107 protein-coding genes (1 of these 107 running past the window's edge) are annotated in these 115,343 nt (G+C 42.5%); 71 read left to right on the forward strand and 36 right to left on the reverse strand.

Annotated features, from left to right (window positions below; genetic code table 11):
- The first annotated feature begins 201 nt into the window (after positions 1 to 201).
- Positions 202 to 1,299 carry an MraY family glycosyltransferase gene (locus BUC07_RS07945; RefSeq protein WP_083578164.1) on the forward strand — a complete coding sequence of 366 codons (1,098 nt, stop codon included), beginning with the start codon at positions 202 to 204 and terminating at the stop codon, positions 1,297 to 1,299.
- A gap of 8 nt (positions 1,300 to 1,307) precedes the next feature.
- Here BUC07_RS07945 and BUC07_RS07950 read toward each other — a convergent pair whose 3' ends face one another.
- Positions 1,308 to 2,645 carry a sodium:solute symporter family protein gene (locus BUC07_RS07950; protein ID WP_073168380.1) on the reverse strand — a complete coding sequence of 446 codons (1,338 nt, stop codon included), beginning with the start codon at positions 2,643 to 2,645 and terminating at the stop codon, positions 1,308 to 1,310.
- A gap of 82 nt (positions 2,646 to 2,727) precedes the next feature.
- On the opposite strand from BUC07_RS07950, the gene BUC07_RS07955 reads away from it, so the two are divergent.
- From BUC07_RS07955 to BUC07_RS08000, 9 genes are all read left to right on the forward strand, one after another.
- Positions 2,728 to 4,836, forward strand: coding sequence for a S9 family peptidase (locus BUC07_RS07955; protein WP_073168186.1), 2,109 nt, complete (start codon positions 2,728 to 2,730; stop codon positions 4,834 to 4,836).
- Positions 4,837 to 4,956: 120 nt separating this feature from the next.
- Positions 4,957 to 6,285 carry a 3-keto-disaccharide hydrolase gene (locus BUC07_RS07960; RefSeq protein ID WP_073168188.1) on the forward strand — a complete coding sequence of 443 codons (1,329 nt, stop codon included), beginning with the start codon at positions 4,957 to 4,959 and terminating at the stop codon, positions 6,283 to 6,285.
- 3 nt (positions 6,286 to 6,288) lie between these two features.
- Complete coding sequence (locus tag BUC07_RS07965; protein WP_073168190.1) at positions 6,289 to 7,128, forward strand: sugar phosphate isomerase/epimerase family protein; 840 nt, start codon at positions 6,289 to 6,291, stop codon at positions 7,126 to 7,128.
- A gap of 195 nt (positions 7,129 to 7,323) precedes the next feature.
- Positions 7,324 to 8,667 (forward strand): Gfo/Idh/MocA family protein, encoded by a 1,344-nt coding sequence (locus BUC07_RS07970; protein WP_073168192.1) that lies wholly within the window; start codon positions 7,324 to 7,326, stop codon positions 8,665 to 8,667.
- 213 nt (positions 8,668 to 8,880) lie between these two features.
- A complete protein-coding gene (locus BUC07_RS07975) occupies positions 8,881 to 9,504 on the forward strand; it encodes a hypothetical protein (RefSeq protein WP_073168194.1) in 624 nt (207 codons plus the stop codon).
- Between the two features lie 339 nt (positions 9,505 to 9,843).
- Positions 9,844 to 11,139 carry a biosynthetic peptidoglycan transglycosylase gene (locus BUC07_RS07985; RefSeq protein ID WP_073168197.1) on the forward strand — a complete coding sequence of 432 codons (1,296 nt, stop codon included), beginning with the start codon at positions 9,844 to 9,846 and terminating at the stop codon, positions 11,137 to 11,139.
- Positions 11,140 to 11,484: 345 nt separating this feature from the next.
- Positions 11,485 to 11,745 carry a hypothetical protein gene (locus BUC07_RS07990; RefSeq protein WP_073168199.1) on the forward strand — a complete coding sequence of 87 codons (261 nt, stop codon included), beginning with the start codon at positions 11,485 to 11,487 and terminating at the stop codon, positions 11,743 to 11,745.
- A 133-nt stretch (positions 11,746 to 11,878) separates the two neighbouring features.
- Positions 11,879 to 13,159, forward strand: a complete 1,281-nt coding sequence (locus BUC07_RS07995; protein ID WP_073168201.1) for an acetylxylan esterase — start codon at positions 11,879 to 11,881, stop codon at positions 13,157 to 13,159.
- A gap of 14 nt (positions 13,160 to 13,173) precedes the next feature.
- The gene (locus tag BUC07_RS08000; RefSeq protein WP_073168202.1) at positions 13,174 to 14,109 is read left to right on the forward strand and encodes a DUF6807 family protein; all 936 of its coding nucleotides are present in this window, start codon (positions 13,174 to 13,176) and stop codon (positions 14,107 to 14,109) included.
- Between the two features lie 96 nt (positions 14,110 to 14,205).
- On the opposite strand, the gene BUC07_RS08005 is transcribed toward BUC07_RS08000, so the two are convergent.
- The gene (locus tag BUC07_RS08005; protein ID WP_073168204.1) at positions 14,206 to 14,802 is read right to left on the reverse strand and encodes an aminotransferase class IV family protein; all 597 of its coding nucleotides are present in this window, start codon (positions 14,800 to 14,802) and stop codon (positions 14,206 to 14,208) included.
- Complete coding sequence (locus BUC07_RS08010; protein WP_217652663.1) at positions 14,786 to 15,757, reverse strand: aminodeoxychorismate synthase component I; 972 nt, start codon at positions 15,755 to 15,757, stop codon at positions 14,786 to 14,788. The genes BUC07_RS08005 and BUC07_RS08010 overlap by 17 nt, the downstream gene beginning before the upstream one ends.
- A 272-nt stretch (positions 15,758 to 16,029) precedes the next feature.
- On the opposite strand from BUC07_RS08010, the gene BUC07_RS08015 reads away from it, so the two are divergent.
- The 6 genes from BUC07_RS08015 to BUC07_RS20900 all read left to right on the forward strand — a co-directional run bounded on the left by BUC07_RS08015 (position 16,030) and on the right by BUC07_RS20900 (position 21,271).
- Positions 16,030 to 16,263 (forward strand): hypothetical protein, encoded by a 234-nt coding sequence (locus BUC07_RS08015; RefSeq protein WP_073168206.1) that lies wholly within the window; start codon positions 16,030 to 16,032, stop codon positions 16,261 to 16,263.
- A complete protein-coding gene (locus BUC07_RS08020; RefSeq protein WP_175552494.1) occupies positions 16,232 to 16,507 on the forward strand; it encodes a type II toxin-antitoxin system YafQ family toxin in 276 nt (91 codons plus the stop codon). The genes BUC07_RS08015 and BUC07_RS08020 overlap by 32 nt, the downstream gene beginning before the upstream one ends.
- Before the next feature lie 82 nt (positions 16,508 to 16,589).
- A complete protein-coding gene (locus tag BUC07_RS08025) occupies positions 16,590 to 17,261 on the forward strand; it encodes a YggS family pyridoxal phosphate-dependent enzyme (RefSeq protein WP_073168209.1) in 672 nt (223 codons plus the stop codon).
- A 32-nt stretch (positions 17,262 to 17,293) separates the two neighbouring features.
- Entirely contained in the window at positions 17,294 to 18,286 is a 993-nt protein-coding gene (locus BUC07_RS08030; protein WP_073168211.1) for a dihydroorotate dehydrogenase-like protein, read from the forward strand.
- A 4-nt stretch (positions 18,287 to 18,290) separates the two neighbouring features.
- Positions 18,291 to 21,038 carry a PKD domain-containing protein gene (locus BUC07_RS08035; protein ID WP_073168213.1) on the forward strand — a complete coding sequence of 916 codons (2,748 nt, stop codon included), beginning with the start codon at positions 18,291 to 18,293 and terminating at the stop codon, positions 21,036 to 21,038.
- 77 nt (positions 21,039 to 21,115) lie between these two features.
- Positions 21,116 to 21,271 (forward strand): hypothetical protein, encoded by a 156-nt coding sequence (locus BUC07_RS20900; RefSeq protein ID WP_175552495.1) that lies wholly within the window; start codon positions 21,116 to 21,118, stop codon positions 21,269 to 21,271.
- Positions 21,272 to 21,324: 53 nt separating this feature from the next.
- Here BUC07_RS20900 and BUC07_RS08040 read toward each other — a convergent pair whose 3' ends face one another.
- Genes BUC07_RS08040 through BUC07_RS08050 form a run of 3 tightly spaced genes read right to left on the reverse strand, consistent with a single transcriptional unit; the run spans position 21,325 to position 23,854 of the window.
- Positions 21,325 to 22,326, reverse strand: a complete 1,002-nt coding sequence (locus BUC07_RS08040) for a PorP/SprF family type IX secretion system membrane protein (protein ID WP_175552496.1) — start codon at positions 22,324 to 22,326, stop codon at positions 21,325 to 21,327.
- Between the two features lie 14 nt (positions 22,327 to 22,340).
- Entirely contained in the window at positions 22,341 to 23,297 is a 957-nt protein-coding gene (locus BUC07_RS20630) for a hypothetical protein (RefSeq protein WP_139279509.1), read from the reverse strand.
- A 50-nt stretch (positions 23,298 to 23,347) separates the two neighbouring features.
- The gene (locus BUC07_RS08050) at positions 23,348 to 23,854 is read right to left on the reverse strand and encodes a hypothetical protein (RefSeq protein ID WP_073168219.1); all 507 of its coding nucleotides are present in this window, start codon (positions 23,852 to 23,854) and stop codon (positions 23,348 to 23,350) included.
- Positions 23,855 to 23,954: 100 nt separating this feature from the next.
- Between BUC07_RS08050 and BUC07_RS08055 the strand changes: the two genes are divergently transcribed.
- Positions 23,955 to 25,313: an MATE family efflux transporter gene (locus BUC07_RS08055; RefSeq protein ID WP_073168221.1), complete on the forward strand. Its 1,359-nt coding sequence runs from the start codon at positions 23,955 to 23,957 to the stop codon at positions 25,311 to 25,313.
- Positions 25,314 to 25,327: 14 nt separating this feature from the next.
- Here the strand turns inward: BUC07_RS08055 and BUC07_RS08060 are convergent, their stop codons facing one another.
- The 3 genes from BUC07_RS08060 to uvrA form a co-directional block, all read right to left on the reverse strand.
- Positions 25,328 to 27,073: a dipeptidase gene (locus BUC07_RS08060; RefSeq protein WP_073168223.1), complete on the reverse strand. Its 1,746-nt coding sequence runs from the start codon at positions 27,071 to 27,073 to the stop codon at positions 25,328 to 25,330.
- Positions 27,074 to 27,248: 175 nt separating this feature from the next.
- Entirely contained in the window at positions 27,249 to 28,268 is a 1,020-nt protein-coding gene (locus BUC07_RS08065) for a pirin family protein (RefSeq protein ID WP_073168225.1), read from the reverse strand.
- Positions 28,269 to 28,298: 30 nt separating this feature from the next.
- Positions 28,299 to 31,106 carry an excinuclease ABC subunit UvrA gene (uvrA, locus tag BUC07_RS08070; protein WP_073168226.1) on the reverse strand — a complete coding sequence of 936 codons (2,808 nt, stop codon included), beginning with the start codon at positions 31,104 to 31,106 and terminating at the stop codon, positions 28,299 to 28,301.
- Between the two features lie 160 nt (positions 31,107 to 31,266).
- Here uvrA and BUC07_RS08075 point away from each other — a divergent pair, with 160 nt between their 5' ends.
- The 9 genes from BUC07_RS08075 (at position 31,267) to BUC07_RS08120 (ending at position 39,569) form a co-directional block, all read left to right on the forward strand.
- The gene (locus BUC07_RS08075; protein ID WP_073168228.1) at positions 31,267 to 31,860 is read left to right on the forward strand and encodes an RNA polymerase sigma factor; all 594 of its coding nucleotides are present in this window, start codon (positions 31,267 to 31,269) and stop codon (positions 31,858 to 31,860) included.
- Positions 31,861 to 32,002: 142 nt separating this feature from the next.
- On the forward strand, positions 32,003 to 32,137 hold the full coding sequence (locus BUC07_RS21445; RefSeq protein WP_262509493.1) for a hypothetical protein: 135 nt from the start codon (positions 32,003 to 32,005) through the stop codon (positions 32,135 to 32,137).
- Positions 32,138 to 32,312: 175 nt separating this feature from the next.
- Entirely contained in the window at positions 32,313 to 33,161 is an 849-nt protein-coding gene (locus BUC07_RS08085) for an SPFH domain-containing protein (RefSeq protein WP_073168232.1), read from the forward strand.
- A 56-nt stretch (positions 33,162 to 33,217) separates the two neighbouring features.
- Positions 33,218 to 33,394, forward strand: coding sequence for a type II toxin-antitoxin system antitoxin (locus BUC07_RS08090; RefSeq protein ID WP_073168234.1), 177 nt, complete (start codon positions 33,218 to 33,220; stop codon positions 33,392 to 33,394).
- 53 nt (positions 33,395 to 33,447) lie between these two features.
- Complete coding sequence (locus BUC07_RS08095) at positions 33,448 to 33,660, forward strand: zinc ribbon domain-containing protein (RefSeq protein WP_073168236.1); 213 nt, start codon at positions 33,448 to 33,450, stop codon at positions 33,658 to 33,660.
- 219 nt (positions 33,661 to 33,879) lie between these two features.
- Entirely contained in the window at positions 33,880 to 35,607 is a 1,728-nt protein-coding gene (locus BUC07_RS08105) for a carbon starvation CstA family protein (protein ID WP_073168239.1), read from the forward strand.
- A gap of 322 nt (positions 35,608 to 35,929) precedes the next feature.
- On the forward strand, positions 35,930 to 36,805 hold the full coding sequence (locus tag BUC07_RS08110) for an electron transfer flavoprotein subunit beta/FixA family protein (RefSeq protein WP_073168241.1): 876 nt from the start codon (positions 35,930 to 35,932) through the stop codon (positions 36,803 to 36,805).
- 24 nt (positions 36,806 to 36,829) lie between these two features.
- Positions 36,830 to 37,849 carry an electron transfer flavoprotein subunit alpha/FixB family protein gene (locus BUC07_RS08115; RefSeq protein WP_073168243.1) on the forward strand — a complete coding sequence of 340 codons (1,020 nt, stop codon included), beginning with the start codon at positions 36,830 to 36,832 and terminating at the stop codon, positions 37,847 to 37,849.
- A 10-nt stretch (positions 37,850 to 37,859) separates the two neighbouring features.
- Positions 37,860 to 39,569: an acyl-CoA dehydrogenase family protein gene (locus BUC07_RS08120; protein WP_073168245.1), complete on the forward strand. Its 1,710-nt coding sequence runs from the start codon at positions 37,860 to 37,862 to the stop codon at positions 39,567 to 39,569.
- Positions 39,570 to 39,741: 172 nt separating this feature from the next.
- Here BUC07_RS08120 and BUC07_RS08125 read toward each other — a convergent pair whose 3' ends face one another.
- The 3 genes from BUC07_RS08125 to BUC07_RS08135 are packed head-to-tail and all read right to left on the reverse strand — an operon-like array spanning position 39,742 to position 41,207.
- Positions 39,742 to 40,233, reverse strand: a complete 492-nt coding sequence (locus BUC07_RS08125) for a DUF4252 domain-containing protein (RefSeq protein WP_073168247.1) — start codon at positions 40,231 to 40,233, stop codon at positions 39,742 to 39,744.
- Positions 40,223 to 40,720 (reverse strand): hypothetical protein, encoded by a 498-nt coding sequence (locus BUC07_RS08130; protein ID WP_073168249.1) that lies wholly within the window; start codon positions 40,718 to 40,720, stop codon positions 40,223 to 40,225. The genes BUC07_RS08125 and BUC07_RS08130 overlap by 11 nt, the downstream gene beginning before the upstream one ends.
- Positions 40,704 to 41,207, reverse strand: coding sequence for an RNA polymerase sigma factor (locus tag BUC07_RS08135; RefSeq protein ID WP_073168250.1), 504 nt, complete (start codon positions 41,205 to 41,207; stop codon positions 40,704 to 40,706). Before BUC07_RS08135 ends, BUC07_RS08130 begins: the two co-directional genes overlap by 17 nt.
- 362 nt (positions 41,208 to 41,569) lie before the next feature.
- On the opposite strand from BUC07_RS08135, the gene typA reads away from it, so the two are divergent.
- The 3 genes from typA to BUC07_RS21275 all read left to right on the forward strand — a co-directional run bounded on the left by typA (position 41,570) and on the right by BUC07_RS21275 (position 44,405).
- Complete coding sequence (gene typA, locus BUC07_RS08140) at positions 41,570 to 43,381, forward strand: translational GTPase TypA (protein WP_073168252.1); 1,812 nt, start codon at positions 41,570 to 41,572, stop codon at positions 43,379 to 43,381.
- 242 nt (positions 43,382 to 43,623) lie between these two features.
- Complete coding sequence (locus tag BUC07_RS21270) at positions 43,624 to 44,067, forward strand: reverse transcriptase domain-containing protein (protein WP_073168254.1); 444 nt, start codon at positions 43,624 to 43,626, stop codon at positions 44,065 to 44,067.
- A gap of 23 nt (positions 44,068 to 44,090) precedes the next feature.
- On the forward strand, positions 44,091 to 44,405 hold the full coding sequence (locus BUC07_RS21275; protein WP_073168255.1) for a group II intron maturase-specific domain-containing protein: 315 nt from the start codon (positions 44,091 to 44,093) through the stop codon (positions 44,403 to 44,405).
- A gap of 127 nt (positions 44,406 to 44,532) precedes the next feature.
- Here BUC07_RS21275 and BUC07_RS08155 read toward each other — a convergent pair whose 3' ends face one another.
- The 5 genes from BUC07_RS08155 to BUC07_RS08180 all read right to left on the reverse strand — a co-directional run bounded on the left by BUC07_RS08155 (position 44,533) and on the right by BUC07_RS08180 (position 49,003).
- Entirely contained in the window at positions 44,533 to 44,928 is a 396-nt protein-coding gene (locus tag BUC07_RS08155) for a helix-turn-helix transcriptional regulator (RefSeq protein WP_073168257.1), read from the reverse strand.
- An 11-nt stretch (positions 44,929 to 44,939) separates the two neighbouring features.
- Complete coding sequence (locus BUC07_RS08160; protein WP_073168260.1) at positions 44,940 to 45,128, reverse strand: type II toxin-antitoxin system HicA family toxin; 189 nt, start codon at positions 45,126 to 45,128, stop codon at positions 44,940 to 44,942.
- Between the two features lie 370 nt (positions 45,129 to 45,498).
- Positions 45,499 to 46,380: a glycine betaine ABC transporter substrate-binding protein gene (locus BUC07_RS08170; RefSeq protein ID WP_073168264.1), complete on the reverse strand. Its 882-nt coding sequence runs from the start codon at positions 46,378 to 46,380 to the stop codon at positions 45,499 to 45,501.
- A 19-nt stretch (positions 46,381 to 46,399) separates the two neighbouring features.
- Positions 46,400 to 47,320: a universal stress protein gene (locus tag BUC07_RS08175; RefSeq protein ID WP_073168266.1), complete on the reverse strand. Its 921-nt coding sequence runs from the start codon at positions 47,318 to 47,320 to the stop codon at positions 46,400 to 46,402.
- A 27-nt stretch (positions 47,321 to 47,347) separates the two neighbouring features.
- The gene (locus BUC07_RS08180) at positions 47,348 to 49,003 is read right to left on the reverse strand and encodes a BCCT family transporter (RefSeq protein WP_073168268.1); all 1,656 of its coding nucleotides are present in this window, start codon (positions 49,001 to 49,003) and stop codon (positions 47,348 to 47,350) included.
- A 255-nt stretch (positions 49,004 to 49,258) separates the two neighbouring features.
- Here BUC07_RS08180 and BUC07_RS08185 point away from each other — a divergent pair, with 255 nt between their 5' ends.
- Both BUC07_RS08185 and BUC07_RS08190 read left to right on the forward strand, forming a co-directional pair.
- Positions 49,259 to 50,077 (forward strand): prohibitin family protein, encoded by an 819-nt coding sequence (locus BUC07_RS08185; RefSeq protein ID WP_073168269.1) that lies wholly within the window; start codon positions 49,259 to 49,261, stop codon positions 50,075 to 50,077.
- Positions 50,078 to 50,141: 64 nt separating this feature from the next.
- Positions 50,142 to 50,630 carry a PaaI family thioesterase gene (locus tag BUC07_RS08190; protein WP_073168384.1) on the forward strand — a complete coding sequence of 163 codons (489 nt, stop codon included), beginning with the start codon at positions 50,142 to 50,144 and terminating at the stop codon, positions 50,628 to 50,630.
- Between the two features lie 136 nt (positions 50,631 to 50,766).
- Here BUC07_RS08190 and BUC07_RS08195 read toward each other — a convergent pair whose 3' ends face one another.
- Positions 50,767 to 50,973 (reverse strand): hypothetical protein, encoded by a 207-nt coding sequence (locus BUC07_RS08195; protein WP_073168271.1) that lies wholly within the window; start codon positions 50,971 to 50,973, stop codon positions 50,767 to 50,769.
- A gap of 128 nt (positions 50,974 to 51,101) precedes the next feature.
- Here BUC07_RS08195 and BUC07_RS08200 point away from each other — a divergent pair, with 128 nt between their 5' ends.
- Positions 51,102 to 53,066 carry an OmpA family protein gene (locus BUC07_RS08200; protein ID WP_083578168.1) on the forward strand — a complete coding sequence of 655 codons (1,965 nt, stop codon included), beginning with the start codon at positions 51,102 to 51,104 and terminating at the stop codon, positions 53,064 to 53,066.
- 82 nt (positions 53,067 to 53,148) lie between these two features.
- A complete protein-coding gene (locus BUC07_RS08205; protein ID WP_073168273.1) occupies positions 53,149 to 53,979 on the forward strand; it encodes a 3-keto-disaccharide hydrolase in 831 nt (276 codons plus the stop codon).
- A 19-nt stretch (positions 53,980 to 53,998) separates the two neighbouring features.
- Here the strand turns inward: BUC07_RS08205 and BUC07_RS08210 are convergent, their stop codons facing one another.
- A complete protein-coding gene (locus tag BUC07_RS08210) occupies positions 53,999 to 54,934 on the reverse strand; it encodes a DMT family transporter (protein WP_073168275.1) in 936 nt (311 codons plus the stop codon).
- Positions 54,935 to 55,124: 190 nt separating this feature from the next.
- On the opposite strand from BUC07_RS08210, the gene BUC07_RS08215 reads away from it, so the two are divergent.
- Together BUC07_RS08215 and BUC07_RS08220 are read left to right on the forward strand one after the other, a co-directional pair.
- Positions 55,125 to 55,595 carry a MaoC family dehydratase gene (locus BUC07_RS08215; RefSeq protein ID WP_073168277.1) on the forward strand — a complete coding sequence of 157 codons (471 nt, stop codon included), beginning with the start codon at positions 55,125 to 55,127 and terminating at the stop codon, positions 55,593 to 55,595.
- A gap of 113 nt (positions 55,596 to 55,708) precedes the next feature.
- Entirely contained in the window at positions 55,709 to 56,416 is a 708-nt protein-coding gene (locus BUC07_RS08220) for an MgtC/SapB family protein (RefSeq protein ID WP_073168279.1), read from the forward strand.
- Between the two features lie 12 nt (positions 56,417 to 56,428).
- On the opposite strand, the gene BUC07_RS08225 is transcribed toward BUC07_RS08220, so the two are convergent.
- The 3 genes from BUC07_RS08225 to BUC07_RS08235 form a co-directional block, all read right to left on the reverse strand.
- Positions 56,429 to 56,899 (reverse strand): low molecular weight protein-tyrosine-phosphatase, encoded by a 471-nt coding sequence (locus tag BUC07_RS08225; RefSeq protein WP_073168281.1) that lies wholly within the window; start codon positions 56,897 to 56,899, stop codon positions 56,429 to 56,431.
- A gap of 96 nt (positions 56,900 to 56,995) precedes the next feature.
- The gene (locus tag BUC07_RS08230) at positions 56,996 to 57,742 is read right to left on the reverse strand and encodes a shikimate dehydrogenase family protein (RefSeq protein WP_073168282.1); all 747 of its coding nucleotides are present in this window, start codon (positions 57,740 to 57,742) and stop codon (positions 56,996 to 56,998) included.
- Positions 57,739 to 58,680: a polyprenyl-phosphate transporter gene (locus tag BUC07_RS08235; RefSeq protein ID WP_073168284.1), complete on the reverse strand. Its 942-nt coding sequence runs from the start codon at positions 58,678 to 58,680 to the stop codon at positions 57,739 to 57,741. The genes BUC07_RS08230 and BUC07_RS08235 overlap by 4 nt, the downstream gene beginning before the upstream one ends.
- 229 nt (positions 58,681 to 58,909) lie before the next feature.
- On the opposite strand from BUC07_RS08235, the gene BUC07_RS08240 reads away from it, so the two are divergent.
- The 3 genes from BUC07_RS08240 to BUC07_RS08250 all read left to right on the forward strand — a co-directional run bounded on the left by BUC07_RS08240 (position 58,910) and on the right by BUC07_RS08250 (position 60,054).
- The gene (locus BUC07_RS08240; RefSeq protein ID WP_073168388.1) at positions 58,910 to 59,437 is read left to right on the forward strand and encodes a cupin domain-containing protein; all 528 of its coding nucleotides are present in this window, start codon (positions 58,910 to 58,912) and stop codon (positions 59,435 to 59,437) included.
- Positions 59,438 to 59,512: 75 nt separating this feature from the next.
- On the forward strand, positions 59,513 to 59,755 hold the full coding sequence (locus tag BUC07_RS08245) for a hypothetical protein (RefSeq protein ID WP_073168286.1): 243 nt from the start codon (positions 59,513 to 59,515) through the stop codon (positions 59,753 to 59,755).
- Positions 59,746 to 60,054 carry a type II toxin-antitoxin system RelE/ParE family toxin gene (locus BUC07_RS08250; protein WP_073168288.1) on the forward strand — a complete coding sequence of 103 codons (309 nt, stop codon included), beginning with the start codon at positions 59,746 to 59,748 and terminating at the stop codon, positions 60,052 to 60,054. The genes BUC07_RS08245 and BUC07_RS08250 overlap by 10 nt, the downstream gene beginning before the upstream one ends.
- Positions 60,055 to 60,084: 30 nt before the next feature.
- Here the strand turns inward: BUC07_RS08250 and BUC07_RS08255 are convergent, their stop codons facing one another.
- Positions 60,085 to 61,884, reverse strand: a complete 1,800-nt coding sequence (locus BUC07_RS08255; protein WP_073168390.1) for a GNAT family N-acyltransferase — start codon at positions 61,882 to 61,884, stop codon at positions 60,085 to 60,087.
- A gap of 224 nt (positions 61,885 to 62,108) precedes the next feature.
- Between BUC07_RS08255 and BUC07_RS08260 the strand changes: the two genes are divergently transcribed.
- Positions 62,109 to 62,306, forward strand: a complete 198-nt coding sequence (locus tag BUC07_RS08260; RefSeq protein WP_073168290.1) for a YwbE family protein — start codon at positions 62,109 to 62,111, stop codon at positions 62,304 to 62,306.
- 37 nt (positions 62,307 to 62,343) lie between these two features.
- Here the strand turns inward: BUC07_RS08260 and BUC07_RS08265 are convergent, their stop codons facing one another.
- The gene (locus BUC07_RS08265) at positions 62,344 to 63,588 is read right to left on the reverse strand and encodes a BaiN/RdsA family NAD(P)/FAD-dependent oxidoreductase (protein WP_073168292.1); all 1,245 of its coding nucleotides are present in this window, start codon (positions 63,586 to 63,588) and stop codon (positions 62,344 to 62,346) included.
- A 152-nt stretch (positions 63,589 to 63,740) separates the two neighbouring features.
- Between BUC07_RS08265 and BUC07_RS08270 the strand changes: the two genes are divergently transcribed.
- Complete coding sequence (locus tag BUC07_RS08270) at positions 63,741 to 65,576, forward strand: YgiQ family radical SAM protein (protein WP_073168294.1); 1,836 nt, start codon at positions 63,741 to 63,743, stop codon at positions 65,574 to 65,576.
- Positions 65,577 to 65,836: 260 nt separating this feature from the next.
- Here BUC07_RS08270 and tnpA read toward each other — a convergent pair whose 3' ends face one another.
- Positions 65,837 to 66,289, reverse strand: a complete 453-nt coding sequence (gene tnpA, locus BUC07_RS08275) for an IS200/IS605 family transposase (protein WP_073168296.1) — start codon at positions 66,287 to 66,289, stop codon at positions 65,837 to 65,839.
- A gap of 429 nt (positions 66,290 to 66,718) precedes the next feature.
- Between tnpA and BUC07_RS08280 the strand changes: the two genes are divergently transcribed.
- Both BUC07_RS08280 and BUC07_RS08285 read left to right on the forward strand, forming a co-directional pair.
- On the forward strand, positions 66,719 to 67,474 hold the full coding sequence (locus BUC07_RS08280) for a DUF4197 domain-containing protein (protein WP_073168298.1): 756 nt from the start codon (positions 66,719 to 66,721) through the stop codon (positions 67,472 to 67,474).
- A gap of 153 nt (positions 67,475 to 67,627) precedes the next feature.
- The gene (locus BUC07_RS08285; RefSeq protein ID WP_073168299.1) at positions 67,628 to 68,044 is read left to right on the forward strand and encodes a PAS domain-containing protein; all 417 of its coding nucleotides are present in this window, start codon (positions 67,628 to 67,630) and stop codon (positions 68,042 to 68,044) included.
- Here the strand turns inward: BUC07_RS08285 and BUC07_RS08290 are convergent.
- The 3 genes from BUC07_RS08290 to BUC07_RS08300 are packed head-to-tail and all read right to left on the reverse strand — an operon-like array spanning position 68,041 to position 69,463.
- Positions 68,041 to 68,982, reverse strand: a complete 942-nt coding sequence (locus BUC07_RS08290; RefSeq protein WP_073168301.1) for a tRNA modification radical SAM protein MnmL/YtqA — start codon at positions 68,980 to 68,982, stop codon at positions 68,041 to 68,043. The genes BUC07_RS08285 and BUC07_RS08290 overlap by 4 nt on opposite strands.
- 14 nt (positions 68,983 to 68,996) lie before the next feature.
- The gene (locus BUC07_RS08295) at positions 68,997 to 69,293 is read right to left on the reverse strand and encodes a type II toxin-antitoxin system RelE/ParE family toxin (protein ID WP_073168303.1); all 297 of its coding nucleotides are present in this window, start codon (positions 69,291 to 69,293) and stop codon (positions 68,997 to 68,999) included.
- Positions 69,281 to 69,463, reverse strand: a complete 183-nt coding sequence (locus tag BUC07_RS08300; protein WP_073168304.1) for a hypothetical protein — start codon at positions 69,461 to 69,463, stop codon at positions 69,281 to 69,283. The genes BUC07_RS08295 and BUC07_RS08300 overlap by 13 nt, the downstream gene beginning before the upstream one ends.
- A 151-nt stretch (positions 69,464 to 69,614) precedes the next feature.
- On the opposite strand from BUC07_RS08300, the gene BUC07_RS08305 reads away from it, so the two are divergent.
- The 12 genes from BUC07_RS08305 to hsdR all read left to right on the forward strand — a co-directional run bounded on the left by BUC07_RS08305 (position 69,615) and on the right by hsdR (position 83,962).
- On the forward strand, positions 69,615 to 71,144 hold the full coding sequence (locus BUC07_RS08305) for a DUF4301 family protein (RefSeq protein WP_073168306.1): 1,530 nt from the start codon (positions 69,615 to 69,617) through the stop codon (positions 71,142 to 71,144).
- Between the two features lie 37 nt (positions 71,145 to 71,181).
- Positions 71,182 to 72,621, forward strand: a complete 1,440-nt coding sequence (locus BUC07_RS08310) for a tetratricopeptide repeat protein (RefSeq protein WP_139279510.1) — start codon at positions 71,182 to 71,184, stop codon at positions 72,619 to 72,621.
- A gap of 1,054 nt (positions 72,622 to 73,675) precedes the next feature.
- A complete protein-coding gene (locus BUC07_RS08315; protein WP_139279511.1) occupies positions 73,676 to 74,317 on the forward strand; it encodes a hypothetical protein in 642 nt (213 codons plus the stop codon).
- Positions 74,317 to 74,451 carry a hypothetical protein gene (locus BUC07_RS21450; RefSeq protein ID WP_262509494.1) on the forward strand — a complete coding sequence of 45 codons (135 nt, stop codon included), beginning with the start codon at positions 74,317 to 74,319 and terminating at the stop codon, positions 74,449 to 74,451. The genes BUC07_RS08315 and BUC07_RS21450 overlap by 1 nt, the downstream gene beginning before the upstream one ends.
- 427 nt (positions 74,452 to 74,878) lie before the next feature.
- Positions 74,879 to 75,520, forward strand: coding sequence for an outer membrane beta-barrel protein (locus tag BUC07_RS08320; protein WP_073168311.1), 642 nt, complete (start codon positions 74,879 to 74,881; stop codon positions 75,518 to 75,520).
- Between the two features lie 194 nt (positions 75,521 to 75,714).
- On the forward strand, positions 75,715 to 77,010 hold the full coding sequence (locus BUC07_RS08325) for a P-loop NTPase family protein (protein WP_073168313.1): 1,296 nt from the start codon (positions 75,715 to 75,717) through the stop codon (positions 77,008 to 77,010).
- Between the two features lie 164 nt (positions 77,011 to 77,174).
- Entirely contained in the window at positions 77,175 to 77,645 is a 471-nt protein-coding gene (locus BUC07_RS08330; RefSeq protein ID WP_073168314.1) for a hypothetical protein, read from the forward strand.
- Between the two features lie 170 nt (positions 77,646 to 77,815).
- Complete coding sequence (locus BUC07_RS08335; protein ID WP_083578169.1) at positions 77,816 to 79,405, forward strand: class I SAM-dependent DNA methyltransferase; 1,590 nt, start codon at positions 77,816 to 77,818, stop codon at positions 79,403 to 79,405.
- A 15-nt stretch (positions 79,406 to 79,420) separates the two neighbouring features.
- The gene (locus BUC07_RS08340) at positions 79,421 to 79,792 is read left to right on the forward strand and encodes a GxxExxY protein (RefSeq protein WP_073168316.1); all 372 of its coding nucleotides are present in this window, start codon (positions 79,421 to 79,423) and stop codon (positions 79,790 to 79,792) included.
- 28 nt (positions 79,793 to 79,820) lie between these two features.
- Entirely contained in the window at positions 79,821 to 81,197 is a 1,377-nt protein-coding gene (locus BUC07_RS08345; RefSeq protein WP_073168317.1) for a restriction endonuclease subunit S, read from the forward strand.
- Positions 81,187 to 81,597, forward strand: coding sequence for a four helix bundle protein (locus tag BUC07_RS08350; RefSeq protein WP_139279512.1), 411 nt, complete (start codon positions 81,187 to 81,189; stop codon positions 81,595 to 81,597). The genes BUC07_RS08345 and BUC07_RS08350 overlap by 11 nt, the downstream gene beginning before the upstream one ends.
- Complete coding sequence (hsdR, locus tag BUC07_RS08355; protein WP_073168319.1) at positions 81,563 to 83,962, forward strand: EcoAI/FtnUII family type I restriction enzme subunit R; 2,400 nt, start codon at positions 81,563 to 81,565, stop codon at positions 83,960 to 83,962. Before BUC07_RS08350 ends, hsdR begins: the two co-directional genes overlap by 35 nt.
- On the opposite strand, the gene BUC07_RS08360 is transcribed toward hsdR, so the two are convergent.
- Complete coding sequence (locus BUC07_RS08360; protein ID WP_073168320.1) at positions 83,959 to 84,939, reverse strand: M23 family metallopeptidase; 981 nt, start codon at positions 84,937 to 84,939, stop codon at positions 83,959 to 83,961. The two genes, hsdR and BUC07_RS08360, sit on opposite strands and share 4 nt — an antisense overlap.
- Before the next feature lie 177 nt (positions 84,940 to 85,116).
- Here BUC07_RS08360 and alaS point away from each other — a divergent pair, with 177 nt between their 5' ends.
- The 5 genes from alaS (at position 85,117) to BUC07_RS08385 (ending at position 95,072) form a co-directional block, all read left to right on the forward strand.
- Complete coding sequence (gene alaS, locus BUC07_RS08365; RefSeq protein ID WP_073168322.1) at positions 85,117 to 87,741, forward strand: alanine--tRNA ligase; 2,625 nt, start codon at positions 85,117 to 85,119, stop codon at positions 87,739 to 87,741.
- A 224-nt stretch (positions 87,742 to 87,965) separates the two neighbouring features.
- Positions 87,966 to 88,688, forward strand: a complete 723-nt coding sequence (locus BUC07_RS08370) for a carboxypeptidase-like regulatory domain-containing protein (RefSeq protein WP_073168323.1) — start codon at positions 87,966 to 87,968, stop codon at positions 88,686 to 88,688.
- A gap of 187 nt (positions 88,689 to 88,875) precedes the next feature.
- Entirely contained in the window at positions 88,876 to 89,745 is an 870-nt protein-coding gene (locus BUC07_RS08375) for an aldo/keto reductase (RefSeq protein ID WP_073168325.1), read from the forward strand.
- Positions 89,746 to 89,957: 212 nt separating this feature from the next.
- A complete protein-coding gene (gene ccsB / locus BUC07_RS08380) occupies positions 89,958 to 93,023 on the forward strand; it encodes a c-type cytochrome biogenesis protein CcsB (protein ID WP_073168327.1) in 3,066 nt (1,021 codons plus the stop codon).
- A 249-nt stretch (positions 93,024 to 93,272) separates the two neighbouring features.
- A complete protein-coding gene (locus BUC07_RS08385; RefSeq protein ID WP_245792671.1) occupies positions 93,273 to 95,072 on the forward strand; it encodes an AMP-dependent synthetase/ligase in 1,800 nt (599 codons plus the stop codon).
- Between the two features lie 14 nt (positions 95,073 to 95,086).
- Here the strand turns inward: BUC07_RS08385 and BUC07_RS08390 are convergent, their stop codons facing one another.
- Entirely contained in the window at positions 95,087 to 97,114 is a 2,028-nt protein-coding gene (locus tag BUC07_RS08390) for a tetratricopeptide repeat-containing sensor histidine kinase (protein ID WP_073168328.1), read from the reverse strand.
- A gap of 295 nt (positions 97,115 to 97,409) precedes the next feature.
- Between BUC07_RS08390 and BUC07_RS08395 the strand changes: the two genes are divergently transcribed.
- The 4 genes from BUC07_RS08395 to BUC07_RS08410 all read left to right on the forward strand — a co-directional run bounded on the left by BUC07_RS08395 (position 97,410) and on the right by BUC07_RS08410 (position 99,981).
- The gene (locus BUC07_RS08395; RefSeq protein ID WP_073168330.1) at positions 97,410 to 98,492 is read left to right on the forward strand and encodes a winged helix DNA-binding domain-containing protein; all 1,083 of its coding nucleotides are present in this window, start codon (positions 97,410 to 97,412) and stop codon (positions 98,490 to 98,492) included.
- A gap of 132 nt (positions 98,493 to 98,624) precedes the next feature.
- Entirely contained in the window at positions 98,625 to 99,038 is a 414-nt protein-coding gene (locus BUC07_RS08400; RefSeq protein ID WP_073168332.1) for a VOC family protein, read from the forward strand.
- A 6-nt stretch (positions 99,039 to 99,044) separates the two neighbouring features.
- Positions 99,045 to 99,428: a nuclear transport factor 2 family protein gene (locus tag BUC07_RS08405; RefSeq protein WP_073168334.1), complete on the forward strand. Its 384-nt coding sequence runs from the start codon at positions 99,045 to 99,047 to the stop codon at positions 99,426 to 99,428.
- A gap of 4 nt (positions 99,429 to 99,432) precedes the next feature.
- Positions 99,433 to 99,981, forward strand: a complete 549-nt coding sequence (locus BUC07_RS08410; RefSeq protein ID WP_073168335.1) for a DUF1697 domain-containing protein — start codon at positions 99,433 to 99,435, stop codon at positions 99,979 to 99,981.
- Between the two features lie 2 nt (positions 99,982 to 99,983).
- On the opposite strand, the gene BUC07_RS08415 is transcribed toward BUC07_RS08410, so the two are convergent.
- On the reverse strand, positions 99,984 to 100,964 hold the full coding sequence (locus tag BUC07_RS08415; protein WP_073168337.1) for a GlxA family transcriptional regulator: 981 nt from the start codon (positions 100,962 to 100,964) through the stop codon (positions 99,984 to 99,986).
- Between the two features lie 150 nt (positions 100,965 to 101,114).
- On the opposite strand from BUC07_RS08415, the gene BUC07_RS08420 reads away from it, so the two are divergent.
- The 3 genes from BUC07_RS08420 (at position 101,115) to BUC07_RS08430 (ending at position 102,623) form a co-directional block, all read left to right on the forward strand.
- Positions 101,115 to 101,783: a dihydrofolate reductase family protein gene (locus BUC07_RS08420; RefSeq protein ID WP_073168393.1), complete on the forward strand. Its 669-nt coding sequence runs from the start codon at positions 101,115 to 101,117 to the stop codon at positions 101,781 to 101,783.
- Positions 101,784 to 101,835: 52 nt separating this feature from the next.
- The gene (locus tag BUC07_RS08425; RefSeq protein WP_073168339.1) at positions 101,836 to 102,201 is read left to right on the forward strand and encodes a DUF2200 domain-containing protein; all 366 of its coding nucleotides are present in this window, start codon (positions 101,836 to 101,838) and stop codon (positions 102,199 to 102,201) included.
- Between the two features lie 62 nt (positions 102,202 to 102,263).
- Positions 102,264 to 102,623 (forward strand): iron chaperone, encoded by a 360-nt coding sequence (locus BUC07_RS08430; RefSeq protein ID WP_073168340.1) that lies wholly within the window; start codon positions 102,264 to 102,266, stop codon positions 102,621 to 102,623.
- Positions 102,624 to 102,727: 104 nt separating this feature from the next.
- On the opposite strand, the gene BUC07_RS08435 is transcribed toward BUC07_RS08430, so the two are convergent.
- Both BUC07_RS08435 and BUC07_RS08440 read right to left on the reverse strand, forming a co-directional pair.
- On the reverse strand, positions 102,728 to 103,621 hold the full coding sequence (locus BUC07_RS08435) for a methylated-DNA--[protein]-cysteine S-methyltransferase (protein WP_073168342.1): 894 nt from the start codon (positions 103,619 to 103,621) through the stop codon (positions 102,728 to 102,730).
- Between the two features lie 385 nt (positions 103,622 to 104,006).
- Entirely contained in the window at positions 104,007 to 104,240 is a 234-nt protein-coding gene (locus BUC07_RS08440) for a hypothetical protein (protein ID WP_073168344.1), read from the reverse strand.
- A gap of 533 nt (positions 104,241 to 104,773) precedes the next feature.
- Between BUC07_RS08440 and BUC07_RS08450 the strand changes: the two genes are divergently transcribed.
- The gene (locus BUC07_RS08450) at positions 104,774 to 105,184 is read left to right on the forward strand and encodes a RidA family protein (RefSeq protein WP_073168346.1); all 411 of its coding nucleotides are present in this window, start codon (positions 104,774 to 104,776) and stop codon (positions 105,182 to 105,184) included.
- A gap of 153 nt (positions 105,185 to 105,337) precedes the next feature.
- Here the strand turns inward: BUC07_RS08450 and BUC07_RS08455 are convergent, their stop codons facing one another.
- Both BUC07_RS08455 and BUC07_RS08460 read right to left on the reverse strand, forming a co-directional pair.
- Positions 105,338 to 105,964 carry an NAD(P)-dependent oxidoreductase gene (locus BUC07_RS08455; protein ID WP_073168395.1) on the reverse strand — a complete coding sequence of 209 codons (627 nt, stop codon included), beginning with the start codon at positions 105,962 to 105,964 and terminating at the stop codon, positions 105,338 to 105,340.
- A 336-nt stretch (positions 105,965 to 106,300) separates the two neighbouring features.
- Positions 106,301 to 106,792 (reverse strand): SRPBCC family protein, encoded by a 492-nt coding sequence (locus tag BUC07_RS08460; protein ID WP_073168397.1) that lies wholly within the window; start codon positions 106,790 to 106,792, stop codon positions 106,301 to 106,303.
- 133 nt (positions 106,793 to 106,925) lie between these two features.
- Between BUC07_RS08460 and BUC07_RS08465 the strand changes: the two genes are divergently transcribed.
- A complete protein-coding gene (locus BUC07_RS08465; RefSeq protein WP_073168348.1) occupies positions 106,926 to 107,906 on the forward strand; it encodes a GlxA family transcriptional regulator in 981 nt (326 codons plus the stop codon).
- 359 nt (positions 107,907 to 108,265) lie between these two features.
- Positions 108,266 to 109,528 carry a retropepsin-like aspartic protease gene (locus tag BUC07_RS08470; RefSeq protein WP_073168350.1) on the forward strand — a complete coding sequence of 421 codons (1,263 nt, stop codon included), beginning with the start codon at positions 108,266 to 108,268 and terminating at the stop codon, positions 109,526 to 109,528.
- A gap of 102 nt (positions 109,529 to 109,630) precedes the next feature.
- On the opposite strand, the gene BUC07_RS08475 is transcribed toward BUC07_RS08470, so the two are convergent.
- Positions 109,631 to 111,973: a GH92 family glycosyl hydrolase gene (locus BUC07_RS08475; protein WP_073168352.1), complete on the reverse strand. Its 2,343-nt coding sequence runs from the start codon at positions 111,971 to 111,973 to the stop codon at positions 109,631 to 109,633.
- 325 nt (positions 111,974 to 112,298) lie between these two features.
- Here BUC07_RS08475 and BUC07_RS08480 point away from each other — a divergent pair, with 325 nt between their 5' ends.
- Positions 112,299 to 114,869 (forward strand): glycoside hydrolase family 2 protein, encoded by a 2,571-nt coding sequence (locus tag BUC07_RS08480; RefSeq protein ID WP_175552497.1) that lies wholly within the window; start codon positions 112,299 to 112,301, stop codon positions 114,867 to 114,869.
- Between the two features lie 110 nt (positions 114,870 to 114,979).
- Positions 114,980 to 115,343, forward strand: the beginning of a protein-coding gene (locus BUC07_RS08485; RefSeq protein WP_073168355.1) for an FG-GAP repeat domain-containing protein. It continues 1,616 nt past the right edge of the window; the window shows 364 of its 1,980 coding nt (coding positions 1-364); its start codon is at positions 114,980 to 114,982; its stop codon lies off the right edge, out of view.

Consider the following 115,343-nt stretch of genomic DNA (forward strand, 5'->3'; position numbering starts at 1 on the left):
ACCAAGCAGCATTTAAAGAAAAGCGTATTAAATTTCTTGAGAATCAACTCGCACAATTAAACAACGTTGCATGATTGTGTATAAGGTAGGTTAGAAAATGAAATGCCCAATCTAACAAAAAGTCAAAAAAATTATCGCCATGACGCAACCATTCATTAATTCAACCCATCTGTCAGTAAGTAAAAATTATTAATACCAGCCATGGAAATTTTTTTGATGTTGCTTGCGATTGTACTGGGTTTTTCCATCGTGGTAATCTCTGTGCCTCCAATTTTACGGGTGGCCCGGCAGAAACAGCTTTTTGATTCGGTGGATGAGCGAAAAATACATACCTCTTCAGTTCCTCCACTCGGCGGAGTAGCTATTTTTTTAGGCTTTGTCCTCAGCACAATAGTATCTACTGACGGTTATAGTTTCGATTCACTGAAATACATCATTGCATCAATTATCCTCATGTTTTTTATTGGTTTGAAAGATGATATGCTCGTAATTTCTGCACGAAACAAATTTGTGGTTCAGGTATTTGCTGCCGCGCTTCTCATAACTCTTGGAAATCTTCAAATAACCAGTTTGCATGGGATATTCGGTATTTACGGAATAAATCATATCTCGGGCATCATTTTTTCGTTGTTTATTATTTTAGCAATTGTTAATGCTTTTAATCTCATCGATGGAATTGACGGACTGGCTTCAGGGCTTGCCATACTTGCATCTTTTGTTTTTGGTGCCTGGTTTTTTATTGCCGGACATATACAGTTTGCAATCATGTCGCTGGCCCTGACCGGAAGTTTAGCCGGATTTTTTATATTCAACGTGTTTGGCCAGCGGAATAAACTATTTATGGGCGACACCGGTTCGCTTGTGATTGGATTGATAGTGTCAGTGCTGGTGATAAAATTCAATGAATTTAACCTGTTTAAAACATCAAACTATTACATTGCCAATTCTCCGGCTGTTTCTTTTGCGATTGTAATTGTGCCACTTGTCGATACTTTGAGGGTTATTACAATCAGGCTTTTAAATGGAAAATCACCTTTTGCCCCCGACCGAAATCATATTCATTACAGGTTGCTTGAACTTGTTCCCAGTCATTTCAGAGTTTCATTGATTTTGATCTCGACCAACACGTTTTTAATTGCCCTCGCGTTATTTTTTAATCATATTGATTTTAATGTTTCGCTGCAGTTTTTCGCTGTATTTGTGTTGGCGATTTTATTTTCATTTATCCCCTCATGGATTTTGAGATATAGAAATAAAAAAGCTGCCAAAAATAAGTTGTTGGCAAATAATCCTCTCTGAATTACTTGTTAATCTGATTTAGAATATTTTGTCCGGAATGGAATAAATAATAGAATTCCATTCACAATAAAAGCTGTAATAATCACTATATTACCAGCCAGCGGATCAACCACTACATTGATAATTTTTCCGGTTAGTGCTGCAAAACCACCGGCAAGAATGGCAGCGGTGAGTTGTGGTTTCACTACTTTCAGTTTCAGCAAACCGGCCAGCATGGGCACCACAAAAGCACCGGAGAAAAAGGTAAGTGCCAGCAGCAACGACTGCAAAATGGAGGTCACAAAAAGTGCAACTACAATGCTCACCCCGCCCAAAGCAACAATCAAAATCCGTGTTAATTTGAGGGAACTTCTTTTATCCGGATTGCCTGAAATCAGTTCACTTAAAATGAGCGATGAAGTGAGCAGCGTAGTATCGGCCGACGACATTACTGCCGAGAGCAGCGCCGCGAGAAACAACCCGTAAAACCAGCTGGGCAGCAATGTGTGTGCAAATGACAGAATTTCTTTTTCACCCGATTCACCGGAAAAAATTCCCAAATAAGTTAGCAAAAATGAAATGGGCAGCAAAATAAAAGCAACCGTCACAATACTGCGCGTGGCTGTTTTTTCATTTCTCGCGCAAAATACCCGCGAATAAATGTCGGGGCCCACCACAAAGGTGACTGAGTAGGTAAGCATCAGGATAATTAAATCGAGCACCGAAAACGATGCGTTGAAAAGCGAGCTGAAATGAAGGGTTTCAAAAGTTCCCGTTCCATTTTTTTGCAGCGAAACAAAGGTGAGCGCCGACAATCCGAACACAATCAAAACCGACTGCAGTGTGTCGGTTTTCAGGATGCTCATCTGGCCGCCAATCAGTGTGTACAAAATAAAAACAGCCCCGGAAATAATGGCCGCCTCGTTGTAGCTGATCACATCTAAGCCAGCAATGATTTTAGCCGCGGCAATAATCTGGGCAGCTACAATTCCCAACCACGCCACCGGAATTATCACCGCCGAAATGGTTTCGGCCCTTTTTCCGAAAAAATGGCCCAGCAGTTCGGGCAACGTGTATTTCCCAAAACGGCGCACATATTTTGCCAGCGGAGTCAGCACAAACAATCCGAGCGCGGCGCAAAACAAAAACCACAACGCCGGCCAGCCGGTTTGCTGGCTCAGTTCAATGGTCCCCAAAATGGCGGAACCTCCCAGGATGGTAGCGAGCAAACTTCCCGAAACCGGCAGCCATCCTGCATTTTGGCCTGCCACATAATAATCCGAAGGGCTTTTTATTTTGAAAGCCGAATAAACGCCAATCAGCAAAATGAGTATAAAATAGATGATAATGATGGTTACCGGCTGCATGTTATTTTCATTTTGAAGGAACAAATATCGAAATTTCTGCTGCAATATTGTATTTTAGCTAACGAATTGAAAATTTTTACCAATGAAACGAATCATTTTTCCCCTTGCTGCGATTATGCTAATTTTGGCCTCTTGTAAATCAAAAAATGAAATGGTGCCACCAGTTGCTGAAAAAAATCCAAAAGAACTGACTACTCATGGTCATACCCGCGTTGACAATTATTACTGGATGAACCAACGGGAAGATCCGAAAGTGATTGCACATCTCGAAGCGGAAAATGCCTACAAAGAGGCGGTGATGAAACATACCGAAACATTGCAGGACGAGTTGTTCGACGAAATAAAATCGAAAATCAAGCAGGAAGATGAATCGGTTCCGTACGAGAAGAACGGCTATTTTTACTACACCCGCACGGTGCCCGAAACTGAATATTATCTGGTTTGCCGCAAAAAAGGGGCGCTTGATGCCGAAGAGCAGGTAATGCTGGATGTGAACAAAATGGCAGAAGGCCACGAATATTTCCAATTGGGCGGTTCTTCGGTGAGTCCTGATAATAAGCTGCTGGCGTTTGGTGTGGATACGGTCAGCCGCCGCAAATACACCGTTCATTTTAAAAACCTGGAAACGGGTGAAATCCTGGAGGATGCCATTCCTTTGACTACAGGAGGCGCAGTGTGGGCCAACGATAACAAAACTGTTTATTACGTGTTGAAAGACGATGTGACGCTGCGTTCGGAACGAATAATGAAACACGTTTTGGGAACCCCGGTGGAAGAAGATGAGGAGGTTTTTTACGAAGACGATGAAACTTTTTCTACCTTCATTTACAAAACGAAATCAGAGCAATATTTGATAATCGGCAGCGAAAGCACGCTCACCTCGGAATACCGTTTCCTAAATGCCGACACGCCCGAAGGCGAATTCAAAATCATTCAGCCGCGCACCCGCGAACTGGAATATTCGGTTGATCATTTTGGCGATCATTTTTACATTCGCACCAACCTCGATGCGCTCAATTTCCGGTTGATGAAAACGCCAATCACAGCCACCGAAAAAGACAATTGGGAAGAAGTGATTCCACACCGCGAAGACGTGTATTTTTCTGATTTCGAGATTTTCCGCGATTATCTCGTGGTTTCCGAACGGAAAGAGGGGCTTACCGAACTGCGCGTAATGTTGTGGGAAGACGGAGATGAATATTACATTGAATTCGATGAAGAAGTGTACACCGTGCGCCCCAATGTGAACCTCGAATTCAATACCGATGTGTTGCGTTTCAGCTACACGTCGCTTACCACACCCAATTCCATTTTCGATTTCAACATGAAAACCAACGAGCGCGAACTGCTGAAAGAGGAAGGGATTCTGGGCGATTTCAATAAAAATGATTACGAAACTAAACGGATTTACGCCCCGGCCCGCGACGGGAAGAAAATCCCCATGTCGCTGGTTTATAAAAAAGGTGTGGAACCGGATGGCGAAAATCCGGCACTGATTTACGGATACGGTTCGTACGGTTACACCATCGATCCTACTTTCCGGCTCTCCATTTTGCCGCTGCTCGACCGCGGTTTTGTGTATGCCATTGCCCACATCCGTGGCGGGCAAATCAACGGGCGCGAATGGTACGAAGACGGTAAGCTGCTGAACAAAATGAACACCTTTACCGATTTTAACGACTGTGCCCAATACCTGATCAGTGAAAACTATACCAGCGAGGAGAAACTGTTTGCCAATGGCGGAAGTGCCGGCGGACTTTTGATGGGAGCCTGCATGAACCTGCAGCCTGAATTGTACAAAGGTGTAATTGCCAATGTGCCGTTTGTGGATGTGGTAACCACCATGCTCGACGAAACCATTCCGCTCACAACCAGCGAATACGACGAATGGGGAAATCCGAACAATGAAAAATACTACCATTACATGCTTTCCTACTCGCCCTACGACAATGTAGTAGCCAAAGATTACCCGGCGCTGCTGGTAACCACCGGTTTGCACGATTCGCAGGTGCAGTATTGGGAGCCGGCCAAATGGGTAGCCAAACTCCGTGAACTGAAAACTGACGATAATCCGCTGCTTTTCCACATCAACATGGACTACGGACACGGCGGCGCTTCGGGACGGTTTCAGTGGATAAGGGACACCGCACTGGAATACGCATTTATGTTTGATTTGCTGGAGATGGAATAGTTCCTCCAATTTTCTGTTAAAGAACATCCCCTTTCGAACTAAAAAATAATTAAATTTGCACATACCGTGTTCGTACACGGAAAATAATCTGAGGCAATAACAAATTAAATATAAATTATTATGAACAGGATTCTCTTTTTCTTTCTGGCAGTTTTAATTCTGAATGGGTGCAACAATGCACCGGAAGATGGCTGGACCGAACTTTTTAACGGTAAGGATTTAACCGGCTGGAAACAACTGAATGGTGAAGCAAAGTACGAAGCCGTTGACGGCATGATTGTGGGCACCACAGTGGCCAACACGCCCAATTCATTTCTATGTACCGAAGAAAATTATTCCGATTTTGTGCTGGAACTCGAAATGTTTCTCGAAGAAGATTTCAACTCAGGCATGCAATTCCGTAGTCAAAGTCTGCCTGATTATATGGATGGCCGTGTGCACGGCTACCAGTGCGAAGTAGATCCCTCTGACCGGGCCTGGAGCGCCGGAATATACGACGAAGCCCGTCGCGGCTGGCTCTACCCGGTTGAATTGAATCCGGATGCAAAATCTGCTTTTAAAGATGGCGAGTGGAACCACTACCGCATCGAGTGTATTGGGCCATCAATTAAAACCTGGCTCAACGGCGTGCCTGTTGCCCATCTTATCGATGACATGACTCCGGAAGGTTTTATCGCCCTGCAGGTGCATTCCATCGGAGGAGATGAATCCATGGCCGGAAGAAGCATCAAATGGAAGAACATCCGTATTAAAACGGAGGACCTCGAACCTTCGCCCAGCGAAGATATTTATGTGGTAAACCTTCTTGCAAATAATTTAAGCAAAGCCGAAAAAGAAAAAGGTTTTGAATTGCTATTCGACGGACAAACGGCCGAAAATTTTAAAAGTGTTGACGGCGACGAATTTCCTTCAGAAGGATGGCAGGTAAATGAAGGGGAGTTGGTTGTTCTTCCGGGAGGTGAGGGTGGTAGTATCATCACCAAAGAGGAATTCGGTCCTTTTGAACTGAAGTTCGATTTTATGTTTACCGAAGGTGCCAACAGCGGGATAAAATATGGTTTGGGGAATAACGGTCCTTCCATTGGTTTGGAGTACCAGATTCTGGACGATAAAAACCATCCCGATGCCAAAAATGGAATTGATGGAAACCGCACGCTCGCATCGCTTTATGATTTAATTCCTGCCAACAAACAAGGCCGTTTTGTAAAAGGGCCTGGCGAATGGAACCGCGGCCGCATTGTTTTGCATCCCGATGGAAGTGCGGAACACTGGCTGAATGGCAGAAAAGTGGTGGAATATACCAGAGGAAGTGAAGAATTTAACGAACTGGTAGCCGGAAGCAAATTTGCTGAACGAGAAGGTTTCGGAATGGCCGAAAAAGGGCCGATCCATATCCAGGATCACAACGATGAAGTGCATTTCAGGAGTATCAAAATAAGAGAATTATAAACCATGACGAACAGGAGAAATTTTTTAAAGGCAGCAGGAATTGGTCTGGCAGCTGCAACCATGCCCCAACTGGCAAGTGGCGCCAGTTCATCAACATCGGGCAGTAAAAACAAGTTTGATTTTCAACTGGGAGTTGCTTCCTATTCGCTGCGTAATTTTTCGCGCGAAGAAGCGCTGGGAATGACGGTTCGCTGCGGTGTGGATCGCATTTGCTTTAAAAGCATGCACCTGTCGCTCGATTCAGGTAAAGCCGAAATTGAAAAGGCAGTGGCCGATTGCAAAGAAAAAGGCGTGACCCTCTACGGCGGCGGAGTTATTTATATGAATAGCAAAGCAGAGGTGGATCAGGCATTTGAATACGCCAAAACAGCGGGCATGGAGTTGATTGTGGGGGTGCCACAACACGAACTGCTGGAGTATGTGGAAGAAAAAGTAAAGTCATACGACATCAAACTGGCCATTCATAATCATGGCCCGGGCGACGATTTGTATCCAAGTGCAGAAAGTGCCTACAATCTCATAAAAAACATGGATACAAGAATGGGCCTGTGCATCGATATCGGCCACACCAAACGCATCGATCGCGATCCGGAACAGGATGTGAAAGATTTTTTCGACCGCGTTCATGATATTCATATTAAAGATGTCACGGCAGCCAAAGCCGAAGGTACAACATGCATCGTTGGGCGGGGAGTAATTAATATTCCTTCGTTCCTCGAAACTATTGTAAAAATGGGCTACAAAGGCACAATTGCCCTCGAGTACGAAGCCGATGGAAATGATCCGCTTCCCGGTATGATGGAATCGTTTGGCTACACAAAAGGTGTGCTGGCAATGTTGTAATGGATTGTAAAGTATGATTATAAATTTTTATAAACTTCAATTTTTAGGTATTTTACATTCGTGTTTTGTAGTCAGATGAAATATAAAACTCACCCTGATAAGTCTGGCGACGTATCGTCCCTCTCTTCAAGAAGAGAGGGAGAAGAGGGAGAGTTAAAATCATAATCAAAGTTGAAAATTTTAAACCAAAAAAATATGAGTTCAAACAGAAGAGATTTTATACGAAAAGTAACAGCCGGTGCCGCAGGAGTTGCAGTGGGCGGTTCGGCAATGGGAATGTCGGCCAAAAGTTATGGCCGGATTATCGGGGCAAACGACAGGCTTCAGGTAGCAATTATGGGATTGGGCCGCAGGCTCGGCGCTTACTACGAACCGATTGCCAAAAAAGAGAGTAACGTGGAACTGGCTTACCTTTGCGATGTGATGAAAAGCCAGCGCGAACGGGCGGCACGCAATTTTGCCAAACATATCGATTATGAACCCAAACTGGAAAATGACATCCGGAAAATAATCGACGACCCAAAAGTTGATGCCATTTTTAACGCCACGCCCGACCACTGGCACACGCCCGGCTCGGTAATGGCCATTAAAGGTGGCAAGCATGTGTATGTTGAAAAACCATGCAGCCACAACATGTTCGAAAATGAAATTTTGGTGGAAGCCGGGAAAAAATACAACAAAGTGGTGCAGATGGGTAACCAGCAGCGTTCGTCGGGCCACACCAACGAAATTATAAATGAGATCCACAATGGCGTAATCGGCACGCCCTACAAAGCCGTTGCATTTTACACCAACCGCCGTGGAGAGGTTCCGGTTCAGAAAAGAGTTCCGGTGCCCAATGGTCTCGACTGGGAACTGTTTCAGGGACCGGCACCGCGCCGCGAATACACCGAGGAAACATGGGACTACAACTGGCACTGGTACGGCTGGGATTACGGAACCGCCGAAACCGGAAATAACGCCACACACGAGCTGGATGTAGCCCGCTGGGCTTTGCAGGTTGATTTTCCGCTGCATGTGGATGTGGAAGCCGCTAAACGCCATTTCATGAACGACGGCTGGGAAATGTACGACACCATGTACGCCACGTTTAAATTTGCCGGCGATAAAGTCATCAACTGGGACGGTAAAAGCCGCAATGCCTACGACACGTATGGCGGAGGCCGCGGAACAATTATTTACGGAAGCGAAGGGTCTGTTTTTGTGGACCGTGGAAAATACATTTTGTACGACCGCCAGGGCAAAAAAGTAAAAGACAGCGAATCGTCGTCCAACGAAGCAGGAACAGCACTTGGCGGTGGTGGCGACATGACCACAACCCACGTAATGAACTTCTTCGACGGAATACGTGGAAAGGCTAAGCTTACTGCGCCCATCGACGATGCCACCATCAGTATGGCCATGGTGCACTATTCCAACATTGCCTACCGCATTGGAAAAGGATTCGATATCGACGACCGCAACGGCCGCATGTTCGACCGCGATGCCATGAAACTGTGGACTCGCGAGTACGAACCCGGCTGGGAACCAATATTGTAAGATGTTTAACTCATACGAAAAATTCCCCGGTTGATTTCAGCCGGGGAATTTTTTTACTTCTTGCTTATTTACCAAAAGTTGTTTAGCTTTAACCCTGAACATCAACCGAAAACCGAGTGAACAAATCATTTCAAATAAAATTTCAAAATGAATTTTCCACTACTCCGGAAACAAGAATAAAAATTACTTCAAAAACCAATAAAATTCTAGCAAATGAAAAAAATAGTGACTGTAATTTTCTTGTCCATCCTGTCAATCGCAGTATTCGCTCAGCAAAACGAGGAAGAAATAATCAGGGATAATTTTAATAAATACAGAACTTTATCGCTTCAAAGCAACGGAGTAGAAGCTGTTAAGTATTTAGACAGCCGTTCAATAAAGTATTATGAAACGATACTGGAGCTTGTAAAAAATGCGGATTCATTAAAAGTAGAATCACTCACTTTGATGGGTAAGTTTATGGTTTTCAGTATCAGAAAAATGGTGCCGAAAGAAGATATCCTGAAATTCGACGGCAAAGCACTATTGGTTTATGCCATCGATAACGGGATGATTGACAACAGCAGTGCAAGGAATATTGGAATCGGGGAGGTAATAGTTGAAGACCAATTTGCCAAAGGCCAGCTGATTGTTAATGGAAACGTAACACCGCATTTTTTCCATTTTTATTTTGAAGAAGGTCAGTGGAAATTTGATATAACCTCTTTAATTCCGATTGGAATACCGTACTTCGAAAAAATAGTGGAAACATTAGGTGAAAAGGGAATTGCTACATTCATTCAAAATATGGACACCCTGAACTACCAAAACCAGGATATTTGGGAACCCGTTAATTGAATTTTTTTCAGCAGGCGACCTGCTCTTTTCATCAGCTAAAAGGAACGATGCCAGTTAACAAATCCGGATACCCGCTCCTTGTTTATTTAACAAAAGTTGGTTAGCTTTAACTCTGAATATCAACCGAAAACCGAGTGAAGAGATGCACGCCAGAATAGCTCAAAATGAATTTTACGTTCCCCACGGGAAACCAACAAAGAATGCAGGGTTTTTGCCCACACAAAGTCAGGATTTTAAAGACAATTCAAATGTGAATAGTTCCAACAACCGGTTGTGTGGTAAATTCGGAAAAGTAGGACAGTTAAAAAAGTTGTATTGCATTAAAAAATAGATAATTACATGGAATTTCAACAATATTATCCTACATATAATTACCAAGAAAGAGATATAGTTCTTGCTGAATTTGAGGAAGCACAGAAAATAGCAAACACTCAAAGTAAATTATATGGGCAATTAGCAAATTTTCTAATAGCATTTGTGACTGTCGGTATAACCTTGCTCTTAAAGACATCTGATAAGTCGACAAATCAAGCAATTGTTGTTGTTAAGGATAATGTGATATTCTTTGATGTTTTCCTTGGGATAATAGGTTTGGTAATCCTTCGATATTTTATTGAATTACAAAGAACAATAGTAATTAATAGTCGAAAAGTAATAACTCTTAGGCGTATGCTTGGATTAGATTATGGACATTTACAATTAACTATTCCTAATTGGAGAGTTGAAGGGGCAACAAATCCATTTGTAGTTAGGTTATTTCCTGGCTGGCTGAAATTTGGAAGTAGTCCATTTTGGATAATTGCCTTGACTTTAAATGTTTTTTGGTATTTCTCGTTGCCTTCAATAGAATATGATATAATCACAAAATATTGGTATGTAATTAATATTCTCATCACTGTTTTTTATGCTTTAGTATTTCGAATACAATTAAATGAGACTCATGAATCATTTTATCTTTCAATTGTGAAAAACGTTTCAAAACTACTTAGAATAAAATTGGTTAAGGACTTTGAATATGTACTGTATCGAGCAAAGCTCTCAGTGAATGAAAAGAATAGACTGAAATATAGAACGCATAACGTTGAAAAGGTTTTAATTGAAATTGAAGATTCTAGGTTTAACAAGCACAATGGAGTTGATTTGAAATCAATAGGACGCTCTATATTGAGTCTTTCCAAGAAATATCGCAAGAAAAAAGGATTTTTAAAAAGTGGAGGCTCAACAATTACGATGCAATTATGTAGAACCTTACTAATTCCATCAAATCAGAATCCAGTAAGGAGAAAAATAATTGAAATGCTTCTATCTATGTGGTATGAAAATCAATTTTCAAAGGCTGATATTATTGCTTTTTACTTAACATCTGTCAGATTTGAAAAAAGAATAAATGGGATTATTTTAGCCACAAAATACTTTTTCCCAGACAAAGAGGACAAAGCTTATTCTAATGAAGAAGCTTTTTTCTTGATTGAGAGACTTTCCAATATTTCCTCAACTTACAGAAAAGAGCGGATTAGAAACTTGTATAAACGGATTTCTGATTCCATTGAATTAAATTGGGAGATTATATTGAATATATATGACGAGCAAGAAAGGAATAGGAGAATAACGCAATACAATGTATATACAAAATAGATGATATAATCTTAATTTCAAGGGCTGTTGCCCGCTTAAAAATCGTAACGGTTTGATAAGTTTGAATCCCGCAATCGCCTACTTTGCATATACTCACCGTTAGCTAATTAAACATAGAAACTAAAAATTAATAAAATATCATTTCAAGATCTGGCTGAATATATTTTGAAATAAGTTAACAAACCTATGATTGCAAATAGAATTTATCAATTAGCTGTTGATTTCCCTCGCTGGTTCGGACTTGTAATCCGGATCTTTTAGAAACTGAAATTTATTGATTTGAAAAAAGGTGTTAAAGTCAAATTTCAAAGCTGGATTCTTCAAAAAGAATTACGAAAAAAATAAATGAATAAATTCCAAAATAAATACCGCATTTCCTCAGCCCGGCTGCAAAATTGGGATTACGGATGGAATGCACCTTATTTTGTAACCATTTGCACAAAAAACAGGGACCATTTTTTTTGGGAAATCCAGGATGGCAAAATGATATTTTCAGAAATTGGTGAAAAGGCCGATGAATTTTGGCTGGAAATACCTGAACATTTTTTAGATTACATCATCGATAACCCTGAAAATTGGCACAAGGATAAATTCAATAAAGATTAATTATGCTTTACAGAATTTCATTCCGGCTGGCTCCAAAAAAATGAAAGATTTTCAAACATGAGGAATAAATTTTTAATTTAGGGTTTGAATATTCCGGAAATGAAATTTTTTAACAGAAATAGACAATAAAACTATGAAGACGAAATTATCACTATTCCTACTGCTTTTAACAGGAATTCTTTTCCAAAGCAATGCCCAGCCATCCAAACAGCTGGTGCAGGTAATTGTAACACCCGACCGTGCCGACTGGACATACGAAAAAGGCGACCGCGCTGAGTTTGAAATCCAGGTACTGAAAAACAACGTGCCGCTTGACGGAGTGGAGGTAACTTACCGCATTCAGCCTGAGCAGATGAGCGCCTGGGACAAAGGACGGGTGACGCTGAAAAAAGGCAGTACTACATTAAAATCAAAGCGGTTCAGGGATGCCGGCTTTTTGCGCTGCCACGCTTCGGTGGAAGTGGACGGCAAAACGTATTCATCTTACGCCACAGCCGGGTTTTCACCTGAAGAAATTGAACCGACCACCACTTTGCCACCCGATTTTGAGCAGTTTTGGGAAGATGCCAAAGCTGAGCTCGCTGAAGTGCCCGTGAAGCCGGTTTTAACACTAATGCCCGAACGCTGCACCGACAAAGTGGACGTTTATCACGTAAGTATCGACAACATAAAAGGGAAAATTTACGGCATTCTGAGCAAACCCAAAGCCGAAGGAAATTACCCGGCCATTTTGCATGTTCCGGGTGCCGGCATCCGGCCGTATTACGGCGATCCGTGGAGTGCCGAAAAAGGGATTATCACCTTCCAAGTTGGGATTCACGGCATCCCCGTCAACCTCGACCAGGAAGTGTATGACAATTTAAGTTACGGCGCGCTCAATAATTACTGGGTGACCAATCTCGACGACAAAGACAACTACTATTACAAACGGGTGTACCTCGGCTGTGTGCGTGCGGTCGATTTTATCGAAACCCTCGACTGCTTTAACGGCGAAGATATTGCCGTAACCGGCGGCAGTCAGGGCGGCGCGCTTTCCATTGTAACTGCCGGTCTCGACGACCGCATTGATTACCTCGCGGCTTTCTATCCGGCGTTGTCCGATTTAACGGGTTACCTGAACGACCGCGCCGGCGGTTGGCCGTACATGTTCCGCGACGGGTTCACCAACAAACACGAAAAGGTGGAAACTTCGAAATATTTCGATGTGGTCAACTTCGCCCGTTTTGTTGAAGTGCCGGGTTGGTATAGCTGGGGCTACAACGACAATGTGTGTCCGCCTACCTCAACCTATTCCGCGTATAATGTTATAGAGGCTGAAAAAGAACTACACATTTTTCAGGAAACGCAACACTGGACTTTCCCGGAGCAACGGGAACAAAGAAATACCTGGCTTTTTGATAACCTGTTGAAATAAAACTTTAAATATCAATGAAACTAATCGCGATACCTTTTTTATTGCTGCTCATTTTTTCGTTGAACCTGCATGCGCAGGTAACCCTGCAAAAAGAGGAGGGGGGCTTGCTTTTTTTGGAAAACGGGGAGAAAATACTTTTTTACCAGTCTGCCCCGAAAAATTACAAAGGTGAATACGAACGCTGCAATTATATTCACCCGTTGTGGGGAATTGACGGAGCTGTTCTGACGGAAGATTTTCCAGTTGATCATCTGCATCATCGCGGCGTATTTTGGGCCTGGCACCAAGTGAAAATCGATGGAAAACGCATCGGCGACCCGTGGTTGCTCGAGAACTTTGAGCAGAATGTAACGGAGGTTGAATTTTTTCTGAAACCCGATGGGGCAGGCGTTTTAAAAACCAGGGTAGAGTGGAAATCAAACCTGTGGCTTAAACAGGGGAAAAAAGCGCCCTATCTGCAGGAAAGCTCAAAAATTACAATTCACCCCGAAGAACGAAACTACCGCCGAATCGATTTTGAAATCAGCTTGCTTGCGCTGGCAGAAAATCTGGAAATTGGCGGCTCCGAAGATGAAAAAGGGTACAGTGGTTTTTCGGTGCGATTAAAATTGCCCGAAGATGTTGAGTTCACCGGACCTGAAGGTGAAGTAGAGCCGCAAACAACTGCGGTGGAATCGGAAGGATTTATCAATATTTTGGGAAGTATGGGCACCGGAGGTAAAAATGCCGGGGTGGTGATTGTCGATCATCCCGAAAATCCCGGTTATCCGCAACCCTGGATTTTACGCAGCCAAAACAGCATGCAAAATGCTGCTTATCCTGGCAATAAAACAATTCCGGTGTCAACCACCGAACCACTGGTTTTGAAATATTCGTTGATTGTTTATTCGCGCCGTATGAACGAACGAAAAATCAAACGGATTATGGAAGATGTTTTTATGGATAATTGAACCGGGCAGCATGAGAATTTTAATCGTTTTTTAGATAATTGAACCGGTATTCATCATGCATGTACAACAAAACATTTTGAGTGAGACCATGAAGGTTCAAACAATATTTTCAATTTTTATTTCCGGCATTTCATTCAAACCCTGCATGGCGTTTATTAAGCCTGCTTTTTCAAAGCGGGGTATATCATCAGGGGTAATTCGACACACTTTGATTTTGCCTTCTTCAATGAGTTGGGCGCGCCGCGTTCCGCGGAGCAGCGGCGTGTCGGGTGTCCACCATTCTTTGCCATCAAAAAAAACAATATTGGCTACATAGCTTTCGGTGATGCAGCCGTTTTTTACAATTAATATGTCGTCGCAATTTCCCCGTTTTTCAAAAAGTTCGTTGAGCTTTTTTCTGTCAGTAAATTTATAGCGATAATCGATAGTGCAGTCTTCCATTAGTTTCAGACTTTCCACTTTCCGGTATTCATACGGATGAAATTCAATTTTTTCAATATCGGAAGCGTAAATCACTCTGCACCGGAAAAGCCCGGTTTGATATTTTTCCGGCACTTTTATCTCTTCAATAAGGTTTAATTCGAAATTTTCCCCGAAAAGTTCTTTCCGTGCAAGATTAAAACGAGCCTGGTGGTAACGAAGATTTTCCAGCTTTCCGTTTTTGCATTTTATGGTTTCAACCAACTGGCACATACACTTTTTTTAGCAGTTCTTCATACTCGGTTTGGGCATCACTCATAAATGTGATTCCGCCGCCGCTTTTGTAAATCAACTGTCCCTTTTGGTTCTCAATAAAACGGATCAGTACACAACTGTCGAGGTTGGTACCGTCGAAAACACCAAAAATACCGGTGTAGTAACCTCTTTCGTAATTTTCGGCTGACCGGATAATTTCCACTGTTTTTGGTTTGGGCGCCCCAGAAACGGAACCGGGCGGAAGCATCTGAAAAATGATATCTCCGATTTTTTCCGGATAATCTTCAGGTAAAAAGCCTGTGATTTCTGAACTCACCTGCCACAAATCTTTCTGATTGGTTTTGATGCGTTCGAGGTATCGGAACTTTTCAACCGTCACATTTTCGGCCACCAGACTTAAATCGTTGCGGATTAAATCCACAATCGTGTTGTGTTCGGCCAGTTCTTTCGAGTCGGCCAGAATCAATCCTTCCGCATTCTCGGTTTCTGCATCGATGGTGCCTTTCATGGGGAATGATGAAATTTTGCCCTTGTTGATTTTCACAAACGATTCCGGCGAAAAACAGACAAACCGGTTTTTCAGCAGTACTTTGTAGGGTGCCGAACTGATGTGGAAAATTTCTTCGATTGACAAATTACAATCCACTTGCGTGGGTCGGGTGTAATTCAGTAAATAGGTGTCGCCATTATGAATATGATGCTGAACAAGGTCGAATCCTTTTTTGTAAGTTTCAAATGAAACAGGTTGCGTTGACCATCTTTCCAGTTTGGGAGTTTTTTCATTTTCAGGCAGTTTGTTGAAAAGGGGAGTTTGCCAAAAGATATTTTCCTCCGTTTTTTCAGATGTGAAAATTTGCGGATACTTTGCTTCAAAATCAATTAAAAAAGCAAACGGAATTCCCCGGCTGCCGCGCCGGTTCATTTCACCTTGTATTATTTCTGCTTTTTTCATGATCTCGGGCAAAGGTAAAATTTTTGTATGGAAACCGTCCAGCGGCTAAGGTCCGCTTGACGGGTAGCGGTAGAATTCGTCCAGCGGTTTGATCCGCTTGACGGATAATTGAAAAAGACATTGTTTGTTTCATCAGTTTTATTATCCGCCGAGCCGACTGTAGCGGCTTGGCGGGGGTAATGCTTTTTCCTTGAATTCCGCCACTGAAAAAGAAGCAAACACTAAAAAAATGGTTATAAAAATGTATCTTTGTAAAAATACGCGTAAAAACTATGGCTACAGTTATTATTGATACACAAACGGATGAGGCAAAAAAGATGCTCGAGTTTTTGAAAACAGCACGATATGCCAGAGTTGTTGAGGAAAAAATTCCCAATGAGGAAACATTGGCAGCCATCAATGAAGTAGAAGAGGGGAAAGTCAAATCGTATTCATCAGCAAAAGAATTGATGTCGGAGCTTAAAAAAAAAGCTGATGTACAAAATAAAAACAACCAACAGGTTTGAGAAAGATTTCGTAAAATGCGTGAAACGAAATCTTAATCCTGATGATTTAGGCGAAGTTCTCGAACTGCTTGAAAATAAAGGGAAATTACCCCGGCGTTTCAAATCACATACACTCTCAGGAAAATATAAAGGTTTTTGGGAATGCCACATTAAACCAGATTGGTTGCTAATCTGGAGGCAGAATGATTTAACAAAAGTAATTGAGTTAACAAGAACGGGAACTCATTCCGATCTTTTTAAGTGATATTTTTGAATCGCTTGAAATTGTGGACAAATCATCTTTAATTACCGCCATTATTTCTATTTTTGAGTGAAAATTTATTTGAATGGATATTGCAAAGAACCTGGAAAAGTTAAGATCTGATTTGCCGGAAGGAGTGAAACTAATTGCTGTTTCAAAAACAAAACCCAATGATGCCATTTTAGAGGCCTACCAAACCGGGCACCGGATGTTTGGCGAAAACAAAGCGCAGGAGCTCATTCGCAAACAGCCTGAATTGCCTGCTGACATTGAGTGGCATTTCATAGGGCATCTGCAGTCGAACAAAGCAAAATATATCGCACCCTTTGTGAGCATGGTTCACAGCATCGACTCATTCAAAATACTGAAAATAGTAAATAAAGAGGCCCGCAAAAACGACCGGGTAATTCCGTGTTTACTGCAGTTTCATATTGCCGAGGAAGAATCGAAATACGGGCTGACCGAAGCCGATGCCCGTGAAATTTTGGAATCGGAAGCTTACAAAAACATGCAAAATATTTCCGTTGCCGGCGTAATGGGAATGGCCACTTTTACCGATGATTCGGAAAAAGTCAGAAAAGAATTCAAAAAGTTGAAATCGATTTTCAATGAATTGAAAAAAAACTATTTCGCGGAACAACCTGAATTCAAAGAAATTTCGATGGGAATGTCGGACGACTATCCACTGGCAGTGGAAGAGGGGGGCACTATCGTTCGCGTAGGCAGTAAAATATTTGGAGCAAGGAATTACGGATAATAAGATTGATAATCTGATTAAATTTTAGAATAATGACAAAACTGCAAACAAAATACTTGGGGTTAAACCTGAAAAATCCGCTTGTGGCAGCAAGTTCGGGTATCACCAATTCGGTAGAAAAAATAAAAAAACTGGAGGAGGCCGGAATTGGGGCAGTGATTTTAAAATCGGTGTTCGAAGAGCAAATCAACAACGAAGTAACCAGCATGTTACTGCAGGATTCGCATAACGCCAGCTATCCCGAAGCAGAGGACTACATTAAACATTACATGCGCGACAATACTTTAACAAAACACATTCGCCTGATTGAAGAAGCCAAAAAAGCCGTTGACATCCCGATAATTGCCAGTGTAAACTGTGTTTCGGCCAGTGAATGGACCACTTTTGCCAAAGATTTTCAGGAGGCAGGTGCCGATGCGCTGGAACTGAATATTTTTTATGTTCCGGTTGATCGCCACGAAGAACCGGGAGCAATCGAACGCCTTTATCTCGATGTGCTGCAAAAAGTGAGAAAAGAGGTTTCCATTCCTGTTTCAGTGAAAATAGGGCTTTACCACAGCAACATTATTGGTATGGTTGACAGGCTGAAAGCCGGTGGCGCCAAAGGTGTGGTCATGTTTAACCGTTTTTACGAACCCGATATCGACCTCGATAAATTGGAACTCACTTCTTCTGAAGTTTTCAGTTCGCCGGTGGAAATCCGCCATACGCTGCGCTGGGTAGGGTTGGTTACTTCCCAGGTTCCCGAAATTGATATTGCAGCCTCAACCGGAATTCACGATGGCAAATCGGTGATTAAACAAATTTTGGCTGGTGCCAAAGTGGCCCAGTTGTGTTCAACATTGTATGTTAACGGAAATGAGGTAATTCCTTCCATGATTTCGGAGTTAACAGCTTTCATGAAAAAATGGAATTTTTTACGTCCCGAGGATTTCCGCGGACGACTCTCTTACAAAAATATTCCTGACCCAATGGTTTACGAGCGGTCGCAGTTTATGAAATACTTCTCCAACAAGGGAAAATAAATTTATGAGACAACGAAAACTGCTTTTTTCTGCAGCAGTTGGAATTTTACTTTTAATTGCCGGTTTTGTCCATGCCCAGCCGGAGCAAACCTCCCGAATCGATAATTCAGGTGCCGACACAGTTTTTTATTGTAACGGTCTGGTTCCGGTTGCTCCCGGTATTACAATCGAAAATATAGATTTTGAAAATTCTTCGGACGGGATTAAGATATCGATTACGAATTATAAGCAAGGCGAAGATCGGCTTTTTTATTCCGAGACGGAATTAACACAAAACTGGGATCCCATTTACGGGAATCTGGAGCTGACAGGCGCAGGAACAGCCGAAGAATACGAAGCAGCTGTTCAACAGGTTTATTATGAATATTTATCAAATAACCCAACCCCTGAACCCCGCTCCTTTTCAATCAGTCTGCTCGATGCAGACTATTTGCCGCATACTGAACATTTTTACCTTTATATTGAGGAAAAAGGAATACCCTGGACCGAAGCGAGGGATTCAGCCGCCAACATGGATTATTACGGATTGCAAGGTTATCTCGCCACCATTACTTCTTCAATAGAAAATGAGTTCATCTGGACGAAAATTGATGGAGTCGTTGGTTGGATCGGTGCATCCGATGAAGAGCAGGAAGGAACCTGGAAATGGGTAACCGGCCCCGAATTGGATTCGGTGTTTTGGCAGGGGAATTACAATGGCTATCGGGTAAATGGTGCATATTCCTACTGGAACAATGGCGAACCCAATAATTCAAATGATGAAGATTATGCACATATAAATGATGATGATATTGGTAAAAAATCATGGAACGATTTGCCCAATGAAGGAGGATCCGGAAATTACTATCCTCAGGGTTTTGTGGTTGAATTTGGAGGAATGAATGGCGATCCGGATGTGCAACTGTCGGCCTCTGCCGTGGTAGCCTGGAACCCGAAACCGGTTGTGGAAGTCAATGATTTCAGTAAATTGATGTGTGGCGAAAACACGCAGCAACTACAATTGCAAATTCCCCCAAATGTTTCCACTGTTTTGCGCCCCATCAGTACCGGGGCAAATGTTGACGATGAATCGTCGCCGGAACCAGTCATTCAATTTCCACCCGGGGAATACGGAACTTATGGTTTTAGACTTGAAGTTATTGACGAATACGACTGTTCCCGGTTTGACACTCTTGAAGTGAGCTACCAGCATCAACCAACTGCTGATTTTTATTTGGATGAAGAAGAGTGTAAAGGCTACAACCTGCAACTTGATTTTGAAGGCGAAGTCTTGAATGATGCGCAATTCTCCTGGTATTCAAACGATACGGTTTTTCATTCGGGGTTAAATGAATCCATGGAAATACCGCTTGGTTATGGAGAGCCGGGCCGTTCTGTTGGCCTCAAGGTGAATGAAAATGGTTGCGTAGATTCCACGAGAATTGAAGTAACTGTTACCCCTGTGATCGATTTCAGCGCAGAAACTCCCGATGGATGTAACCCTTTGGAAAACAGGATTTTGTCTGATTCTTCTGAACCCATCGAAGAATATTTTTGGGATTTGGGTGACGGTACTACTACAGAAGAGAAAGAGCCAACGCATTCTTTTGAAAATACCGGAACAACCGATAAAAAGTTCGATGTTTCCTTGAGAGTTGTTTCTGCCGAAGGTTGCGAAAATAAAGGAATCAAAAAGGATTTTATTACCGTTCACCCTATTCCAGCCATCGATTTCGATTTTGAAGAAGACCTCTGTTACTCTGAAACTGCTGCAGTTAATTATGTCGGATCCGCCGGAGAAAAAGATGACTTTCAGTGGGATTTGTCTGATTTTGAATCCGGAGAAATTGTTGAAGATCCGGGAAAATCACCGGGGCCTTTGCGTTTCAATTTATTAAACCGACCCACGGCCAGTGTCGGGCTAAAAGTTATTTCCGAATTTGGCTGCGAAACGGAAGAAATTATAAAAACATACAAACGAAAACCACTTTTTGAGGTTTCCGGAGAGCCCATCGAGGGCTGCCCGCCACTTGATGCCGAAATGGAAATCAGCACCACCGACCTGGTTGATGAGGTGAATTACAGCTGGAACCTGGGGAATGGTATTCAGTCTGAAGGCAACTCGTTTTCCCGTTCTTTTTCGGAGAGCGATAAAAATTACGATGTGAAAATAACAGCTGTTTCTTCGCTGACCGGCTGTGACGACACCCTTCTTCTGCCCGGAAAAATTGTTGTTCATCCCGTACCGGAGGCTGATTTCAATGCAAATCCTTCCAGCGTGTTAATCAGCAACCCGGTTATTCAGTTTGAAAATCAAACCACCGGGGCAACAGAATATAGTTGGAATTTTGGCGATGAATCTGCTGATTCAGATGAGGAAAACCCGGTGCACCGTTTTGATGAAATGGACAGGTATCATGTTGCATTGCGCGCTTTCAATGATTTTGGCTGTTCTGATTCTGCATTTACTGATGTTTCTGTTACCTTCGATAAAGTTTTTCCGCCAAACGCTTTTTCACCCAATGCAGCCAAAGTTGAAGACAGGGAATTCCGTATTCATTCAGAAGGAATAGTTAACGAAGGTTATAAATTGTTAATTTTTAACCGTTGGGGGGAGGTTATTTTTGAATCGAACAGCCAGGAAAATGGATGGGACGGCACGATGAAAAACGGCGACTTTGCACCGGCCGGCGTTTATTCATGGGTGATTGAGTACTACGATTTTTTGGGAGAAAAACATGCCCAGCAGGGAACCGTGACTTTAATTTTTTGAAACAGGCCATAACAATTTCATTTCGCTTATCGTAGAAATGATTGCTATGGAAAAAAAGATAAGATATCGAAACGAGTATGAAGAACATCCGCCCTACAAGGTGTACTTTCACAGAAAAACCAGGTATCATTTTGCTAATGAGCGCTTTGTGGTGCCATGGCAAATGGAACATAGCCAAAGAGAAGAAGTGGAATCAGAATAGTTCACTTCTGTTTTTACGGGTGGTTTCGTAAACAGGCAAACCGAAATGGTTTCCTGAATAAAGTTTTCATGTCAGAAAATCACATTAAATCGCCGGAATAATGAGTTTGTCCCTGATGGGGATTTCACTTTTTTGGCCTAAAAAGAAAGAGACTGAAATTTCGTGCGAACCGTAACTGTAGTTCGACATTTTTGAAAGTGTAAGGTCGAAACTGTAGCCAAGCTGAAATTTCTCCTTTGCAAAACCAGCCATCAAAATAAATGCATCGGGGCGCGGATTAAAATTATTTCGGAACCAGGTGCCAAAAAGAAATGATTTTTCAATCATATAAATTCCCAGGTTAAGTTGTTTAAAGCTGCCTTGTTGCTGGTATAATATATTTGGCGAGAGGGTAAAAATTCGCGACAGCAACCCGTGGTGCCAGCGGTGCATTCGCGCTCCGGCATTTAATGTCCATTTTACCGGCAGTGTTCCTTTTTGGTCGCCTTCAATTATTGATTCGTTGGGACCGTTGAGATGATGTGCACTGGCACCCCAGAAAAACTCGCCGTGCTGCCCCACAGCTCCCGCTGCAAAATCGGGGTATAACTTTGATTCATCAGAATACCTGGCCGCAACAAGCTCAGAAATTTCTCCGCTTAGCTGGTCGATTCCCGAAGGAAAAACCAGGTTTTGAATGTTGAACTGTTTCAGGGTTATTCCTCCCTGTAATCCCAGGGTCATAAAACTTTCATCATCCAGTTTTAAATGGTACGAATACGAAAATGAGCCGGAATGGCTGTTTATAACGTTATTCAGTTCCTGGTCGCGGGTGATTTGAAAACCAAATCCCGCATTCTTTTTTTTGATAAGTTGATCGTATGAAACAGAATAGGTAGTGTATGTTGCCCCTTTTTGAGGCCACTGGTTTCGGTAGTTTAAAACCATGCGGGGCAGTTCGGTTGTTCCGGCATAAGCAGGATTGAGATGAAGCGGATTGGCAAAAAATTGTGAATAGCCGGCATCTTGTGCCCACAGAATGCTGGGAAGGAAAATTAAGGTACCGACAAATAGAATTTGTTTTAAGAAGACGCTTCGATAATTCACACAGGCAAAGTAAATCAATAAAAAGGTTTTGTGACAGGGGCCCAGGGATTTTTTTTGTTGAAATGAACATAGGGAATAACTAACCGCAGCGTGGCTTCTCCAAATCCGCCAATAGCGTCGGTTGAAAATGAATAAGCTCCTCCGCCCGTGAGGTTTAGTTCAAAATTTCCAAACCTCCAGCCGTAAGTCAATCCCAATCCGTGAAAGTTGCTGGTATAGTTATTTTGCAGGAAAACAGCATAGTTGTGGTTCACGTTTTCAAACCGCAAACCGGCTCTCGATAAAATTACCTGGTCGGAATAAAGAACCACTATCTCCGGAGATGCTTTAAATGGTTGGGAAACCAGTCCGTTTTGTTTTCCCATTTGGCTTTGTGTGTAATAAAAAATTAGTTGCGGTCCGGCTTTTTCAGGCAAATCGCCACTCTCGGCAATGTTGATTTTTAACGGAAACGATGCTGAAAGTCCAATCTGCCGAATGGGCGACACCCACAAAATGCCCAGTTTAGGTTGAAAAATGTTATACCTCAAAAACTCTTCTCCGGGAGGGCTTGGCGGTTCTGTTTTTCTATTTAAAACCCCGTCAATGTAGGTGGCAAACCAGTGTTTTGTGGATCCCTTGTAACTAATATTTACAGAGGGAATTAACATCCCGTTTTTGGTGCTTTTAAATGGTTTGGTAAAAGTGAACCCCAAACCGGTTGTGCTGGTATTTATATTTCCTGTCAGCCCCTGGTGAAAACTAATGGCCACGCCGCCATTTAACTTTTCGGACCACGAGTCCCAGGTGGTGAAAAACTCGTTGTTAAGGTTTTTTTTGTTTTCGGCTACAAAATAAATTCCCGTCCACAGGTTCGTGTTTTTGTTAAGCCCGGCAAATGAAGGATTTAGCAGTAATTTATTTGAAAACGAAAGAAGTGCTCCATCGGATTGTGCCAACGAAAATCCCCAGCTGCAAATCAGGAGAAGCAAAAATCCTATTTTTTTCCCGCTGTTCAAATTAACCTTTTCGGATCAATTAATTAACGTATCATTTTGAGAATTTCGTGTAAGAAGTACTTTTTTTGTTCTCCTGCATTTTTTAGTGCCAGGTAGATTTTGTCGCTGGCTTGTTCAGCCACTTCGCCGGCAGGGTAATTTTCCATGTTGTCAATAACAGTGAAAGCTTCAAAACTGGTTTCCCAGTCTTCTTCAATTACAAGATCCAAAAATACAAGAAAGTGGTCTTTGTATTCGAGCCCGTTTTGCCAGCATGCAGTTGCCAGTGTTTTTCGTATTGGTTTGTACTTTTGCGCTGTTAAAGCCTCTGCAAGTATTGGGGCTGCCTCGCTTACTTTAAGGTTGTTGAGCAGGGTAATGATTTCCTTCTCAATATTTTCTGCAGGGTTGGAGTTCAGCAGCTCGAAAAGATGTGGAAGGTAATGTACATTTCCTTCATTCTTCAACGATTTCAATGCTGAAATCACTGTTTCCGGTTGGGCTGAAAACAAATCAGTCTCTAATTTTTTATTCAGTTTTTTATTTGTCATGCTGTAATTTTATTAACGCCACAAAATTAGGATTTTTCAGGGGGAGTAAAAAACTGAAGGCCAAAACAAATATTTGCTTAAATATTTACCTTTGCAGCAAATGAGAAATATTGATGAATTGCGCAATGCCAATATTGGCCGGTTGATATTGAAATATTTTATCCCGGCATTTGTAGGTGTGTTTGTTAATGCACTATACAATATTGTTGACCGTATTTTTATCGGGCAGGGAGTTGGGGCCGAAGCTTTATCGGGCATTTCGGTAATTTTTCCGGTGATGCTGATAATGATGGCATTTGGAATGTTAATTGGGATTGGAGCCAGTGTATATGTTTCCATTAATTTGGGGCGCGATGACATGAAACGTGCCGAACAAACCCTGGGAACCGGTTTTGCTATGATGGTGCTGGTTTCCATTGTTATTATGGTAGTTACCTATATTTTAAAAGACCCGATCTTACGATCGTTCGGATCTACCGATGAAACTTTTCAGTATGCCAGCGATTACCTGAATATCATTCTTGCCGGAACACCTTTTATGGTGATTGGGTTTTCGCTGAACAATGTCATCCGTTCCGAAGGGAATGCCCGCATTGCCATGGTGTCGATGATCCTGAGTGCCGGCACTAATCTTATACTCGACCCTATTTTTATTTTTTGGCTGGGAATGGGAGTAAAAGGCGCTGCTTATGCAACCATCATTTCAATGTTTGTTTTAATGGTTTGGGTGCTTGCCCACTTCCGGGGTAAACGTTCAGTAGTAAAATTACGAAAAAGTAATGTAAATATAAACAGGGGAATCCTGATGGAAATAACGGCCATTGGGATGGCTCCGTTTTCCATGCAAATTGCAAACAGTGTGGTTCAGGGGTTGCTCAACAAAAAATTAATTGATTTTGGTGGAGACCTGGCCGTGGGGGCAATGGGAATAGTAAACTCAGTAATTTCGCTGGTTGTTATGGCAATAGTTGCCGTTAACATGGCTTCGCAGCCCATTATTGGGTTCAATTACGGGGCCAAATCGGTTTCCAGGGTGAAGGCAGCACTGCGAATTTCACTCATTGCAGCCACATTGATTGCAATTGGATCCTTTGCTGTAATTGAAGTTTTTCCTGGGGCAATCGTGCGGTTATTTAACAGCGACAGCCAGGAACTGTACAATATTTCAGTTAACGGACTCCGCCTGGTTATTCTTGCATTGCCACTTGTTGGTTTTCAGATTGTAGCCTCCCATTTTTTTCAGGCCGTAGGCAAAGCCAGAATTGCCATGTTTGCCACGCTGTTTCGGCAGGTTATAGGGCTCATCCCACTACTTTTTATTCTGCCCGGGTTCTGGGGTATAAACGGGATTTGGATTGCTTATCCAATCGCTGATACACTGGCAGCACTTGTGGTTTTGTTCTTACTGGTACGCGAATGGCGCAGGTTACCCCAAATGGCACAGGAAACAATAGTGTAACATTTTGCTTTTTGTTATTCCTCATCAGGATAAACAAAACGTTCGCCGGTATCTTTTATCACATTTTCTTTCCATTCATCAGAATAACCCGGGAATGACGGTGGTTGCGGGTATCCCCACTCGTTGCGCAAAAAGCGCCCGTTTTCTTCTTGTTTGCGGTTCCCATCCAAGTATTTTACCAGCAGAAAATCGCCCAGGTCTTTCCAGCGTTTTACGGTGTATTCGCCCATATTTACAGAATAATCGGTGAGGAATTCCCGGGCCAGCTGCTTGTCTGTTTCCCAGAGTTTAAGCGCAGCGGCATCAACTCCCGGGGTATATTCGGTAAATTTATTTTCCAGTTCGCTTTGCACTTCTCGGACATCGGGCATTACGCGGTTGTAAAACAAGTAAGCATAATGTGCAACCCGGTTGAAAACCCAAAAAGCTGCATCGTCTTTGTAATCCAGAATATCTCCGTAACCTTCGGCCCAGTTTTCGGGCACGCGGTTAATTCCGCAGTAAAATGGCACATAAACGGTTGTTCCGGCATCATCAACACCAAACCAGTTAATGCCGCCAATGGGGTCGGGCAGCCAGCTGCGCATTTGTGCAATGAAAGAAAATCCCGTTTGTTGGGTGACAGTAGTGCGTTCGTTAAAATATTCCTGACCGTTGTATTCCCAGGTGAGGCCACGCCAGCGGTAAGGGCGGCCAAATGGTCCGGCACCGGCATCTTTTGCCATGTCCAGTTCGGTTCCTTGTAGGTGATTGCGCTTGAAGCTCATCAAGTCCTGCGGGGTGAGTTTCCGGTTGGGTTTGATGAACAGCGGCATCCGTTCGGCTTCCAAATCTTCGCCTGTGGCGTAATCCCAGTATTCATCCATTTCATCAGAAACCTGGCTGAACATACTCCACACCCGCAGTTCGCAAAAACGGGCTGCGCCAAAATCGAGCGGTGCATACACATCGCTGAAACTGAATTCAGCATCTTTGCCGTCGAAATATTTCTGTGCGCGGGCAAATGAAATGACATCGTGCGCATAAACCACTTCAACTTCAGGATTGAAAATATCATCGAGGTTTTTACTGCTGATGCTGCGTTTGTTATCTTCTTTTGGGAAAGTCGTAATTCGGGCGTGGTTGGCGTGTGCTGACACATAACCATCGGGAATGCGAATGGCCACCCAAACTGCGCCCTTGTTTTGGTTGATTGGTTGTCCGGTTTCTTCGTCATGCTGTAAATCGGTGCCTTTGCCAATCAGTTCCATAATCCACACTTCGTTGGGGTCGCCAATGGAAAATGATTCACCCGAGCTGGCATAACCGTGTTTCTCTATTAATTCAGCAATAACTTTAATGGCCTCGCGGGCTGTTTTTGCCCGCTGGGTTGCCATGAACATCAACGCGGCATAATCCATCAACCCGGTGCTGTCAACCAGTTCACTGCGTCCGCCAAATGTAGATTCACCAATGGCCAGCTGGTGTTCATTCATAAACCCAACAGTTTGATAGGTGTAGGGAACCTGTGGAATTTGTCCCAGTGGCTCGGCGGTGCTGCGGTCGTAAATAGTAACCATGCTGCCTTCGGGCCAGTGTTGGGCTTTGCTGAAATAAAGCTCACCGTAGCGAATATGCGAGTCGGCTGCATACGAAATCATGGTTGAGCCATCAACAGTTGCCCCCGCGGTTACAAGAAAATTGGTGCAGGCGTTTACCTGAGGATTTGTAATAATTGCAAGAATGCCCAGAATCAGGCTGATCCGAATGTGTCGTTTCATAATAAATATTTTTTTTACGTGATAGTATGACTCAAAGTCATGCTATCACTTTGTCTCAAACATGTTTTAATTATTCACTTCATGAATATCAATAAAGTCAATTCAAAAAAATGTCCCGTAAAAACGGGACGGTGTCAAAAATAATTAAAAAGGTGAAACGGACAAAGAAGTCGTTTTATTCCGGCTTTTCGGTTCTTCCATCGGCATATTTTGCAAACCGGCCTTTCCCCGGGGAGTGCACATTGTCGTGCCGTTCCCATGGCCAGCCGCCGAACTGTGTTTCGCGGTAATCGGAAAATGCCTGCCGTATTTCTTCCGCCGTGTTCATCACAAACGGACCGTGTTGTACCACCGGTTCATTAATAGGTTTTCCCTGAAGTACAAGCAGGTAAGCATCTTCACTTCCATTTTCAATAATAACCGGCTGATCCGCCAGCATTTCAAGCGAGTGATACGGCTCGATTTTCATTCCGGCAACATGAATTGAGTTTCCCTTGTAGAAATAAAGCGTTCGTTCTGTTTCCAGTGCGGCCGGTGGAGCAGTCCATTTGGCATTGGCTTCCATTTTTATTAGCCAGATTCCCACTTCGTTTCCGGGGGCGGCAGCCCATGAATCGGGTGCCGGAGGAGGCGCAGAAGTTTCGTTCAGTTTGCCGGCAATGAGGGTGACTTCGGTCTTTTTTTCGTTTTTATCTTTTTCAGTAACAACAGGGATGTCTTCTGCCCAGAGCATGGTATAAAATGGCTTGGCAAACTTTTTTTCTTTGGGAAGGTTCAGCCAAATCTGAAACAGTTCCAGCGGATTTTCTTCATCTTTTTTCAGCAGCGGAAACATTTCGGCATGTTGCAATCCGGAGCCGGCAGTCATCCACTGCACATCGCCGTTGCCGTACCTGCCTGCTGCCCCGTGCGAATCGGAATGATCCACAAAGCCATTCAACACAACCGTCACGGTTTCGAAGCCACGGTGCGGGTGCGCCGGGAATCCGGGAATGGTTTCGCCGTGGTACATGCGCCAGCCGTCTTTGGTGGTGAAGTCCTGCCCCAGGTTGCGTCCTTCGAGCGATGCGGCAGGTCCAAGCTGGTTATTCCCTTTCGGATAATTATCGAGATGATGAACACAGAACAGAAACGGATCGCTGGTTCCCCACATGAATCCCAGTGGTTTAATATTGCTGATAAGTTTGTTGTACATGATTTTGATTTTTTTTGGTTTTTCGGAATGTTAAGATAACAATTTTTCTTTTAAAGCGCTGGCTGTGTAGGATTTTTCCTGGTTTATCAGATCTTCCGGAGTGCCTGCAAATACAAGCTCACCACCCTTGTCACCACCTTCGGGCCCGAGGTCGATAACCCAATCGGCTGATTTTATAATTTCCAGGTTGTGTTCAATAATAATAATGGAATGCCCCCTTGAAATTAAAGCACTGAATGAATCGAGCAGTTTTCGGATGTCATGAAAATGCAGTCCGGTTGTGGGTTCATCAAAAATGAAAAGGGTAGGGGAATCTTTTTCGTGCGCCAAAAAGGAGGCCAGTTTTACACGCTGGCTTTCACCTCCGGAAAGCGTGCTCGACGATTGTCCGAGTTTTATGTAGCCCAACCCGACATCCTGCAGCGGTTTCAGGCGTTTGGTAATTTTCTTTTCGGTGGATGATTTCCCTTTTTCAAACAGCTCCACTGCCTGGTTTACTGTAAGATTCAGAATATCGTCGATGTTATTTCCTTTATACTGAACATCCAGAATTTCCTCTTTAAAACGTTTGCCGCCACAACTTTCGCAAACTAAATACACATCGGCCAGAAACTGCATCTCCACTTTAATGGTTCCCTCGCCCTGGCACTCATCGCATCGTCCGCCATCCACGTTAAATGAAAAGTGCGACGGTTTCAGTCCCTGAATCTTGGCAGCCTGCTGGCTGGAAAAAAGTTTCCGGATTTCGTCGTACGCTTTCAGGTAAGTTACCGGGTTGGAACGCGATGATTTTCCTATCGGATTTTGATCGATAAATTCAATGGACGAAAGCATCTTGAAATCGCCTTTAACGGCATCGTGTTGGCCGGTTCGTTCGCCGTAACCGCCAAGGATTTTGGTGAGCCCCGGGAAAAGTATTTTTGAGACCAGCGACGATTTACCAGAACCACTCACGCCGGTAACCACGGTGAGCGTATTCAACGGGAACCTGATATTCACGTTTTTCAGGTTGTTTTCCCTGGCACCGAGAATTTCGATGAAATTACTCCACTTGCGCCGCTGTTTTGGGATTTCAATTTTTTCAACTCCGGTCAGGTATTTGGTGGTCAGGCTTTCCGGTTTTTTCTTCAGTTCTTTATGCGTTCCCTGAAAAACCACTTCACCGCCATGCTGGCCAGCATAAGGTCCGATGTCAATTATCTGGTCAGCAGCACGGATAATCTCTTCATCGTGTTCTACCACAAAAACAGTGTTACCGATTTTTTGCAGCCTCTTTAAAACCTTAATAAGCCGTTGCGTATCGCGTGAGTGCAACCCGATACTGGGTTCATCCAGAATGTAGAGCGATCCCACCAGGCTGCTGCCCAGTGAAGTGGCCAGGTTAATGCGTTGCGATTCACCGCCTGAAAGTGACGACGACAAACGGTTTAAGGTGAGGTAGCCCAGCCCCACATCGCACAGAAACGTCAGCCGGCTGTTGATTTCAATGAGGATGCGTTTGGCTATGGCCTGATCGTGATCATCCAGTTGAAGTTCATTGAAAAAGGTGCGTAATTCCGACACCGGCATGAGTACAAGTTCCTGTATTGATTTTTCGGCCACTTTCACATAACCGGCTTCTTTTTTCAGGCGGGAGCCGTTGCACTCGGGGCAGGTGGTTTTACCGCGGTAGCGCGATAACATTACCCGGTATTGAATTTTGTAGGTTTTTTCTTCCAGGTATTTGAAAAACTGATTTAATCCTTTAAAATAGCGATTTCCGGTCCAGAGTAATTTTCGCTGCTCGTCTGTGAGTTCATAATAGGGTTTGTGGATGGGGAAGTTGAATTTTTCGGCAGAATAAACCAGTTGTTTTTTCCATTCGCCCATTTTTTCGCCGCGCCAGCAGGCAATAGCGTCCTGGTAAATGGAAAGCGACTTGTTGGGAATAACCAGGTCTTCATCGATCCCGATAACTTTTCCGTAGCCTTCGCAGGTAGGGCACGCTCCAACCGGGTTGTTGAAGCTGAATAGATGAACAGATGGTTCTTCAAATTCCATCCCGTCGGCTTCAAAAAGATTGGAAAAACGGCGCGAATCACTTACTTTTTTATTTTCAAACACTTTTACAATGCATTCACCCAGACCTTCATAAAAAGCAGTTTGAACCGAATCGGCCACCCGGCTTTTCGTATCTTCATCATCAGCCACTGCCACGCGGTCGATTACCACATTGCAGTTTCCTTTACAAAAATTTTCCTCACCAGCCTCCACCAGCTCATCAATCCGCTTGATTTCATCATTTACCTCGAGGCGCGAAAACCCCTGTTGCATAAGCAACTCCGCTTCTTTTAAAAGGGGGCGCCCCTTTTGGGTTTTCAGCGGCGAAAGAATCATAAACCGCGTTCCTTCAGGATGAGAAAAAATATAATCCACCACATCGGTCACACGGTGTCTTTTTACCTCTTTTCCTGAAACCGGAGAAATGGTTCTGCCCACCCGCGCATACAATAATTTGAGATAGTCGTAAATTTCAGTTGATGTCCCAACAGTTGAGCGCGGGTTGCGTGTATTTACCTTTTGCTCAATGGCAATGGCCGGAGGAATCCCTTTAATGAAATCTACTTCCGGTTTGTTGATGCGCCCTAAAAATTGACGTGCGTAGGATGAAAGGCTTTCCACATAACGGCGCTGACCCTCTGCAAACAGGGTGTCGAAAGCCAGGGATGATTTGCCGGAACCGGATACCCCGGTGACAACAATAAACTTATTCAGTGGAATCGTTAAGCTGATATTCTTTAAATTATGGACCCTTGCTTTTTGTATTTCAATGGACTGTGTCCCTCTGTTTTTTAACATATTGGAATTGAAAATTCAATAAAATTGGTTGAAAAACTTGTATTTCTCCGCAAAATGTTTCATTTTTACCCGTGCAAAATTACAAAATAGTTTTACTCTAACTTAAAAGAATACGCCTATCGATAAACTTTACTTTTTTATTTAAAATAAATAAGAGGTAATGTTCAGAATAAATACACTGAACGACAATGAGCTCGTTCAACGGTTTATCGAAGGTGATCAAAATTCACTCGAAATTTTAATTCACCGCCATAAAAGCAGGGTTTATTCGTATATCCTGCTGATTGTGAAAAATCAGGAACTGGCAGAAGATGTCTTCCAGGAAACCTTTATAAAAGTAATTCGTTCGCTGAAACGTGGAAAATACGTAGAGAACGGAAAATTTGTTTCCTGGGTGCTTCGAATTGCCCACAACCTGATAATCGATCATTTCCGAAAAGAAAAACTTCAGGGAACAGTTTCCAACGACAGTATGGAAGCCGATATTTTCAATTCGCAGAAATTTTCGGAAGACACCATCGAAGATCAGATTGTAACCAGCCAGATACTGAGCGAGGTTAAATATCTGATAAAAGAACTTCCGGAAGATCAGCAGCAGGTTATTTATATGCGGCATTATCAGGGACTCAGTTTTAAGGAAATTGCTGACCAGACGGGAGTGAGTATTAATACCGCATTGGGACGAATGCGCTATGCGCTGATTAATCTGCGGAAATTGATACGTGAAAAAAATCTGAGTCTCACAAGGTTTTAACTTTTGTTAACACAATATTGGCTGCTGCAGGGCGTTCTAAGACAAATAATTATTTAGAATGCCTATGAAAAATAGTTCTACTTTTTTTTATGTTGTTAAAAGTTTTTTCACTGATTCTGACAACACAGAATTTTACGATGAAATGAATTTAACAGAAATGGAAAATACAGGGTTTGAACCCTCGGAAAATTCCATTAAAACGATTTTGGATTTTGCCCACGCCTACGATGTGGTGGAAACAGAAACCACCGGGCAAATAGAGATGAATTACAATTAAAAAAAAAAGGCGCTGATTTCAGCGCCTTTTTTTTTGCACCTTTCTGTCACCATAATACAATTCAATTTTTTAGTTTGATTTTTTCTGAAAAAACAATCCGGGTATTGCATTTTATAAATTTTTAATGTAATATTGTGATATCAATTTAATATCAAAATAATTAAATTATAATGTCATGGAAAAAGATTATAAAGGGTTGTCAGGTTACCTGTTCGTTTTTATTGAACTGCTGCTTCTATCATTCATTGTATTTGGTTTTATGAGAGGAATGGTGCTTCCATCAGTAATTTTGACTGTTCTGTTCTTTTTTATTGCACCGGGCTTTACGGTGGTCGATCCCAACCAGAGTTGCGTGATGGTTTTGTTTGGGGCTTACAAAGGAACTATTAAAGCCAATGGTTTTTACTGGGTGAATCCCTTTTTCGTGCGGAAAAAAATATCGTTGCGTGCCCGCAATTTCGACAGCGACCCCATAAAAGTGAACGACAAACTGGGGAACCCCATTATGATTGGCGTGGTGCTGGTTTGGAAAGTGGAAAACACTTACAAAGCTGCTTTCGGTGTGGATGAATACGAGCATTTTGTAGTGGTGCAGAGTGAAGCCGCATTGCGTAAACTGGCCGGCATGTATCCGTACGACAATTTTGAAGATGAAGAAGCTGAGCTTACGTTGCGCGAGAGCACTGAAGAAGTGAACGAAAGGCTTGAGGCTGAAATCAGGGAGCGACTTGAAATAGCAGGTATTTATGTCATCGAGGCCCGCATCAACTACATCGCTTATGCGCAGGAAATTGCCCAGGCAATGCTGAAACGCCAGCAGGCTACGGCCATTGTTGCTGCCCGCTTTAAAATTGTAGAAGGCGCGGTAAGCATGGTTGAAATGGCGTTGGATGAGTTGAGCAAGAAAGAAATTGTTGACTTTGATGAGGAGAAAAAAGCTACAATGGTCAGTAATTTGATGGTTGTTCTTTGTGGCGATAAGGATGTTTCGCCGATTGTAAATGCAGGATCACTTTATCAGTAGTAGCCTAAATATCAAGCCATTTTAAAAGAACCGGGACGAATAAAAAGGAGGATTTAATGGCAAAGAAAAAAACATTTGTATTACGAGTTGATCCTGAGATGATGAAAGCTGTGGAAAAATGGGCAGCCGATGATTTCAGGAGCATAAACGGGCAGTTGGAGTGGATTATTCACAATGCATTGAAAGATGCAAAGCGCCTGAACAAAAAATCAAAAAAAGAACCGGACCAGTAATTGTCAACTCATTTGACGTACGAATTAACCAAAATCAATTAACTATTTCAGCCATGAATACATTGAAGTACACTTGCCCCAAATGCGGCAATAAGAAAGCAGATGTCGATAAAATCCGGACAACCGGAGCCGGGTTTACACGTTATTTCAACATTCAAAACCGGAGGTTTACCACTGTGTCGTGCACCCAATGCGGGTACACTGAATTTTACAGGGAGGACAGGGCCGGCGGGGCCAGTAATGTGCTCGATTTTTTGACCAATTAATTTTTTTCTATTTGTTTAAGAAATATAATTAGCAAAGTGAAGGAGGCTGCCTGAAAACGGTCTCCTGATTTTTCGTGTTCATAATATTTCTGAAACTTTTTTATCCGTTCGCCCCGAAGAGTTCGTTTTTTTCTATTCATTTTCAAAAAATATTTTGAAATTTGTATAACAAGCAGATAGCTAAAAAGTAATTCTTGTTGCATTCAAATCGAACCTGAAATGAATAGTTTAGTTCTGGCGCTTCTGGCCTTTGTGGGTTATATTATTGCCTACCGGTTATACGGCAGGTACCTCTGGAAAAAGTTTTTCAGCACTGGCAAACAACAAAAAATGCCATCGCATGAGTTTAACGATGGCGTTGACTTTGTTCCCTCCAAAAAGAATATCATTTTCGGTCATCATTTTACAACAATTGCCGGACTTGGTCCAATTGTGGGGCCGGCAATCGGTATAATCTGGGGCTGGCTGCCTGCTTTTTTGTGGGTATTTTTCGGTTCCATTTTTATGGGTGGGATGCACGATTTTTCCACCATGTTTATTTCGGGGCGGAACAGAGGAAAAACCATCGGCGATTTAACCGGCGATGTGATTAACCCGGGAACCCGATACGTTTTTCAGTTTATTATGCAACTCTTGCTTTTAATTGTGCTGGCGGTTTTTGCCATGATTGTTGGCGTTTTGTTTGTGCAGTATCCCGAAGTGGTGTTGCCGGTGTGGTTCCAGATTCCGGTAGCCGTTTGGCTGGGCTGGAAAATCAGGCAGGGAAAAAGTGATTTGTTCTATTCGATTATTGCCGTTATTCTGCTTTACCTGTCGGTTTTGGCAGGAGTTTACTGGTTTCCGCCAATTACTGTCCCTCCAATTATGGGGTCTTCGGTTACGACCTGGGCGCTCATTTTGTATGTTTATGCATTCCTGGCCTCAACTATTCCGGTACAAAAACTACTGCAGCCCCGCGATTATATTAATTCTCACCAGCTGCTTGTTGCCATTGCATTGATTTTGCTGGGACTGTTTGTGGCACATCCGCAGGTGACTGCGCCTGCTATAAATCACGATGCGTTTAATTCTTCCGATGTTCCGGCCATGATGCCACTGCTGTTCATTACAATTGCCTGCGGGGCAATTTCCGGATTTCACTCACTGGCAAGTACCGGAACTACAATCAAACAGGTTGACAAGGAAGAGGACACGCTGTTTATTGGTTACGGAGGAATGTTAACCGAGAGTTTTCTGGCAGTTTTGGTGATTTTGGCTGTGGCCGCCGGACTGGGACTTGGTTTGGTGAAGGATGGCCAGCTGTTCACCGGTTCCGATGCTTTCTATCATCATTATGAATCGTGGGCCACTGCCTCGGGGCTTGCTGCCAAACTCGAAGCGTTTATTGTGGGTAGCGCCAATCTGCTCGAAAGTTACGGAATTCCCAAAGATTTGGGCGCTGCCATCATCGCAGTGTTCATCGTAAGCTTTGCCAACACCACGCTCGATTCGTCGGCACGTATTCAACGGCTTTCATTTCAGGAAATTTTTAAAGATAAAACCGGGAAGGTGCGCAAACCATTCAATAACCGATATGCTGCAACCACTGTTGTGGTAGTGGTGGCCATGGTGCTTACTTTTTTGCAACCCGGTGCAACAGGTGCATTGATGCTGTGGCCTCTTTTTGGTGCATTGAACCAGCTGGTTGCTGCACTTGCACTGGGAGTAGTCGTTTTATACCTGATTATGAAAAAACGAAATTTTCTGCTTGCACTTATTCCAATGATTTTTGTGCTTGTAATGACCGTTTGGGCAATGATTGATAACCTGCTTGCTTTTATCGACGACCGGAATTATACATTGATTGTAATTTCGTTACTGATTTTGATTTTAACAGTTTGGCTGCTCATCAGCGGATTGAAAGTGCTTTCATCACAAAAATTGAAAACCAGGTTAAATGTAGGTTGAGGTCATTTTGAGGTTTCTTTTAAATAGATTTGTTCTAAATAAACTTGTTGTGAGTTAACAACATAAATTTTGGAAATTTTTGTTTGATTGTTTTAAAGTGAATGTTGAAAAGGGTTTACCGAGGTAATTTTCATTATTTAGAACAGGCGGGCATTTTATGATGTGTTTTCATCAGCATAATTTAACTTCTCGTAACTTTTCCGTTTTTGATTTCTTTGGGTTCAATATTTATATTTGCTGCTTTTCGTTCAAGAAGTAGGAGGCATTTATTCTCTTTTCATCATGAAAAAAATAAAATCTTAAATAAATCAATCTAATATAAATGAAAGGTTATAAAATTATTGTCTTAGCCAAGCAGGTACCCGATACCCGAAATGTTGGCAAGGACGCAATGAAAGCTGACGGGACAGTGAACCGGGCGGCACTGCCGGCCATTTTTAATCCGGAAGATTTGAATGCGCTGGAACAGGCACTGCGGATTAAAGATCAGTATCCCGGAACAACAGTCCAGATTTTAACAATGGGCCCCGGTCGGGCTGCCGATATCATTCGCGAAGGATTATTCAGAGGCGCCGATGGCGGTATTCTGCTCACCGACAGGGCATTTGCCGGTTCCGACACCCTGGCTACATCCTATGCCATCGGACAGGCACTGAAAAAAATCGGCGATGTGGATATGATTATTGCAGGTCGCCAGGCAATTGATGGCGATACTGCACAGGTAGGTCCGCAGGTGGCGGAAAAACTGAGCATGCTTCAGGTAACTTACGTTGAAGAAGTAAAAGAACTGAAAAAAGATACTATCGTATTGAAACGGCGGCTTGACCGCGGCGTAGAAACCGTAAAATGCAAACTACCGCTGGTAATAACTGTTAACGGTACAGCTCCCGAATGCCGGGCACGCAACGCCAAATTGCTGATGACTTTCAAACGGGCCAAAACCGTTACCGAACTTCAGAAGGAAAACGAAGATTACACCACATTATATAATGACCGCCCGGAACTGAACATCCCGGAATGGACGGTGAATGATATTGAAACCGATGCATCACAGCTTGGTTTGTCGGGCTCGCCAACAAAGGTGAAATCCATCGAAAATGTGGTACTTCAGGCAAAAGATTCGAAAATTATCTCTTCTGCCGATGCCGATATTGAAAGTATGATGCTTGAACTTCTTGAAAGTCATACCATTGGTTAGTTATATCTTTGAAAAATATTGAAAATGAATAACATATTTGTTTATTGCGAAATAGAAGATGGCCAGGTTGCCGAGGTGAGCCTTGAACTGCTCACCAAGGGAAGATCACTGGCCAACGAGCTGAAATGCAAACTGGAAGCCATTGCCATCGGGCACAAACTCGATGGCGTTGAAAAACAGGTGATGCCTTACGGTGTGGATACACTTTATCTGGCAGACGATAAACGGCTGTATCCGTATCAAACTTTGCCGCACACGTCAATTGTTGTAAAATTGTTTGAAGAGCAAAAGCCACAAATTGCATTTATGGGAGCCTCTTCCATCGGGCGTGATTTGGGACCGCGGGTTTCGTCGGCACTGCACAGCGGGTTGACTGCCGATTGTACCAGTCTGCTAATTGGCGATCATTACGACAAAAAAGCCGATAAAAAATACGAGAACCTGTTGTATCAGATTCGCCCGGCTTTTGGCGGAAACATCATTGCCACCATCATCAATCCCGATTGCCGTCCGCAGATGGCAACTGTGCGCGAAGGGGTGATGAAAAAAGAAATTCTTGACCCGAAATACAAAGGAAAAGTGGTCAACCTTGATGTGTCGAAATATGTCAGTGATTCCGATTTTGTAGTTGAAATCATCGAGCGCCACATGGAAAAAAGCAAGTTGAACATTAAAGGTGCTCCCATTATTGTGGCCGGTGGTTATGGTGTGGGATCAAAGGAGAATTTCAGGTTGCTGAATGAACTGGCTGAAGTTTTGGGCGGCGAAGTGGGAGCTTCCCGCGCTGCGGTCGATGCCGGTTACGTGGAGCACGAACGGCAAATTGGCCAGACCGGTTTAACGGTTCGTCCCAAATTGTACATCGCCTGTGGAATTTCAGGGCAGATTCAGCACCGTGCAGGAATGGAGCAATCGGCCCAGATTATTGCCATCAACACCGATCCGGAAGCCCCGATTAATTCCATCGCCGATTATGTAATTACCGGCGATATTGCGGACATCATTCCCAAAATGATTAAGTATTACAAAAAGAATACGAAATAAAACTGAAAAAATGGCAAATTTTTATACCGATAATAAAGAGCTGAGATTTCACTTGAATCATCCGTTGATGAAAGAAATCGTCAGGCTGAAAGAACGCAATTTTTCATTTAAAGATGAATTCCAGTTTGCACCGATGGATTACGAAGATGCTATCGATAGTTACGATCGAGTGCTGGAAATTGTGGGTGAAGTTTCCGGTGATATCATTGCACCGAATGCGGAAAGCATTGATGCTGAAGGTCCGCAGGTGGTTGATGGCCATGTGGTTTATGCCCGCGGAACCGAAGAAAACATTAAAGCGTTGAATCAGGCTGGTTTGATGGGCATGTCACTTCCTTACAAGTATGAAGGATTAAACTTTCCGATTGTGCCTTACATTATGGCGGCTGACATTGTTTCGCGTGCCGATGCCGGATTTGTAAATATCTGGGGATTGCAGGACTGTGCCGAAACCATTAACGAGTTTGCCTCGAAAGAGCAAAAAGAAAAATACCTGCCGCGCGTGTGCAAAGGCGATACCATGGCCATGGATTTAACTGAACCCGACGCTGGTTCCGACTTGCAGGCAGTTCAACTAAAAGCAACATGGGATGAAAAGAAAAATAAATGGTTGCTTAATGGCGTAAAACGTTTCATCACCAACGGCGACGGCGATATTTCTCTTGTCCTCGCGCGTTCCGAGCAGGGAACCAAAGATGGCCGCGGCCTTTCCATGTTTATTTACGACAAGCAACACGGCGGTGTGAAAGTACGCCGCATCGAGCACAAAATGGGAATTATCGGGTCGCCAACCTGCGAACTGGTTTTCAAAGATGCGCCGGCAGAGTTGGTTGGTTCACGTAAACTGGGACTGATTAAATATGTAATGTCACTGATGAACGGCGCCCGTTTGGGAATTGCCGCCCAGTCAGTTGGATTATGCGAGGCGGCATATCGGGAAGCGATTGAGTATGCTAAAGAGCGGATGCAGTTTGGAAAAGCCATCATCCGCTTCCCCGCGGTTTACGAAATGATTTCGATGATGAAAGCAAAACTGGATGCGTCCAGAACATTGCTTTACGAAACTGCCCGTTTTGTGGACATGTACAAAACGTACCAGCACATTTCGGAAGAACGCCAACTGGAAAAAGAGGAGCGTGCCGAAATGAAGCACTACCAGCGGCTGGCCGATATTTTTACGCCACTTGTAAAAGGAATGGCCAGCGAGTTCAGCAACCAGTTGGCCTACGATGCGGTGCAGATTCACGGTGGTTCGGGTTTTATGAAAGATTACCCGGTGGAACGCATTTACCGCGATGCGCGAATTACTTCCATTTACGAAGGAACCACTCAATTGCAGGTGGTGGCAGCCATCCGCGGAATTACCACGGGGCAGTTCCTGAAACAAATCAGGGTATATGAGGCCGAGAAGGTTTCGCCACAACTGGAATACCTGAAGCGCTCGCTGATTATACTGACCGACGATTTTGAGCAGGCATTGAAAAAAGTCGTTTCAGCAGACGATAACGAATTCCTCGATTTCCATGCCCGCAGGCTAGTGGAAATGGCAGGCCACATCATCATGAGCTATTTGTTATTGCTCGATGCCAACCGCGAGGAATCGTTCCTGCGTTCAGCCAAAAATTATATCAATTTTGCCAAGTCGCAGGTAAAAGCAAGTGCCGAATACATCCGCGTTTCTGAATTGAGCGATTTGGGCGAATATAAGTTTGAATTGTAAATGGCTGAAATTGTTAATTTGCTTAGTTAATTAGCATTTTGTCCCAAGGGGATGTCAATGACAAAAATTTGCATTCCAGCCCCGTCAGGGTTTCAAATTCCTGACGGGGCTGGATTTTGTTTGGTTTAAACAAAGAAATTATTTTTTGCCAGTATTGCTTATTGTTGGAATTCTACATATCAAACGCACTGCCCGCAATATCCATTACCTGTTCAAATTCACCAAGTGATTTTAGGTTAATAGTACCGGCAATATAAATTGTCATATTGGTGCTTATCAGTAGATATTCGTTTTCGTTTTTCCCTTCTTTTTTATAAAAAGATAACCGATCTTGGCCTTCCTTTTTAGTCATTAATATGGAATAGTCTTTTAGATTAACTTGCAGAATAAAGGCGTGGTAAAATTCATTTCCGAGTGATTGTCTGTTGTCGCCTGTTACTTTGATCAATTTTAAATTATGCAGTTTAGAAATGTAATCCTTAAACTCAGGACTGGTTTCTTTTGCTTCAGAAAGCATTTTAAACATTTCTTTTGTTACTTCAAAATAACTGGCATTTTCATGTTGGCTAAGCTGTGTATAAATCTCATCAATTGTCCGGTTTCCATTTTGAGAAAAACAGGTTAAGCTGGTTAAAAGCAGGAGAATAACAACTTTAATTTTCATGATTCATTAATTTTTGATTTTTTACAGGATTATTACTATTGATTTTGTAGTTTTTTAGAGATTGCATTTCTGAAATTGGCTGGTGCATTTTTTTCGCATCTTCGAAATTTGCCATGCACGCATTTAATTCTTTCGAAAAATGAAATAATGCCATCTGGGTATTATTTTTTATTTCATTTAATTTCTGTTGATTTAAAACAACTTCCGATGATTTTTGCTGATACGTTTTATTGAAAAAAAACAAACTCACAATGATTAAAACTGAGGCTGCATAAAGCAGTATTCTACGGCTGTTTATAATTCTTTTTTGCTTCAAATCATTAACCTTCTCAAAAGGATTGAAATCCGGAACTTCAGCATTCGATTCAGTAATTAATTTTTTATAGGAATGGATGAATTCATTGTTCTCTTCATCTTCAAATCTTGTTTTTTCAAAGTCTCCAAAATCTGCATTTCCTTCTAAGAATTTTTTAAATGTAGTCTGCATATTTCAACTCCTCCTTAAAAATTTCGTGTAGTTTTTTTCTGCCTCTCGAAACATTGGTTCTAACCGCATTTATACTTTGTTCGAGAATCTCGCTAATTTCTTCGTAATTATATCCCTGAAAATCTTTTAACTCAACTGCCAACCTTTGCTGCCTGGGCAAATTTTGCAGTTCATGCCGGAGTTTCTCCACCAAATCCAGGTTTTCCAAATCCGGATCTATTGCAACATTATGCACATTCGAGTTTTGGTAATCAATTTTATGTTTCTCTTTTCGCAACAAATCAAAACAATGGTTCTTCAACGTATTTAAGCAGTAACTTTCCAGGTTCCGCGTTTTATCTAGTGATTTTTTGTTTCCCCATAATTTTACAACCAATTCCTGGACGGCATCCTGAGCATCTTCATTATTTTTTAAAATACTAAAGGCAAATCGGTATAATTTATCCTTTTGTTTCGCAATCAGTTGTTCAAATTCGCCGGTTGTCATTTACTTTAGCTCAGTTTTATTTTTATGAATTACGTTTGAATGTGGTTTTCATTACAACAAGAAACGAAAATACTGTAAAGAAAAGAATATCTTCTGTTGAATTTGATTACAATCCTGGGCTGGTTGTTTAATCGGCGAATTGCATTCGCCGATCCCAAAGGAAGATGCGATTTTTAATCGCGTCATATTGTTCGCTGGCTTTTTGATATTAATTTATCGCCCGTAACCACTAAATTAACTTCCTGATCATCTTAGCGTAACAAAACTTTCTTACTTTTGCCCGCCAATTTGGAAGCCCCTCCCAACCTCCCCAAAAGGGAGGAGAAAGAGAGGAAATGAATTACATTTATAAAAGGTTGAAAATGACAGAGATTAGAAATATAGCCATTATTGCCCACGTTGACCACGGAAAAACCACGCTGGTTGACCGGATGCTCCACCAGGTAAAATTGTTCAGGGAAAACCAGGATATGGGAGACCTTATTCTGGATAGCAACGACCTGGAACGCGAGCGCGGAATTACCATTCTTTCGAAGAATGTTTCGATACGTTACAAAGACACCAAAATTAATATTATCGACACTCCCGGTCACTCCGATTTTGGAGGTGAAGTAGAGCGTGTGCTGAACATGGCCGACGGCGTGTTACTCATTGTGGATGCATTTGAAGGCCCTATGCCGCAAACCCGTTTTGTGCTGCAAAAGGCAATTGAACTGGGCCTGAAACCGATTGTGGTGGTGAACAAAGTGGACAAAACCAACTGCACCCCCGATATTGCCCAGGAAAAAGTGTTCGACCTGATGTTCAGCCTCGATGCTACCGAAGATCAACTCGATTTCCCAACAGTTTTCGGTTCGGCAAAAGCCGGCTGGATGGGCCCGGACTGGAAAGAGGAAGCCACCGATGTAAGTCACTTGCTCGATGTAATTCTGGAAACCATTCCACCAGCCACTCCAAAAGAAGGTTCATTGCAAATGCGCATTACTTCGCTCGATTATTCATCATATACCGGCCGGATCGCCGTGGGAAAAGTTACTCGTGGCGAGTTAGCTCCGGGGGCGCAGGTTTCGCTGGTAAAACGCGATGGCAGCATTGTAAAATCAGTTGCCAAAGAAGTGTATCTTTTTGAAGGACTGGGAAAGGAAAAAACCAAAGAGCCGGTGCAGTCGGGTGAAATTTGTGCAGTGATGGGACTGGAAGGTTTTGATATTGGCGATACAATTGCCGACGCACTCGAACCCGAAGGGTTGACTCCCATTCGCGTGGACGAACCCACCATGAGTATGTTGTTTGTGGCCAACAATTCGCCTTTCTTCGGAAAAGACGGAAAATATGTGACTTCGCGGCAATTGCGTGAACGGTTGTATAAAGAGACAGAAAAAAACCTTGCACTTCGGGTAGAAGATACCAGTTCGGCCGATTCATTTATGGTTTTTGGTCGTGGTATTTTACATCTTTCCATTTTGGTGGAAACCATGCGTCGCGAAGGATATGAAATGCAGCTGGGGCAGCCCAAAGTTATCATCCGAGAGATTGACGGCAAGAAGCACGAACCTATCGAGGCGCTAACCGTGCAGGTCCCGGAAGAGTTTTCAGGTAAAGTAATTGAACTGGTCACCCAGCGTAAAGGCGATATCCTGAATATCGATGTGAAAAACGACCGCGCTCATCTCGAATTTAATATTCCGGCGCGTGGAATTATCGGTTTGCGTAACCAGATGCTGACTGCCACTGAAGGTGAAGCCATTATGGCACACCGATTCAATGGATACGAACCCTGGAAAGGAGAATTGGGCGTGCGCAGAAGCGGTGCATTGATTGCCTTGGAAACTGGAACCGCCATCGCTTATTCCATCAATAAAATGCAGGATCGCGGCAGGTTTTTCGTGGACCCGGGAGAAGAAGTTTATGCCGGTCAGGTGGTTGGTGAGAATACCCGGCAGGATGATTTGACTTTAAATATCACACAAACAAAAAAATTGACCAACATGCGGGCTTCCGGATCGGATGAAAAAACCAGTATTGCGCCTGCCATTAAATTTTCGCTCGAAGAAGCCATGGAATACATTCGTAACGACGAATACCTCGAGGTAACACCCAAGAATATGCGCATCCGTAAAATATTATTGAATGAGCATGATCGAAAACGCCAGGCAAAAGTGGTGGTTGAATAAAATTGGAAAAGAACATTTTACATCTTCAAAATCCCGTAATCGTGGCTGTTTTTAACCCCTTGGTTTTAAAGATGAAACATAACATTCACTTGTAAGTTGTCGTTGCGGATTTCGGAGCTCGTTCCTGTCCGACAGGACGGAACGATGATGCGAGAATCCAGTGGACGACATACCACGAACTTCGCAAATGGCTGCGCGCCCCGATTCAAATAAAGGGGAAGCTGGTCAAATGGCGGAAAGGCGTGCCACAGGGCAGCCCGCTGAGCCCGTTGCTGTTCAACATCGTTTTAAACGAACTGGATAGGGAACTGGAAAGACAGGGGCTGCGGTTTATCCGCTATGCCGACGACTTCAGTATTTACCTGAAGACCAAGGCAAGCGCCCGAAAGGTGGGAAACAACATTTACCGTTTTCTGAAACGGAAACTGAAGTTACCTATCAACAGAGAGAAAAGTGGTATTCGCCAACCGGTACAATTTACTGTTTTGGGGTTTGGTTTTGTGCCAACCTACCGGAAAGGCGAACGCGGCAAGTATCAACTGGTAGTAGCAAAAAAAGGCTGGGAAAAGCTGAAACAAAAGTTGAAAACCATCACCCGGAAAACCACGCCAATGAGTTTTGACGAGCGCATCCAAAAGCTGGGAGAAGTCCAGCGCGGATGGATAAATGCTTTGTGCCTCCGCTAAAGCTTCAGCGACACGCGGTCCGTATGGCAAGCATTCAAAACAAACTCAATGAACTGGACGGCTGGGTGCGAAACCGGCTCCGCTACTGCATTTGGCATCACTGGAAAAAGCCCGAACGGAAAAGGAAAAACCTGATTCGGTTAGGAGTTGAGCCAGCGAAAGCCTGGCAGTGGAGTCGTTCGCGAATGGGTGGCTGGAAAATTGCCCAAAGCCCCATCCTTGGAACTACTATCACAGTTGAACGGTTGAAGAAACGAGGTTATGTTCCATTGCTGGAACTCTACAATCAAATTAAACCCGTTAAATGGGACGGAAAATTGTCTCTTGGATATTCCTGACGACTTAACGAACCGCCGTGTACGAGACCCGTACGCACGGTGGTGTGCCCCGAAGGGATGGCTATGCCAAGAGGTGCTCCGGTGGGCTTTTAGCTCACCGGCCATCTACTCGATTATAGCCTTTGTTTTAGCTTTTATAAATCAAATTCATTTCAGATAATTCCTGTCCAATTTGATGAATTCCACTTAATATTTTTTCAGTTTGGTTTTCCGATGGCTTTTTATGTCCTTGAACATATTGAGATAATAATGTTGGGTTCATTCCAATTTTTTCTGCAAGAAATTTTGAATTCAGCACTTTATAATATTGAAAGAATTGAGCAAAGTCAATTTCAAATTTTAAATTCTCATGAGTAATTTCAAATTCTTCTTCAAAATTTAATTGAGTTGCTTCAAGTGCATTATTTATTAATTCAGGAATAGTTCTGCCAGTAGTAAATATTGGATATTCTTCGGAATATGCTGAAAATCCAGTTTTAGTTTTTTCAACTATTATTTTAATTTTTTTCTTAAACGTTTTCATAGTTCCTGTTTTTAATGTTTAATTCCTGCATCTCTCATAATTTTTTTCTCAAGTCCTTTTCCTAATTCTTGACTTCCATGATTTGGAAAAATTATTATTCCTTCTTTTTGGTCATGTTTCAATTTAACATGCGACCCTTTTTGTGAAACTGGATACCAGCCATCTTTTTTCAAGATTCGGAATAATTCGGAACATTTCATGTAATTAAATTTTTCTAAACCACACCCAAAGGTAAATAATAATTTACTTTTAGCAATAAAATAATTGCAGGAATTTTTCTCTTCTTCAACATTGGCTATAACATGGGCTTCTCCGGTTGCTTTGCGTTATGTGTTGTGGTTTCCCGTCTTTATGAAATCTCGCCGGGCAGGGATGAAAAATTGGATTAATATTCAACTAATGAGCGGATCGGAATCCGCTCCACCCAGTAGTGGTTTGCCACTTTTATTTCATTTCGGTGGAAAAGAGATGTAAAATTGAAATAGAATTCACCTACCCGGTTAGCAGTTCGATTTGCTTGCCGGTGGTAAACAAAGAAATGCCGGAGAAAAACTCTCGGACTTCCGGTTTCTACATTATTTTTTTTCGTTCGGGTTTCAGGTTTTTCACCCACTGGTTTACAATGTATTCATTTTCTTTCATCCAGTTTTTTACTCCTATTTTGGGGTCATCGGTCAGCCGGATGTGGTAAACCAAGCTGTTCAGCTGTTTTTCTGAGAGCTGCATGCGTTCAAAAAAACGTACGGCATGCGGATGATCTTTATTGAGGCCTGTGCGGCCCACGCTGTAAATTTTTTCTTTTTCACCAAAAATGTTGTCGGGATCTGCCAGAAAACGGACTTCATAACGGGCAAAAATCCAGTGTGGCTCCCAGCCTGTAATAACCACTTCGTTCCTTCTTTTAATGGAATCTTCGAATTGCTGAGTCATTTCATCCTCCGAGAGGTTGAGAAGAACATTGGGCAATGTGTAATTTTCAATGGCCAGGTGGGTTTTTTGCATTACGCCGGCTCCTTCGTCGATGCCTACAATGGGGTGTGGGTAATTTTTCAGGTCGGCAATGGATTGAAGCTGACTGTATTCAGGAACCACCAACCCGGTGCGGGCCTCGGGATAAATGATTCCCAATTCTTCAATTTTGCCATCATGTGCATCAATGTACTGCCTGTGGGTTTCAGGTAACCAGGCATCAGCAAAAACGTCAAATTCGCCCGAACCAATATTCTGGTAGGCGCTTTCAACATCAGTTAGTTTCAGGATAACTTTGTAGTCCATTTCCTCCTCGAGCAAAACCGCTGAAAGATGGGTGATGGCAACACTTTCCGACCAGTCGGTATAAACAATGCGCAGCGTGCGGTCCTCTTCATCGGCAGGTTTTGTGGTGCATGCCGTGGCAAGAAGCAGAGCTGTAAAAAATGAAACGGAATATTTTAACAATGTCTTTCGGTTCATGGTGTCAATTATTTTATTTTTATTTGAACAGGGCTTTCAGGAACCCCATGGTTTGTTTTCTGTCTTTCACAATAAATGCCGGGATGTTTTTATCGGCAGCGGCCAGCTTTTCCGAAGTGGAATCGATGAGTATTTCAGCCATCTCCGACTTAATTTTCGACCCTATCAGGATGAGATCGGCTCCAATTGTTAAAGCCTGCCTGTAAAGAATATTGGCTTCCTCGTTTTCCGGATCGAGCGAATTGGTGCAGGGGATCTCCTCCCTTTCCAGTTTGTTTTTCTTTATAAATTTAGCGTACTCTTTTTTGCTGTGCCTCTCAACATGTTCCATCAGTTTTTTATCATTTTTCGGTGAGCTTTGCGGAAAATATTTCAGTGGCAGCTTGTAAACGTGGTGACACGATATTTTGGCCCCGGTAGATTCTTTCATGCGTATAGCCATTCGCAAGGCCATAGCACTCATTTTCGAGAAATCCATCCGTACCATCAGGTGATCCATCTTCGGTTGCGAGGTTTCGCTTATCAGCAAAACTGATGAGGGTACGATATTCAGCACTTTGCGTACGATACCTCCCTGGCCTTCGTAGCCAATTTTTTTACCCATCAGCGTGAGGGTAATGTTTTGCTCGCGTGCATATCGCACTATGGTATCGGTTGTGGTGCCTTCTTTTACACTGATAATGGTTTTGGTGGTTTTATCGTGTTTAAAAAGCTCATTGATTTTTTCCGTAAGTTCTTCTTTTACCACTTCTGAAATCGGCTCGTTGAGATGCGGGAAGGCGCTGATAATCTCTTCCGGTATGTCATACGATTTCATGACATGCAAAAAAGTAACAGTTGTTGGTTTGAATTTTTCAACCAGGTAGTTACTGTAACGGATGAGGGAATCGTCCATGTCGCTCAAGTCGAGACAAACTAATATATTATCGAGTTGGTACATAGCATTAATTTTTTATTAGATCCGCAATTACTTTCCTTTCTTATTTTCATTTTTCGGTGTTCTTGCCTGTTCGCGTTTTTGAAGCATACGAGTTAGTGTATCAAGATATTGTTTACGTTCAACATCGCGTTTGGTTTCCATAATTCCTGCATGTTCTTTTTTAAGCCCTTTCAGCAGGCTGTACATCAAAATTATCAGAATTATTGCAAAAGGCAGGCCTGTAGAAATGGCTGCTGTTTGCAACGCACCTAATCCACCGCCAACCAACAAAACTGCCGCAACAGCTCCTTCGGTAAGCGCCCAGAATATACGCTGGGGCACCGGGGCATCGAGTTTTCCGCCGGCAGTCAGCGAGTCAACAACCAGTGAGCCGGAGTCGGACGAGGTCACAAAAAAGCTGATTACCAGTATCACCCCAACGGTTGATGTTACAATAGAAATGGGGAATTGCTCGAGCAGCACATAAAGTGATGTGGCCACATTATCGGTTACTGCAGTGGCCACATCTGCCATTGAATTGAGCTCGAGAAAAATGGCACTGCCGCCAAAGGCCGATAACCACAGGAAGGTGAGTAGAGTGGGTACAATAAGTACACCAAGCACAAACTCTTTGAGTGTACGGCCCCGCGAAATACGGGCGATAAACATGCCCACAAAAGGCGACCAGCTGACCCACCAGGCCCAGTAGAAAACGGTCCAGTCGCTCTGCCAATCCGACTGTTTGTAGGTTTCGGTCCACGAGGAGAGCTGGAAAAAGTTTTGCACATAGCTTCCCAGGTTCTGAATAAAGGAATCGAATATGAAAATTGACGGGCCAACAATCAGCATAAACAGAAGGAAAATAGCCCCAACATACATATTCAGCTGACTTAACCGTTTTACACCACCACTCAGCCCGGCTACAACCGAGCCGGTAGCTGCAAATGTGATAAGTGTAATCAGTATCACCTGCGAAGTTATATTGTCGGGCAGATTGAACAGGTGGGCCAACCCGGCACTAACCTGTTGAACACCCAGTCCCAGGGAGGTGGCCAGCCCAAAAAGCGTGGCAACAACTGCCAGAACATTAATAACTTTTCCCCATGGGCCGTGTACTTTTTCGCCCAGCAAAGGGTAAAAAACCGAGCTGATGGTGAGTGGCAATTTTTTATTGAAGGTAAAAAATGCCAGCGCCATTCCCACCAGCGCATAAATACCCCAGGCGTGCAAGCCCCAGTGCAGAAAAGTAATTTCCATGGCCCCGCGGGCTGCTTCAATGGTTCGTGGTTCAGCATTGGGCGGGTTAATAAAGTGGTTGATGGGTTCACCAACACTCCAGAACAAAATACCAATCCCCATTCCGGCGCTGAACAACATGGCGAACCAGGCAGCTGTGGAAAATTCTGGCTTGGCTTTGGGGCCTCCCAAACGAATTTGCCCGAATTTGCTGAATGCAATGTAGATCACAAAAAACAGAAATATGTTGACACACAGTATAAAAAACCATCCGCCAAAATTTGAAATACTTGATTGAATGGAGGCGAATACTTTGTCCATTGGTTCTCCCACAATGAGGGTTATTGCAATGAATGCAACAATTAAAATCGCCGACGGCCAAAAAACCGGAGCATCAACATCAAAATATTTTTTATTGCTTTTCAGGTGGGCCTCACTGTCGTGATGGGTCTTGTTTTTTTCTGTCATAAATTTGATTTTATCAAGTAAGCTCCTCTTGTTAAAATTATTATAAAGTTATTCGAAATTTTGTATAAATCAAATTGAACGATTGGGAATCCTCATTTTCTGGCCATGAAAATCTGTTTTTAACAAGCAATACAAATCACAAAACAGAAGTCATTCCTGTCATCCCGGATAACTTTTCATCTAAATAATGAATTGATTTGTTTACCATAAACCGCAAACTTGTTACATTTGTGTAAATTTAAAAATGGTTAAAAAATGAAATTCAACTTTAAAACATCTTACATCGTTGTGATTGTGGTTGTTCTGTTGGTGCTTTTATTATTCGGCGGCCGCATGTTTTTAATAATCGACGCGGGTGAACGAGGTGTTGTTTTCCGTCCGTACACCACCGGGCTCGACAAAGAAAATATCTATGGCGAAGGTTTCCATATCATTGCACCCTGGAATAAAATGTACGTTTATAATGTTCGCGAGCAGCAACGTGATGAACCCATGGATGTGCTGGATAAAAACGGATTATCTATTAACATGGATATTACAGTACGTTTTAATCCCGTTTACCAGGATATCGGAGAACTTTACCAGCAGTTTGGGATCAACTACATAAATGTGCTGGTCATCCCCGAGGTGCGTTCCACAGTGCGGCAGGTTGCAGGGCGTTATACTGCCGAAGAAATATATTCAACCAAACGCGCGGAAGTGGAAACTGCCATTAAAACAGAAACCGAAGAAGTATTAGATGCAAACTATATTGATATGCGTGCCCTGCTTATCCGGTCGATTAATTTACCCGATCAAATTAAAAACGCCATTGAAAACAAGCTGAAACAGGAACAGGAAGCCCGTGCCTACGAATTCCGTTTACAGAGTGAAGAGTCGGAAGCTGAAAGGAAACGTATTGAGGCAGAAGGTATTTCAAATTATAACGAAATTATCAGCAATAGTTTAACTGACAATATTTTGAAACAGAGAGGTATTGAGGCTACACTCGAACTGGCTGAATCGCAAAATGCCAAAATTGTTATAATTGGAAGCAGCGATGATGGCTTACCGCTGATTTTGGGAAATAATTAGAAATGAAATAAACTTGAATAAAGGCTGGTTTTTACCGGCCTTTTTTCTTTTAAAATCAACCGGAATGAGAAAAATTTCCAATCCTTTTGCCGAAATGGCCGGTAAAGGAGAGTACAACTGTTTTGGCTGCTCGCCTGCCAACGATATTGGTTTGCACCTGGATTTTTGGGAAGATGATGATGAGGTGGTAGCCAAATGGACCCCCCGCCATCAGTTTGAAGGCTGGATTGATGTGTTGCACGGAGGTATTCAGGCCACACTGCTGGATGAAGTCGCTGCCTGGGTGGTTTTTGTAAAGCTTAAAACAGCCGGTGTCACTACCAATTTGAATGTCAGTTACAACAAGCCGGTTTACATTTCAAAAGGACCTGTTACTGTGAGGGGCCAACTGGTATCAACAGAAAAACGAACGGCAATGCTGGAATGTACCCTTTACGATGGCAATAACAAACCCTGCGCCAGCGCTAATGTCACTTACTTCATTTTTCCGGAGAAAATAGCACGGGCAAAATACAATTATCCTGGTGCCGAGGCTTTTAATACCGGTGAATAAAGTGAATGTTTTTTAAGGGTTTTCACCGGTTTCTTTTGAGAATGCCCATAGCATTTATGACAAAGCATAAATTAAGCACTTCAGGGAGAGGTGAGGGGAAAATGCCAATATGTAAACAGGAATTTTTGCTTATAGGTTAATCATTAAAATCTTCTTCGTCTTCATCGTCGTCAAAGTCATAGGGTTTGCTGTAAGAATAATCATCGAGATCCTCATCATCGAATTCATCGTAAATTGAAAGCCTCTTTTTGGAGCTTTTTTCTCTTTTAAGCGATTTCTTTTTTACTTTTCTGTCGAAGTTGTCCACTTCGTTGAAATTTTTTTTGTTTACTTTCCGTTTCATTTCAGGATATGTTCAAAAAAATAAAACATTTAAATTATTTAAGTTTTCAAGGGCAAATTAGGAAAAAAAATAAATACAAAAAACAATTCAATGTCTTTTTTAAATTGTTTTTAAATAGTGAATGAAAAATGGGCAAGGCGCTAAGAAACAAACCTGTTTATTGGGTCCTGAGTGCAAAAATAAAACAGATTCTGGGTGTGGTTATAATGCTGTTGGTGTGCACAAATTTTGTTTTTGCCCAGAACGACCGCAGATCCGAACGTTGGTTTTTACAAGCCAGGCAGTATTTCCAGCAACAATCATTTGAACCGGCAATCGACTATTGTGAGCGGATTTTACAGCGTGACTCTTCTTATGTTGATGCCCACCTCATGCTGGCCGATATTTACCGGGAAACGCAAAATTCAGACAAGGAGATTTTGCATTTGCAAAAAGCCGCTGGCCTGGTGAAAAATCAACTCGTGTATTTTCGTTTGGGGGAGGTGCATTTTTCTGTAGGGCAATATTCTGATGCACTTGTTGCTTACCAAAAATATTCTGACCTTGCCAACAAGGAGTCATCGAGGACCGTTGAGGTAGAACGGAAAATTGAGAATTGCCTTTTTGCGCTCGACGCCATTGAAAACCCGGTGGAATTCCAACCCCGCCGGTTGCCCGATGCCCTCAATTCTGTTTTTGACGAATACTGGCCCAGCCTGAGCATCGACGGCAAAAAGCTGGTGGTAACACGTCTGGTAAAAACTCCCGGACAATTGCCGCAGGAAGATTTTTATATCTCAGAATTTGGCCCCGATGGCTGGGAGCAGGCAGAAGCGATGGCAGATTTGAACACACCCGAAAACGAAGGGGCGCAGAGTTTATCGGCCGATGGCTCAATCCTCTTTTTTACTGCCTGCAACCGCTCCGGCGGAATGGGCAGCTGCGATATTTATTATTCATTCAGGAAAAACAGCAAATGGAGCCGCCCGATAAATGCCGGTCCGCCACTGAACACAAAACACTGGGAAGCGCAGCCTTCTGTTTCTTCTGACGGGCGAACTCTTTATTTTACAAGCAATCGCCCTGGCGGAAAAGGAGAAAAAGATATCTGGCGAGCCGAAATTGCGGGTGTTGATGAAAACGGCCTGCTGAAATGGGACGAACCATGGAATCCCGGCGACAGTATAAATACTCCCGGAAACGAAACTTCGCCGTTTATTCATGCCGGCAACAAGTCGTTTTATTTTGCTTCCGACTACCACACCGGGATGGGGGGCTTCGACCTGTTTATGTCCACCATTAAAAACGACTCGGTATTTTCCGTGGCTCAAAATCTTGGCTATCCGGTCAATACCTTTAATAACGAACAAGGTTTGTTTGTAAGTACCGACGGACAAACTGCCTATTTTTCTTCGGAAAGAAATGAAAAATCCGGACTCGATATTTATTCTTTCACACTCGACGAATCCATTCAGCCCGAGCCGGCAACTTATGTTCATGCTACCGTTGTAGATGCTATTTCGGGGAACCCGGTAACAGCAAAAGTTGAACTGGTAAACCTCACAAATAAAGAGCAGCCTGCGAGAAATGAAGAAACTGATAACAACGGCGAAATGTTGCTTTGTTTGCCTTCAGGAGCCGATTACAGTTTTTCGGTTTCACGGGAAGGGTACCTGTTTTATTCTGATGCCTTTGAATTGACCGAATCGCATCAGGTTTACGATCCTTATGAGCTAACGATTGAACTGACACCCGTGCAGGTTGGTGCCGAAATGAATTTATACAATATTTATTTTGAAACCGATTCATTTACAATTTTGCCCGAATCGGAGCCTGAATTGATGAAGCTGGTTGAATTTTTAAAAAATAACCCAGGCCTGAAAGTTGAAATTCAGGGGCACACTGATAACACCGGACAGAAAGAAAATAATCAGGAGCTATCGGAACAGAGGGCAAAATCAGTAGCCGGTTATTTAACAGCACACGGAATAAAATCAACGCGTTTAAGTACTGCAGGGTATGGCGAAGATCGCCCCGTTGCCACCAATGAAACGCCGGAGGGCCGCCGAATGAACCGCCGGACAACCATAAAAGTGCTGGAAAATGAAAATTGACACTGCTTCTGGTAAATCAGATTTATTTTTACCTTTACTTTTCATAAACGGATTCAATAAATCAATTAAATAAATAATTAAAATGCGGACAAATCACTTACTGACAAAAACCTTGTTTGTTGCTTTGGTTGCAGTGGCCACTGCATGCGGCTCAAAATCAAACTCTCAACAAAACGATGAAAAATCGGCACAAACTGCCACCGAAGAAAACTGGATTCAGTTGTTTAACGGCGAAGACCTGAACGACTGGCAGGTTAAATTTACCGGCTACGAGTTAGGCGAAAATTTCAACAACACCTTCAGGGTTGAAGACGGCCTGCTGCGGGTACGTTACGACGAATGGGACGAGTGGGGCGGCCAGTTCGGCCATTTGTTTTACAAAGATGAATTTTCGCACTATCGCCTGCGGGTTGAATACCGCTTTGTTGACGACCAGGTAGCCGGCGGCCCGGGCTGGGCATTTCGCAACAACGGATTAATGCTCCATGGCCAGCCTGCCGAAACAATGGAAGTTGATCAGGATTTTCCGGTTTCTGTTGAGGTGCAGCTTTTGGGTGGAGACGGCACCGACGAGCGTTCTACCATGAATGTTTGTACACCCGGAACCAATATTGTGCTGGATGGTGTTTTGCTCGAAGACCACTGTATTACATCGGACTCGGAAACCTATTACGGCGACCAGTGGGTTACTGTTGAAGTGGAAGTAAGGGGAGGCGAAGTATGGCGTCATTTTGTGGAAGGCGAAGAGGTGATGAGCTACGAACAGCCACAACTCGATCAGCGGGATCAATACTACGAAAAGCTGCTTCCCGAAGACGGCAACAAAATACTTTCGAAAGGAACCATTTCAATTCAGGCCGAAAGCCACCCGACTGATTTCCGCAAAATTGAATTGCTGGTAATTGAAGAATAAATCAATTCATAAATATTCGTTACTGAACCGGTTTCGTGTTGCGGAGCCGGTTTTTTGTTTCGCGACGGTTGGCATAATTCAGTGCAAGCAACGAGATGGCAATTACAACCATGCCGAGAATGGAATGAAAATCAGGGCTTTCGTTTTCAAGGATAATCCAGCTGAGAATAGCACCCGACACCGGAATCAGAAATTTCCATACATTCAGGATGGAAACTTTTACACCCGGTCGTCTTAAAAGCGTGTACCAAATTGAAATGGCAGCAGCCGACAAGAAACTCAGCCATGCAAGTGCCCCGTAATATTCAGCCGGAAACGGGCCGAAATTAATGCCTTCAACCGGAATGGAAACAAGAAAAAGCAGCAGCCCGCCAATCATAAGCGAGGTAGAACTTAAAATCATGGGGGGCACCGTTTTCGGGCTTTTCGAAACCATCACATTGGCATATCCGGCCACCAGGTTGTTAATTAGCAGCAATGAAATTCCCAGCAATTCATATTCCCCCTTCAATTCCACTTTTGTCCGGCCAAGTGTGATAATGGCAATTCCTGCAACACCTATAGCTATGCTGATTGTTTTGAGTGGGGTCATTTTATCGTTGTTAAACGCGTAATGCGCCACAATGGCCACAAACAATGGTGATGAGCCAATAATCATTGCGCCCAGCGAACCCGGAATGAGATCGAGCCCGCTGTAAAATAGTGCATACTGCGCAAATACCTGTACCAGGGCCAGCAGAATTATAAATTTGTAGTGCGCTTTTACTGCCCTGAAAAAGCGGGTCCATTTTCCCCACAGAATAAAAATAAGCAATCCGGCAAGGAAAAACCGAATGCCGGCAAACTGGAAAGGGGTGTGGTACTCCAACCCGATTTTAACACCGGTAAAAGCTGTTGACCAGAGCCAGCATGCCAGAATGGCCAGAAATGTTGTGCTTTGTAAAAAGTTTTTCATACTTCTGAAAAATGTGTGCAAAGGTGTGAATTTATTCTGAAAGGAAGTTTACTATTTAAAATTGGAACAGCCAGTCTTAATATTCGGTTGTTAACTGCCGTAGTTTTAATTTTTGATTATTTGTTACCCTCCTAAATTCTGCTTTACGGAAAATAAATCCTTATTTTGTATGCCATTAAATCAAAATTTCATGGGAAAAACAATAATCAATAATTACGAAGAGTTTGAAGCCTACCTGGGAAAAGAAATTGGTGTTTCAGAATACGTTGAAATTACCCAGGACCAAATCGATAAATTCGCCGATGCCACCCTCGACTATCAGTGGATACATACCGACCCGAAGCGGGCAGCCAAAGAATCACCCTTTAAAAGCACCATTGCCCATGGCTATTTAACGGTTTCAATGCTTACCTATTTGTGGTATTCCATTGTTGATGTGCGAAATGTGAAAATGATTGTGAACTACGGAATCGAGAATTTGCGCTTTCAGCAACCGGTTTTGGTGAATGATAAAATCAGGGCCCGGGTTTCACTCAATAATATCCGCAACCTGCGCGGCATAGCAAAAATTCAGGTCAAAATTGTGGTTGAAATCGAGGGACAGAAAAAACCGGCTTACGATGCGCTGGTTACATTTCTGTATCACTTCGATAATAATTAAATCGTGTTGTTTGGTTCTCCCCAAATGGATTAGTCAAAACAGATTAAGCACTGGTGATTCTTCTTTGATATCTGTATTATTTTGTAATTTAGATAATCAAAAAAGTAAACGACATGGAGTTTATCAATCAGCTATTAGAATCTACCGAGATAAACGGGCAAACGGCAACGCTGCGGTTACTGCTCAGCTTTTTTGTGGGGATGCTTGTGGGGCTCGAGCGCGAAACGCACAACCAGCCTGCCGGGCTCCGCACGCACATTTTAATTAGCATTGGAGCCACAATTGTGATGCTCATTTCCATTTTTATTCCGCAAACATTTGCTAATTTTCAAAACGGGGATCCCGGCAGGATCGCTGCGCAGGTGGTTTCGGGAATCGGGTTTCTGGGTGGTGGTGCAATTTTAAAGTTTGGTGCAAATGTGAAAGGCCTCACAACCGCAGCTTCTATCTGGGCAATGGCTGCCATTGGACTGGCAGTTGGTGCCGGGATGTATTCCATTAGTTTAATTGGCGTTTTGGTGGTTTTATTTGCGCTTACCATTATGAATTTTTTCGAAAAACGCTTCTTTAAAGAACGCACGCTCCGCAAAGTTGAGGTAACTATCAAAAAGAAACATACCAACCTGAAAGCGCTGAAAGACATTTTTAAAACATTTGATGTAAAAATTAACTCAACAGGTTTTGATCGAAACGTTCACGAGGCAACCGACAAAATAACCTTTCTGGTTGGCGTTACCCCTTTTCTAAATGTGCAACAACTGGCCGATGAGCTGGAAAAAGAGCCGGGAATTGTTACGGTTTTGGTGGAAATTATTCAGTAAAACCAGGCTGTGTTAAGTGGTTTTTTCCAGTAATCCTTCGCAGGAATCTTCGAGCAGGTCGAGCACCAGTTCAAATCCTTCGTCGCCTCCGTAGTACGGGTCAGGTACTTCGGTGTAATTCCACTCTTTCCTGAAATCCGTCATTTTATAAATTTTATGAAGGTCATCCCGGTTGCGGGCCATGCTTTTCAGTGTTTCAAAATTTTCATCGTCCATTCCAATAACCATATCGAAATGGTCAAAATCAACCTCCGGATCAAATTTCCGGGAAATGCTCGTCAGGTTGTAGTTACGTTTTTGGGCATGTATTTGCATGCGTTCATCAGCAGGTTCGCCGGCATGCCAGGCACTTGTTCCTGCCGAATCAATTTCAAACCGGTCCTCCACTCCTGCGTCTTTTACCAGCCCCGTGAAAACTGCTTCAGCACTTGGCGAGCGGCAAATATTTCCCAAACAAACAAATAGTATCTTTATTTTATTCATGAAAATGTGAAAATGTCAAATTGATAAATTGTAAAACTGTAAAACTGTTAATTTATAATTCTCTGCGCTCTTTGCTCCATGCTCTCTGCCCCATGCTTAATCCCTGTTCCAGATTTCGTACGATTTAAGTGCCTGCTGCAAAAGCATTTCGTAGCCGTTTTTCACGGCAGCACCTTTTTCTTTTCCTTTTTTCATGAATTGAGTCTCTTCGGGATTATAGACCAAATCGAACAGCAAATGTTTTTCAGAAATATATTCATAAGGAATGGGCGGAAAAGTTTCTGTTTTCGGGTAGGTTCCCAGTGGTGTGGCATTGATGATTAACAGACGTTCTTCCAACATTCTTTGGTCGATATCTTCATAACGGATTTCATTCTTCTTCAGCTCCTCGATTGATGCTGAAATGAAACTGATGTCCAGCTTGTTCAATACAAATTTGATGGCTTTTGATGCCCCGCCGGTTCCCAGAATCAGTGCTTTTGTATGATGTGCTTTTAGGAGTGGTTTTAATGAAGCTTCAAACCCAAAAGTATCTGTGTTGTAGCCTTTTAAAAAGATAGTGTCTTTTGAGCGGTTGATTCTTACTGTGTTAACTGCCCCAACTTTTTCGGCTGCCTCGTCAAGTTCATCCAAAAACGGAATCACTTTTTCCTTGTACGGAATGGTAACATTCAGACCGATAAGTCCGGGGTTGTTTTTTATTATTTCAGGAAACCACGAGATCGATTCAATCTCGAAATTTTCGTAGGTTGCATTAATCTCCTCTTTTTCAAACTTCTCGGTAAAAAAACGCTTTGAAAAAGAGTGGGTGAGCGGGTAGCCAATTAATCCATATTTTTTCATTGCTTCTCTTTTTTCGGTTTGGTTAAACCTTCAATTACAAAAATTATTGCGAACCCGGCAACTGCCATAACAATGGCGCCCAAAAGCCAGGCTTCGCTGCCGGTTACCTGTTCATAAGTGCCGGGCAGCACATTTTGTTCAACCAGCGGCCGGGTTTCTCCGTGCCTGTCAATAAACGTTTCAGTCACCTCTTTCCATGGCCATACTTTATTGAGCGAACCGACCATGAATCCCGATAAAACGGCAATAGTGAGGTTATGAAAATGTTTCAGGAACCACGACAGGATATTTGAAAAGGCGATAATTCCTACTGCTGCCCCGGCCAGAAAAGTAAGAATAATTGCAAGCTCGAGGTTGCCAACGGCGGAGAGTATAAATTTGTACATGCCTAGCAAAACCAGGATAAAACTGCCTGAAATGCCGGGTAGAATCATGGCGCAAATGGCAATGGAACCGGAAAGAAAAATGAACCACCAGGTTGTATTGGCTTCGGCCGGCGAAATTACTGTGATGAAATAGGCAACAACAATTCCGGCAACTCCGGCAATTACAGTTCCTGCATTCCATTCTTTAATGGTGCGGGCCACATAAATTGCCGAGGCAATAATGAGTCCGAAGAAAAACGACCAAATCAATATGGGAAATTGATTGAGCAGGAATTCCAGCAATTTGGCCAGCGAAAAAACACTGATGCCAATTCCCAGCACAACGCTCAAAAGAAAGGTGCCATTGATGTGTTTCCAGAATTCAGCAAACTTACCTGAAAAAAACAGCTTCACTGCCTGCAGGTTAATCGATTTGATGGAGAAAACCAGCTCTTCGTAAATTCCGGTAATAAATGCAATGGTTCCTCCCGAAACGCCGGGCACCACATCGGCCGCTCCCATTCCCATGCCTTTTAAAATCAGTAGCAGGTAGTTTTTTGCTGTTCTTTTCATTTTATATTATTATTTTAAGAAATACCCAATACCGAATACTCAATAACCAATCATCACTAGCAACTGCATCTCGATTTTGTTGTAAATTTAGTATTGAACATTGAATATTTCAGGCGCCAAAATAACAAAAAGAAAGGATAAATTGTTAAGAAAAACAGAAGGGATTAATGAACTGAAAATGGAATTAAGATTGATTTTAATTGCACTGTTTCTTTTGAATTTGAGTAGTATGAATGCACAAACGAACAAAAATGCTGAGATTGTAACGTTGCAACTGGAAGAAAACGGCAATTTCCCCAATAATTCAAACCTTCCGGTTTTGCTCTACAAAAATGCTTTTGATTTTGCTGAAGGGGATCCGGCTTCTACAATAGAAAAAGTTCTTGCTGCCAATAACTGGAACAATTCGTGGCGAAACGGGATTTTTAGTTACCAGCATTACCACTCAAATGCGCATGAAGCACTGGGAGTTTACAGTGGCTGGGCCGAAGTTCAACTGGGAGGGCCGGGTAACGAACCGGTCCGCATTGAAAAAGGAGATCTGGTGGTGTTGCCTGCCGGAACAGCGCACAAGCGCATCGATTCGGGTGGGGGATTTGCAGTTGTTGGTGCTTACCCCGACGGTCAGCGGTACGATATGAATTACGGGGAGGCAGCTGAAAAGCAAGAAGCTGTAAAAAATATCCGCAAAGTTCCGCTTCCTTCAAATGATCCTCTGTTTGGAGCGAAAGGGAAAATGTTTGAGTTTTGGAAATAACTGGTTTTGCTTATTAAACCCTAAGAATTTTATACTTGTAAATGGAATAATCTTTAACTTTGAAAAAAAAGAAACATGGATATTCAAACCAAAAAAATAAATTTCATTCAGGAATTTTTAAGGCTAAAAGACGAAGAACTTATAAATAAACTGGATAATTTATTAAAGTTAGAAAAAAAGAAAAAATTCAAGGAGGAAATCAGGCCTTACAGTGAAGAAGAATTTAATGCTGTCATTGACAAAGCAGAAGAGGATTCAAAAAATGGAAAAGTTATTTCTGCAGACGATCTGAAAAATGATATTGACTCATGGAGCTAAAAGTGTTTTGGACGGAAACAGCTCTTGAAATGTTAGAAGATATTTATGCCTATTACAAATCAGAAGCAAATATTGATATTGCCAGACTCCTGGTGAAAAAAATTGTAAATCGAACACTTCAGCTTAAAACTAACCCACAAAGCGGCCCACGAGAACCTCTGCTGGAACAACGAAAATTTGAGTACCGCTATTTGGTTGAAGGAAATTACAAAATTATTTACTGGAAGGAAAACAATTATGTGAACATTGCTGCTGTTTTTGACACCCGGCAAAATCCCCTGAAAATCAGAAATGTTTGATTTGTCTGGAATTCTTTTTCAAATTAATTTCTACTCTCTGCTCGTATAAAACCGCTCGAGAATCGACCCGTCGTTGGCTTCTTTAGAAAGCGCTTCAATAGTATTTTTTGGAACATCGTAAACATCCAGCACAATCAGCCCGTCGAGGCAATTGTTGAATTTTGGATCCACATTGAAAGCGATAATTTTCGCGTTCAGTTTAATGTATTTTTTCAGGAGTACCGGAAGTCCCGAATTCAGTTCGTCCAAATCGCCAATTGCTTTGTCGAGCCGGTTGATGTCGTGTTCCATATTCTCCATCAGGATGTTGATGTCCGGGTTGACGCTGGTAAACTTGTATTTATTGCGTGGTTTCACAAACCGGGCCATCTTCCAGTTCAGGTGGTTACGCATAATGAACCGGATAATCAAATCTTTCGAAATTTTTGAGTAATTATTGCTGATGCTCACCGGGCCAATCAGGTAGCGGTATTCCGGGTTTTTCAGCAGGAAGTACAAAATTCCTTTCCATAGCAAAAACAGGGGCATGGGACGCCGCTGGTATTCTTTAATTACAAATGAACGGCCCAGCTCCAGGCTCTCTTTCAATGTGGGTTTAAACTCATCGCTTAACCGGAAAAGTGATTGCAGGTAAAACCCACGCTTCCCGTATTGATCCAGGATATCGTTGCCCTTGCCAATTCGGTACGCGCCAACAATACGTTTTTCGTCGTCATCCCAAATAAACATCTGGTGATAATAGAGGTCAAACTCATCCAGATCAATACTGCGGTTGGTTCCTTCGCCCACTTCGCGAAAAGTAATTTCGCGCAATCGGCCAATTTCAGTCAGAATATTGGGAATGACCCTGGCTGGTGCGCAAAAGGCGGTGTAGTTTTTTAAATTAAACAGAGTGAGTTCTTCTTTAATACCTTCAATTTCAGCAAGAATTTTATTTTGATCAACAGGCGGAATTATGGCCTCCGATTTTGGTTTTGGTTTCAGGTTGTAGCTGAAAAAACGCTTCACTTCAAGTGGTGTTTCCATGCTGTAGGTTTTGGCACGCAGAAACCGCCCAAACTGGTAAACGTCTTTAAATTTATCCTGCTCTTCCACTTTAAGCGGGGTGCCAATGCGCATTTTAATGGTTTTATGCTTTTTGTTTAGCAGTTCGGAGGGCAGGCGCACCTGGCGAAGCGAGGGATGAATTTTTGCAATAATATGAAACAGCCGGCTGTTGGTTCCCTGAAAATGAACCGGCACTACCGGTACTCTTGCTTTTTTTACAAATTTTACCATCGGGAACTGCCACGCCTGGTCTGTGATGGTGTCAAAAGTTCCGTAGGTGCTCAGTTCTCCGGCAGGAAACAGACAAAGTACACCATTGTTTTTGAGGTGTTTTATGGCCCGGGTAATTCCTTTGGTCCTTGTGTCAACTTCCCCTTTTGCCGCTTTTTCAAAAGGATTGTCGCTGATAAAATATTCTGAAACCGGATCGACTTTTTGGAGCAAAAAGTTGCCAATCACTTTTACATCGGGCCTCACTTTCGACAGGTATTTAACGAGCAACAACCCGTCGAAGCCACCCAGCGGATGCTTGGCCACCACAATCAGCGGCCCTTCTGCCGGTATCCGTTTTAATTCATTTTCGTCAAATTCAATCTTAAACTCAAGAATCCTGATAATTTCATCGATGAAATCAATGCCTTTTTTTGTGGCTATTTGCTCGTAAATTTTGTTCAGCTTGTTGAACCGGAGAATGTACATCAGGAATTTTGCGAAGTATTCGCCACCAAAATAGGTCAGGGCTGGAGAAGCTTTAAAAATGTCCTTCAGTTTCAATAGTTCCATCTGGATTTTATTGGTTTTTTTGAAAAAAAACTTTTTCAAACACCTACACAAAAATAGAAGGATTTTTCAATTAAACCGGGTTGGATTGAAAAAGGTAATTGGCTTCTGCTCGCATACTAAGCAAAAAATGGTTTAATTTGTTTCCCGAAAGGGCAGTGGAACTGACAAATAAGTTTCAGTAAAAAACAGATGGCTCCCTGCCACCGAAAAATAGAACAATACAAATGGACGGAAAACAGAGAAAAAATATTCAGATTGGTGATGAGGTGGAAATTGTGCAGAAACAGCATCAACGCTCGGGCGAACTTACTGAAGGCGTTGTAAAACGAATTCTTACAAAATCAGCAAGTCATCCACACGGAATAAAAGTGTTGCTTGAAACTGGTGAAGTTGGTCGGGTGAAAAATATCATTGAAGAATAAGAAGTCTATTAGCCAGGCGGTTGAAATTGCCAGACGTTTAATCGGCATTCATGCATGCATTACCGGCAACCCATCCGGTTGACCAGGCAATTTGCAGATTGTAACCGCCGGTTTTTGCATCGAGGTCGATGATTTCGCCGGCAAAATATAGTCCTTTTATGAATTTGGATTCCAGCGATTTTGGATAAATTTCTTTGGTTGGGATTCCGCCTGCCGTAATAATTGCTTCTTTATAAGAACGATGCCCGGTAATTTCAAACCGCAGATTTTTCAGCAGGTATCTTATCTTTTTCCGTTCAGCAGCCGTTACCTGGTGGCATTCCTTTTCAGGATCGATTTCAAGCAATTCAATAAAAACCGGGATCATCGACGAGGGCAGCCAGTGCCGGATAATGTTTCCCAACTTTTTCTTTCCATGCTCATTTAAATCACGTATCAGGCGGTTGTCAAGTTTTTGCTCGTCGAGGGCAGGTTTTAAATCAATGGTAATTTCAACTTTGTTTTTCTTTTGTAATTCGTCAACAACAATGCGGCTGAGCGTAAGAATTACCGGTCCGGATAACCCAAAATGGGTAAATACCATTTCGCCAAAATCTTCGCCTGCTTTTTTACCGTTCACCCAAACCACAGCCTTTGCATTTTTCAGATTTAAACCCTGTAGTTTCTGCGCCACATCACCTTCTGTTTCAATCGGAACCAGGGCCGGGCGGTCCGGCACTAAGGAATGGCCAACCTGTTTTGCCAACTCATAGCCGTCGCCGGTTGAACCGGTTGCCGGATATGATTTTCCCCCGGTGGCAAGAATTACGCGGTCGGCTTGGATGAATTTTCCGTTTGAAATAACTCCCCGAACCTGATTGTCTTCCACTGCTATCTTTTCTACTTTTTCGCCTCCGTGGATTTCTACATTCAAATCCGAAACCCATTTTAGCAAAGCATTCAAAACATCAGTCGATTTGTTGCTTGTGGGGAAATAGCGCCCACCGCGTTCGAGCGTCACTTCGGTCCCGTGTTTTTGGAGCAGGGCGATTATATCTTTTGAAAAAAACTGCGAGAAAGCATTCCGCAGAAATTTTCCATTGGGCTGAATGTGCTTGATGAATTCACTTACTGGGGCATTGTTGGTAATGTTGCAGCGACCTTTTCCGGTGATTAATAATTTTCTGCCCGCCCGCCGCATTTTTTCAAGTACCAGTACCTTGCCGCCACATTCGGCTGCTCTTCCGGCTGCCAGTAAACCGGCAGCACCGGCACCAATTACAATTACATCGAAATTTTTCATCGCCTGCAAAGATAATTTTTACAGAACAGAGAATTGTAAATTTTATTGACGGAATATTATTTTTCATCACTTTCTGACTTCATCTGCTGTTAATAATTACAGACTGAATTATCTGATTTCATGAAAATTGATTTATTTTGTCCTTTATTAGAATGATTAAAATCAACAGAAATAGGAATGAGTGGTTGCCCACATCACGAAAAGAAATGAAAGAATTGGGCTGGCAGCAGGCTGATGTAATTCTGTTTTCGGGCGATGCATATATCGATCACCCTTCGTTTGGTGCGGCGGTGATTGGACGTGTTTTGGAAGCCGAAGGACTGAAAGTGGCCATTGTGCCGCAACCCAACTGGCAGGACGACCTGCGTGATTTCAAAAAGCTGGGTGCGCCACGACTGTTTTTTGCAGTAACCGGGGGCAACATGGATTCGATGGTGAATCACTACACCGCAAACAAGCGCAAACGATCGGACGATGCCTACACGCCCGGCGGGCGACCCGGGCAGCGGCCCGATTATGCCACCATCACCTATTCCAACATTCTGAAAAAGCTTTTCCCGGATGTTCCGCTGATTATTGGCGGAATTGAAGCTTCGCTGCGGCGGCTGACCCATTACGATTACTGGTCGGATAAATTGATGCCATCCATTTTGGAGGATTCAAAAGCTGATTTACTTTTTTACGGGATGGGAGAGAAGTCGATTGTGGAATTTGCCCGGCTTATTCAGCGCGGCGTGCCCTTGGAAAACCTTACCAATATTCCCCAGACGGCTTTTATGGCGGGCGCTGAAGAAGATTATGCCACGCAAAAAGAGTGGAACGAACTGGAACTGGCATCGCACGAAGAGTGCCTGACCGACCGGAAGAAGTTTGCCCGCAACTTTATGCACATCGAGGAGGAGTCGAACAAGATGGAAGCCAAAAAACTGGTGCAGCGGGTTGGCAAAAGAAAAGTGGTGGTGAATCCGCCCTGGCCGGTTTTCCGCGAAGAGGAAATCGACCGCGTGTATGATTTGCCTTACACACGATTGCCGCATCCGCGTTACCACAACAAGGAAACGATTCCGGCTTACGAAATGATCCGGCATTCCATTAATATTCACCGCGGGTGTTTTGGCGGTTGTACATTTTGCACTATTTCGGCCCACCAGGGAAAATTTATTGTTAGCCGTTCCGAAAAATCTGTGTTAAAGGAGGTGGAAAAAGTAACACAGATGCCTGATTTTAAAGGGTACATTTCCGATTTGGGCGGCCCCTCGGCCAACATGTACAAAATGAAAGGCATTCATGAAGAAATTTGCCGCAAGTGCAAGCGAGCCTCATGTATTTTTCCGAACATCTGCAAAAATTTGGATACCAGCCACAAGCCGATGCTGGAGTTGTATGAAAAAGTGAGAAACAATCCGAAAGTGAAAAAAGCGTTTGTGGGAAGCGGTATTCGTTACGACATGATTCTGGCAAAAACAGGCAACCCGGAAACCGACAAGGTCAACCGGAAATACCTGCGCGAAGTGATCAAACACCATGTGTCGGGCCGATTGAAAGTGGCACCGGAACATACATCGGACGAGGTACTGAAATTTATGCGGAAGCCTTCTTTTAAGTTGTTTGAAGAGCTGAACAGGGAATTCAATAAAATAAACAGGGAAGAAAACCTGAAACAGCAACTGATTCCATACTTTATTTCGAGCCACCCTGGAAGTAACGCCGAAGACATGGCCCACCTGGCCATTCAAACCAAAAACATGAACTTCCGGCTGGAGCAGGTGCAGGATTTTACGCCCACGCCAATGACACTGGCCACCGTAATTTACTACTCGGGCTACCACCCGTACACCATGGAAAAGGTGTTTACCGCCCGCAGCCAGTCCGCCAAAAAAGAGCAGCGCAAATTTTTCTTCTGGTACAAACGCGAATACCGGAAATCAATTATGAGCGAACTGAAAGCCAAAGGCCGCCAGGATTTGATTAAAAAGTTGTTTGGGTAGGGAAGTTTCAAATTGCTTTCGCCCCTTCAGGGCCATGTTTCCGGCTTGTCTGAAATCATCGGGCGCTGCCCGATGTTGAGGCTTTGAGGGCTTTGCCCTCATTTTTGGGTTCATCCCAAACGCAAAATTGTGTAAACGTGTTTTTGATAGCGTTCTATTCCTAAATTAAATTTCCCCAACGGGGCATCAGCAATAACATTGGGCAACGCCCAATGAACCTGAGATGCATAGAATTAAGGCCTGAAAGGCCACGAGCAGGTTTAATCCCACAAATACCGTTCGTCATAATCAACATCATATTTTTTCAGAAAAGCCAGCAACTCTTCTTTAAATGAAACCTTTTTATGATGTATTTTTTGATTTTCGATGTACTTCTTCACAACTGGAACTTGGGTAGGATTGACAGAAAAAATACCATATCCATCCTGCCAATAAAACGAGAAATAATCCGAACCTTTTGTTTTTATCCATTTGGACGACTGCTTTTTAATTTCCTCCAGTAACTTCATTTGAGATATTTTTCGCGATAGCAGGCATAGAATGTGAATATGATTTTTATATCCGCCAACCTGAACCGGGTTGCATTCCAACCCTCTGCATATTCCTCCAATATATTCAAAGAGGGATTCTTCATTTTCTTCTTTTATTAGATTCAGTCTGTTTTTGGTGCTGAAAGTTATGTGAACATAAACTTTAGATAATGATTGTGACATAATCGTATATTTTTATGATTTTGAAATTTATACTTTATAAAGTTATGAAAATGTTTTTTGTAGTTTAGTGCTTCAAACACAAATACTTCCGTTTTCTGTTGGAATGCTTTCGCCCCTTCAGGGCTATGTTCCTGGCATGTCTGAAATCATCGGGCGCTGCCCGATGTTGGAGCTTTGAGGGCTTTGCCCTTCAGGGGAATCCAATTGTGAATATGAATACATTTATGGATGTATTGCTTTATTAAGAATTGCCCCAACGGGGCAACAGCAATAACATTGGGCAACGCCCAATGAGTCTGAGGTGCATGGAATTAAGGCCTGAAAGGCTACGAGCAGTTATGATATTATCCTATTCGCCTGGTTCGATTTTTACCTTAACCAATAAAATTTTGTATCTTTCGGTAAATCTGTAACCATAATAATTCCACCATGAGAAAAGTAATTCCGCTGTTTGCCGCATTTTTGATATTTTTTACATCCTGTGCCGAATTACAGCAGATTGTAAACGAATCCATGGAAAGCAATCGTCCGCTTGCCCGGTCGGAGATTATTGCAGGCCTGAAAGAAGCATTGGTGGTGGGCACCAACAAGTCGGTGAACATTCTGGGCGAAACCAACGGCTATTATGGCGATGCAGACGTAAAAATTCTGCTTCCACCCGAAGCTGACATAATAGTAGATAATATTGGTAAAATTCCCGGCGGCAATCAGTTGCTCGATGATGTATTGCTGCGCATAAACCGTGCTGCCGAAGACGCGGTTACGGAGGCCAAACCCATTTTTGTGAACAGCATTAAAAGCATGACCATTGCCGATGCAGCAGGAATTTTAAGGGGGGAAGATAATGCGGCCACACAATATCTGTACAATTCAATTTACGACGATTTATTCGCGCTTTACCGTCCCAAAATTGAAAATTCGCTGAATAAAAAACTGGTAGGCAATGTTTCTACCGCGCAAAGCTGGAATACACTCACCGGCCGGTGGAACGAAGTGGCCAACTCGATTGTAGGTCAGGTGGCGGGTTTAAAATCCATTGAAGCCAATCTGGATGTGTATCTGACCAACGAAGCTCTCGAGGGACTGTTCCTGAAAATTGAACAGGAAGAAAAACAGATAAGGGAAAATCCTGCAGCGCGTGTGAACGATTTGCTGCGTCGTGTTTTTGGCTCGGTAAGCAGCTGATTAAAACATAAATAAAAATATTTTTAGATTGTAAAACATTTTCCGTTGCCTTTTTAATTAAAAATTGCTACTTTCAATTTGTCAAAAAGAATGTTATTTGAAGCTTTGTTTCTGTTTTTGACATAATTTGCGAACCTGTTAATACTGATTGCCATGAGACTTGAATTTGAACGCATCGACGAAGCCAACGGACTGCTCAATCAACTGATAGAACATCATCCGCAGGCTATTTTTCTGACCGATCATGACTTTAAAGTGAAGTATTTCAATAATGCTTTTCAGAAACTGACCAAAAGTGATAAAGGCGATATTTTGGAGCATGAGTTTTGTGAAATTATGGGGTGTACGCAACGTGGCAATAAACTTGACGCAAACGACAGCTTTTGTAAGCATTGCCAAATGAGAGACTTGCTTTCGGGATCCAACCTCTCGGAATTAGTACTGATTCGTGATTTTTATATTCACAATAAAATAGTCACCAAGCATCTCCACATCGATGCCCACCGCGTGGTGATGAACGGCCATAAATACCGGCTGGTGGTAATTGACGACCGAACGCATAAGCATTAATATAGTTTTCCCTGCCACGTATCGCGTTCCTTCAATCGTTTTTCCACTTTGGCCACAAACTCGAAGTTTTTGAGGCCCCAGCGCGGGGCAATGAGCAGGTCAGGCGGCGCCTGGCTGATAAAACGTTCCACAATGATTTTCGGATTGAGCAGCTCTAAGTAATCTACCGCCAGTTCGATGTATTCTTCAGCAGAAAAAAGGTGAAACTGATCGGGATTATCACGGAACTGCTTTTCCATCACCGTGCCTTTGTGGATTTGCAGTTGGTGCAATTTTAAGTTATTAACAGGGAGTTGTGAAATAACCCGGGATTGATTCAGCCAGTCTTCACGGGTTTCTCCGGGCAGCCCTAAAATGAGATGTGCGCCGTTATTGATTCCTCTGCTACTGGTTTCTTCCAGTGCCCAAACCGACTCAGCAAAAGTATGGCCGCGGTTGATTTTCTCCAGCGTGCTGTCGAGGTGCGATTCCAGCCCGAACTCCACCATCACATACACTTTTTTGCTCAGTTCTTCTAAGTACTCGAGCAGTTCCCCCTGCAGTGCATCGGGCCGGGTAGAAATAACCAGCCCCACAATTTTGGGATGACGGAGTGCTTCTTCATACAATTCAATCAGGTTTTCCAGTGGTGCGTAACTGCTGGTGTAAGCCTGAAAATAGGCGAGGAAACGCATCGATTTGTACTTCTTTTCAAAAAAACGAATGCCCTGTTCTATCTGGCTGGTCACGCTGTTTTCGAGGTTGCAGTAGGTAGGTTTAAATGTTTTGTTGTTGCAGTAAGTGCAGCCGCCGTAGCCTTTTTCCCCATCGCGGTTGGGGCAGGTAAATCCGCCGTCAACCGACACCTTTTGCACCCGCTCCGAAAACAGGTTTTTGAAATAGGTGGGAAAATCATTGTACCGTTTTGAATGCCCCCAAAAGAAGGTTTTCTGCTTCATGTCTGGAATTTATCTTAAATGGTTCTTTTTGAAAAATCTCTTGCAGAATGATGGATTGTTAAAATATCTACCCGGTTGGCTGAAATAACCTTGTAGATAATTCTGTAGTTTCCAACAATTAATTCTCTTATTGACGGGTTTTCAATTTCAGGAACTACCCTGCCAATTTGTGGATGTTTAATTAAAATTTTTGTTCTGGATTTAATTCTAAGTGTTTGAATTTTTGCGTATTGAATAGAATCTTTTGAAATATATTCCGCGATATTTTTTAAATCGTCCCTTGCCTGAAAAGTCCAGTTTATTTGAACCATTTCTCCATTTCTTTTTCCAGTTCAGCATCTGAAATTATCGCTTCGTTTTCAGATTGACGTATTCCTTTTTCCGTTTTTTCAATAAGAATTAATTTATCAATAATATCGTCAATCGAAATTTCTTCCGGAAAATTCTCAATTGCTTCCATTATTTTTGACTTTGTCAACATCGCAGAATGTTTATTTTAAAATTGAGAGCAAGTTACAATTTTTTGATTTACCTGTTCAAAAAATATTGAAAACTTTATGCCTTCAGAGGGTGTTAAAAATTTTAAATAAGGATTCTTATTTCTATTTTTAAGTACTTTAAAATGACTATATATGCTTTCGAAAAAAGATGAACAACAAATAAAAGAACGGGGAAGCCACTCTGAAACGGTGCTGCAACAAATTGGAAACTTTAAGAAAGGCTTCCCTTTCCTTGAGATAAAAGAAGCGGCAACCCCCGGTAACGGCATCATCAGCCTGAGTGAAGAGGAAGTAAAACAAAGCGGTGATTTTTTTGCTGAAATGATTGATCGCGGAATGAGGCCGCTTAAATTTGTGCCGGCATCGGGAGCTGCCAGCCGGATGTTTAAAGCGTTATATGAAGCTTTGAAAGATTGCGAACAATCAGAAAACCCGGATGAAACGCTGGTGAAAAGCGCCGCTGCCAGGAAGTTCCTGGTCAATAAAGAAAAGTTTGCTTTTTTTAATGATTTGGAAGCTGCCGTGGGAGAGGGGCATGTAGATAAAAATTGCCGGAGCTGGATTGATTTTCTGCTAAACGAAAAAGGCCTGAACTACGGCTCGTTGCCCAAAGGGTTGCTGAAATTTCATAAATATCCGGACGGTGAACGCACACCTTTTGAAGAGCATTTGGTGGAGGCTTCAAGCTATTCAACTGACAAAACAAATATTGCACGCCTTCATTTTACAGTGTCGCCCGAGCACAAAAAAGGTTTTGAGGAGCTGCTGAATGAGGTGAAAGCTAAATACGAAAAGTTATTGAATGTTACCTTCGAAGTTTCATTTAGTGTGCAGAAACCTTCAACCGATACCATTGCTGTTGATTTGAAGAATGAACCGTTCCGCGAGTCAGATGGCAGTCTTCTTTTTCGGCCCGGCGGTCATGGTGCGCTGATTGAGAACCTGAACGATCTGGATGCCGATTTGATTTTCATTAAGAACATCGACAATGTGGTGCCCGACCACCTGAAACAGGTTACCATCGACTACAAAAAAGCGTTGGCGGGTGTGCTTTTGAAATTCCAGGAAAAGATTTTCAGGTATCAAAAATTTTTGAACGAAAGGCATCCTTCAGCGCTTGACAGTGCTTTTCTGGCCGAGGCTGCCAATTTTCTGGAGCATACACTGAATATTAAGCCACCAAGAAATCAGTACTATACTGAAAAAGAGGAACTGTACCATTATTTGAGGGAAAAATACAACCGCCCGCTACGCGTTTGCGGGATGGTGAAAAATGAAGGCGAACCCGGTGGCGGGCCATTTCTGGCGCTGAATCCTGACGATACCGTTTCGCTTCAAATTGTGGAGAGCACGCAAATTGACCCGGAAAGTGTTCAGCAACAAAATATTGTAAAAAATGCCACGCATTTTAACCCGGTTGATTTGGTATGCGCGGTAAAAAATTACAAAGGCGAAAAATACGACCTGGCACAGTTTACTGATCCGGCAACAGGTTTTATATCGAAAAAATCGAAAGACGGTAAGGATTTAAAAGCCCAGGAGCTGCCCGGATTGTGGAACGGAGCCATGAGCAACTGGAACACTCTTTTTGTGGAAGTTCCTGTTGAAACCTTTAATCCGGTAAAAACGGTCAACGATTTGTTAAGGGAACAGCACTTGTAAAAAAACAAGTTTCTTTATTCGGTGTGAATTGTTAATTTTGCCATTCATTTTTGGAGGATTGATGAATCAGGAAGAACGAAATTTTATTAATGATGAAAACCTGGACGAAGCACTGAGCCGTTTTAAACGGTCATTGGTTTCAGGCAGAAAAAAATACTTTGATGTTTCTGAATTTGAGGGAATTGTTGAGTATTTGCTCGATGAAGGTGATATTAACGCCTCCGAAATTGCAGCCCGGCAGGGAATTCAAATTCACCCCGGCGCCGTACCGCTCCAGTTAAAGTATGCCCAGGTGTTGCTTAGCAAAGGGAAATATGAAAATGCCCTGAACTATTTGGACCTGGCCGAACAGCTGGAGGCTGCCAATCCTGATGTGCACCTTATGAAAGGCTCGGCATGGCTGATTCTGGGCGACGACCGCAATGCGGAAAAGTCATTCAGGCGCGCCCTGAAAGCAGGAGCAACCGAAGAGGACGATATTCTCTACCATATTGGAGCTGCCTATATTCAGGCCGGTGAAGTGGAAAAAGCAGTGAGCTATTTTGAACGTGCGCTGGATAAGAATCCGGCAAATGAACAGGCTTTGTACGACCTGGGCTTTTTCAGCGATCAGTTGGGCAATTTCGATAAAAGTATTGAATATTACAACCGCTACCTCGACAGCAATCCATTTAATTATTCTACCTGGTTTAACCTGGGAATTACCTACAACAAAGCAGGAAATTATAAAAAAGCCATTGAAGCGTATGAATTTTCACTGGCACTGAACGATACTTTCAGCCAGGCACTGTTCAATATTGCCAATGCGCACGCCAATGCCAGTAATTTCAATGAAGCTATTGAGCGGTATAATGAATTTTTGGAAATCGACCCGGATAACGATGATGCCTGGTGTTACATTGGCGAATGTTACCTCAACCTGGAAGATTATTTCCAGTCGGAATTTTTTTACCAGAAAGCCATTAAGCTGAACCCTGAGAACGATACGGCCTGGTTTGGTATTGGCCTTATTATGTGGGTGGAAAAAAAATACGGCGAAAGCATTGTTTTTATCAATAAAGCGCTGAAGCTTGACAATGATAACTCTGAATACTGGCTCACCCTGGCCCGGGTTTACAACGATTACAACAAATTGGAAAAAGCCACCGATGCCTTGAAAACAGCTGCACGCCTCGAACCCGGAAACGCTGAAATCTGGCTCACCTGGGTGGATGTTCTCTTAAAATTCGGGGAGACCAAAAATGCACTGCGCATACTCAAAACCGGATTGAAAAAGAACAGCGATGTGCTGCTGAAATACCGCCTGGTTAGCCTTCTGCTGGAGAACAAAGAAGAAGATCGGGCACTGGCTGTGCTCGATGACGCTATGGACCAGGAGTTTGTGCAGGTTAACTATCTGTTCGATATTTACCCCAAAGCCCTGAAAAATAAACGCCTGAAAAAACAGGTGGATAACTACCGCAAAAAATATATGTAGATTTCATTGTTGCCGGTTTTCTTCTGCACCATTATTTTGGTGCAGTTCTCAAGCAATGATTGATTTTATAATTAAGCCCCTGATTTAACGATTACTTTTTCTCTGCCGGACGCTGAAAGGTCACTTGGGCTCAGTTTAACTTTTTGTGGAGCGAACTATTTTAGATTCTAAATTCATTATGTTGTTTTTGCCTTATCAGGCGGATTTTACTTTTTGGCTTGACCCAAAAAGTAAACCCACGTAGTGATGCCTATGGCAAAAAAAGTCAAGGCTGTGCCCGCTTCACTCAAAAATCTACGCATTGTCTGCTAAAATTTCTAAACTCGTCGTGCCTCCTCAAACAGCCGAAATTTTTTAACGCATTCAATACTTGATTTTTGGCTCACCGGCCGAGGCCAGGTGTAGGTACTACGGACGATTCATCCCTGCGGACGGCCTTTTTTTAACCAAGCCTGGAATCAAAATAAAATATTAGTGAGAGCGGGAAGTTCCGAGGAATCGAGGAAATCACCCGTCCGAACTTATATTTTATAAAGATGGAAGGTGAAGGTTAAAAAGAGCCTTGAATTTTCTGCTTCGTCTTTTTTTCAAGAAAAAGATGAAGGCCTCCGGCAGGAAAAAATATCAATTAAAATGGAAAGCATTTTAATGATGGGAAAACTTGAATCTCTTATTTGAAAATCAACTCTACTTCTCCACAATTTCTTAAAGTGATCCGTCACTTGTCCGGAACCTAACAACGTCTTTGTCGGCGTTTAGACGGTTAATTATAAAAATGAGAAAATGAACCCCAAAATAGTTTTTGTAACTTACAATTGCGCATTTTATGTTTTTCAGCAATTTTCTGGCATTTCTGTTTCTGATTTCATAACTTGCTTACCGTTAAATTTTTAATCTTTAATCAAAACAGTGAAAATGCTTCAGACACATCGTTTATTTGCTGCAAATGCAACCCATGCCCCCGGAAAACCAAACAGGTCAACTTCTAAAAATAATCCTGCAAAAATTCACGTCCCCAACCCGGGACACATTATTAACTTAAATATTTATTGTTATGAACAAAACTCAGACGAATCACATGCGTATGTTTCTCAATACGCAGGAAGTCCTCGACGAAAACACCACCTTGTGGAGCAGCATTCCCGTGTTGCTGAATGTAAAAAACAATTTTGATGAGCTGATACAGCGCATTGAGGAGACCAACGAGAAAACAGTGCTCAGGAGTGAGGCGGTAACCGCCAGTAAGGCCAGTGTGCTGAAGGCGCTGGCCAAAAAGTGCACTACGCTGGCAGGCACCCTGCAGGCCTATGCCGCCATTACCGGAAACGCGAAGCTGGCCGGAGAGGTAAAGCTTGTGGAGTCGGATTTTGACCGGGCGCGCGAAACCGATGTGGAAGCACTGGTGACGCCGGTTATCAAAAATGCCCGCAAAGCGCTGGAGAACCTGGCCGATTACGGGGTAACTGAAGCGATGATTACCGAAACGGAAACCTCACTCGACGACTTTAAGGCGCTGATTGGACAGCCGCGTACCATTCGCAACCAGGCTTTTGCCGCCATGAGCCTGTTGGAAGAACTGTTTGACGCAACCAACGACCTGCTCAACAACCGGCTCGACCCGCTGATGATTCGCTTTAAATATTCTGACACCGAATTTTACAGCGCATACGAACGGGCCCGGACAATTGTGGACTGATGCGGTGTGGAACAGACGACTATAATTTCAAAGATGCCGGAAAGTTGTTCGAACTATCCGCCAACCCATTCAAAGGTGGTGCAAAGGAGTTCGGACAACCCGGCGCTTTATTCAGAGAAGGACACGATGAATAAATTGAACACGGCAACCGATGCATTGACAGTCGCAAGCGACGCATTGACAGTCAGGAAGCGTTCACAGAACTCCGCGAAGCGTTCAGAGCACTCCGCGAAGCGTTCAGAGGACTCCGCGGGTTGTTCAGGAAACATCGAAGGTTATTCAAAGAACACCCGTTCAGTAAGTTACATGCCACCTATGAGCTGCATCCCGTTGTTAAAAAAGGTTCCGGAACACCTCAACAGCCTGCACCCTTTGTAACCAAAGATTGCTATTTTTAAAAACTGAAAATTAAAATTGATGAATACGTTTGGGGATTACACCGAAAAAATTCAGATAAACCAAAACCCGAACCTGGCAAACAAACAGTGTTCAGTGGTTTCGGAAAATGTGAACTGACAAACAAGTTACCGCAAATTTTAAAAAAATAACATTTATTGAATTATGAAGAACAGGTTAACCATTATTATTGGATTCATTATATTTTCTCTAATGAATTTGAATGCCCAAAATATAAATTTGGGGATAAAGACTGGAGCAGGTATCGCCAAAACTAATTTTACAAATATTCCTGACATAGATAGTAATTCAGATATTTTCTCTTCAAATTTCTCATATAGTATTAATGGAACCCTAAATTATAGAATAAATCAACTATTTGGGTTTTCGGTTGAACCTGGGATTATAAAACAGGGTTGGATTTCTAACAAAGAAAATAATAACGAGAATAAAATTAATCTCTACTATTTTCAGTTATCAAGTTTTTTAGACTTTTATTTGTCAGACAAACTATTCTTTTCAATTGGACCTGAAGTTGACTATTTGGTAAATGCAAAAAACAAAACAACATCGAATTCTGAAGAGATTACAGATTTATTTAGAAAATTTGGACTTTCAGGAATGACTGGAATAACTTATAACATCTTCGATATATATGATATTGGTTTTAAATTTAGCCATGGTCTGACAAAAATATCCGATGAGTTACTATGGGTTGCAGATGATGATATAAATACAATAAAATTAAGAGGTTATAATCAAAGTTTCCAGTTCTTTATTAAATTTCGAATTAAAAACTTGCGGTAACATTGTACAAATTTTACTCCGCTCGCGCCGATTTGTAATCGGTGTGCAATTTGGTAAAATTGAAACCTCGTTTCTATAAATTATGGTACAAATGGTAAATTTGCGCCAGCGAGGGAATTTGGAAAATTGGAATAGAGAAACACATTGATTGTAATTTAAAAACAAACTGACATTAAACTTATAAATTAAAATATATGGTAACAAATTATAAAACACATGAGGTCTATGGCGTTTCAAATGAAATGATTGCAACATATATTGAGAGATCCGATGTTGATGACTTATTTATTAAAGGACTTGAAAAGAATAAACATTTAGTAATTTATGGAGCTTCGAAACAAGGAAAGACAGCTTTGACCCAAAAGCATCTTGAAGAAAAAGACTATATAAGGGTTAATTGCTCACCGGCGTCAACAATTCAAGATTTATACAATTCTATTGTACGTCAATTGAATATTGAGATTGTAGAATCACGAGAAGTCTCTCAAGAAGTAGGGGGTGAAATTAAAGCAGGAGTGAAAGCAAAGATTAAAATCCCATTTTTTGGTTCGGGAGAAGCGAATCTTGAAGGAAAAGAAACTTTTAATGAAGGCGATAAGACCTCATATAAAATTGTTGATTACAATCTTTTTTTGGCCCAAGATTTATCTGAACTACTTAGGGCAATTAATTTCGATAAAAAGATTATAGTTGAAAATTTCCATTATTTAACAGAAGAAAACCAAAAGCTACTTTCAATTGATTTGAGAATTTTTGATGATTATAAAATTCAATTTATTGTTTTAGGCATATGGAGAGAAAAGAATAGACTTATTCAATTTAATGGCGATTTAGTAGATAGGTTAATTGAAATACCCGTAGAACCTTGGGAAAGAGAACACTTAAAGGCTATAATTGATGAAGGATTTCCGTTGTTAAATGTAAGTTTTGAAAATGTTTTAGAGGAGCTTATAGAGACTTGTTTTGACAGTGTTGGAGTTTTTCAAGAGCTATGTAAAGAGTCTTGCTATGCAGCAGGTGTTAGAGAAACATCTGAGGATACTATTTATATCACTGCTGATAATATTAGTACTGCTATTGAAAAAAAACTTAGCGATTATTCAAGTCGGCATATTAGATGTTTAGAAGCATTTGTTGAACAAAAAGCGAAAAGTTCAGACGAAATTCCACTATACATTCCGTACTATTTTGTAAAAACACTACTCAATGAGGATTTTGATGATATAACTAGTGGCTTAAAACGGAGAGTAATTCAAGAGAAAATAAGAACGATTCATCACAGACCTGATGATGTCCGACCATCTGATATGGGGTATTTTTTACAAACACTTGTAGCAAATCAGATTAAGAAATCTATTTCACCACCAATATTTGATTATGATATAGGAACTTCTTCTGTAAAAATCATTGATTCAACTTTTTACTTTTTCTTAAAAAACTGTAATAAAGAGGAAATCCTAGAGTATATTCCTGTACCTGTTGGATTATAAAAGTTACAGCCAATAATTTGTATGAGTAATTGCATGCAAAATGCTAAATATCAAGGTTTTTTAGTCCGCTTAAATTGCATTGCTGTTTAACAGAAAAGGACTAGGTAACCTGTCAGTAATCATACAATTTATCACTGTCACACATTTTGAAAAACTCAACAAAAATGGATGAAGAATTATTAGAAGAGCTAAACAAAATAATAATTGAATGTTTTAATCACCCTCCAATAGCCTTGTATAAAGGAATTAATCCTAATACAAGAAAAGCAGTTAATACAGCAATGTCACTAAATTTAATTTATGAATCTAGACCACATCAATATAAACTGAATGATAACGGAATGAGAGTTATTCAGCTTGGTTCAATTGAAAAATATCTTTCGGAATTAGAATCTAAATATGAAAATAAATCAACTCATATCACAAATCATGGAAACTTCGTCATGGGTGATAATTCAGGTAATTTAAGGCAATCATCTGACTCTTTTGAAAATAATACAACAACTATTAATCCTTCGACTCCAAAAGCAACTCGAAAAAATCCAATAATTTCCATTTTGTCGAAATTTTGGTGGTTACTAATAATCCCCGTTATTGCCGGGGTAATTTTGATTTTAATTCAAAAATATCTATGAGTGAATAAATAAAATGCATGTGGATATGCAAATAGGCACATTGAGTTTTTTGCCAGTTTTTAAAGCTAATATAAAAAACCAAAAGCACTGTTTTTTTTTGCCAGTGCGCCACCCGATATTGATATATTTGCGGTAACATGAAAAATGAATTTTAAAACACAGAATAAATAATGTTTGAACAGACTTTTAAAAATATTGACGATGTTTTATGGAAGGATGCCGGATGCGGAAGTGAACTGGACTATGTGGAGCAGACTTCCTGGGTGTTGTTTCTGAAATATTTGGACGACCTGGAGCGTGACCGGGCGACTTCTGCCGAACTCATCGGAAAAACATATACGCCCATTATCGACAAGGAATACCAATGGAGCGTTTGGGCGGCTCCAAAACTACCTAATGGCAAAATTGACCACAATGCCCTGACAGGTGACGACCTCCTGGATTTTGTAAACGGCAAGCTTTTTCCCTACCTCAAAAAATTTAAACTGTCGGCCACAAATGCCAATACCGTTGAATACAAGATTGGAGAGATTTTCAGCGAACTGAAAAACCGGCTGCAAAGCGGATACAACCTTCGCGAAGTAATCAACCTGATTGATGAATTGCGTTTTCGTACGCATGCAGAGAAGCACGAAATGAGCCACCTGTATGAAGACAAAATCAAAAATATGGGCAATGCAGGGCGAAACGGGGGTGAATACTACACACCCCGACCGCTCATTACTACCATTGTAAAAGTGGTTGCCCCGGCAATTGGCGACAAAATATACGACGGAGCTTGCGGAAGTGCAGGTTTCCTGTGCGAAGCGTTTGATTACCTCAAAAACTCCAAATCAGTAGCTGCCAACGGCAGTGGCCCGCTTATCCCTAATAATGGCAGCGGGTTAAGCACAAAAGAATGGGAAACCCTGCAAAAACGAACTTTCTACGGCAAGGAGAAAAAATCACTGGCCTACATCATTGGCATTATGAATATGATTTTGCACGGTGTGGAAGCGCCCAACATCATCCACACCAACACGCTTGCCGAAAACCTGGCCGACATTCAGGAAAAAGACCGCTACAATGTGGTGCTGGCCAATCCGCCTTTTGGTGGGAAGGAACGTGCCGAAATAAAACAAAACTTCCCGATTCAAACCAGCGAAACCGCTTCGCTCTTTTTGCAGCACTTCATCAAAATTCTGAAAGCAGGCGGCAAAGCTGGGGTGGTCATTAAAAACACCTTTTTGAGCAATACCGACAATGCGAGCATTGCCTTGCGTAAAGAACTGTTGCATAACTGCAACCTGCACACCATATTGGATTTGCCGGGCGGCACCTTTATCGGGGCAGGTGTAAAAACGGTAGTGCTGTTTTTCGAGAAAGGCAAACCCACGCAAAAGGTTTGGTACTACCAACTAAACCCGGGCCGCAATCTGGGCAAAACCAATCCGCTCAACGAAAAAGATTTGGCGGAGTTTGTTAAATTATTTGAGAAAAGAAGAAATGCAGCCGAAGGACCAGTTACTGAAAACAGCTGGAACGTTGACGGGCGAAAGGTGGCTGAACTTGTCGATGCCGATTTGAGCGTAAAAAACCCCAATACACCGGAAGCTGCCCCGCTTCGCCAGCCGCAGGAAATTTTGGAAGAGATGCGGGAATTAGACAAAGAGGCGGAAAATGTCCGAACCGTGATTGAAAAAGTCTTGAACCTTGATTTTAAAGATTCGCAGATTACCACGATTAAAGAAAAGTCAGGAAATCAAATTAATCAGGAATAATCAAGGTTCAAGACAATGAAAGAACAAGAATTAACACATAAAATCATAGGAGCAGCAATGGAGGTTCATAAACATTTGGGCAATGGCTTTCAGGAAGTAGTGTATCAAAGGGCGTTAGCCATTGAGATGCAATTACAGAATATTGATTTTGTAAGAGAACAAGAAATGCCTTTGGTGTATAAAGGACATGATGTAGGCACAAGACGGGTTGACTTTTTTGTGGAAGATAAAATTATGGTAGAAATAAAAGCCATCATTAATTTAGAAGATGTGCATTTAGCTCAAGCAATGAATTATGTGGAAGCTTATAATTTAGATATTGGCTTGCTGATAAATTTTGGCGCCAAGAGTTTGCAATTTAAGCGGGTTCATAATAAAAAGTCTTGAACAATGATTAAAGGATTAATAGATTAACATGATTACAAAAGAAAAAAAATCAGGCAATCAAGCCAATCCCACAAATCAAGGTTCAGACAATATGAATCAAGGTTGGGAAATAAAGAAGTTGGGGGAAGTACTAGCTCTAAAATATGGTAAACCATTACCGAAAAACAAACGGGTTATTGCAGGTAAGTATCCGGTTTATGGTGCAAATGGGATAAAAAGTAGAAGTAATGATTTTTATTATGATAAAGAAACGATAGTAGTTGGAAGAAAAGGTTCAGCTGGTGAAATTAATTTAACCGAAAAGAAGTTTTGGCCACTTGATGTTACATATTTCGCAACCTTTGATAGGGCGAAATTCGACTTGTTCTTTCTTTTTCATTTGTTGAGTTCCCTCGAATTGCCCAAATTAGCAAAAGGTGTAAAACCTGGTATAAACAGAAATGAAGTTTATGAATTAGAGGTTAGCATCCCACCCCTCTCCGAACAACAACGCATTGTTTCCATTTTAGACGAGTGCTTTGCCGCCATAGACAAGGCAAAAGCCAATGCTGAACAAAACCTCAAAAACGCCAAAGAACTTTTTGAAAGTTATTTGCAGGAGGTGTTTGAGAAAAGAAGTCTGAACCATGATTCAAATGATTTGCTTGATTCCCCTGATTCTAAAAATCAAGCCCATCACGGCAATCAGAGAAATCAAGGTTCAGACAAAGGTGAAGGTTGGGAGGAAAAAATCATTAAAGAAGTATGTGAATTAAAAAGTGGAACAACAATATCCAAAAATCTTGAAAGAACGGAAGGCGATGTGCTTTATGTGAAAGTTGGAGATATGACATTACCAGAAAATGAAGTTGAGATTAAAATTTCAAGCAGATTTGTGAATAGCAATGAAATTAAGGCAAATCAAATCATTCCAAATGGTGCTATAATTTTTCCAAAACGGGGTGGTGCTATTGCTACAAATAAAAAACGCAAAATAATAAAACCAACAATAGTTGATTTGAACACAATGGCAATTATTCCAGGAAGTAAAATTGATTCGGATTATTTTTTCCATTGGTTTCAGATTATTGATTTGAATAGCATAAGCAATGGAACTTCAATTCCACAAATCAATAATTACAGTTTTGATGAAGTAAAAATCCTATTTCCAAATTCAAAAACAGAACAACAAAACATCGTCCGTCAATTAGATGCCCTGCGAGCCGAAACGCAAAAGTTGGAAGCTATTTATCAGCAAAAACTTTTAAATTTGGAAGAGTTGAAAAAGAGCGTGTTGCAAAAGGCGTTTACGGGAGAGTTGGCTAAACGACAGGCAGGGTTGAAAACATCGGCAAGCGCAGTGCCCGTGAAGTATGAAATCAATGATAATTTAAGCCAGGCAGCTGAACCAACAAATGAGCGATAAAGAAAAAAATACCGAAGGCTTTATCCCCACTCATGGTGGTTACCGTAATCTGTTCAGCTATCAGAAAGCGGAAATTATTTATGATGGTACGGTATATTTTACGAATCGCTTTTTTCATAAGTACGACCGCACAATAGGGCAAATGGTGCAAGCCGCACGCAGCGGCAAACAAAATATTGCAGAAGCCAGCATGGCATCCGGCACATCGAAAGAAACAGAGATAAAACTTACCAATGTAGCCCGTGCCAGCCTGGAAGAACTGCTCATTGATTATGAAGATTTTCTGAGAACAAAAAAGTTGCTCCTTTGGGAGAAAAACCATCGTTTGGTTGCCCGTGTGCGCGAATTAAATAAAAGAAGACAAAATGAACGAAGCAGAAACCCGTGCAGAACTAATTGACCCCAGGCTAAAAGCCTGCGGCTGGGGCGTGACAGAAGGCTCAAAAGTGCTTCGTGAATACCGCATTACTGAAGGTAAAATCCAATCGGGTGGCGGTCGTGGAAGAAAAATTATTGCAGATTATATTTTAGTACACAAAGGCATCAAACTGGCTGTGATAGAAGCCAAAAGTGATGAATTGGAAGTGGGCGAGGGCGTAATGCAAGCCAAGCAATATGCAGAGAAACTGCAATTGGAAACTACCTACAGTACCAACGGAAAAGCCATTTACCAAATCTGCATGAAAACAGGTGAAGAAGGTTTGGTAACTGATTTTCCAGGCCCCGAAGAACTTTGGAAAAAGACCTTCCCTTCGACAGGCTCAGGGCAGAGTGCCGAAATGGAGTGGAGAGAAAAATTTGCCAATGTTCCTTTTGAAGACAAAAGCGGCACCTGGCAATTGCGCTATTATCAGGAAATAGCCGTTAAAAACACGTTGGAAGCGTTGGCTAGTGGCAGTGATCGCATTTTGCTCACCCTTGCCACAGGAACAGGAAAAACGGCCATTGCTTTTCAAATTGCCTGGAAACTGTTTCAAACCCGCTGGACGGTTCGACAAGCTCACCGACCCAACGAGCCTGCAAGACGTCCCAGAATTTTGTTTCTGGCCGACAGAAATATTTTAGCCAATCAGGCTTTCAATTCGTTTTCCGCATTTCCGGAAGATGCTTTGGTGCGGATAAAGCCAAGCGAGATTAAGAAAAAAGGCAAAGTGCCTACCAACGGCAGTATCTTTTTTACAATCTTTCAAACATTCATGACAGCCTCACCTTCATCGGGCAGCGAAGCTGTCCGCGGTGTCCCACCTGTCCCACAAGAACAACAATTAAACTTTGGGCAATACCCCCCTGACTACTTTGATTTTATCATCATTGACGAGTGCCACCGAGGCGGAGCAAATGATGAAAGTAACTGGCGGGGTATTTTGGAGTATTTTAGTCCGGCAGTGCAATTGGGATTAACCGCCACGCCCAAGCGAGATGACAACGTGGACACCTACAAATACTTTGGCGAGCCTGTTTACATTTATTCGCTGAAAGAAGGCATCAATGACGGTTTCCTGACACCATTCAAAGTAAAACGCATCAAAACCACTTTAGACGATTACCGCTACACTTCGGACGATACCATTGTGGAAGGCGAAATTGAAGAAGGCAAATTGTATGAAGAAAAAGACTTTAACCGCACGATTGAAATTGTAGAGAGAGAAGCCAAACGGGTAAACATCTTTTTAAATGAAGTCATTCAAAACGAAAAAGCCATCATCTTCGGTGCGAATCAGGGACACGCAGCACTGCTTCGGGATTTGGTAAATCAATACGCAAAAAGTAAAGACCCTTTCTATTGCGTTCGGGTTACTGCCAATGATGGAGAAGAGGGAGAAAGAATGTTGCGGGAATTTCAGGACAATGAAAAAACATTGCCAACCATTCTAACCACCTCGCAGAAACTTTCAACGGGAGTTGATGCACGTAACATTCGGAATATCGTTTTGCTTCGTCCTGTAAACTCCATGATTGAGTTTAAACAAATCGTCGGCCGGGGTACGCGATTATTTGACGGCAAAGAATTTTTTACGATTTACGACTTTGTGGATGCCTACAAACATTTCAGCGATCCCGAATGGGACGGAGAACCTATAGAACCTGAGCCAAGAGAACCAAAACCATATCCAACACCTGACCCGGGTGAACCTCCGGTTGTTTCAGATCCTGACGAGCCAAAATCCAAAAAGAAAAGAATCAAAGTCAAACTCCGCGACGGAAAAGAACGAGAAATCAAACACATGATTTCTACTTCGTTTTGGAGTGCAGACGGCAAACCCATTTCAGCCGAAGAATTTTTGAATAATCTGTTTGGTGAGTTACCCAAGCTCTTCAAAGACGAAGAAGAGTTGCGGAAATTGTGGAGCAATCCACTAACAAGAAAAACATTGTTAGAAAACTTAGATGCAGCAGGTTTCCCGAAAGACGATTTACTGACTTTGCAGAAGTTGGTGGATATGGAAAAAAGCGACTTGTATGATGTTTTGGAATACGTTTTCAATGGTGACTATATCGCAATGACTCGCGAAGCAAGAACCAAAGCAGCCGAAGCGACCATTTTTGCATTGCTGAATGACAAACAAAGAGAATTTATTGCATTCGTATTAAGCAAATACGTTGAAACAGGTGTGGAAGAGCTTGACCAGGAGAAACTACCCATCTTGCTGACAAACAAGTATCAATCGTTGGAAGATGCAAAAGAAATATTGGGAGACGTGGCAAACATCAGCAGACTGTTTATCGAATTTCAGGAACATCTGTACAAACAAAAAGTGGCCTAATCCAGGCTCTGTCCAATATTCGAAGAAATCGCAATCATCCGTTCGTATTCCTGCGGAGTGAGGTCCTTAAAGTAGTAGTAGTGCGGATTTACGGCGCTGCCATTTCGGTGCACTTCGTAGTGCAGGTGTGGTGCGGTGGAGCCGCCGGTATTGCCCACGTAACCTATAACATCGCCCCTTTTAACTTTCTGGCCAACTCTGACGTTAAATCCATTCATGTGCGCATAAATAGTTTCGTATCCATAGCCGTGGTCAATGGTAACCACCAGTCCATATCCCGAACGGCTGCGTTTCGATCCTTTCACTTCGGTAACTTTCCCATCGCCCGTGGCATAAACCGGTGTTCCTACCGGAGAAGTAAAATCCATTCCGTAATGAAATTTCCGTACTTTGTAAATGGGATGCATGCGGTAGCCCCAGCCACTGGCGGTCCGTTTTAAATCTTCGTTGGAAACGGGCATAATGGCCGGGATGCTGGCCAGCATTTTCTCTTTGTTAAGCGCCAGATCGAGCACTTCGTCATACGATTTCGACTGGATGTATGCCTCTTTCGCAACAATGTCCAGTTTTTTTGCAGTTTCAATAATCAGCTCCGAATTGTTCAGGTTTTCAAGGTGTGAATATTTATTGCTTCCTCCAAAACCTGCTTTGCGTACCGACGACGGAATGGGCTCGGCTTCAAAAATAACCCGGTAAATATTGTCGTCGCGTTGCTGCAGTTCGGCCAGCACCTGTTCAACTCGTTCAATGTCGCGCGACATCAGTTCGTATTGTGTTAACAGCCGCTGGTTTTCTCTTTTCAGTGTCTTGGAGCGTGGTGTTTCGTAAAAATTCAGGAAAATTACAACCATAATAATAGCCAGCGCGAGACTGCTGGAGAGATAAGTAAGTATCTTTCCCAGTTTCTCTTTCGTTGAAATCCCCACACGTTCGTAACTTAGTGTGTTGGGATTAAATTTGTATTTCTTTTTGGCCATATTCTCTCGGCTAATTTTAATTATCCGTAATAAACAAAATTAATTAAAACCTCTAACTTTGCAAGAATTTTAAAAACCCGTTAATTTTACGGGGCAAAAATAAACAAATAACTTTCAGACAGGCAATTTGTTTACTTTGCTTTAAAGAAAATTAACAAAATAACAGGAAAGAAAAGGATGAAACGAACTTCAAAAGAGATACGAAAGGCATTTCTCGATTTTTTTAAAGAAAAAGAGCACCAGATTGTACAATCGGCACCAATGGTGGTAAAAGGCGATCCCACGCTGATGTTTACCAACGCCGGGATGAACCAGTTTAAAGACCAGTTTCTGGGCAATGAGCCGGTGAAATGGCCGCGGGTGGCCGACACCCAGAAATGCCTGCGTGTTTCGGGCAAGCACAACGATTTGGAAGAAGTGGGTCTCGATACCTACCACCACACCATGTTTGAAATGCTGGGTAACTGGTCGTTTGGCGATTATTTCAAAGAAGAAGCCATCGACTGGTCCTGGGAATTTCTGGTGAAACGCATGGGAATTAACGGTGACCGTTTGTATGCTACTGTTTTTGAAGGGAGCAGCGACGACAAGCTTGAACGCGATTCGGAAGCCGCATCTTACTGGGAAAAGCACCTGCCCAAAGATCGCATCCTAAATGGCAACAAAAAAGATAATTTCTGGGAGATGGGCGACACCGGTCCGTGCGGTCCCTGTTCTGAAATTCATGTGGATTTGCGCAGCGAAACAGAGATTGCAAAAGTTCCCGGCCACGAGCTGGTGAATAAAGATCACCCGCTGGTAATTGAAATCTGGAACCTGGTGTTTATCCAGTTTAACCGGAAAGCCGACGGTAGCCTGGTTGAGCTTCCGAGCAAACACGTGGACACCGGAATGGGATTCGAGCGGCTGTGCATGGTGTTACAGGATGTGACTTCGAATTACGACACCGATATTTTTCAGAATATAATTGGCGAGATTGAAAAACTCAGTGGCAAAAAATACGGCGAAGACCAGAAAACCGATATTGCCATGCGCGTGGTTTCTGACCATCTGCGGGCGGTGGCTTTCGCCATTGCCGACGGTCAATTGCCGTCCAACAACAAAGCGGGTTATGTCATCCGCCGGATTTTGCGGCGCGCCGTGCGTTACGGTTATACTTTCCTCGGTTTCAAAGAGCCGTTTATCTGCAAGCTAATTGAAACGCTGAAAATTACAATGGGCGAATCGTTTCCTGAGCTGGGCGCCCAGCAGCAACTGATTGAAAAAGTGATTAAAGAAGAAGAAGAATCGTTCCTGCGTACGCTTTCCACCGGAATAAAATTACTGGACGACATCATCGCAAAATCAAAAAAAGAAAAAGAGGCACAAATTCCGGGGAAAGATGTGTTTGTGTTGTACGATACATTTGGCTTCCCGGTGGATTTGACCGGCCTGATAGCCCGCGAAAACGAACTGGAAATCGACACCGAAGGTTTTCAAAAGGAGATGGAAGCGCAGAAAAGCCGCTCGCGGAATGCAGCGCAACTGGAAACCGGCGACTGGATTGAAATACGGAAAATCGATCAAACAATATTTTTGGGGTACGATACCACCGAAGCCGACGTGCGGATTGCCCGCTACCGGAAAGTGACGCAGAAGAAAAAATCGTATTACCAATTGGTGTTCGACCAGACGCCGTTTTACGGCGAATCGGGCGGCCAGGTGGGCGACACCGGCTACATCGAATCGGACGGCGAAAAGGTGACCATTTTCGACACGCAGAAGGAAAACAACCTGATTGTGCACCTTGCCAAAGCGTTGCCTGCAAATCCCGAAAGTCATTTCCGGGCGGTAGTGAATACCGAAAAACGGTTGGAAACCGCCAACAACCACACCGCTACCCACCTGTTGCACGCTGCCTTGCGCGAAGTGCTGGGTACGCACGTAGAACAGAAAGGGTCGCTGGTAAATGCCGACCACCTGCGGTTTGATTTCTCTCATTTTCAGAAAATGACTGAGGAAGAAATCGAGAAGGTGGAAGCCATTGTGAATGAAAAAATCCGCGCCAACACGCCACGGGAAGAAAACCGCGAAATGCCCATGGAAGATGCCAAAAATATGGGCGCCATGATGCTGTTCGGTGAGAAATACGGCGATGCGGTGCGTGTGATTAAATTTGGCGATTCGGTGGAATTGTGTGGCGGAACGCACGTGGCAGCCACCGGGCAAATCGGGTTGTTCAAAATTGTTTCAGAGAGTGCAATTGCTGCCGGGGTGCGCCGCATTGAGGCCATTACCGGGCGCCGTGCCGAAAAATATGTGAATGACCAGCTGAAAACGCTCGACAGCATCCGCGAAACCGTGAAAGGCTCGAAAGACATTCTGGGCAGCGTGATGAACCTGCTCCGGGAAAATACAGAGCTTTCGAAAAAGATTGAAGCATTCGGCCGCGATCGTTTGAAGATTTTAAAAGCCAACCTGAAAAGCAAAGTGCTGCTCGAAAATGGCGTGAACATTATTGCTGAAAAAGTTGATGTGGACAACGCCGGCATGCTGAAAGATTTGGCTTTCCAGTTGAAAGGCGAGGCAGATAACCTGTTTTTGGTGTTGGGGGCCGAAATTAATGGCAAACCTAACTTAACGGTAATGATTTCGGACGAATTGGTGGAAGAAAAAGAACTGAACGCCGGGCAGATTGTCCGCGAAGCAGGAAAAGAGATAAAAGGTGGTGGCGGCGGCCAGCCGTTTTACGCCACTGCCGGAGGAAAAGACCCGTCGGGAATCCCGGCTGCCATCGAAAAAGCGCTGTCGTTTTTGCAATAATGGGTGATGCGAATTCCGATTCGCATATTAATAAATTGGCGATTTGTCCCGAAGTGATCGCTACGCGGGAAATCGCCACACCCGGGAAAGAACCGTTCCTTCTTAACTTAAAAGAGGGAACGGTTTTTTGTGATATGAATCATACTCAATTTGTTTGAAGATTAGTAATTTTAAATAGTCAATCTAAAAAATAACGAACCGGCTTTTGGTTGCAAATCACAACTATGAAACCACACCATTTTTTTAGATTCATCTTCCTTTCTGTTTGCATTCTGCTAACTGCCTGCGAAAAAGAATTGCAAGACATTGAAGTTGAGGTAAAACTGATTGACGAAAACGATTATCCGCTGGCTGATCAGTCAGGTGCCAAAATTATTCTTTCCCGCGGAAATGAAGCGTACACGGGGATTACCGATGAAAACGGGAGATACGTTTTTCACAGTTTTCCTTACGGTATTTTTAATGTTTCACTCGAAAAAGAGGGCTTTATTTCAGACATTAGTCAACCTGAACTTGTTAACCACAAAGGCGATTCTGTGTGGGTGCATCAATTCAGAATGGTAGAAGTTCCCCACTTTCAGCTTACTATCGACAGTATTGTTGAGCAGGATTTTGGAGATAAACTGCTGGCTTTCGGGGAACTGTTCAACACCCGGGGAGAGCCGGCGCACCAGTATGGGGCGAGGGTTTTTTTCAGCAATACACCGGATGTTTCAAAGGACAATTACCTCTATTACCATTTTGGAACTTTATTGAAACGACTGATTCACGGCGGAAGATACGAAATGTGGATTACAAGCTGGTTTGGCAGCCTTATCCAGGGAGATTATGACACGTTGTACGTTAAAGTTTATCCATGTGCATTTTACAATGATTGGTTGACTTTACGGGAGGAAGGTTTGGGAACTCCGTCAGAAGTATTTGAATGGAAAGTGCCTGAACATTGATAGTGCGAATAATTTTAGTTGCATACACCTGCCGACACCCAAAGAAGAACTGCGATAAAAGAATGTATTTTCGCTGAAAGCTTCATAGTCAAATAATCGTCTGAATAACTGTCACAATCTACTGCTGACTTCCCGGCGAACAACCCTCTGTGAAATTTGTTTACAAAAGAAAATAAATCTGGGAGTTATGAAACGTCGTCATTTTATTAAAGCGGGAGCTGCCGCGGCCGGAACACTTTTGTTCGATGCATTTCCGTACCATGCATTTGCCGGCACAACCAAAAAATTCGCATCAGACAAAGTCATTCTCGGCGATACCGGAATTGAAGTATCGCGGTTGGCAATGGGCACAGGAACCAACGGGTATGCAAACAGTTCGAACCAAAAACGAAAACTGGGGCTGAAAGGGTTGACCAACCTGCTACGTACCGGTTACGATGAGGGTGTGTTCTTCTGGGAATCGGCCGACCAGTATGGCACGCACCCGCATTTGAAAGAGGCGCTGAAAGCGGTTGACCGCGAGAAGGTAGTGCTGCTAACCAAAACCCATGCAAGAACAGAAAAGGAAATGAAGGCCGACCTCGATCGTTTCAGGAAAGAAATGGGTACCGACTACATCGATATGGTGCTGCTGCATGCGTTGACCAATCCCCGGTGGAACGAAAACCGCAAAGGGGCAATGGAATATTTGTCCAGGGCACGCGAGGATGGAATTATCAGGGCACACGGCGTTTCCTGCCACTCTTTGGGTGCACTCCAAACAGCAGCAGACGAACCCTGGGTGCAGGTGGATTTGGCCCGGATGAATCCCGCCGGTGTGCGCATGGATGCGGAAGTACCCACTGTGGTAAAAGTGCTTCAGAATATGAAAGCCAAAGGGAAAGGTGTTATTGGCATGAAAATTTTGGGAGGTGGCCAGCTGCGCGGTAAAGTAGATGAGGCACTGCAATATGCACTGGCACAGGAATATTTAGATAGTTTTACTATCGGTTCTGAAAGTATTGATGAATTCCAGGAGCTCACCCGAAAAATACCTGCAGCAAGTGTGAGGGGATGAGGTCAAATGCATTATCAAAATTTCAGAAGTAAATATTCCTGTTTTGATGGATTTACTTTTTTGTAAAAGCAGCTCCGTTCTTATGGCGGTGAAAGAAAGATAGAACATCGGTTGAAGTAAATTTGAAAAATACTTTTTTGTCCGGTTTTGGTCTTCTTTTTTTGATTTGTTCCAAATAACAATTATTTTCAGCGCCTTAAATTTCCAGTAAAATGAAGAAGATTTATCAGTTTATAACTTCCCTGCCGTTTATGGCTTTTTTATTTTTAACGTTGGCGTTTTCAATGGCCATTGCCACTTTTGTTGAAAGCAGTTATGGTACACCGGCAGCCCGGTCGCTTATTTACAACACCCGTTGGTTTGAAGCGCTCTGGGCACTCTTTGCCCTTAACCTGCTCAATAACCTGTTTCGGTACCGGTTGCTCACCAAACGCCGGTTCACTATTGGATTGTTTCACGTGGCTTTTCTGGTAATGTTACTGGGTGCCGCTGTTACACGCTGGCTCAGCTACGAGGGCACAATGCACATTCGCGAAAACGACAGCTCGGATTACATTCTTTCTACCAACGACTATTTTTATGCCGGCTGGGGCGATCAGAAAGAAGTGGAAGGTGTTCGTTTTTCGGAACTCACACCCCGGCAGTTTTCTGCAAAATTTGAAGTGGATGGACGCGATGTAAAAGTGAAATCGGTGGGATACATTTCCCACGCCGAGCGGAAACCTGTTCCTGCTGCAAACGGTGAGCCGGTAATCGATTTTGTGTTTGCCACACCCAGCCAGCAGGGAATGCAGTCGTTTGCTTTTGCGACAGGCGATGTGCTGGAATATCCCGGATTTAATGTGGGTTTCGAAACTTCGGGAAAATATGAGATCCGGTTTTTTATGCAGGATGATGAATTATTCATGGTTTCCTCATCAGCACTCGAAGAAAGTACGATGAGCAGTGGTGAGACGACCGAACTGCCCGCCGGTGATACTATTCCCGTTAAAAAAATGTTTTTGTACAGCAAAGATAATTTTCGGTTTTTAATACGTGATTTCTATCCAAGTGCCACTTTTACCGCTGTGAAAAGTGATGCAGAAACCTACGAAGATGCTGTTATGGTTGAGATTGATGATGGTATCCGGAAAAAGACAATTCCTGTATTTGGCTACTCGGGTGTAGCTGCCGATACACTTGATGTTCCGCTGGGAACCGGCAACCTGAAACTGGCTTACGGCGCTGAAAAAATTACCCTTCCGTTTCGCATTCATTTAAAAGACTTTCAGTTGGAACGTTATCCCGGATCTGAATCACCCTCTTCTTACGCCTCGGAGGTTACCCTGATTGATGAAGACGAGGGCGTTGAGCGTAATGTACGGATTTTTATGAATAACACATTGATTTATAAAGGCTACAAGTTTTTTCAGTCGTCGTACGACCAGGATGAAAAAGGAACGGTGCTTTCGGTGAATCACGATTTCTGGGGCACCTGGATTTCCTATATCAGTTACGTTTTGCTGGCCCTGGGGTTTGTGTTGTCATTAATCAACAAAAATTCCTATTTCAGGTTTTTGGCCGGCAAACTGAAACAGAGTTCGGTAAAAGCGGCTACAGTTATTTTGCTGGTAGGTGGATTTGCTTTTGGCGCACAGGCACAATCGAGTGTCGGCACATCCATTCCCGATATTGACGATGAGGTGCCAGCACGTTTCAGCGAGCTTTGGGTGCAGGGTATCGACGGGCGAATTGAGCCCATTTCAACCCTTTCCAGTGAAATTGTTCGGAAAGTGAGCCGCAAATCGTCGCTTTACGGAAAATCGCCCGATGAAGTGGTGCTGAGTATGATGACCTATCCTGATATCTGGCAGCGGCTTCCGTTTGTGCGTGTGGCTGAAAAATCGCTTGCCCGGGAACTGGGAATTTCCGGAAATACCATTTCCATTCAGCAACTATTCGATGAACAGGGGAATTACAAGATTGCGCAGCAGGTGCAGGCCGCGTTCAATAAACCGGCTGCGTTCCGAAACAAGCTGGAAAAAGAATATATCTATCTTGACGAACGGGTGAGTATCTGTTTTATGGTATTCCGCGGTTCGTTGTTTACTATTTTTCCGCGCGAAAACAGTGAAGATTCATGGTATTCGCCCGGCGAAGAGGCTCAAGAGTATTCCGGAGGCGATTCCATTTTTATAAAAAACGGTTTTAACCTGTTGTTGCAATCACTGAGCCAGCAGAATACTACTGATGCGCTGGAAGTATTGAATGCTGTGGATAATTTTCAGCTAAAGTATGGCGGCGATTTGCTCCCGGGAGAATCCAAAAGAAATGCCGAGCTCCTCTACAATAAGGTCAACCCGTTTAAGCGCATTTTTCCGTACTATTTGTTGTTTGGATTTTTGTTGCTGTTTGTACTGTTTGTAAATATTTTCAGGCAGAAACCGCTGCCGGGTCTCCTGAAAAAGGGATTTTACGGTGCCATAATTATTCTTTTTGTAGTTCACACTGCGGGGATTATTATTCGCTGGTACATTTCCGGACGTGCGCCCTGGAGTAATGGATACGAGAGTGTTATTTACGTTGCCTGGACGGTTATGCTGGCCGGGTTGCTTCTTGGCCGAAAGTATCCCATGGTGGTAGGCACTGCCGCTTTCTTATCGGGGATAGCGCTGTTTGTAGCCCACCTGAGCTGGATGAACCCGGAAATTACCCCGCTCGTTCCGGTGCTGAAATCGTATTGGCTCACCATCCACGTTTCTATTATTACGGCCAGTTATGGTTTTCTGGGGTTGAGCGCCTTTTTGGGAATTCTTGTCCTAATTTTAATAGTACTGCGCCGAAATACGAACGAGAATAAAGTGAACCGGTTTATCGAACAGCTTACCACAATAAATGAAATGTCGGCTACTGTGGGACTTTATTTTCTCACTATCGGTACATTTCTGGGCGGTGTGTGGGCCAACGAAAGCTGGGGCCGTTACTGGGGTTGGGATCCCAAGGAAACCTGGTCGCTGATTACAGTTATGATTTACTCTTTCATTGTGCATATGCGGCTTATCCCGTCGCTGAAAGGCGTTTTCAATTACAACTTTGCTTCTGTTCTTGGCTTCGCTTCGGTGCTGATGACCTATTTTGGGGTGAATTACTATCTCGCTGGTTTGCATTCCTATGGGAAGGGAGTAGCCGATGGGGTAAATCCTGCCGTTCCGGTTTCATTTGCAATGCTGGCAGGACTGATGATTTGGGCTTATATAAAAGATTTGAAATATGAAAAAGCGAAAGAACAAGAAGTCTGATTTTTTTTTGTAATAGCTAATTATTAGGTTCAATACCTGCTTGCCGAAAATGGATTCCAAATTTCTGTAATTTTTGACTGTTTCATTCTTAGGGTCGATTGTGTTAGGTTTATGGTGTTGGTTATCTGTCTGTTATGGTTGTTTTGAATAGTTCTAAATAATTCTTGATACCTAATTCGAAGCATTGGGAGAATCAAGCCCTTAAACAAAACCCTTATCTTTGGCCGGTTTAACAAATTTATGGTTAAAATGACAATAAAAGTTACACGTACTTTTGATATCCTTGAGCGTTATATACACGAGTTTCCGCGCGAAGATGCCCTTGGCGGGAAAAAAGACGGAGAGTGGTACACCTATTCTACCGAAGATTATTACAAAAAATCACATCAGTTTGCATTGGGGCTGCTGGCACTGGGGTTTAAAAAAGGCGATAAAATAGCCACGGTTACCAGCAACCGACCGGAGTGGAACTTTGCCGATATGGGAATGGCGATGACAGGAGTGGTGCATGTACCCATGTATCCAAATATTAGCGATGAGGAGTATAAATATATTCTGGAACATTCTGAGGTGCAAATGTTAATTGTGGGTAATAATAGATTGCACAAAAAGCTAAAACCCATTGTAAAGGAACTACCGGATTTAAAGCTGGTTTTTTCATTTGAAAAACTGGAAGGTGTAAAAAATTTTGAAGAAATACTGGAGTTGGGCAAGTCGAAACGTTTGGATTTTGAAGCAGAACTTGATAAACTTAAAAATTCGATACTCCCCGAGGATTTTGCCACATTAATTTATACATCGGGGACAACCGGTGTCCCCAAAGGAGTAATGCTTTCGCAAAACAATCTGGTTTCCAATTTTGTGACACACTCCAGAATGCACCACCTGGGCAAAAAGCACCGGGTTATCAGTTTCCTGCCGCTATGCCATGTTTACGAGCGCAGTGTAAACTATCATTTTCAGTATAAAGGAATGGGAGTGTATTATGTGGGCAATTTGAATCAGATTGTAACTGCCATAAAAGAAATTAAACCCCACATGTTTAATTCAGTGCCACGGTTGCTCGAAAAAGTTTACGATGGTTTTGTGGCCAAAGGCAAAGAGTTATCGGGGATTAAAAAGTTGCTCTATTTTTGGGCACTGCGGTTAACACGCCATTTTGAATACAATAAAAAATATGGTCCACTGTTGAAACTGAAAATAAAAATTGCCGATAAGCTGATTTATTCCAAATGGCGCAAAGCCCTGGGTGGAAACATCGTTTATGTCGTGTCGGGTGGGGCAGCGCTGCAGCCGCGCATTGCCCGGGTACTTGGAATGGCAGGAATGTATAACCTCGAAGGTTATGGGTTAACAGAAACCTCACCTGTGATTGCGGTGAACAACCCGGCAAAAGGCGAAATGAAAATTGGAACTGTTGGCCCGGTGCTCGAAGGGTTTGAAGTGAAAATTGCAAAAGATGGCGAAATTTTGTGCAAAGGCCCCGGAGTGATGATGGGCTACTACAAATCGCCCGAAATGACAGCTGAAGTAATTGATAAAAACGGCTGGTTTCATACCGGCGATATTGGAGTTTTGGAAGAGGGCAAATACCTGAAAATTACCGATCGCAAAAAGGAGATTTTCAAACTGTCGGGAGGGAAATACATTGCCCCGCAAATGATTGAGAATAAGTTGAAAACCTCGAACCTGATTGAACAGGTGATGGTAATTGGTGAAAACCAGAAATATGCCAGTGCGCTTGTCTCTCCAAATTTCCCGTTGTTGCACGACTGGTGTGCTGAGCATAAAATTCATTTCGAAAACAATAAAGAGCTGATAAAGATACCCGAAGTGTTTGCTCAAATCAGAAAAGAGGTTGATGAAATTAATAAAACGCTTGGCAACCACGAACAAATAAACCGCATCAGGCTGGTTTGCGACGAGTGGACACCTGCAACCGGGGAACTCTCTCCCACATTGAAACTGCGCAGAAATGCAGTTGCAGTGAAGTACCAGCAGCTTATCAATGAGATTTATGCCAACGGAAATTCCAAGGTGAAGAATTAAAATGAATCGTTAAATTAACCAGCGGCCGGTAATGTGAAAATAAACCGGCTGCCTCTTCCCGGTTTGCTTTCCGCCCAGATTTTTCCATCATTTTTCTCCACAAATTCTTTGCAGAGAATTAATCCCAGCCCTGTGCCTGTTTCGTTTCCGGTGCCTGGTTCCGAAATTTTTTCAGAAATGCTGAATAGTTTACCGAGTTTGGCTTCGTCGATTCCAACTCCGTTATCGGCAACAGAAACTGCAATATGATTATTTTTTTGTTTCGCCGAAATTGTAATATTCCCTCCGGGGTTTGTGTATTTCAGGGCGTTTGAAACCAAATTTCTGAGCACTGTGGAAATGGACTCTATATCGGCAATAACAAAAGTGTTTTTTTCAATTTGTTGTTCAAGCGAGATGTTCTTGTTTTTAGCACTGGTGACAAACTGTTTCTCAACATTAGTACTAATTTTCGAGAGATCGGTTTTCTCTTTTTTATAGCTGATTTTTCCCGTTTGAATTTGCGACCAACTCAGCAATCTTTCCACGAGGGCATAAACGTTTGCGGCCGAATTTTTTAGTTCCAGCAGCAGGTTTTTCATTTCCAGTTGAGGTAATTCGTCAAAATTTTCAGAAATAAGCGTGGTTAATCCCAGCAAGCCGTTAAACGGGCTTTTTAAGTCGTGCGCAATTATGGTAAAAAATTTATCCTTATCGGCATTGGCCTGCTTCAACTTCTTTTCTGAATTTTCCAGTTTTCTGCTCAGCTTCATCAGTTTCATCCTGCTCCGTGCAATAAAAATAAGGGTGATGAGGATTAAAATTCCAAATGCCGAAAAAATCCAGATTTTGAGTTTTTGCTCGCGGATGGTAATTTGCTGAATCTCGTTGTTCTGTTTTAAAATCAGGTTTTCCTGTTGCTGCTGCTGGTTGAAATATTTTACTTGTAAATCGGTAAATTTTGAAATCTTTTCAGCATTGAACAGGCTGTCTTTCAATTGAGTGGCCTCTTTTAGGTATTGATAGGCATCGTTTGTATTTCCTTCTTTTTCAGCTAATTCCGATAAAACAAAGAGGTTGTCTTTTAATAAGTTTACGTAATTGTTTTCTATCGACAAAGCGTAGCTCCGGGTGATGTGTTTTTTTGCTGAATCCGGTTGGTTTATGTCGAAATAAGTTTTCCCCAGTTCATACTCCGCAATGGCAATCCTGTTTGTATTTGCAATTCGTTGAGAATAATCGAGTGATTTTTGAAAGTGGAACAGTGCTGAATCGGGCATGTTCATACGCCTGTAAACCCCGCCCAAAAATCCGGAGAGGTAGGAATTTTTTTTGTTTTGTGAATCAGATTTAATAGCATTTTTATAGCCAAGCCGATAGTTTTTTAAAGCAGGGGTGTAAGCATCCAGGTTCTCGTAGCACTTTCCAATGTTGGCATAAGTATATGACAAATCATAATAAGCGTTAACCTCCAGGGCATACGACAACGCATCCTGATGCCATTCAAGGGCATCGTTGTAAAGCCCCCAGTCCTGGTAAATCAAACCTATGTTATTCATAATTTTGATGATGCCGGCAGTGTCATTTAAAGGCTTCCGTATTTCCAGCGCCCTGAGGTAAAAATTGAGTGCCTCGTTACTGTTTCCGAGCCAGTAATTGGCAACGGCCGTATTATTGTAAACTCTGCCCAGCATGGAAGAATCGTTTAGTTCCTGGTAGATTTTTTTTGATTTTTCAAAAAATTGCAGCGATTCCGAATTCTCTCCGAGCTGCAGGTAGTTCATGCCTATGGAATTATAGGTTAATGCTTTCGTGCTTTCGTCAGATTCATATTCCAAAGCTTCGAGATAATACTTAATTGCCTGATTTTTATTTGCAGGTTCCTGCGTTTTGGCAAGCTTAACCAGAATATTAGCCTTTACTGAATCAATTTTAGTTGATTGCAATACCTGTATCAGGCTGTCAGTATTTACTTCTGCTGCAAGAGTGGTGGAAGCAAAAATGACACTTAATAGGATATTTAAAATACTCAGGAAAACAAATTTCTGGTTTCTTACAGGCATTTTACAATTAAAATTTTTCAGCGAACTAAGGTAAATAATTTTCTAAATGCTACAATAAGCCTGATGCCTTTTAGGTACGAATTGATTTAATCATTTCATAGCCCTTTAACGGAATTATGCCTGGGACAAAACGGTGTCATTTGATGGCAGTAATATGCTGCCTGTTTTTCAGCCTGAAATATTTAAAATAAATTCACTTTCATAATTTTAATGCTTTCTGTTAGTTTTAATTTACAGAGTTTGATTTGAATTTTATGCGAAACTGAATGAATAGCGGAATTTAAACCTGTATAATATGAATAAAAAAGACATCGCTAAAACCCGGTTGGAAAATCAGCAAATTGCTGCTGGTAAATTCACATCTCCTTCAGATTTGGTTAGCTGGATGGGTGCCATGCAGGCGCAGGATTACAACATGGTAAAATGGGCCATTGGATTGAGGTTGCAGGATTCGGATTTGGAAGATATAGAAAAAGCCATTGAACGGGGCGAAATTATTCGAACCCACCTGCTCCGGCCAACGTGGCATTTTGTTACGGCAGACGATTTGCCTTGGCTGACTGAACTTACCGCACCCCAGCTCAAATCTGGTTTGCGTACGAGGCATAAGGAACTGGGATTGACCGCCAAAGTAATTTCAAAAAGCAACAAAATAATCCGGGAAGCGCTGGAAGGAGGAAAACAACTTACACGCAAAGAATTAAATCCGCTGCTTGAAGCGGCGGGGTTCAGGAATGAAAATAATTTGTTTGCACACCTCCTACTCCTCGCCGAGCTGGATGGACTTATTTGCAGCGGCGCCACAAAAGGGAACCAACACACCTACGCGCTTCTGAATGAACGGATACCGGCAGCGCCCAAACTAACCCGGGACGATGCGCTGGAAAAACTTGCCCGGAGCTACTTTACAAGCCACGGACCGGCTACGCTCGAAGATTTCACCTGGTGGTCGGGACTGCCGTTAAAAGATGCACGGAATGCGCTGGAAATGATCGGGAACGATTTTATTTCAGAAGAAGTCGGACAGCAAACATACTGGCTCAGTGAAAACATATCTTTAAAAGACGAAAAAAACACGGTTCATCTCCTTCCTGCTTACGACGAATTTTTAATCAGCTACAAAAACCGGAGCGCATCGATTACGGCGACCGACCAACAAAAAGCCATATCAAACAACGGTATTTTCCGTCCGGTTATCATAGTAAACGGAGAGGTGGCCGGCATCTGGAAGCGAACAGTAAAACCGGCAAAAGTGGTGATTGAAACTACATTCTTCAAAAAACAAACGAAAAAAGTCATGGAACAGACAGGGGAAGCAGCAAAGCAATTTGCCTTGTTTTTGGGAAAAAAACCGGAAATCCGGCCTTCAGTGCCCTAAAACAACATCATTCCATAAAGCCCGTCTTTTGTCGCAATTCACCTTACACATTGTCGCAAATACAACTTTTAATTTCAATTTTATCGGATTAAATTTGAACTAATTTAATTTCATACTTAAAAGTATTTTATTATGAAACAAGCAGCACAGCCTTATTTTCATTTTGACGGAAACTGCCGCGAGGCCATGGAATTTTACGGACAACTTTTCGGAGGAAAATTAGAGATAATGACCATCGGAGAGTCTTCTGCCAAAGAACAATTTTCCAAAGACCTGTACGACCAGGTTTTGCATTCACACCTTCAGAACGGTGATTTTTTTATTATGGCTTCCGATATGTGCGGAATGGGAGAACTAACGCCAGGCAATTCGGTAGATATTAACCTGAATTGTACTTCGGAAGAGGAAATCAATCATCTATACAAACAATTAGCCGAAGGAGGGAAAATTCTTGATGAGCTGAAGGAACAATTCTGGGGCGCTTTGTTTGCGATGGTCACCGACCGGTTTGGCGTTCGGTGGATGTTGTCGTTCGACAAAAAATAAATTAAAATGGAACCCAGAATTATTGTGGAAGAGGATTGCGGCAATTCACCGCGGAAACATCTGCTAAAAGAATTCAATATTGCTTTTGCCCGGGGCGATGTAGAAAACATCCTTTCATACGTAACCGACGACATTGCATGGGAAAGCGTGGGTGAGAAACGACTGGAAGGCATTGAAAATTTCAGAAAAGAGCTGGAAAGTCTGAAACAGGTTGAAGTGGCAGAGTTGAAAATTGAAAATATAATAACGCATGGCTGGATAGCTTCTGCCAATGGAATAATGCACATGAAAAACGGACAGACTTTTGATTTTTGCGATGTGTATATTTTTAGCAGCGCCGCCAAAAACGGAAAATTAAAAGCGATAAAATCGTATTGCATTCAAATTTAGAATAATGGTAAATGAACAAACCTATGTGGCCCTTTTGAGGGGAATTAATGTGGGAGGGCACCACAAAGTTCCTATGGCTGAACTCCGCACCGAAATGGAACAAATGGGCTTTAAAAAAATAAACACCATCCTCAATTCCGGCAACATTATTTTTACCGGCCCGCCGAAAGAAGAAAGCCGGCTGGAAGCAGACATTGCCCTTCATCTGGAAAAGGTTTTCGGATTTTCCATTCCTGTTCGGGTGCGAAATGCCGGCGAAATATTGGCATTAACAGCCGCCAATCCTTTTAAAGATATCGAAGTAACCCGGGATCTTCGCCTTTACGTTTCTTTTTTAAAAGAAGTTCCCGAAAATAAATTAGCGCTGCCCTGGGTTTCAGAAGATAAATCATTCCGTATTGTGAATATCCGGGGAAAAGAAGTATGCAGCGTTTTGGATGTTTCCGTTACCAAAACACCAAAAGGGATGGAACTGCTGGAACAATTTTTCGGAGGAGATATTACCACCCGCAACTGGAATACATTAAGCCGGATTGCGGGTAAAATCGACTGACATCATGCGCCAACAGCCACTTTTACAAATTTCAGGCGGTAGTCCGACGGTGACATTCCGGAATATTTACGGAATACATTCCTGAACGCTTTGTTGTCGAGGTAGCCCACTTCAAACATTACCTCGTTCACCGTTTTGTAGCCTTTCTCCAACTCGCGCTTGGCTGCTTCCACTTTTACCCGCTGAATGTATTCCATCACCGTATTCCCGGTTTCTTTTTTAAACCGGCGCTCAAAAGTGCGGCGGCCAATTCCAATGTCGGCAATAATCTCGTTCACACTTAACCTGTCCCGGTACCTCTCTTCTATTAAAGCCTGGGCTTGCCTTATTTCTTCATCTGCATGCGATTTTTGACCGGTAAAAATAATAAACGGCGTTTGCGACTTCCTTCCCCAGTCAACCTGAAAGATTTTGGAGCAATAGATAGCCACATCCCTTCCGGCAAATTTTTCAATCAGATACAAAACCAGGTTGGCTGACGAAAAAGCCCCGCCGCCGGTGTAAATTCCGGCCTCATCTGTTAGTATCCGGTCGTTGACCAGTTTAACTTTTGGGTACAATTTTTTAAACTCCTCCGAAGCCTGCCAGTGTGTAACACACAGTTTATTGTCTAAAAGCCCTGTTGCTGCCAGGATAAAAGCCCCCAAACATAAACTGGCTAACTGCGCACCCAATTGATACTGGTTGCGAATCCAGGGAAAAAAGGCACTGTTTTGCTGTATTCCACCGGCAAGATCCCCGCGTAACGGCGGAATAATAATTAAATCTGCTTTTACCGGTTCGGTTATCAGGCGGTCTGCTTCAATGTGATACAAGCCGTCGCCGGTTTGAACCGGCGAATCAATACCCACCACCTCCACATTGAACAAAGGAGGTTCGTCCTCGTTTTTTAAACATTCATTGGCTTCGAGAAAAGCTTGCCTGGCATTCTCCAAGCTACCTACATTTACCTGCTTTAAGGCAAGAATAACTATGTGCTTCATGAAAGTATATTATTTTTTGAGCATTCTTTTTGTCGCAATCTGCCTTCAACAATGTCGCAACTGCATCTTTTCTATAAACCCTTAACTACCTAACTTTGTTCTGATTAAATACAAATCTGTTTTAAGGATGATATTATGGGAAACAATAAAATGAGCAAAATCAAAATTTCTGCATTTACGATTTCATTGGATGGTTTTGGGGCCGGACTCAACCAAAGCCAGGAAAATCCCCTGGGTATTAAAGGTCATGAACTGCATGGCTGGATGATTCCGACAAAAATGGCCCAGAGGATGATATTTGGGAAAGATGGCGGAACGGAGGGAACAGACAATGACTTTGCCGAAAAATCCATGGAGAACATTGGGGCCTGGATTATGGGGCGCAATATGTTTGCACCAAGCCGGGGTTCCTGGCCGGATGATGAATGGAAAGGTTGGTGGGGCGAAGAACCGCCGTATCATGGTCCGGTATATATATTGACGCATCATGAAAGAGACCCAATAAAAATGAAGGGCGGGACAACATTCCATTTTATAACCGGCGGTATTGAATCCGCATTGGCAGAAGCTAAAAAGGTAGCCAACGGAAAAGATATACGTATCCTTGGTGGTGCCTCAACAATTCGCCAGTACCTGCAGGCAGGTTACGTCGATGAAATGCATTTTGTGATTTCTCCGGTTTTTCTTGGTTCAGGAGAACACTTATTTTCCGGCATTGATATGCCTCAATTGGGGTTGAATAAAATACAAAGAGTGGAGGGAGAAAAAGCAACTCACATCATACTGACGAAAAGTAGCAAAGAGAATGGTATATTCTGAATAGAAGGAATTTGGCGAAGGAAGATTTACATAAATAATTGGTAAAATAACGATGAAAACAACACCGAAACATGATGAACGTATGGCAAATATGACTTTTGCATCAGTATATCCGCACTATGTGGCAAAAGTGGAGAAGAAGGGAAGAACAAAAGAGGAATTACACCAGGTAATAGAGTGGTTAACTGGTTTTGATGAAAAACAGCTACAAAAGCTCATCGATGAGAAAGTGACTTTTGAGACATTCTTTGAAAAAGCAAAATTAAACCTGAACGCTCATCTGATTAAAGGAGTAATCTGTGGATATCGTGTAGAAGAAATCGAGAATCCGTTGACGCAAAAAGTAAGATATCTGGACAAGCTTGTCGATGAGTTGGCAAAGGGAAAAGCGATGGAGAAAATCTTGCGCAAAAAATAAATATAGGTTATGAGAAAAATATCGGAATTGGTTTTACTGCATTACGTAAAAAAATAAGAACCATGGCAACAACAGATTTTAAAACAATTGATGAATACATGGCTTCTTTCCCGGAAGAAGACCAGAAGGTACTCCAAAAAATCAGGACGACGATTCAAAAAGCAGCGCCTGGGGCTGAGGAAGTAATTAGCTATCAAATGCCGACCTTCAGACTTAAGAGAATTTTGGTACATTTTGCCGCATTTAAAGATCACATTAGCTTTTTTCCTACTCCTTCTGCTATTGTGGCATTTAAAAAAGAACTTTCGCAGTTTGAAACCTCCAAAGGGACAATCAAGTTTTATAAAGACAAGCCAATTCCTTATGATTTAATTGCTGAGATCACGAAATTCAGGGTGAAAGAAAATCTGGAAAAAAAATAAAGCAATAAATGGAGGTACAATTGGAAAACTAAAAGTTATTTGATATCTGAGCCAAACAATTTTTATTGACTAAAACGTTGGAACAACCCGGAAAGAAAATCACATCAACCCAGCTTTGCCGTGTATTCCTGTTCCAATTCCGTATGAGTTTTCCAAAATTTTTTCACTTTAGCAGCTTCCCAGCCAATCATGGCCGTCTTTCGTGTAGTTCCCCACCGGTAGCCGCCAACCAGTCCGTTTGATCGAATCACCCTGTGACAGGGAATTAAAAAGGCGACCGGATTTTTACCGACTGCCGTTCCCACAGCGCGCGAGGCTCCCTGTTGACCGACCTGCGTTGCAAGCTCTCCGTAAGTGGTCAGGTTGCCGTTGGGAACTTTTAACAGCGCTTCCCACACTTTCAACTGAAAAGAAGTACCCCGGAGATGCAGCTTCAAATGCGTCATCCCGTTGGTATCCGGTTCAAAAATTTGATGGATTGCTGAAATATACGGTGAAAATTGCCGCCTGAACTTTGCGTTTGGGAAATGGCAGAACAATTCGTCCAGTACATTTTCTTCGTTATCGTCGAATGCCATAAAGCAAATGCCCTTTTCAGTTGCCGCGGCAAGTGCCCGACCAAAAGGCGTGTGCAGAAATTCGTAAACGATGGAAAGATTTTTTCCGCCGTTTTTGAATTCACCGGGTGTCATTCCTTCTATCGATAAAAAAAGATCGTGCAGGCGCCCGGTGCCCGAAAGCCCGGTTTGATGGGCAACGTCGAATAAAGTCGTTTGTTCTGTTTTCAATAGTTGTTTTGCATACGCCACGCTGATATACTGCAAAAACTTTTTAGGGCTCACCCCGGCCCATTCGGTAAACAGCCGCTGAAAATGGTACGGACTTAAATGAATGTGACTGGCCACCTCGTCGAGATTGGGCTGCACTCTGAAGTGCTCCCGAATATATGCGATGGCTTCTGCAATGCGCCGGTAATTATATTCTTTCTGTGTTGCCATAAAATGAATTTATATCCACAAATTTATACATCATTTTATTCAGTTAAAACCCGAAACTTGCGCAGTTAGAAAAATTAAACTATCGGCAATGTATTTTGGTTGACATTGTAGTGACTTTCCTTGCAATGCCGCCAAGCTGAAACTACTGTAATACAGGCAGGAAAATTTTCTTATCCGTAGGAAACGTTACCCATCGACATTTTCAGTACTTCGACGGGAATACAGTCGTGCAAATATTCAATTATCCCGGCACGTTTTAGGATGTATTTTTCATTGGATCATAAATAACCAAACTTGAATCTATATTCAAAAAGTCGGTAACGTTGGCTGTAACGAGTTCAAATTTGTTTACCAACGCTGTGGCTAGTTATAATGAATATTGGTGTCAACGAGTTTCCCACTCATCACGTATTTTTTTTTGCCATTTCACCGGTTCTTTCACTCCGCGGAATAAGTCGTTTGATTCGATGCTGTTGAAAATTTTTTCCAGGTTGGTATATTGGTCTTTAACAACGTTATTTTCCTCTTCAATCTTTTTAACGAAGTTCATGTTACGCAGAAACCTTGTTAAAAGCCTGGCGTTTTTTTTATTATCTACCGTTACTTTTAGCGTTGTCATTTCCAATAATTTTTATTCAAAAATAATCATTAAACAGAATTAACCAAAACACAACGTTTTACAAGAGCAATTGCGCTGTATTTTCCATGTCTTTCAAAAATAACTGATTTTTGTTTTTTGATAGCTGTGTCCATTATTAAAGCAACCTGTAAACCAATTAATTTGTTCTGGTGTTATAAACTGAAACAAATCGCCGGCAAACATGAAAACCAAACAAATTAATTCTACTTTGACACTTTACACTAATATCGAAAAATCTATTCGTTTTACCCTAAACCCCAAGGGGAACCAAATAGATTTTTCTTATTTCTCCACTTGGGGCCGGGGTAAAAAATAAGAAAAATCGGTCTCTCATATAATCTGTCAAAGTAGAATTAAGGAATTTTAGAGAATTGAAGAGCATTTAACCAGGCTATCATTTCAAGGGATGAATTGGTAACCGACATTTACAAAAAGGAAGGCGACCGCTGGCTGTGTGTTTTAACCCACCTGACACCGGTTGCCGGACAATCAGAATAAAAAAACGAAAAATTATGAAAGGAAAAATTCAACACATCAACCCCGAAGAAATTATGAAAAGTCTGGCTTTTTCGCAGGTGGTAACTACGTCGGGAACCGGGAAAACCATTTACATTGGCGGACAAAATGCCGTGGATGCCGATAGACAGCTTGTGGGGCAGAGAAATATCAGGGAACAAACCGTACAGGTAATGAAAAACATTGAAACAGCGCTGACTGCCAGTGGCGCCACTTTTGACAATGTTGTAAAACTTAACATTTTTTTGGTGCAGGGACAAGATGCCACGAGTGGTTTTCAGGCTGCCCGGCCATATTTGGCAAAAGCATCCAATCCACCGGTTGTTACAGTCCTTTTTGTTGCCGCACTGGGAAATCCTGAATATTTGGTTGAAATTGATGCCACCGCTTTTGTGCCGGAAGAATAGTAAAACCACAATTCATATGCTCATTTCAAACCGGATAAAAAGCTCCCCGATACAAAAATTTCCGGCCAGGTAACTCTGTCGTTTATCCAAAATACAACCGAACGTTAAAGGCTGTAAATCAGCGTTCTGTTTTTTATTCACCCTAAATTCCATTTAGTTTGAAATACTTACAACTCTTCCAACAAACTTTTCCGAAGCCAGTTGTTCCAGCATAAAAAATGCAATATCGGCCCTTGAAATTTTTAACGCCAGATTTTTGGCATGGGCATCAAAATCAATTTGAAAGCTTTGGGTAACTTCCCCGTTTGTAAAAGCACCCGGCCTGACAATCGTATAATTCAGTCCGCTTTCCAAAATGTACTTTTCCTGAAGCTGGTGATCCTGAAAAGCCTTTTTCAGTAAAAAACCAAACATGATATATTTCCAAAAGAAATTCAGGTTATTCCAGCTATCGCCTAGCCCCAAAGTGGTCTGACAAATCAGTCGTTTTACACCCGATTTTTTCATTGCCTTTATAATGTTACGTGTCCCGGCAGCGCGAACTTTTCCTTTGGCACCGTCGCCCAGCGCACAAAAAACGGCATCAACATCCTTCATCGCATTCTCTACCTCCGAAAGATTGTTTACATCTCCCTGAATAGTTGTCAGATGCGAATTGTTAAGCCCTCGGAGTTTTTCAGGGTTTCGGGTAAATGCTTTTACTGAATAATCTTTCTCCAGGGCCTGTTCAACGATGTGTGAACCGAGTGAGCCTGTTGCTCCAAAAATAAGTATTTGCATAACTTTAATGTTTTGACGACAATTTATCTTCAGGCCATTGGCCATTTTCTGATATACCAATCCCGGAAACCCGTCAGCAAAAAAGGGGAGGTTAGTTTTTGCCGATTCCGCCCCCTTCAAAAGTCATAACTTCTTTAACAAAGGGGGAAAGACCAGGGTTGAGTTAGTTTACTATTTTGAAATGCCACTTTTGTTTGTATTTTTTCCCATAGTAACCAACTGGGACAAAATATTCTTGCCCGTTCTGTTACCCAACCAAAACAAAAAAAATATTCGAATTGTTTGATTTTTCTGAAATAACAGCAAGGAATGTATTTGGGCTCACTCAATTTTCTGTTAATCCAACTTCCATTTTTTTGCTAATTCAGCGTTGAAACCTTCTTTGTCCTTTGGATTTGGTTCACCTTTGCCAGAAGTAATTAGCTTGTAGAGACTGTTTTTAATGTAACCTGTCCAAGCATCGTTGCAAACTTCATAGCATTCATACTCAGGAACCAATCCTTCGTGTGTGAATTTGACTTTTGTTTTGTTTTCTTCGGCTGATATTTCAAAAATCAGTTTGGTGCCCACCCACTCGGTTTTGTCGTTAATAAAATTGAATTCATTTTCCAATACCTGATAAACCAATTTGCTGTTTTCATCCATTTCAATCAATTTCATTTTGCACAAATGAATGTCTTTGTAATGGTAGAAAAACTCTTCGTTGAGTTTATCTGTCGGGCCTTCAATATCTTCCGACCACCAGGCACGGAAATCTTTAATGGCATTATAAGCCTTTTCCGGTGTTGCATCTGCAAAAATAGTTGCAGCGTAATTTTGATTGTTCATACTGTTTTGTTTTTGTTTAAAATTATTTTCACAAAGATATTGTCTGTAAATACCTTCCAAAATGGTGAAATCAGACATTCTGTGTGGTTGATTTGGACAATTTCTTTCCCTATCTTTATAAAAATTTTTTCTGATGAAACATTTGTCCATCATTGTTCCGAACGGAGAAAACAACCTCAGCAGCATTGTGGGCGCTTATAAAATTTTTACCAGAGCCAATGCTATTTGGAAGGAAAAGTACGGTGCAGACCGGTTTAAAACAGAACTGGTTGGCGTTTCTGATGAGGTTTTGTTCCACCAGGGATTGTTTTCAGCTAAACCTCACACGCAAATATCGAATGTGAAACATACCGATTTAATTATTATTCCCTCATTAAACCACAATTATGAAAAAGCACTGAATGAAAATGAGTTACTGGTTAAGTGGCTTGTAAAACAATATAAAGCGGGGGCATCGGTTGCAAGCATTTGCACGGGGGCATTTCTGTTGGCTTCAACGGGGTTGCTGGATAATAAAAGTTGCTCAACACATTGGTCGGTGCACGACGAATTCAGGCAGAGGTTCCCCAGGGTGCATTTGAAAATGGATAAACTGATTACGGATGAAAATGGAATCTATACAAATGGAGGGGCCTACTCGTTTCTTAATCTGATTGTTTACCTGGTAGAAAAGTTTTTTGACAGGGAAACAGCCATTTACTGCTCCAAAGTTTTTCAAATTGATTTAGACAGGAATTTTCAATCTGAATTTTCAATTTTTAATGGGCATAAAAAGCATGAAGATGAACTTGTTTTAAAAGCCCAGTCATACATTGAAGCAAATTATCAGGATAAAATTTCTATTGAGCGGCTTGCTACAGGATTAAATGTTGGCCGGCGAAATTTCGACAGGAGGTTTATCAAAGCGACAGGTTTCACACCACTGAATTACCTGCAACGAGTAAAAATTGAAAGGGCAAAAAAGAATTTTGAAAATACAAGAAAAACGGTCAATGAGGTGATGTATGATGTTGGCTACAACGATACCAAAGCTTTCAGAGAAGTGTTTAGCCGCATTACGGGAATGTCGCCGATTGGCTATAAATCAAAATACAACAAAGAAAGAGAAGTCTAAAAGTGTAAAATCATTAATTGCCAGAATCCGCGGCACCCGGACAAAAGGGCAAGACTATTTTATACACTTTTGCCATGCAGCGTCTCAAATTTGGAATCTCCCTCATTAAAGGAACTGTTTCCCGATTTTTAAAACATCCATTCATTTCTGGTGACCGACTGAGTCATATCGATCTTCTTTGTTGTCAAAAAAATTTCCATCAGCACAAGTTTTCTTTTTCAATGCTAAAGTATGCAGGTAAAGTTAAAAATCAGTAAAATCTGTTCTGAATTAGCTTATAAATAAGTTTACCTCCATAATTTTACTGTTTTCTGTTAGTTTTGATTTTCGGAGTTTATTTTGAATTTAATTAAGGAAAAATGAAAAAAATATTTGTTTGCTGCCTCGTTAGTTTGTTGGTTATTAATGTTTTTGGGCAGGAGGATAATAGAGCATTTGCACAAATTTACGATTTGATTGAGCGTAACAATTATTTTAAGGCAAAAGAGATTTATGACCTGCAAAAGGAAGATATCCCGAAAACTTATCAGCTTGTAACAGAGGCTTTTTTAGATAACGCATTTAACAAATTGACCGAGTCTGATAACAAGATTTCCACACTAATAAAACCAGAAAACAATCTTCCTGATTCGTTGATCCTAAAACTGTATCAGGTAAAAGTGGACAATGCGATCAAACTGTTCGATTATAAAGGAGCGAAAAATTCGCTTGAGTTCATTCTGCGAAATTTCAGCACGCTGTTAACGGAGCATCAAACAGCTGAGTTTGAGAATAGCCTGAAAATATGGAAGGCATTGGAAAATAAGCCCGGTCAAAAGGTTGTCATAAAAGAAACCAACCGCATGAAAATGGGAAGGGACAGGGCCGGATTGAACAACCTTGAAATTTTTAATGATTTGGATACCATCAATTTTGTGTTCGACACCGGGGCCAATTTGTCAACTGTTCCTGAAACAACCGCCAAAAGTTTGGGGATGGAGATAATCCCTGCCGATCTGGAGGTGGGTACAATCACCGGAGCAAAAGTTCCTGCCCAGCTGGCTGTTTGCCCGGAAATTAATTTGGGAAATATTAAAATTCACAATGCCGTATTTTTGGTGTTAAACGATAGCGCGCTCTCTTTCCCTCAAATTGGGTACAAAATTTATGGCGTTTTGGGATTTCCGGTGATGGAAGCGTTGCGTGAAATTCAGATAACCCGGGATGACTGGTTTATTGTTCCTGAAGAGCAAACCCGTATTGACCAACCTTCAAATATGGCAATGAGCGGGTTAACACCGTTGATTTACATTGACGGCAAACACTACTCTTTCGATACCGGAGCTGATAATACGCAGCTTTATTATTCATATTACCTGGAGCATCAGAGTGAAATAGAGGAGAATTATGAACCTGAGAATATTCGTTTTGGAGGTGCTGGCGGAGGTAGAATATTCGACGGCTATATTGTGTCTCAAACTTTCGATATTTTGGGACGTGAAGTAACCTTAACTAATCTGCACCTGCTGAAGGAGAAGGTGAAAGAAAGCGAATCGGTATATGGAAATATTGGGCAGGACCTCATCCGCCAATTCGATAAAATGACCATTAACTTTTCCCGGATGTTTATAAAGTTTGATTAGTGGGGAGGGGAAGCCGGATTGTATTCTTTTCTTTTGTCAGTGATAAATAGGTTATAATTATTTAGTTGACTTTTCAAACAATCACAAGAATAAGTATTACTATTAATTCCCCCATTTTTTATTGGGCTCCGGGCCCATTTCAAATTCCAGTACACCGCCATTCACAATTTCTTCGTGAGAAATCCAGGTCCGGTTAAAAGGTTTTCCGTTGAGGGTGCCCTTTTGGATGTAGATGTTTTCCGCCGAATTGTTCCGGGCAATGACGGCAAAGGTTGCGCCTTTTTCTGTTTCAAGCGTTATTTTTTCAAACAGGGGACTGCCAATTGCATACACCGGATTTCCGGGCGTAACCGGGTAAATTCCCATGGCGCTCAGCACATACCACGACGAAAGCGAACCCATATCTTCGTTCCCGCAAAGCCCGCCCGGTCCCGGCCTGTAAAGCTGTTCCGCAATTTGTCGTGCCCTGAACTGCGTTTTCCACGGCTGTCCGGCATAATTATACAGGTAAGCCACGTGATGCGAAGGCTGGTTTCCATGCACATACTGCCCGATGGTGCCCACCACACCCACATATTTAGGCGGCGAAATCAAAGGGCTCATGTCAAAAAAGGTATCCAGTTTTTCCACGAACTCTTCTGTGCTTCCAAACAGGTTTATCAGGCCCGGCACATCGTGTTGCACCGACCAGATGTATTGCCACGCATTCGATTCGGTGTAGTGGCGGTTAGGTCTCCGCCCCACCAAAAGCGGGTCGAAATATTTGTAATACGAATGGTCGCCTGCATTCACAATCTCCTGTTCCTTTCCGTTCAGTGCTTCTAACCACGAACCATTGGCCATCCGGGGGCGCATAAAAGCCGTTTCTTCATCCCACACATTTTTATAATTTTCAGCACGTTGCATCAGCAAATTATAATCACCTTCTTTTTTCAGCGCTTTCGCCATTTGGGCAATACACCAGTCGTCGTAAGCAAACTCCATTGTTTTCGGAACCGATTCAGTCACTTTGTTGGCCGGAATATAGCCCAGCTCATTGGTGTATTTTAAACCCGAGCGGGCGGCATCTACAGAAACCGGTGGTTTTGGAAATTCCAGCGCTTTGGTTCGCATTGCGTGGTAAATGAAATCCACGTCATAATCCCGGAATCCTTTCCGGTAAGCATCCACAACCACGGGAACCAGGTGGTCGCCAACCATCCCTTCGCCAAAAACATTCTGAAAATGCTGGCCCGGCAGCCAGCCGTACTGTTTTGTTTTGGCGACGATGGATTTGATGTAATCATTCACATGTTCCGGGGCAACAAGTGTTAGCAGGGGATGTTGTGAACGGTAAGTGTCCCAGCACGAAAAAGAGCCGTAAAAGTTGTAATCTTTGGCTATCTGAATTTTCCCATCGGCGCCAAAATAGTTGCCATCCACATCCTGCGAAATGTATTGTGCCAGTAACGAGCGGTAAAGGGCAGTGTAAAAAATTTCTTTTTGATTATCGGTTGCCCCGTCAATTTTTAGTTTCGACAGTTCGTTATTCCAGATATCACGGGCTTCGTTTTTAACCCGGTCAAAATCCCAGTGGGGCAGCTCGGCTTCCATGTTTTTCCGCGCTCCTTCAATTCCGGTGTACGAAATGGCTACCTTCACCAAAACCTCCTCTTTATCCGATGTGTTAAACCGGACAAAAGCCCCGACGCGCCTTCCTCTCTCCGCACTTTTGTAGGGGAAAATGCCTGCGTCTGACTCGGGCGTTGCATAGTTAGAATCAAAAGTTCCGTAGTAAAGAAAGGGTTTGCTGAATTCGGCTACAAAATAGACCTTTCCCGGTCCGTCAATTTTTTCACCTTCAATCCGGTGGTTGTTTATAATGCGGATTTCAGCCACATCGTTTTCATTCCCTTCTCCAATTTGATGGCCCAAATCCACAATAATTTTGGCATTGTCGGATTCCGGGAACGTATAGCGGTGAAATGCTACTCGCGGTGTTGTGGTTAATTCCGCTTCAATTCCGTGATCTTTCAGAAAAACAGAATAATAACCGGGTGACGCCGACTCCCTGTTGTGATCGAACCTTGAACGGTATCCGGCATCCGGATCTTTGTCGGTTCCCGGTACAATTTGCAGTTTGTTGCCCACTGCCGGCATGAACAGAATATCGCCGCCATCAACCATCCCCACGCCGCTCCAGTGCGTGTGGCTGAAACCCATAATGGAACTTGCAGACCAGGTATAACCGGCGCAATGGGTCCAACCTTCCGTTCCGGTATCCGGACTGACATGCACCATTGCATTGGGCAGGGAAGCCCCCGGAAAAGTGTGCCCGAAAAAATCAGTCCCTAAAAATGGATTGACGTAGTCCACAGGATTTTTCGACTGAGCCGTCAAAAAAGATGTATATCCGTTGAGAACCAAAAGAAGGATCAGCAGGGAAAATGACTTTAATTGCTTCATCGTTTTATTGATTTTAAAGTTAGGATATTTAAGAATATTAACCTCAAAGATAAAAAATGTACCAATAAAACAATCGATAGGTCAATATTCCATTTGTATTGAGTAAAAAAGCAGAAGTTTTTTTGTGTCGTTCAGACTTTCTTTGTTAAGGAATATCTGGTTTTTGTCAGGAATTCAATATAAATAACTGGTTATGAGGCATAAAATAAATTCTAAAAAAATCTATTATTTTTTATTATCCGGACTCTTGCTATTAACAGCTTGTGATAATAAAGAATTATCTTTTTCTGCATCTGAAGTTAGGCAAATCACTGAAAACTGGAAAATGCAGTCGTCTGAAAAGATCACTGCTGAAAATGAAGCATCAATTTCCCGGAATGAATATTCTACTGATGAATGGCTTGAGGCAGTTGTTCCCGGAACTGTGTTGGGAGGTCTTGCTACCCACGGGGTTATTGAAGATCCATACTTCGGGAAAAATATGCAAGGCGTTGATAGACAAAAATTTAAAAGCCCGTGGTGGTATCGAACTGTCTTTAATTTGAATGCGGACGATTTAGAAAAGAGTATTTCATTGCGTTTTAATGGAATTAACTATCGTGCTGATTTGTGGTTGAATGGACAAAAAGTAGCGGGGAAAAATGAATTTGCCGGAACTTATCGCATGTTCACCTTTAATGTAAACGATTATGTAAAAGAAGGTCAAAATACTTTGGCGTTGAAGATTTGGCAACATGCCGACGGTGAATATTCCATCGGATTTGTGGACTGGAACCCGCTGCCACGTGACCGAAATATGGGAATATTCAGGGACGTTTTTCTTGAAATTAACGAAGGCGTGAAAATTCGAAGCCCGTTTGTATGGTCGAGGGTGAACACAGAAACCCTGAACGATGCCGATCTGTTCGTCCAGGCGGAGGTGGAAAATACTACCGAAAAAACGATGGAAGGTATTTTGCGCGCCGATTTTGAATTGGGTGTGGTTGAAAAAGAAGTTGTAATCGAACCCGGAGAAACAGTATCCTGTAGGTTTACTCCCGAAGAATTTAGTGAGCTTTCTGTCACTGATGTAAAGCTCTGGTGGCCCAACGGAATGGGCGATCCCAATTTATACCCGATGCAAGTAGAGTTCATTTCCGGGGGAAAAATCCTCGACCGGGTGAAAAGCCGTTACGGAATTCGGGAAATTGACAGCTACCTCGACGAAAATAAAAACAGGGCGTTCACAATAAACGGTAAGTTTGTGCTGATAAAAGGTGGTGGCTGGGTTGACGATCTGCTTTTGCAGGACACCCGTGAAAGCATTGAGGCACAGTTGAAATATATCCGGCACATGAACCTGAATGCCATCCGGTGCGAAGGGTTCTGGGGTAAGGATCAAACCCTTTACGATTTATGCGACGAATACGGCATTTTAGTAATGATTGGCTGGAGCTGTCACTGGGAATGGGATGAATACCTGTTGAAACCAACCCATGAGAAGTATGGCGGTGCGGTTTCAGATGAGGACATCAATCTGCTGGCCGATTACTGGAAAGATCAAATGCTCTGGTTACGCAATCATCCCGGAATTTTTGTATGGATGCTGGGAAGCGACAAATTGCCTGCACCGAAGCTGGAAAGAAAATACATCGAACTGTTCGAAAAATACGATCCCTCCCGGCCTTACATTACATCGGCCGGTGGAGCCGGAACAGAAGACAACAACATTGTGGCCGAGGTTCCGCTGGTAAGTGACATCAGCGGCCCTACCGGCATGAAAATGCTGGGGCCTTATGCCTACACTCCACCAGTGTATTGGTTTACCGACACCCAACTGGGCGGAGGGTACGGTTTCAATACCGAAACCTGTCCAGGCCCCAGCATTATGCCGCTGGCTTCGCTGAAGAAGATGCTGCCCGAAGAAAGCCTGTGGCCTATCGATACTACCTACTGGGAATACCATACCGGAAGAAATGCCTTTAAAACGCTCAGTCGTTTCCGTGAAGCATTGAAAGAACGTTATGGAAAATCGAACAGTGTGGAAGAATTTGCCTTTAAAAGTCAGGTAAGCAATTACGAGCTGATGCGCCCCATGTTTGAGGCTTTTATAGCACATAAACCCAAAAGTACCGGCCTCATTCAATGGATGCTCAATTCAGCCTGGCCCGAACTGTACTGGCAATTATACGACACCTATCTTCAGCCCAACGGTTCGTTTTATGCCGTACGAAAAGCCTGCAATCCCATCCATGCAATCTATCGTTACGGGTTCGATGATATTTATCTAACCAATGAAGATTTGCAGGATGCCGAAAATGTAACCGTAAAAATAAGAGCTTTCGATATTCATTCAAAAGAAATATTCTCCGATTTATGGACAGGGGATATTGCTACCAATACCTCGAAATTTATTTATAAATTACCCGAGATTGACGGCCGTACCTCGGTTTGGTTTCTCAATCTCAGGGTCTTCGACGAAAACAACAACGAGGTGGACAACAGTATTTACTGGTTGTCGCAGGAGCCGGATATACTGGATTACGAAGCGGCGAAAAAACTGGAGTGGCCCTATTACACCCCACCTAAAGAATATGCCGATTTTACCGCACTCGACCGCCTTCCGACCGTAGAGATGGAATACGATTATAATTTTGAGTCTGATGGCGAAACGGGAAAGGTAACCCTCCATGTGAATAATCCGAATGATGCCATCGCATTTTTTGTCTTTTTCGATTTAATAAATCCGGTAACTGAAGAACCTGTGTTGCCAATTTTTTGGAGCGATAATTACATCTCTCTGGTACCGGAAGAGGAACGAACATTTACGGCTACTTTCGAGATGAAAGATTCCAATGGAGAAAAGCCATTGCTTAAAATCAAAGCATGGAATGTGGAACCCGTTGTCCTGGAATAAAATTGGTATTGTTTTTATGAATAATGAGAAAAAGGGATTTGTAATTGGAACCGACGATGGCTGTTTATTTGTAGAGTAGCGCTGGTTTTTAACGTATTAAAACTTAATTTATGAAGAATTTCAGGACAGTTACCCCGTTATTGGTTGTTGTTTTTTTATGGAGTTGCCAGTCACCCGAAAAGCAGAAAAAAACAGACAGTGATTTTGAATTACTGAAATACAACCATCCCGGATTGGTGGTGGATTTGGGAGTTGGTTTGTGGGCCTGGCCCCTGCCCATGGATTACGACAATGATGGCGACATGGATTTGGTGGTGTCTTGCCCCGACACACCATTTAACGGAACTTACTTTTTTGAAAATACCTCCGGAACAACTGAGGAAATGCCGGTTTTTGCCCCTCCACAGAAAATTGAAAAAGGCGACAAAAACCTTCAGGTTGTTTATATAAATGGTGAACCGATCGTGCTGGGTC

This window comes from Tangfeifania diversioriginum (assembly GCF_900141875.1).
GTDB lineage: Bacteria > Bacteroidota > Bacteroidia > Bacteroidales > Prolixibacteraceae > Tangfeifania > Tangfeifania diversioriginum.

Bases quoted from the DNA above. Each gene is read 5' to 3' on its own strand.
- BUC07_RS07945 (WP_083578164.1), top strand. From the start codon at position 202: ATGGAAATTTTTTTGATGTTGCTTGCGATTGTACTGGGTTTTTCCATC.
- BUC07_RS07950 (WP_073168380.1), bottom strand. From the start codon at position 2,645: ATGCAGCCGGTAACCATCATTATCATCTATTTTATACTCATTTTGCTG.
- BUC07_RS07955 (WP_073168186.1), top strand. From the start codon at position 2,728: ATGAAACGAATCATTTTTCCCCTTGCTGCGATTATGCTAATTTTGGCC.
- BUC07_RS07960 (WP_073168188.1), top strand. From the start codon at position 4,957: ATGAACAGGATTCTCTTTTTCTTTCTGGCAGTTTTAATTCTGAATGGG.
- BUC07_RS07965 (WP_073168190.1), top strand. From the start codon at position 6,289: ATGACGAACAGGAGAAATTTTTTAAAGGCAGCAGGAATTGGTCTGGCA.
- BUC07_RS07970 (WP_073168192.1), top strand. From the start codon at position 7,324: ATGAGTTCAAACAGAAGAGATTTTATACGAAAAGTAACAGCCGGTGCC.
- BUC07_RS07975 (WP_073168194.1), top strand. From the start codon at position 8,881: ATGAAAAAAATAGTGACTGTAATTTTCTTGTCCATCCTGTCAATCGCA.
- BUC07_RS07985 (WP_073168197.1), top strand. From the start codon at position 9,844: ATGGAATTTCAACAATATTATCCTACATATAATTACCAAGAAAGAGAT.
- BUC07_RS07990 (WP_073168199.1), top strand. From the start codon at position 11,485: ATGAATAAATTCCAAAATAAATACCGCATTTCCTCAGCCCGGCTGCAA.
- BUC07_RS07995 (WP_073168201.1), top strand. From the start codon at position 11,879: ATGAAGACGAAATTATCACTATTCCTACTGCTTTTAACAGGAATTCTT.
- BUC07_RS08000 (WP_073168202.1), top strand. From the start codon at position 13,174: ATGAAACTAATCGCGATACCTTTTTTATTGCTGCTCATTTTTTCGTTG.
- BUC07_RS08005 (WP_073168204.1), bottom strand. From the start codon at position 14,802: ATGTGCCAGTTGGTTGAAACCATAAAATGCAAAAACGGAAAGCTGGAA.
- BUC07_RS08010 (WP_217652663.1), bottom strand. From the start codon at position 15,757: ATGAAAAAAGCAGAAATAATACAAGGTGAAATGAACCGGCGCGGCAGC.
- BUC07_RS08015 (WP_073168206.1), top strand. From the start codon at position 16,030: ATGGCTACAGTTATTATTGATACACAAACGGATGAGGCAAAAAAGATG.
- BUC07_RS08020 (WP_175552494.1), top strand. From the start codon at position 16,232: ATGTACAAAATAAAAACAACCAACAGGTTTGAGAAAGATTTCGTAAAA.
- BUC07_RS08025 (WP_073168209.1), top strand. From the start codon at position 16,590: ATGGATATTGCAAAGAACCTGGAAAAGTTAAGATCTGATTTGCCGGAA.
- BUC07_RS08030 (WP_073168211.1), top strand. From the start codon at position 17,294: ATGACAAAACTGCAAACAAAATACTTGGGGTTAAACCTGAAAAATCCG.
- BUC07_RS08035 (WP_073168213.1), top strand. From the start codon at position 18,291: ATGAGACAACGAAAACTGCTTTTTTCTGCAGCAGTTGGAATTTTACTT.
- BUC07_RS20900 (WP_175552495.1), top strand. From the start codon at position 21,116: ATGAAGAACATCCGCCCTACAAGGTGTACTTTCACAGAAAAACCAGGT.
- BUC07_RS08050 (WP_073168219.1), bottom strand. From the start codon at position 23,854: ATGACAAATAAAAAACTGAATAAAAAATTAGAGACTGATTTGTTTTCA.
- BUC07_RS08055 (WP_073168221.1), top strand. From the start codon at position 23,955: ATGAGAAATATTGATGAATTGCGCAATGCCAATATTGGCCGGTTGATA.
- BUC07_RS08060 (WP_073168223.1), bottom strand. From the start codon at position 27,073: ATGAAACGACACATTCGGATCAGCCTGATTCTGGGCATTCTTGCAATT.
- BUC07_RS08065 (WP_073168225.1), bottom strand. From the start codon at position 28,268: ATGTACAACAAACTTATCAGCAATATTAAACCACTGGGATTCATGTGG.
- uvrA (WP_073168226.1), bottom strand. From the start codon at position 31,106: ATGTTAAAAAACAGAGGGACACAGTCCATTGAAATACAAAAAGCAAGG.
- BUC07_RS08075 (WP_073168228.1), top strand. From the start codon at position 31,267: ATGTTCAGAATAAATACACTGAACGACAATGAGCTCGTTCAACGGTTT.
- BUC07_RS21445 (WP_262509493.1), top strand. From the start codon at position 32,003: ATGAATTTAACAGAAATGGAAAATACAGGGTTTGAACCCTCGGAAAAT.
- BUC07_RS08085 (WP_073168232.1), top strand. From the start codon at position 32,313: ATGGAAAAAGATTATAAAGGGTTGTCAGGTTACCTGTTCGTTTTTATT.
- BUC07_RS08090 (WP_073168234.1), top strand. From the start codon at position 33,218: ATGGCAAAGAAAAAAACATTTGTATTACGAGTTGATCCTGAGATGATG.
- BUC07_RS08095 (WP_073168236.1), top strand. From the start codon at position 33,448: ATGAATACATTGAAGTACACTTGCCCCAAATGCGGCAATAAGAAAGCA.
- BUC07_RS08105 (WP_073168239.1), top strand. From the start codon at position 33,880: ATGAATAGTTTAGTTCTGGCGCTTCTGGCCTTTGTGGGTTATATTATT.
- BUC07_RS08110 (WP_073168241.1), top strand. From the start codon at position 35,930: ATGAAAGGTTATAAAATTATTGTCTTAGCCAAGCAGGTACCCGATACC.
- BUC07_RS08115 (WP_073168243.1), top strand. From the start codon at position 36,830: ATGAATAACATATTTGTTTATTGCGAAATAGAAGATGGCCAGGTTGCC.
- BUC07_RS08120 (WP_073168245.1), top strand. From the start codon at position 37,860: ATGGCAAATTTTTATACCGATAATAAAGAGCTGAGATTTCACTTGAAT.
- BUC07_RS08125 (WP_073168247.1), bottom strand. From the start codon at position 40,233: ATGAAAATTAAAGTTGTTATTCTCCTGCTTTTAACCAGCTTAACCTGT.
- BUC07_RS08130 (WP_073168249.1), bottom strand. From the start codon at position 40,720: ATGCAGACTACATTTAAAAAATTCTTAGAAGGAAATGCAGATTTTGGA.
- BUC07_RS08135 (WP_073168250.1), bottom strand. From the start codon at position 41,207: ATGACAACCGGCGAATTTGAACAACTGATTGCGAAACAAAAGGATAAA.
- typA (WP_073168252.1), top strand. From the start codon at position 41,570: ATGACAGAGATTAGAAATATAGCCATTATTGCCCACGTTGACCACGGA.
- BUC07_RS21275 (WP_073168255.1), top strand. From the start codon at position 44,091: ATGGCAAGCATTCAAAACAAACTCAATGAACTGGACGGCTGGGTGCGA.
- BUC07_RS08155 (WP_073168257.1), bottom strand. From the start codon at position 44,928: ATGAAAACGTTTAAGAAAAAAATTAAAATAATAGTTGAAAAAACTAAA.
- BUC07_RS08160 (WP_073168260.1), bottom strand. From the start codon at position 45,128: ATGAAATGTTCCGAATTATTCCGAATCTTGAAAAAAGATGGCTGGTAT.
- BUC07_RS08170 (WP_073168264.1), bottom strand. From the start codon at position 46,380: ATGAACCGAAAGACATTGTTAAAATATTCCGTTTCATTTTTTACAGCT.
- BUC07_RS08175 (WP_073168266.1), bottom strand. From the start codon at position 47,320: ATGTACCAACTCGATAATATATTAGTTTGTCTCGACTTGAGCGACATG.
- BUC07_RS08180 (WP_073168268.1), bottom strand. From the start codon at position 49,003: ATGACAGAAAAAAACAAGACCCATCACGACAGTGAGGCCCACCTGAAA.
- BUC07_RS08185 (WP_073168269.1), top strand. From the start codon at position 49,259: ATGAAATTCAACTTTAAAACATCTTACATCGTTGTGATTGTGGTTGTT.
- BUC07_RS08190 (WP_073168384.1), top strand. From the start codon at position 50,142: ATGAGAAAAATTTCCAATCCTTTTGCCGAAATGGCCGGTAAAGGAGAG.
- BUC07_RS08195 (WP_073168271.1), bottom strand. From the start codon at position 50,973: ATGAAACGGAAAGTAAACAAAAAAAATTTCAACGAAGTGGACAACTTC.
- BUC07_RS08200 (WP_083578168.1), top strand. From the start codon at position 51,102: ATGGGCAAGGCGCTAAGAAACAAACCTGTTTATTGGGTCCTGAGTGCA.
- BUC07_RS08205 (WP_073168273.1), top strand. From the start codon at position 53,149: ATGCGGACAAATCACTTACTGACAAAAACCTTGTTTGTTGCTTTGGTT.
- BUC07_RS08210 (WP_073168275.1), bottom strand. From the start codon at position 54,934: ATGAAAAACTTTTTACAAAGCACAACATTTCTGGCCATTCTGGCATGC.
- BUC07_RS08215 (WP_073168277.1), top strand. From the start codon at position 55,125: ATGGGAAAAACAATAATCAATAATTACGAAGAGTTTGAAGCCTACCTG.
- BUC07_RS08220 (WP_073168279.1), top strand. From the start codon at position 55,709: ATGGAGTTTATCAATCAGCTATTAGAATCTACCGAGATAAACGGGCAA.
- BUC07_RS08225 (WP_073168281.1), bottom strand. From the start codon at position 56,899: ATGAATAAAATAAAGATACTATTTGTTTGTTTGGGAAATATTTGCCGC.
- BUC07_RS08230 (WP_073168282.1), bottom strand. From the start codon at position 57,742: ATGAAAAAATATGGATTAATTGGCTACCCGCTCACCCACTCTTTTTCA.
- BUC07_RS08235 (WP_073168284.1), bottom strand. From the start codon at position 58,680: ATGAAAAGAACAGCAAAAAACTACCTGCTACTGATTTTAAAAGGCATG.
- BUC07_RS08240 (WP_073168388.1), top strand. From the start codon at position 58,910: ATGAATGCACAAACGAACAAAAATGCTGAGATTGTAACGTTGCAACTG.
- BUC07_RS08245 (WP_073168286.1), top strand. From the start codon at position 59,513: ATGGATATTCAAACCAAAAAAATAAATTTCATTCAGGAATTTTTAAGG.
- BUC07_RS08250 (WP_073168288.1), top strand. From the start codon at position 59,746: ATGGAGCTAAAAGTGTTTTGGACGGAAACAGCTCTTGAAATGTTAGAA.
- BUC07_RS08255 (WP_073168390.1), bottom strand. From the start codon at position 61,884: ATGGAACTATTGAAACTGAAGGACATTTTTAAAGCTTCTCCAGCCCTG.
- BUC07_RS08260 (WP_073168290.1), top strand. From the start codon at position 62,109: ATGGACGGAAAACAGAGAAAAAATATTCAGATTGGTGATGAGGTGGAA.
- BUC07_RS08265 (WP_073168292.1), bottom strand. From the start codon at position 63,588: ATGAAAAATTTCGATGTAATTGTAATTGGTGCCGGTGCTGCCGGTTTA.
- BUC07_RS08270 (WP_073168294.1), top strand. From the start codon at position 63,741: ATGATTAAAATCAACAGAAATAGGAATGAGTGGTTGCCCACATCACGA.
- tnpA (WP_073168296.1), bottom strand. From the start codon at position 66,289: ATGTCACAATCATTATCTAAAGTTTATGTTCACATAACTTTCAGCACC.
- BUC07_RS08280 (WP_073168298.1), top strand. From the start codon at position 66,719: ATGAGAAAAGTAATTCCGCTGTTTGCCGCATTTTTGATATTTTTTACA.
- BUC07_RS08285 (WP_073168299.1), top strand. From the start codon at position 67,628: ATGAGACTTGAATTTGAACGCATCGACGAAGCCAACGGACTGCTCAAT.
- BUC07_RS08290 (WP_073168301.1), bottom strand. From the start codon at position 68,982: ATGAAGCAGAAAACCTTCTTTTGGGGGCATTCAAAACGGTACAATGAT.
- BUC07_RS08295 (WP_073168303.1), bottom strand. From the start codon at position 69,293: ATGGTTCAAATAAACTGGACTTTTCAGGCAAGGGACGATTTAAAAAAT.
- BUC07_RS08300 (WP_073168304.1), bottom strand. From the start codon at position 69,463: ATGTTGACAAAGTCAAAAATAATGGAAGCAATTGAGAATTTTCCGGAA.
- BUC07_RS08305 (WP_073168306.1), top strand. From the start codon at position 69,615: ATGCTTTCGAAAAAAGATGAACAACAAATAAAAGAACGGGGAAGCCAC.
- BUC07_RS08315 (WP_139279511.1), top strand. From the start codon at position 73,676: ATGAACAAAACTCAGACGAATCACATGCGTATGTTTCTCAATACGCAG.
- BUC07_RS21450 (WP_262509494.1), top strand. From the start codon at position 74,317: ATGCGGTGTGGAACAGACGACTATAATTTCAAAGATGCCGGAAAGTTG.
- BUC07_RS08320 (WP_073168311.1), top strand. From the start codon at position 74,879: ATGAAGAACAGGTTAACCATTATTATTGGATTCATTATATTTTCTCTA.
- BUC07_RS08325 (WP_073168313.1), top strand. From the start codon at position 75,715: ATGGTAACAAATTATAAAACACATGAGGTCTATGGCGTTTCAAATGAA.
- BUC07_RS08330 (WP_073168314.1), top strand. From the start codon at position 77,175: ATGGATGAAGAATTATTAGAAGAGCTAAACAAAATAATAATTGAATGT.
- BUC07_RS08335 (WP_083578169.1), top strand. From the start codon at position 77,816: ATGTTTGAACAGACTTTTAAAAATATTGACGATGTTTTATGGAAGGAT.
- BUC07_RS08340 (WP_073168316.1), top strand. From the start codon at position 79,421: ATGAAAGAACAAGAATTAACACATAAAATCATAGGAGCAGCAATGGAG.
- BUC07_RS08345 (WP_073168317.1), top strand. From the start codon at position 79,821: ATGATTACAAAAGAAAAAAAATCAGGCAATCAAGCCAATCCCACAAAT.
- BUC07_RS08350 (WP_139279512.1), top strand. From the start codon at position 81,187: ATGAGCGATAAAGAAAAAAATACCGAAGGCTTTATCCCCACTCATGGT.
- hsdR (WP_073168319.1), top strand. From the start codon at position 81,563: ATGAACGAAGCAGAAACCCGTGCAGAACTAATTGACCCCAGGCTAAAA.
- BUC07_RS08360 (WP_073168320.1), bottom strand. From the start codon at position 84,939: ATGGCCAAAAAGAAATACAAATTTAATCCCAACACACTAAGTTACGAA.
- alaS (WP_073168322.1), top strand. From the start codon at position 85,117: ATGAAACGAACTTCAAAAGAGATACGAAAGGCATTTCTCGATTTTTTT.
- BUC07_RS08370 (WP_073168323.1), top strand. From the start codon at position 87,966: ATGAAACCACACCATTTTTTTAGATTCATCTTCCTTTCTGTTTGCATT.
- BUC07_RS08375 (WP_073168325.1), top strand. From the start codon at position 88,876: ATGAAACGTCGTCATTTTATTAAAGCGGGAGCTGCCGCGGCCGGAACA.
- ccsB (WP_073168327.1), top strand. From the start codon at position 89,958: ATGAAGAAGATTTATCAGTTTATAACTTCCCTGCCGTTTATGGCTTTT.
- BUC07_RS08385 (WP_245792671.1), top strand. From the start codon at position 93,273: ATGACAATAAAAGTTACACGTACTTTTGATATCCTTGAGCGTTATATA.
- BUC07_RS08390 (WP_073168328.1), bottom strand. From the start codon at position 97,114: ATGCCTGTAAGAAACCAGAAATTTGTTTTCCTGAGTATTTTAAATATC.
- BUC07_RS08395 (WP_073168330.1), top strand. From the start codon at position 97,410: ATGAATAAAAAAGACATCGCTAAAACCCGGTTGGAAAATCAGCAAATT.
- BUC07_RS08400 (WP_073168332.1), top strand. From the start codon at position 98,625: ATGAAACAAGCAGCACAGCCTTATTTTCATTTTGACGGAAACTGCCGC.
- BUC07_RS08405 (WP_073168334.1), top strand. From the start codon at position 99,045: ATGGAACCCAGAATTATTGTGGAAGAGGATTGCGGCAATTCACCGCGG.
- BUC07_RS08410 (WP_073168335.1), top strand. From the start codon at position 99,433: ATGGTAAATGAACAAACCTATGTGGCCCTTTTGAGGGGAATTAATGTG.
- BUC07_RS08415 (WP_073168337.1), bottom strand. From the start codon at position 100,964: ATGAAGCACATAGTTATTCTTGCCTTAAAGCAGGTAAATGTAGGTAGC.
- BUC07_RS08420 (WP_073168393.1), top strand. From the start codon at position 101,115: ATGAGCAAAATCAAAATTTCTGCATTTACGATTTCATTGGATGGTTTT.
- BUC07_RS08425 (WP_073168339.1), top strand. From the start codon at position 101,836: ATGAAAACAACACCGAAACATGATGAACGTATGGCAAATATGACTTTT.
- BUC07_RS08430 (WP_073168340.1), top strand. From the start codon at position 102,264: ATGGCAACAACAGATTTTAAAACAATTGATGAATACATGGCTTCTTTC.
- BUC07_RS08435 (WP_073168342.1), bottom strand. From the start codon at position 103,621: ATGGCAACACAGAAAGAATATAATTACCGGCGCATTGCAGAAGCCATC.
- BUC07_RS08440 (WP_073168344.1), bottom strand. From the start codon at position 104,240: ATGACAACGCTAAAAGTAACGGTAGATAATAAAAAAAACGCCAGGCTT.
- BUC07_RS08450 (WP_073168346.1), top strand. From the start codon at position 104,774: ATGAAAGGAAAAATTCAACACATCAACCCCGAAGAAATTATGAAAAGT.
- BUC07_RS08455 (WP_073168395.1), bottom strand. From the start codon at position 105,964: ATGCAAATACTTATTTTTGGAGCAACAGGCTCACTCGGTTCACACATC.
- BUC07_RS08460 (WP_073168397.1), bottom strand. From the start codon at position 106,792: ATGAACAATCAAAATTACGCTGCAACTATTTTTGCAGATGCAACACCG.
- BUC07_RS08465 (WP_073168348.1), top strand. From the start codon at position 106,926: ATGAAACATTTGTCCATCATTGTTCCGAACGGAGAAAACAACCTCAGC.
- BUC07_RS08470 (WP_073168350.1), top strand. From the start codon at position 108,266: ATGAAAAAAATATTTGTTTGCTGCCTCGTTAGTTTGTTGGTTATTAAT.
- BUC07_RS08475 (WP_073168352.1), bottom strand. From the start codon at position 111,973: ATGAAGCAATTAAAGTCATTTTCCCTGCTGATCCTTCTTTTGGTTCTC.
- BUC07_RS08480 (WP_175552497.1), top strand. From the start codon at position 112,299: ATGCAGTCGTCTGAAAAGATCACTGCTGAAAATGAAGCATCAATTTCC.